This is a genomic window from Micromonospora musae (assembly GCF_003626635.1).
Classification (GTDB): Bacteria; Actinomycetota; Actinomycetes; order Mycobacteriales; family Micromonosporaceae; genus Micromonospora; species Micromonospora musae.
Genome location: NZ_RAZT01000006.1, coordinates 286,738 through 402,080 on the forward strand (window position 1 = coordinate 286,738; position 115,343 = coordinate 402,080).

Here is a 115,343-nt window from a genome sequence, read left to right on the forward strand (position 1 = left end):
TCGCCGACAAGACCATCTCCGCCAAGGACGTGGCGGTGCTGGCCGCCCGGCAGCGTCCACTGGCGTCGAACGCCCTGTTCGAGGAGGCCGGCGAGCCGGCCTGGCGCACCATTCCCTCGTGGTCGGTGATCGGCAAGCAGGACGCCGTCATCCCTGCCGCACAGCAGGTCGCCATGTCCAAGCGGGCCAAGGCACACACCATCGAGATCAACGCTCCCCACCTGTCCATGGTCACCGACGCGGGCGCGGTCACCAATCAGATCGAGGCGGCCGCCAAGGCCACCGACTGACACGACAACCGGCCGTGGCATCGCTCACGCGATGCCACGGCCGGCCTCATCGCAAGCCCCACTTCTCTTCGCGGAACAAGGACGTCCCAGATGAATGTCGAGAATCGGCTCGCCGAACTCGGACTGTCACTTCCGCCTGCGATGACACTGCCGGAGGGTGTCGAACTTCCCTTCCCGTGGGTGCGTGTCCACCGCGACCGCGCGTTCATCTCCGGGCACGGTCCGGTGGAAAGCGACGGCAGTCTGGCTCGGCCGCTCGGCCGGGTAGGTGCCGAGGTTACCGAAGAGCAGGGGTACGCGGCGGCGGCCAAGACAGCATTGGCGGTGGTGTCGTCGCTCAAAACAGCTTTGGGTGATCTCGAGCGGGTGGTGGCCTGGACACGAGTGTTCGGAATGGTCGCCACCGCGCCCGGTTTCAACCGGACGCCTGCGGTGATCAATGGATTCTCCGACATCATTCTGCGTTTGTGGGGCGAGGAAGCAGGTCGTCACGCACGCTCAGCAGTTGGCCAGGCAGCCTTACCGTTCGACATCCCGGTCGAGGTCGAGGCGGAGGTCATCATCCGTCCTGGCAGCGTGACGGCCTGATCAGCCGCGAAGCACGGTCGACGTACACCGGGGGCGAAACGGGGGTACGGCCACGCAGGAGCTGCATGGCCGCACCCGACGCCACAGTGAATGGCGTACCAACCCGGTGTCAGGCGGTCGCCCGCGCCGCTTCCAGGATGACCTCGGTGACCTCACCGGGATGCGAGATCAGGCCCAGGTGACCGGCGTCGATCCGGGTGATGTCGGCCCCCGCCCGTTTCATCATCTCCTCCTGGCTGGCCGGCGGGATGACCCGGTCCTCGGTGCCGATCACAGCCCAAGAGGGAATCGTCTTCCACGCCGGCTCCGTGGCCGGCTCCGCCAGCGCGTTCGTGGCAAGTGCGACCTGGGATACGGCGAGCACCTCCGCCTGCCGCCGCGGCAGACCGTTGGCGAAGCCGTTGATGAAGATCTTCGGCAGGACGTACGAGTCGACCGCGCCTTCTGGCGCGCCGGGGAACGGCACGAGCTTGAAAACGCTCGTGGGGTCGGTCAGGGCCGGCTCAAGGACCGAGCCGGAGCCGGCGGTGAGTTCTTCCAGGGTCTCCCCCTTGTCCGGGGCGAAGGCGTCGACGAACACGAGCGCCTTCACGTTGCGGTTGCCGGTCGCGGCGTCGCTTGCCACAAAACCGCCGTACGAGTGGGCCGCGAGCACGATGGGACCTTCGATGGTGGACAGAAAGTCCTCCAGGTAGCCGCTGTCGATCGACGGGCCCCGGTTGGGTTGCGGCGCAACCTGAACCTCGAAACCGCGTGCCTGGAGTCTGCGCACCTCCCCGCTCCAGCTCGAGCCGTCGGCCCAGGCGCCATGCACGAGAACGATGGTTGGCCTGGTGTCATGCTCCCGGTCGGGGGTTGGCTGCACACCGCCGTCCGCGTACACGCCTGGGGCAGCTGAGCCGAGCAGCGTCACCAGCGTTGCGGTGGCGATCGCCGCGGCGATGGTCTTCGGCCGACGTAGCGAGATACCGAGCATGTCTCTCTCCCTCGTTGGTCAGTGGCTTCCGAACGCAGGCAGATGCGCATGGCTGCCAACGCGACCCAGCGAAGCCGCAACCGCTCGGAAGCACCGCCGAGCCGCGCATGGACCGATGGCGGCCGGGCTTCGGTGCCGCGATGACGTGCTTGATCGCCCGAACCTCACCGTACTGACGATCAGCGAAGATCTCCGACAGAAGGGGAAAATCTCTCAAGCTTCACTTTACTGGAGGACACACCACCAAATGGGCTCCCCCCAACCGATCGGTAGGCGCGACTTCGGTCCACGGCGAGAAGGCCACCGTGGGCAGCTCCATGATCACGAAGACCGACCTATCCTTAGGGCTACGTCGCGGAGCGAGACATCGTCACCGCACTCGGCAACTGGTTCCTCAAGGCGTTCGCACCGCATCGGCTCACCGATACGATCCGCCGACTCCACGCCGCCCAACCCGCTACCGGCCCCAGCACCATCGCGCCGGAGATCGCCGTCAACAAGATCATTGCCGCGGGCGACGCCAAATCGTCCAGTGCCGCGCCCTCGCAGAAGCCGGGGACGACTCCGCCACCGTCCCGCCTGGCGGGTCGAGGTCACCGCCCAACTCGCCACCGCCCTCGCCCGTGGCGACAAAGGCAGCACGAGAACCGGATCCCCGTTGCCTTGCCGAGGATGACGCCTCGTCGGCTCCTTCGACGAGCAGCGGGATCCGGCCCGAGCGCCCGCCCCCGACCCGACGTCCCACCCATCGGGCGAGTCCTCACCGTGGCCGGAGAGCCCAACACTCCAAGGACGGGCCGGGAAGAGCCCCGGCGGACAGCAGGGCGACCCGCGTTGCGAGCTCAACAAGCCCCCCCAACGTGCGACAGCGCAGCGCCGTCGCGGACCAGTGCGGCATCGATGTTGACCTCACCCGATCGTTGACAATGACGATGGCCCGCAGGTCGCCTCAATTGACCCAGATCGATTGATGAGGCTGGTCCTGCCGGCACTCGGTGGCCCGGTGCCTCGCGGCTGGCACCGCGCGGGCAAAAAACCCGAAAGACGCTGTTTGATTAGTGTTAGCGTAGTTCTGCTGCTACGGCTGGCTGGGAGGACGCGCCCCCGCCAAGGGCCAGCGGAAGCCAAAGAGCAACCGCGCATGAGACGGGGGTAATGCAATGGCCGCGCCCACCAGGCATGGGACCCACAGCCCACACCCGCACATTCACGGGCCGGACTGCGGGCATATGGCGGCCGAGCACGTCGGCCACGTCGATTTCCTGCACGACGGACACCGGCACTACGCCCATGACGGGCATTACGACGAGTGCGACCTCGACGGCCATGCTCGGTCGGAACGGCACGACCACGAACACGGTGAACACTGCGGGCACGTCAGCGTGCCGCACGACGACCATGTGGACTATTTGCACGACGGGCATGTGCACCACGTCCACGACGACCACTACGATGAGTGCCTCTCCGAAACGCATACCAAGGCGGAAGAGCACGACCACGTGCACGGAGGCGGCTGCGGCCACTCGCCGGTACTGCACGGCGATCATCTCGACTACGTGCACGACGGGCACCGACACGCCGCCCATGAAGGCCATTACGACGAGCACTGATAGGCCGCCGGTATTCCTCCATACGAGCCCAGCGGTGACGGGTGGGTCCCGGGGCAACGACATCGCGGCGGCGCTGACCCGGCGGCGGGATCCTCGGTGTCTGGTGGCCGATGTCAGCGCACCGATGACGAACGCGACGTCGGCCGCCGCGCCGGCTCCCGGCCGCACTGCCATCGAGAACGCCTTGAACCCGAAGTCCTCGACGTAGTCACCACGCTCACCGCCGTGGGAGTTGCCAACTGCGCCACATCCCGATGCGCGCCCCGGGCACGACTCGAACCTGCGACCCCCATCCGCGATCTGGTGCGCTATCGATTTGCGCTACGAGGGCGTGGTGTCGCGAAGGTCTCGATGTAGTCGAGAGCGGTTTCCAGGGCGTCCCTGAGCGGGGAGATGCCCCGGGCGACCTGTGCGAGGAGCATGCCGCCCTGGAACGCGGCGAGGAGCAGGCCCGCGAGCTTCTCGGCGTCGGCCTCGTTGCTCAGACGGCCCTGCCGCTGCAGGCGGAGGAGCGCGTCGCGGAAGATCTCTCGCCACTGGGCGAACGCAGCCGCAAGCTCATCGTGAACGTCGAGGTCGGTCTTGATGATCTCACTGGCGAGCGACCCGAGGCTGCAGCCTTCGTGGTAGGCGCGTTCATACCCGATATAGAACGCTGCCCACTTCCGAAACCCCTCGAGGCTCTCGAAGCCGTCGAACTGTTCGCCGCGATGGAGCCCGAGGACGCGTTCAGCCTGCCATTCGATCACCGCCAGGACGAGGCTCTCCTTGGTCGGGAAGTAGTGGTTGATCTGCGACCCGCTGACGCCGGCGGCGCGCCGGAGCTTGTCGTTGTTCGTGGCGTGGACGCCCTCGGCGTAGATGAGCGCGGCGGCGTGCTCCAGTATCCGGGCGCGCGTCGCCTGCCCCTTCGCGGTGAGCTGGCGAGGCTCTGGCGCCGCCGTCGTGGACTTCATGATTCACATCGTACCAAGAGTGGGCTTGACAGCCCAGTCTTGCGTGGTGTTGTATCTGCGAAGTGGGCCGCGCAGCCCAAAACCTGACCCAGGTCGGTTACCGACCATCACCCCCATGAACTGGAGTGGATCTCTCATGCCGCGCCTGAACGTTCTTCCTGCCGATGAGCCCTCCGCCGACGTGCGGAGCACGCTCGACCAGGTCGGCGCGCAGTTCGGCTTCGTACCGAACATGTTCACCATGCTCGCGTCGAACCCGACCGTCCTCGATCTCGTCATGACGGTGCAGGCGAAGGCGAGCAGGCTCCTGGACGCGCGGACGCGCCACACGATCGCGCTGGCCGTGTCCGAAGCCGACGGCTGCGACTACTGCCTGGCGCTGCACACGGCCGGGTCCCTGAAGGGTGGCATGTCCGCGGCGGACATCGAGCTGGCGCGGGCGGGAAGTTCGGTCGATCCGAAGCGGGCTGCGGTGGCTCGCTTCGCCCAGCAGGTGATTGAGACACGCGGACGGGTCAGTGATGCCGACCTCGCGGCCGTCCGGGGGGCCGGGTACACCGATCCGGAGATCTTGGCGATCGTCGCGCTGGTCGTCCGGGCGCTGCTGACCAACTACCTCAACAACGTCAACCTGACCGACGTCGACATCCCCGCCCCCGATCTGGCATGAGCGCTCACCAAACTCGCGAGAACAGCGACCTGGCCGGTCGAACCCTCGCCCTGATCAACCGCACTGGGAAGGAGTGACATGTCCGGGTCTGAACTCTATGAGAAGTTCATGGCACTGCACACCCGAGAAGGTGGCCTCGTCATGCCGAACGCCTGGGATGGCGTCTCGGCATTGATCCTGGCGGATGCCGGCTTTGAGGCCATCGGCACGTCGTCGGCGGCCCTGGCGGCCGCGCTCGGCCGCCTCGACGGACGCCACAGCATCGCCCGCGACGAGCATCTCGACCACGCACGGCTGCTCGGCCGGCTCACGGGGTTGCCCGTCAACGGTGACTTCGAGGACGGCTACGGCGTCACCGCCGGGGAGGTCGCCGTGACTGTGGACAGTGCCGTCGCGCACGGGCTGGCCGGCATCGGGATCGAGGACACCACCGCGAATCCCGATGACCCGATCCGCGACTTCGACGACGCGGTAGGCCGGGTTCGCAGTGCGGTCGCCGCGGCGAAGCGACGCATCGTCGTCACGGCTCGCACCGACAACTTCATCCAGGGGCGGCCTGACCTCGATGACACCATCCGACGGCTGACGGCTTTCGCCGAGGTCGGCGCCGACGTGCTCTACGCGCCGTTCCCGCCCGACCTCGAGTCCCTGGTCGCGATCGTCACCGCCGTCGCGCCGACACCCGTGAACGTTCTCATCTCACCGGCGGACCAGGTGCTGACCGTCTCTGAACTGCAGAAGGCCGGGGTCAAGCGCATCAGCCTGGGCCCCGCGCTCTACACCCATGCGATGGGTGCTCTCCAACAGGCGGCCGCAGCGCTCAAGGCCGGCGACATCGCCTCGGCCACGACAGGCATCAGCTTCGACCGGGTGGGCGAACTCCTCGCCCGCAAACCCTAGCCGTCTCCGGCTTCACCATCTAAAACGCCTCAATCCTCACGCACAGAAAGCACGATGACATGGATCTCGACAAGCTCATGAGCAAGCACCTCAGCCGGTATTTCGACGGCAGCAAGACAATCCCGGATGAGACTCTTCAGCAGCTGCTGAAGTTCCTGCGCTCGGCTCCCACGTCGACGAACATCCAGCCGAATCACTTCTACGTCGTGTCCACCCAGGAGGGCAAGGAGCGGCTGGCCGCGAACCTCGGCGAGCGGTTCCAGGACAACGCCGTGAAGATCCTCAACGCCTCGCACACCATCATCCTCACCACTCGGGCCGATATCCCCGAGCACCACCTCGAAGCGGTGTTCGCCAAGGAACGGGCCGACGGCCGGTTCGCGGACGAGGCCAAGCACGAGTTGTGGGAATTCATGACCCGCGACTTCTTGAACCTGCGCAAATATGGCTACAAGGACGAATACCACTGGATGGAGAAGCAGACCTACATGGTGATGGGTCTGACGATGATGGCAGCCGCCGAGCTCGGCGTCGAGGCCATGCCGCTGGAAGGCTTCGACCCAGTCACCGTGGACAAGGCCTTCGACATCCGCGCGACCGGATACACCACCACCGTGCTGCTCGCGCTGGGCTACCCCGACGAGGCGAAGCAGTACAAGACTCCGGTGTCGCGGTTCGAGCCCGAGCGTCTGTTCACCTTCGCCTGAGCGGGCCTGGCCCAGGCGATCCGATCGCTAGAGGAGTTGATCAGCTATGGACGGTCAGGAACTCCAGAAGGTCGCGAACGAGTACGCGACAGGGCTGCCGGACGTGACGTTCGAGCACCGTGACGGCCCGAACTGGGAGCTGTACAAGGTCGGCGGCAAGGTCTTCATGCTCATGACCGACATGCCGGGACACCCCGTTGTGATCCTGAAGGCCGATCCGGACGAGGCCGTTGGGCTGCGTGAGCAGTATGCAGAGATCACGACCGGCTACCACATGGACAAGAAGCACTGGATCACGGCAGCAGGTGGGCGCAGCCTCGACGAGAACCTGGTGAAGGAACTCGTCACCGACTCCTACCGGCTCGTGGTCGACAAACTCCCGAAATCCAAGCGCCCCGTGGACCCGGAAACGAACCCGGCCGCCTGAGACCCGAAACACACACGAACACAATCAACACAGAAGGACAAATCATGATCGGACTCGGTGTTCGAGCCGCCAACGGCGCTCTGGAGATCCTCGACCTTCCGGACCCCCGTCAGCCTGACGCGGGCGAGCTCGTCCTGGAGGTGGTCGCGGCAGGGATCGGGCCGTGGGACGCCCTGCTTCACACGGGCGGATGGGACGTCGGCCTCGTTCCGCCCGCAGCTCTGGGCGTCGAAGCCGTCGGCCGCGTCATCGCGACCGGCCCGAACGAGACCGAATTCCGCACGGGCGACCTCGTGCTGGTCCACGAGGCTCCCCTGCCAGGCGGCAGTGGCACCTGGGCAGAGCGCGTCCTGGTCCGTTCCGCGCACGTCGCACGACTGCCCGAGAACCTGGCTCCGGAGATTGCGGCGGCACTCCCGGTCGCCGGGCTCACCGCCCAGCAGGCCCTCGACGAGCTCCACGTCGACGCCACCACCCGCCTGCTCGTCGTCGGAGCCTCCGGCCCCACCGCGTCACTGGCCGTGCAACTCGCCCACCTCCGGGGCGCCGAGGTCGTCGCCGGTGCCGGGCCGGCCCGCGCCGATCAGCTCCGCGCCCTCGGCGCCAGCGAGGTCATCGACACCCACGCTGACGGTTGGGCGCAGAAGAGCGATCGCCGATTCGACGCCGTCCTCATCGCCGCCACAGGCACCGCCGAGGACGCTATCGGACTGCTCGTCGACGGAGGCCGCCTCACCTCCATCACCTCGGACGCACCCGACCCGATTCGCGGAATCACCACCTCGAACCTCTACGTGCGGCCCGACGGACGTGCGCTCGGCGAACTCGCGGCACTCGCCGCCGCCGGCGAACTGAGACTTGACGTCCGAACGACACCAATCAAGGACGGCGCCGCGATCGCGGACCAGGTCGCGGGCGGCCGCTCTGGTGGGGTCAAGTACGTCCTCGAGTTCTGACGCCCGCGGTAGAAGGACGTTCCAGATCGTCCGAAACAACGATGTTCGTGCGCCATGTGGGGCCAACGCCTTCGTGACACAGCGCCCTTCTCCCTGCCCCTGACCATCGACGGCGACCGCATCACCGGGCTACACGTGCTGGCCGACCTGGAACGTCTCGACGGAATCATGCATGCAGTCCAGGTGCGGTCGCCCCTTCAGGGCCTCCACAAGATCAAGGTAACGATTTCTCGGTTTGGTCACGTGATGCCAGGAGTGGCAGAGGCTCGGCAGCGCCGAAAGGGTCTTGATCACGGCGACACGCCTGCGCAAGCTAACTCCCGCTGTCGCGCTCGATTTCGTCGTAATACCGCCGGTACAACCCTTTCGCCGGGTAGCTTCGGTGGGGACGAGCGGCGCCTGCAGCACGGATCACTGAACTGAGCCTGCACCGACCTCCACCAGCTGCGCGATCCCTCGCCCTGCCCGTGGACCGTTGGCGAGTCGCCGTGCTCGGCACCCGCGATCTGCGGCTGAGCACAACCGGCTCGGGTCCGTCGGCGAGCCCACCGGGATCGGGAGGCTGCGGGAATGACCAGAAAAGGCCCCCTGGCCCACAATTACCCTGCGGTGGCGACGATGGTCGTCGCCGCGCTGGTCCCGTACCTGGTGGTCTCCGTGGCACTTGACCCGCTCACGCCGGTCATCGCCCGGGATCTCGGCATGAGCACCGGGCAGACGAGTCTGGCGGTGGGCCTGGCCAACGCCGGCTACGCGCTGGGCACCGTACTGTCGGTGCAGCTCGCCCAGCATCTGCCCCAGCGCCGGATGATGCTCCTCTACACCACACTTCTCGTGATCGGCTCGGTGTTCGCGGCGGCGGCGACCGAACCGATCCTGTTCCTCGTCGGCCACGTACTCCAGGGCCTGTGCACCAGTCTCCTGTTGATCGCCGCCGTACCGCCGCTGATCACCGGGTTCCCACCGTCGAAGCTCACCCTGACCGCGGTGATCCTGAACCTGTCGATCTTCGGCGGGGTCGCATTGGGCCCACTGATCGCGGGCGTCCAGCTCGAGGCAGACAGCTGGCGGCCACTGTTCTGGGTGATCGCGGGAATCGCCGCCGTAGCGTTTCTGCTATCACTGCTGACCTATCAGCACGTGGGGCCGGCGGACCCCACGGCCACACGTTCCCCTGTCGCAGTCGCACTGGCCACCGCCGGATGTGTCGCCGCGTTCTACGGAGTTTCACGGTTCGAGCCCCAACGGGCTCTCGACGTCGGCGCGATCGCACCCCTGGCCACGGGCCTGGTGCTCATCGTCATCCTCCTGATCCAGCAGTACCATGCCAGGCGCCCACTACTGATCCTGCGCCCCCTCACGAGCACGCTGCCGGTGGTCGGGATCGTCGTAGCCATGTCCGCGGCCGCGACATCCGTGCCCGCCATCGCGTTGACCGGCGTTGTGCTCCGGGACCGGTACACACCCCTGGAACTAGGACTGCTCTACCTGCCCGAATTCGGCGGCGCGGTGATCGCGGCAATCGTGTTCGCGAAGCTGTTCACCACCCGGGCGCTACATTACTTCGCCCTGGCGGGGATGCTCTCCCTCATCTCGGGCATCGCACTCATCGCCACCAGCCTCCCACCCACCACCACCCAAACCCTGATCGCGACAGGATTGATCGGAGTCGGCGTCGGCGCCTCCGTCACCCCCGCACTGTTCATCGCCGGTTTCTCCCTGCGGAACAACGCACTCCAACGCGTCTTCGCGATCGTCGAGCTGCTACGTGCGGTAGCCGCATTCATGATCGCGCCGATCCTCCTCTACATCGCCGCGAGCGTCGGCGACAGCATCACGGACGGCGTCCGCCTATCCCTCTGGATCTGCCTCGGTCTCGCCTCCGCCGGAACACTGCTCGCGATCGCGCTCTACCCCCTCGGCGGCATACGCCCGCCGTCCCCATCGATGCAGACCTGGTTCGGTGGCGATACAGCGTGGAGATCGCCACCACTGCTCGCCGCCCTGCACCGCCGCTCCACCCGTTCATCCGACACCTGACGGGCCAGTCGCGTGCGGCGCCGATGACGCGGGCCCAGCCGGGCACGTCGACGTCGGCGGTGAGCGCGGCGGCGACCGCGTCGAGGTCGAGGGTCGAGGTGGTGCGGCGTGCCGGCGTCCGTCTTTGGTGGGGCCGTATGAGCGGCGCCTGGTGCTGGCTCATCCCTACGCGGGCATGCGGCGCCTCTTCCCTTGGGCGAGGGAGGCGGGTGGCTCGGTGGAGGGATTCGTTCGCATCGCCGTGCGGTGACGCTGGATCACGTCAGCCGACGGGATGGTCAGAAGGAGCGACATGTTCAGGTCTAGTTTGCGCGCGGTGGCGTTGGCGGCGGTTGCGGCCGTGGGGGTGGCGGCGTCGCCCTCTGTCGCGCAGGCCCAGCAGTCCAAGGCGATGAGCACCACGGCCGGCTGGTCGGTCGTCACCGGGTTGGGGCATTTCGTATACGACGAGCCCGGCATGGTGGGACACCGGATCTGGTTCGGTGTCCAGGCGGTGGCGGCCGTCGACGGATCGGCGTACGGCCAGTTCCTGTACCGGCACGAACTGCCGGACGGCACGCCGGTCGGGCAGGGACGGGCCGACGTGACGTGTCTGAAGGTCACCGGGAACGTCGCGGTGTTCACCGCGGTCGTCCCTGAGGGCCAAGGCAATGTGAAGAACCACGGCTACTACGTGAAGATCATCGACGGTGGAAGGGGGCCGGATCAGATCGTCGACGCGCAGACGCAGAACGGGACGGAGCGGCCACCCACCCACTGCATCGACCCGGAGACGGAGCTGCCTCCGGGAGTCCCTCAGCGGCCCCGGTATCCGGTCCTCATCGGCGGATACACCGTCCACAGCTGAGCAGAGCCGGGCGGGCGCCGACGTTCGCCACGCAGAGCGCCGGAACGGCCGTAACTATCGTGCGGCGCCGGTTCCGCTGCCCGCGCCCTTCCAGATCGGATGGCAGACCACTCCCCGTCTGCGTCTGTCGCACGGGGGTGAGCGGACCTGCGAGATTCGTGCGTGACGGCGTGATCCTCCGGCGAAGCACGTCGTCACGGCGACAGCACGTCGAACCGCCGACGCCGTAAGGAAATGCCACCCTGGCGGGTTCACCCGCCCACGACACGCACCCACCTGGGCCGGGGGCGACTTCAGTCGTCGCTCCCGGCACCGCGGTCGGGTGCGCTCATGTCTCCCGTCCCAGGCGTGCCGCCGGCGAGCCCGTAGCGCAGGAGCACGGTGCCCTTCGGACTGGCCAGCGGCGGTTCGAGGAGTGTGAGGTTCGTGGGCACTGCGCCGCCGTCGAACACCTGCTTCCCGACGCCGAGCACGATCGGGTGCACCCAGAGGTCGAGGCGGTCGAAGAGCTTCTCGCGCAGGAGGGCCTGCACGAGGTTCAGGCTCCCGACGACCTTGACGTGCTCGTGCCGGTCACGGAGCTCGCGCACCGCGGTCGGCAGATCCGGGCCGAGGTGAGTGGACCCGGCCCACGACAGGTCGGGTCTGCCGCGGGAGGCCACGTACTTCGGGACCCTGTTGAACAGGGTGGCGATGTCACTGTCGTCGCCGCCCTCCTGGTGTGGCCAGTAGGCGGCGAAGATGTCGTACGTGCGCCGGCCGAGCAGGAGGGCGTCAGTGCCCTCGTACGCGGCACCGATCTGCGCCCCGGTGACCTCGTCGAGCAGGGGCGCCTGCCAGCCGCCGAACGGAAACCCCACCGGATCCTCGTCGGGGCCGCCGGGCGCCTGCCCGACGAGGTCGAGGGTTGCGAACAGCTCGATGTGGATGAGGCCCATGCCTTACTCCCGGTGAGTTGGTTGTCTCGGTCGGAGAGTAGGTGGCTGGCGTCCTCCTGGCGCTCCTTAACGCTCGGTGGCGCGCTTCTATGTGTGCTGGCGTGTCCAGGCTGGTCGCGGTCGACCTGGCCGTGTCCGAGTGCGATCGACGGGCACGGCCAGTAGGTGGCACAGACCGGGCAAGGCCCCAGGGCGAGAGGGTTCCCGCCGTGACCGCTCAGGCGGGGGTTAGCGGTCGGATCCGTCGTGATGGAATCCCCCGCCAGGATGCCGCGAGGGTGCCGAGCTGCGCCGGGTGGCGGATCACGTCGTAGTCACGGACCCACACCGTGTACCAGGGCTCCGCCGGTGCGGCCTGCCGCCGCAGCTGACCGTCGCTGACCGGGATCCCGGCCAGGGCCGGGTGCTCACTGGCGCGGTATCGGTCGCGCCGTCCGGCGAGCATGGCTCCTCCCCCACCAGCAACTGCGGCCCACCCGCGCGGCGGGCGCGGCGCGGCACGGTCGGCGGGTCGAACGGCTGCCGTCGGTCTGCGACAACTCGAACGTGTTCGCCGGCCGGAACCCGACGACCTGCACCGACGGACGCCCGTCGGGGTCACGCCGGACCATGCCCGGCCGCCTCCCACTGGCTGGCCTGCTCCTCGCTCGGCCGTCGCCGTACCGGAGCCCAGATCTTGAACGCGGTCTCCCCCGCCCGCACGAACCGCTGATGGGCCTTCCACCCGGTCGTCCCGTCCTTCCTGCCGAACGGCCGGAAGTAGCGGGGCTCGATCCCCCGCTCGGCGGCTTGGAGTACGGCCGTCGTTGACCGCCGGCGCCGTAGACCTCATCGCCGGTCACCTACTGAAAAGACCAGGCCAGGCCGCCCAGTGAAGTCCGAATAAAGTATCGAGGCCGCCGCGATCAGTCGGCCGATCGGCGTCGTGCCCGGGATGCGCGCAGATTGGCGATGTTGCCGCACGTGCGCACGTTGTGCCAGACCGCGCTGCTGTTGCGGGAGGCGTCGTAGAAGGCTGATCGGCAGCCCTGCTCCCGGCAGAGCTTGACGCGTGTCCAGGTGCTGTCGAGCTGGGCGATGAGGATCTCAGACCAGACCGCCGACACGAGCCAATCGACGCCCGTGCCTCGGGGGATCATCATCACGCGCCCCTGAGCGTCGGAGCCCAACTGTGCATCCGCACGAGGAACCACGCTGTCGACCTGGAGCGGCCCGGACAGCCGCTGGTCAGGTGGAACATCCAGCATCGTGTGAAGCTCGTCGCGCAGTTCACGAAGTGATCGCAGGCCGGCTGGGGTCAGCGAGAGCGTCGGCGGCTGCAGCCCGTGGACCGCCGCCCATTGATCGGCAGCCGCCTGCGCCCACTGCTCGGCCGTCACCGGATCGGCCAGCAGGTCGACACCGCCGCCGCCGGTGGCGTGGGTGTTGACCAGTTCCTGCACCAGGGCCAAGCCACCCGGCGCGGGCCGGGCTTCGAACCTCTCGCTAGCAGTCCACGACATAGGCAAAGTCTACTTGACTTCCGTCGAGTCGACGAGGCATGCTGACAGAAGTAAATAGTGGTTCACTTCAGTCGTCGATTGCGAGGAGTCAACTCATGACGACCATCAGCGGGGCGGTCGCCCTGGTCACCGGCGGCCAGCGAGGCCTGGGCCGGGAGATCACCCGGCAACTGCTCGAGGCGGGCGCCGCCAAGGTGTACGCCACCTCCCGCGCTTCCCGGCCGGCCGACGACGCGCGAATCGTGCCGCTTGCGTTTGAGCTGACCGATCCGCAGGGTGCCACCGCCCTCGCTCGGGAAGCAGCCGACGTCAGCATCGTGGTGAACAACGCCGGGATCATGACGTTCACGCCCCTACTCGCTGACGATCAGGCTGAGGTCGATCGGGTCTTCGACGCAGTGGCATTCGGGCCACTGCGGGTGGCCAAGGCGTTCGCGCCCGTACTCGCCGCCAACGGCGGCGGTGCGCTGGTCAACCTGCACTCAGTGACGGCCTGGATAGCGGGGTTCCCCGGCTCGGGCACGTACGGCGCGGCCAAGGCCGCCCTCATCTCAATGACCAACAACCTGCGCGCGGAACTCGCCGGCCAGGGCACCCAGGTCCTCGGCGCTCAATTCGGCTTGACCGACACCGACCTGGTACGCGATCTTCCCGGACCCAAGAACGACCCCGCCATGGTGGCCGCCGAGATCATCACCGCGCTGGCAAAAGGGGAAACCGAGGTGCTGGCCGATGACAAGGCACACTACTTCAAGCCACTGCTGTCCGGCCCGGTCGAAGGACTCATCGTCAACCGCTGACTGGACGTTCGTTTCGCCTCCGCGCCAGTAGTACTCCAACGTCACTCGGCCTGTCTGCGCTAGTAGTGGGATCGTCGGGCTCGGGCTTGGGATGTTCTTAGCCCGATTGACGAGTCCACAGTGCGTACTGGCGATAGCGATCAGTTTTGATGTTTAGCGTGGCGATGGTGTCGATCGCCACGTAGGTACCGGGCCGGGTGCGCGCAGCCACCGCCAACGCACCCGGTCCGGCCGGCACGGCGACCGCCTCGGCAAGCCAGTCCCGCAAGTGGGCGCCGCCCGTGCCGGCCGCCTGCACCGCGCGGATCGACAACGGCTCACCAAGGTCAGCCCACTGATCGAGAAACCCACCACAGGCCAACACGACCACGCGGGACGGGACCACCACCTACCCCAGGCGTGCGGTCATCGACACGGGACCACCGGTGCTGATCATCGCTGTAGATCAGCACACCCCGAGGTCCTCCGGGAACCTCCGCTCATCGCACGTCGCGACGTTTGCGCCGGGCGTTCACCTTCGTCGGTATCGGGCCGGCCCTGACCTTCGATCGCGCGCCATGAGCGACCTCGCGGAGACTGCCACGTGATGCAGTCCGGGGCGAGGCCACCTTGCCGCTCGCCCCGGCTCAGGCCAACGGCGGGAAGAACTGCCGGAGTAGCCCCTCAAAAGGATCGGCTTGAGGTGCCGGACCGCGACGCGATGATGATTGGTCAATCTGCTGGTGCGTTCGGCGGGAACGTCGGCAGCCAGGGGCCAGACGTCGAGGAGGTTGCCGTTGGCCACGACGCGGAACTTCTCGTCGCCGACGCGGGCAAGTCGGAGATAGCCGGAGACGTTGCCGAAGGCGAGCAGGGGAAGCCGCGTCTGACCGACGGTCCAGGGCAGCACGATATGAGGACGCGTAGACATCTTCTCTCCAAGGATCTGACGGAAGGCATCGGAAAGGAGCCGACGGCGACGTCGGCGACCAATGCCCGGGGCAAGGTGTCAGGTCTAAGAAGCAGGCGGCGTCACGCGGAGTGAGGTCCTCTCGTGATTGCGTCGGAGAAGAAGATCTAGTCAGAAGGCTAGGACGGGACGGGCTGGCGAGGCCACCCATTTCGTCCTGGCGCCGAGCGCTCGGGGCGGAGCCGGCGAGCCGGGCGTCGCCCCCGGGCGCCTTTCCGCCGCCGCCGGGCCACCGTTGCCCGCAGGACTTGCTCCTCCCGCCGGGCATCGCCCTGCCCCTTCGGCGGCCTCGTCGAGGCGACGCCACCGAGGCAATCAGGACGTCGATCGTCCGCAACCGCCCCTACCATGGCCGGCATGGCTATCGCCCGCTTCCCCAGCATCGTCATCGACTGTCCCGACCCTGGAACGCTCGCCCAGTTCTACGGCGCCATGTTGGATTGGAAGGTCGACGTCTCCTCCGACTGGGCCGACGCCCGCGCGGACTACGGTCAGTGCATCTCGTTCCAGCAGGTGGATGGGTACACGCCACCGATCTGGCCGACCCAGGAACCACCCCAGCAGATGCACCTCGACGTGATCGTCGACGACCTCGATGCCGCCGAGGCGGCAGTGCTCGATCTCGGCGCAACCAAACACCCGCACCAACCCGGTACGACTTTCCGGGTCTTCCTCGACCCCGCAGGTCACCCCTTCTGCCTCTGCACAAGTTGACCAGGCCGGACGATCCCCAATCGTCGCAAGCCCTTCGCGGCTGGGTGTGATGGTCGCTCTCAGCGGCGGCTCAGGAGATGCTCGTCCTCTTCTCGCCGTCGTCCTCGGGCCGGTCAATCATGTACGGATCAAGCACAATGACTGCCATGATGCGGGGGCATGGTCGCTCACTGTGGGTGGTGTCCGGTCCGGTCGTAGGGATGTCGTTGGGTGCCGTCGACTCGGTGGTGAACCATGTGCCGGTCTGGCTTGGCGAAGTCGGCACCGCGCGTGCCGATCGTGGGGGCTGGTCGCAGGTCGCGGAGTTCGCCAGCCTGGTTCTCGACGCTGGATGGGCGTGGGCCGCGACGGCTGTGCTGGTGGGCTGGCTGGTCAGCCGGCACACACACCCCGCTGCGGGGTTGCTGCGCGGCGCGGCAGCCGGAGGCCTGACGTTGGTGTTCGCCACCACCGCCTACTACGGCATGGACGTGCTCTTCGACGGCGGCACGTGGTGGGGCATGGCGACCCGGTACTGGTTACTCGCCAGCGTGGTGCTCGGCCCTGCGCTCGGCGCTACCGGCGCGTTGATCCGGCGACCCGGTCCGGCCGGGACACTGGCCGCCCTACTGATGCCTGCTGGCGCCACACTGCAGATGGTGGTACTGCCTCCACCGTCGGACAGCCTGATGGCTCAGCCGGTGCGGCTGACCGTGTGGGTAGCGGCGGCAGCGGCCACTGTGCTGATCATCCGCGCGAAGGGACGTCGCGTGATCCTGGCGGCATCAGTCAGGCTGCGCTGAGGGGCGATTGGCCGGCCTGCGGCTGGGTCAGACCGGCTTGACCGCGAGCGTCGCAAAGTAGTGCGACATGTATTGAGCGGACGCGTTGGATTGGTGCGGTGCTTCTGCGAAGCCGGTGAGGACGAACCCCGCGGCGAGTTGCCCGCCGATCTGCGCGGTGAGGGTGTGACTGTATTCAAGAGGGGCATCCGCGCCGAACTTCGTGGCGCGTTCCTCGGCGGAGTACTGCGTGACGTCGCTGTAGGGCAGCTTGTGCACGACGACCAGCTCGCCGCGCTCGTCGAGCGCCTCGTGGTCGAAGAGGTACACATCGGGGTTGAGGAAGCCCGCGAGCAGAGTTCCGCCCGGCCGCAGGACGCGGAAGCACTCACGCCACACCGGTGCCAAGTTTGGTACGAACAGGTTCGAGACCGGGTGGAATACGACGTCGAATGTTGCGTCGCCGAAGGCGCTGAGGTCGCGCATGTCGCCGAGGACGGTGCGCAGCTCCAGTCCGTCGCGTGCCGCCACCAGTTGGTCCTGGCCGAGCTGGCGGGGCGAGTTGTCGAACACGGTGACCCGCGCCCCTGCGGCAGCGAGGATCGGACCCTGCTGGCCACCGCCGGAGGCCAGGCACAACACGTCCTTGCCGGTCACGTCCGCCGGCAGCCAGGAGCGGTCGACCGGCTCACGCCCGATGAGAACAACCGACCAGTCGCCCAGGCGGGCGCGTTCGACAGTCTCAGCGCTCACCGGCCTCGACCACTCGTTGCCCTCATGGACATACTTGTCCCAGGCTGCCCGATTATGAGCAACGGGGTCGACAACATCGTCCTGCATGTTCAACTCCCTGCACAGCCAAGCGGACAGCAACGGTTCTGACGGGTCGGCGCCGCTGCGGTAGCCAACACCAATCAGGGTGCGGGCTCAACAAAGTTAGCGGGCGTCGAGGTGTCCACGGGCTCGCCGATTGGCCGCGCAGCGAGTGCGTAAGCGCTGGTTGACGGGGCTGCGGAAGCCGCAGGTGTCGCAGGCGATGATCTTGACGACTCGATTGGTGACTTCGGTGCCGAGGTCGGTGATGCCGCTGTGCAGGAACGCGGGGGTTTCCGGCCACCACGTCTCGACGGTCGTGGCCAGGCGCTGCAGGCACCCCTTCGGGCGGTCAGTCCAGACAGCGGACCCGGACCGCGACGTGCATCGACTGAGCGCCACCAGTGTCCCAATCGATGACCGTCAACTCGGCGCGGTGATGGTCCATGGAAACCGGGTCGTCACCCTTCCCGGCCAGACAGGTCGGATACGTGCCATCCGAGCGAAACGTCCCCGCGACGTCCTGCCAGTTGTCGGTGAGCACCGAGTAGATCATGTCCCCCTCGTTGGGCTTGCGGACGACGCCATCCGTCTCGAACGCGATCAGTCGGGTCTCCGCGTTCGACCACGTGACAGTCCCCGTCAACACCACCGCGGTCGCCGAATGCCGCTCACGCGACAAGCCGATCCGATAACCGCCGAGCCCCGCGATGACTGCGACGATGACTGCGAGCGCCACCGACACCCGTAGACGGCGAATCCTGGCTACAGCCGCACGACGTTCTTCCCCCATGATCGGCACGACAGCAGGGTATGGCAGCGAGGCACGCTCTGCCGCAGCGCCCAACGGGACCAGCCGAGGCGCACACCACTGCCGTGATTCGCCTGGACGGCGATCACATCCGCTCCTCGACAGTTCAGGAGGCCCGCGCGACGCAGGAACCGGCCACCGAGCGTGATAGCCCGGTTGGACGGCACGCACGATCGGCGGCAGATCCGGACGCTGGGGTGCGGGGCTTACGAGCTGAGGTGGTGCTCGGCCTTCGGAGCTGGGGCTAACCGCCCGGGCAGCGGGTATCGCCGCCGCTGTGCTCCTGACATCTCGTCGGCGGCGGAGAGGGAGGCGGGGACGGGGCGAGCTCTCGGTACGCGCCAGCGGCGACCGGAACGGCGACTACGCCGAGACCGAACGCAATCACCAGGTAGACAGCGGCGGTCCGGCGCAGAAGCCCGCCGCGGGCCACGACGGCGATCACCACCGGGCCGGCCACCACCTCCGCGACCAAGAGCAACAGGGCTACGTTCGCCTTACGCGATAGTGCGTCGGCACCACCACCCTGGTTACTGTGCTGGTCCGCCCAGCCCTCGAGGCCGATGCCGAACACCCACCCGAGCAGCACCAGCCCGCCGATGAGCCACGCCACCGTCAGCAGCGCGACCACGGCCGGCGCCCACGGCGCCGCAGATCGACGATCCACGCCCGCACGCTATCCACGACAGACAAGCGAGACGAAGGCGGCAACCGGTCGGCGGCTACTTGTTTCATTGACCTGCGACCGTGGCCCGGCCAGGCTTCGGTCGAGGTGGCGGCACCTCGATGCGGGCCGGCAAGCACTCCTCGCTCTCGCTCATCTGCGTAACGGCGACACCTACACCCGCCTGGCTGCCAGGTTCGAGGTCGGCTTGGCCACTGCCTGGCGGTACGTGCAGGAGGTGATCACCCTGCTCGCGACAGCCGCTGATGACCTGGCCACGGCAATGAAGAAGATCCGTATGCTGGCATACGCGATCATGGACGGCACGCTCATCCCGATCGATCGGATCGCCGACCAGAAGCCCTACTGCTCCGGCAAGCACAAGCGCCACGGCGTGAACGTGCAGGTCATCGCTGACGCGGTGGGTCGGCTCGTCTGGGCCTCCCCAGCACTGCCCGGCTCCGTCCATGACCTGACCGCGGCCCGCACTCACGGCATCATCGATGCCTTGACCAGCGCCGACGTGATGCGCTGCTGCCCACGCCGAGCCACCACGATCGTGCAGGCCATCCTCTTCCTGCACCACGTCGAAGCCAACCGCTACTCGAGGTGAAGTGGCGGAACGTTGAAGGCAACGCGCAGACCCTGGACCTCCTTACTTCCTTAGCGCCGCCCACCGAACTGCCAGTTGTGCACCTCGATGTCGGCGTACCGGTCCGAAGTCAGGATGGCGCGAGCCGTGTCCGGATCAGGCACCTGGACCAGCATCGCGGTACCCAGCCAGGCAGCGCCGTCGTCTGACAGCAGCGGCCCGTACGCGATCAGCTGATCCGAGCCGGGCGGCACGGCCAGATCGGCGGCCTGCCCCGCGCCGAGGGCCAGCACCAGGTAACGGTTACCGCCGGTCGGGCCGCCGGGAAAGTCCCACATGCTGCGTCCCAACGTGTTGCGCCATCGCCGAAGCAGCACGTCGCGATACACGCCGGCCTGGTAGTTGGGCTCGTCGAAGGCGAACGCTCGGGCGGCGGCGGAGCTGGGCAGGTCGACGATGTGCAGGCTGCCCGTGGGCGTCTCGCCGTCGTCGGCGAGGGCCGGCCCGCGGGCGATCATCTCCGTAGCGTACCGGTCCATGTAGGACCAGTGTTCTTCTATCAACTCGTCGCGCAGGGTGACAGAGTCGGGCCGATCACGGTGGAAGCACAGAAACTCCATGCCCCACAGTCTCGACCCATAGCCAACACCAACCGGACGAGGGCACCACCTGGTCACAACACCGGTCGGGATCATCAAATCCCTCGCAGGTTGGAAAAGGCTCACTGATGATCGGGGCTGACGGCAAGACACCGTGCAAGTGAGAGCATCTCAACGATCTGCCGCACCAGCGCTTCACGGAACCCTGTGCCGAGTCCGACAGTTCGCCGCCTTCCTCAGCCCGTAGGTGCTGGTTAGGGTCCCGTTCACGTTTCATCGAAATGATCAACGAGTCCGCAGTCGGCCCGCAGAGCAGAGGACTCCACCCCTATGCCAGAGCAGGACCAGAGCCCATCCCGATTCACCCGCCGACGGATCCTCGGGACCGGGGCCGCAGCCGCCCTCGGTGCCGCGTCGCTGGCGCTGCCGCCGAACGTCCAGAAGGCGCTTGCCACGCCGCCGAAGACCTCCGGTCGTCTCAGCGACATCAAGCACGTCGTGATGTTGATGCAGGAGAACCGCAGCTTCGACCACTACTTCGGCACGATGTCGGGCGTCTGCGGCTTCGACGACCCGAACGCGCTGATCCTGGGGAACGGCCGTTCCGTTTTCCACCAGCCCTGGGATGGTCACCCGGACGGTTACGTACTGCCGTTCCACCTTGACACCAAGAAGCTCGCCGGCCACGCGCTGCCCTCCACCGACCACGGCTGGCAGGGCCAGCACGAGGCGTGGAACGGCGGCAAGATGGACAACTGGATCCCGGCGCATATTCCGCACGACGGCGAGAACGCTCCGTTCACCATGGGCTACCTGACGCGTGAGGACATCCCGTTCCACTACGCACTGGCCGAGTCCTTCACCATCCTGGACCACTACCACTGTTCGGTGATTGGCCCGACCGGCCCGAACCGGCACATGTGGATGTCGGGCACGATCGATGTCGACGGTCTGGCCGGCGGCCCCTCACTGACCACCAGTGGTCCGGCCAACCAGTTCTCCTGGAAGACCTACCCGAAGCGACTCAGCGAAGCCGGCGTGAGCTGGAAGGTCTACCGCCAGCCCGGCGGCCTCACCGGATCGTCCGCGATCAGCAAGTTCACCGACTTCGCCCAGGCCCAGCCCGGCGACGGCTTCTACGAGAACGGCGTGGCGACCCAGCCCCTGGGTCAGTTCGAGTACGACTGCCTGAACGACTCGCTGCCGACGGTCAGCTGGATCCTGCCGCCGTCCGGCTACGACGAGCACCCCTCCACCCCGGGCTCAGCCGCGGCCGGTGCGCAGTTCATCGCGGGCAAGATCGACGCCATCGCGTCGAACCCCGAGGTATGGGCCAAGACCGTCTTCATCCTGTCCTACGACGAGAACGACGGCCTCTTCGACCACGTCGTTCCGCCGACCCCGCCGGCCGGCACCCCGGACGAGTTCGTCTTCAAGACCTCCACCGTCGGTGAGCAGGGCCGGGGATGGCCCAACGGCCTCGGTTTCCGCGTGCCGTGCATCATCGTGTCGCCGTGGACCGCGGGCGGTTACGTCTGCTCCGAGGTCTCCGACCACACCTCGCAGTTGCAGTTCCTGGAGCACATCACCGGGGTTAAGGAGACCAACATCAGCGCATGGCGCCGGGAGACCTGTGGTGACCTGACCGCGGCGTTCCGGTTCAACAAAAAGCGCGCCGAGGCCCCGACGATGCCGGACACCGTGGGCGACTACAACTTCACCCAGTACGCGATCAAGAACCTGCCGATGCCGGAAGGGCCGCCGGCGAAGCAGCAGATGCCCAGGCAGGAGAAGGGCCACCGGCCGCACGTCGGCTGACACCTACCGAGGCTCGTCAAGGGCCCGGCCGGGAAGCACTTCCCGGCCGGGCCTTCACCCTCCACGCGGGCACCCGGTACACCAATCATCCAGACGACCTCGACTTGCCCGGCGCTACCTTCGCGGCGGGAGTGCCGATCGTTGGATGAGCGGATGCCTGGTCCAACCGGAGGGTGCTGACGGGCGTCTCGTCCAATGCGCGTCCAGTTCAGGCGCAAGTGCCGTTGTAGAGAAACGACGAATTCTCCCTCCGGACCCCGCCGGTGTCGTGCGGATGGCCCTCGACCAGGCCGCCGCCGGCCTGCGCGATTAGCTCGATGGCTCCGCGCAGGGCGATCGCCGCCAAGCGGGCCCAGCACCGCCTGGGTTGAGCTCATCCGAGCGCAGCAAGGCACCGCGTCGGACACATCGGGCGAGCGGCGGTGCCGTCGTGGATGCCACGTATCTTCTACGGCTGTGGAGTTGGCGCTGGTGGTGTTGCCCAACGGGCGTGACATCGCACTGACCGAGGTGCATCTGACATCGACGTACGGTGGGCTGCTCGAGGGCTACCCGATGCGGCGACTGAACGACATGATCATGGGCGGGTTGGCGCAGCGAGCGGCGCGTGTCCTGCCCGGTGCACCCGTCCACGTCGTCGACCCTCCACGGACCCGGGAGTCGGACCTGAATGTTGGTTCGCTTCCGTTCGGGCCGGTTGAGTCGCTTCCCGCAGTGATCGTGATGAGGTGGTTCTCGTCGGGGCCCGTCGATGACGGCAAGGATCCCGTACTCCACCGCTCCCGGCTGGTGATCGTGTGGTTGCAGGACCATGTCGCACTGCCGTCCCCCGAAGGAGCGCCGGCTGGCCTCACCGTTGTCGATTGGGAGCGGTGGGCGGAGGACTTCGAGATCTGAAGCCGCCCTGACATCGATCGCCGAGATGGGTGATTCGACGTCGGCGCGCCCACTTCGCGGCAGACCAGGGCGACGGTTCAGCTGGCGATTCGCCCGATCCGCCCCGTACGGCGCGCGAACGGTGCCACGATGCCGACAGGGGCGTGCCCGCGGTGGCCGCCCCAATCGAGAGGGGTCGACGTGAGCACCGTCCCGCCGGGCACGCCCTGCCGGGCCGCCCTGGCCATCCGGGATCTCGCCGACGCGGGCTGCCCGGAGCCGTTCGGCTGGAACCGGGCGGATCACGCCGGAGCAGAGGAAGCGAAGCCGAAGCCATGACGGATATTCCACCGGGGGCACCCGCCTGGGTCGACCTGGTCACCACCGACCTTGACGGCGCGACGCGCTTCTACGCGCCCCTGTTCGGCTGGGCCGTCGCCGAGGCGGACCCGCAGGCCGGGGCTGACGGTCACCTCGTCTTCCACCAGCAGGGCAAACCGGTGGCCGGTGCCGGGCTGCGGGCCGACCCGCAACAACCGCCTGCCTGGCTGCCCTACCTGGCGACCGATGACGTCGAGGGGGTCTGTCGGCGGGTGACCGCCGCCGGCGGCTTCATCTTGACCGAGCCCGTCGACGTCCCCGGCTCCCGGCGGACGGCGCTGTTCGCCGACCCGGCCGGCGCGTCGTTCGGGGTGTGGCAGTCCCTCGGTATGCCGGGGGCCGAGGTGTTCGACGTGCCCGGCTCGCTGACCTGGCCTGAGCTGACCACGCGGGAGTGGGACGGGGCGAAGGAGTTCTACGGGTCGGTGTTCGGGTGGACGGCGGACGACCAACCGATGGGACCGATCACCTACACGACATGGCAGTTGGACGGCCGTCCGGTCGCCGGGATGATGCCGATGTTCGGCGAGGACTGGGGTGATCTTCCGTCGCACTGGATGGTCTACTTCGCGGTCACCGACACCGACAGGGTCGTCGCCGAGGCGATTCGGATGGGCGCGACGGTCGCCGTCCAGCCGACGGACCTGACGCGGGGACGGTTTGCGGTGCTCACCGATCCGCAGGGGGCGTTCTTCTCGGTCCTGGGGACCACCCCGCCCTGACAGTACGCGGCGCCGGCCGTACCGGCATCACCAGCGGCCCGTGGGCGCCGTCGTCACCGGCACGATGGCCCGGCGGGGGCCATGTGCTGAGCATGATGCACCGCTGAGCTCAGTTCACGGGTGGCGCCCAGGTCGGGCGTCTGATCAGGCAGAACGGGTGGCCTGCCGGGTCGGCGTACACGTGATCGCCGGGCAGCCGCCGCGCGCCGAGCGCGAGCGCTGCCTCGCCCGCCGCGGCCTGGTCGTCGACCATCACGTCGAGGTGCATCTGCTGTGGCACTGCCGGGTCCGGCCAGGTCGACGGTGTCAGGTCGTCCGCGCGCTGAAACGCCAGCCCGGATGCCGTCGTGCTGGCTGACACGACGACGAAGTCCGCGTCCACGTAGGTGATCGGGTCGCCGAGGATCGCGCTCCAGAACCGCGCCTCGGCCATCGGGTCCGGGCAGTCGATGATCAGGTGGTGGAGCCGACCGAACGGCAATGCGAACACCTTCTTCATGGCGAGGTCCCGGCAACTGTGGCTCAGGACGTGATCCGGCGGCTGGGATTCAGAGCCACCGCTGCGCCGCCTCCACGCTGTCGCCGCCGGTGGTGTTGAACGCGATGGCGGCCTGGGGTGCATGGCGGCGGATCAGGTTCACGACCTGTTCGAAGAGCGGAAGCAGTTGCTCGGTCTTGCGGATTCCGCCGCCGACGACCACGACATCCCACGGCTGCATGGTCAACGAGGCGACGAGCGTGGACTCGGCCGATTCGCCGAACACGATCAGCGTCATGGCCGCGTCGATGCCGTGCTCACCGAACCGGGTCAGCTCCGCATCGAGGCCGGCACGGAGTGCGTCTGCGTCGACGCCAGGTATCGCGTGGGGGTCGTAACCAACAACAAGTGCGGAAGGCATGCGGTCAACCTACCCAGCCTGCCCGAAGACGATCCGCAGCACGGCCCCGACTAGGGCGTCAGCACGACCCTGCCGAAGACGTCGCCGGCGTCCATCTTCCGGTGCGCCACCACGGCGTGCGTCAGCGGCAGCACCTCGTGCACCACGGTCTGGAGTTCGCCGCGAGCTGCGGCGGCGAACTGCTCGATCCGCACCGCGTGTCGGGCGGGCTGGGTGACCGTCGTGGCGCTGAAGGTGGCGAAGGACATCGACTTCTGGAAGGCGGCCATCAACCGCGTGCCGAAGTCCGCCGGTGGCTGGCCCCCGACCGCGCCGACGACCACGAGCCGGCCGTTGGGGTTGAGCCTGTCGAAGAACGTGGGCATGCTTTGACCTGCCACGACGTCGATGATCACGTCGTAGCCCGCGGGATCGTCCGGTCCTCCTGCGCCGGAGCGGTCCAGCACGTGGGTCGCGCCGAGGTCGCGTAGCCGACGGCCACGTTCCGGCGAGGATGTGGTGACGGCCACGGCACCGGCAGCACCGCGTGCCGCGAGTTGGACCGTCATGATCCCGATGCTGCCGGCCGCGCCACGCACGAGCACGGCCTCTCCTGGGGAGAAGTGGGCTTGGACGAGACCGAAGTGGGCCACGACCCCGGCGCTGCCGAGCGTCACGGCGTCGACGGCGGCAAGACCCGCCGGGAGGGGTACGACCTCCTCGATCGGCGCGGTCGCCTGCTCGGCGTAGCCGCCGGCGCCGGTGAACGCCCACACCCGCTGCCCGAGCCAGCTGGGGTCGACGCCGTCGCCCACCGCGGTCACCGTTCCGGAGACCTCCCCGCCGGGGATATGCCCCTCGCGGTAGCCGTAGGCGGCGAGGGCGCCGCTTCGGATCATGACGTCGACGCCTGCGACTCCGATCGCCTCGACGGCGATCAGCACCTGACCGGGGGCGGGTGCCGGGCTGGGGATGTCGATGACGGCGAGCCCTTCGGGGGGTCCGAACTCCTTGATCGTGACTGCCTTCATGGTTGTTCCTCTTCGTGAGCTTTATCTAGGGCCGCCGGAGGGCGACGCCTGCGTGCGCCGGAACGTTAACGGACGCCGGCGTCCGTTTAGCTATAGTGAGACGGTGGCCGACGATTTGCCTCACAAGCTGCGCTCAGACGCCCTGGACAACCGCGAGCGGATCCTCGAGGCGGCTCGGGCGGTGTTCGCCGCCGAAGGCATGGACGTGCCGATGCGCGAGATCGCCCGGCGCGCCGGCGTCGGCCCCGCCACCCTCTACCGCCGCTTCCCCACCAAGCAGGCGCTGGCCGCCGAGGCCTTCACCGAGCAGATGCAGGCGTGCCGCACCATCGCCGAGGAGGAACTCGCCGACCCGGACCCGTGGCACGGCTTCTGCCGCGTGATCGAGCGGCTCTTCGAGCTACAGGCACGAAACCGTGGCGTCACCACGGCGTTCACCTCGGCTTTTCCTCACGCCATCGACCTCACCGCGGAACGCGAACGCACGCTCCGCTCGCTCGCCGAGCTCACACGCCGCGCCAAGGAGACCGGCCAGTTGCGGTCCGACTTCGTCCTGGACGATCTCATCCTCGTGTTCATGGCGAACAACGGCCTGCACGCCACATCGACAAGCACCCGGGTTGCCGCCTCCCGCCGCTTCGCGGCGCTCGCAATCCGGGCGTTTCGCTCTTGAGTGGCACTCACCGCGAAGCTCGTAGTCCGGCCGGTTCCGCCCAAGCCCACGAAAGCGTCCGTGGGCCGGCTGTCCCCGACACGGGTTCCCGATCAGGTCTGCCAGTTCGTTCCCTCCGTCGTCTCCGACCACGGCAAGAGGACCGCGGCAAACCCGGATGCTGGGGTGCGGGGCTTACGAGCTGAGGTGGTGCTCGGCCTTCGGAGCTGGGGCTAACCGCCCGGGCAGCGGGTATCGCCGCCGCTGTGCTCCTGACATCTCGTCGGCGGCGGAGAGGCGGGCGGGGACGGGGCGAGCTCTCGGTACGCGCCAGCGGCGACCGGAACGGCGACTACGCCGAGACCGAACGCAATCACCAGGTAGACAGCAGCGGTCCGGCGCAGAAGCCCGCCGCGCGCCACGACGGCGATCACCACCGGGCCGGCCACCACCTCCGCGACCAAGAGCAACAGGGCTACGTTCGCCTTACGCGATAGTGCGTCGGCACCACCACCCTGGTTACTGTGCTGGTCCGCCCAGCCCTCGAGGCCGATGCCGAACACCCACCCGAGCAGCACCAGCCCGCCGATGAGCCACGCCACCGTCAGCAGCGCGACCACGGCCGGCGCCCACGGCGCCGCAGATCGACGATCCACGCCCGCACGCTATCCACGACAGACAAGCGAGACGAAGGCGGCAACCGGTCGACGGCAGGTCCATACGCCCACTCGGGGACGGCGAGGCGTCCCACCGGCGCGGTCACCCCGCATCGGCAGTCTCCCCCGCCGTGTCAGGGCTGGATCTGATCCTCGATGGGGCCGCCGGAGACGCCGAGATATGGCGGCTCGCCCGACTTGGGCACGACGACCGGGCCGTTACCGACGAGAGACGCCAGAAGCTCCATGTCCTGCAAGAACCGACGCGTGTTGCAACCGAAAACCCAAGCGGTCGGGGAACTCCCGACAAGAGCAAATGACGACATCGCTGCCGCACCGCGGACGCACCAGCCGATCCAGCAGATCCTGGACCGCCTCGTAGGCATCCTGCATCAGGATCCCTTGAAATGGCCACGGCCGACTCATGCGCATACTCCCTGCGCGCTGTCTCCGCTGATCCGGGTGTCGCCGCATTTGATCATCGCACCCTGCGCCGGCATCGAGGCATCCGCGCATCGACAGTTCAGGATGCCCGCTTGACGCAGGAACCAACCACCGAGCGTGATAGCCCGGTTGGACGGCACGCACGATCGGCGGCAGATCCGGATATTCGCGCTCGGTTGCCGCGGCCGGGCCATCCTGTTGGCCGCCGGGCCGGATCCCTGATGCTGTCTGGATGCTCGCCAGATCGTTATGCCGGTTCGACGGGCAGCCAGAGTTCACAGGTCGCGGTGCTGAAGTCGTCCGTAGCCTCAAGCACTGCGACGATCTCCGGACCTGGCCGCAGGCGCCACGGGTTGGACGGGAACCACGCGGCTGCGGCCGTGGCCCAGGCATTCTGCAGGGTCTGCGGATGCGGCCCCGTGGTCCGGATGACCACCCATCTGCCGGCTGGAACTTCGATGATGTCGAGGCCGCTGGGGACCGGCGTACCCGGGGACACGGCGACCCCGTGAAGGTAGGTCAGCTCGCTGCCCTCGGCGTAGTCGGGGTCAAGGTCGTCGCTGACCGCGAGCAGGCCGGTCGGCTCAGTGTTGCCGAGAGCCTTCAAGCGCAGGTGCTCCTCCATCGGCAGTGTGGTGATGTGCCGCTGAATGTGCGGGTTGATGCCTCGACGGACCAGCCGGACACGGGCCGCGTGCCCCACGAGCCGGATCTCGGGATGGTCGACGATGCGGATGTCCACGTGTTCGCTCCCTCTGACGGACAGACGGAGTGCCGAGAGATCAAGCCTCCGTCCGACGTCAACCTTCGTCGCAGCACACCGGTGGGCACCCGACAGAAGCGGCGCGGAAAATGTCGGGTGATCGAGACCGGTGCCGCCGCACGATGGGGGCATGAATGACACGACCTTGGTAGCCCGCTTTCTTCGCGACGGCTTCGTAAAGCTGGAGGGCGCCGTCGCGCCGCGCGTGGCAGCGGACTGCGCGCGGCTGCTGTGGCGGGAGACGGGCTGCGACCCGGACGATCCAACGACGTGGACGCAGCCCGTGCACTGGGTGCCCGGCATGGCGCAGGGGCCGTTCGCCGCCGCTCCCAACTCCCCGTTCCTCCATCACGCGTACGACCTGCTCGTCGGCGCGGGACGTTGGGAGCCGCGCTACTCGCTGGGCACGTTCCCGCTGCGCTTCCCGCACGAAGAGGAGCCGGACGACGCGGGCTGGCACATCGAGGGCAGCTATCTGCCGGAGGGCGAGAGCTGGTACTTCACCAATGTGCGCTCCCGGGGCCGGGCACTGCTGATGCTGTTCCTGTTCAGTGAGGTCGGTGAGAAGGACGCCCCGACCCGGATCCGGGTCGGCTCACACCTCGACGTGCCGAAGGTGCTGGAGAAGTACGGGGAGGACGGAGCGAGCGGACTGGCCCTTGCACCCGACCTGGTGGCGGCGTCCGAGCACCGGCCCCTCGCCCTCGCCACCGGATCTCCGGGCGACGTCTTCCTTTGCCACCCATTCCTGGTGCACGCGGCGCAACCGCACCACGGAGCGCTGCCTCGCTTCATGGCCCAACCGCCGCTGATGCCAGCCGAACCATACGAACTGGAGCGGGCCGACGGCGCATACTCACCCGTAGAGATCGCGATCCGTCGGGGTCTCGGACAGGACGCCCTCGGTCCGGACGGGGATGGCACCGACCGCGGCCGGGGCGACTTGCTCCGTCGTTCCTGAGCGCCTAGCTAGCCGAAGGTCATGTCGGAAACCTCGGGGAGTCAGGGTGAGGTCCAAGGCGCGGCGCCGGTGAGGTTGCCGTCGCCAGTGGGATGCCGGAAAAAGGCGTGCGTGGCGGATCCCGGCCGGCACCCAGCACAGCGCCCCGAGACCGGTGAAGTGTGGCAGGCAGGGCATGGGCGGGCTACGTGCGACGGAGGCGGGGTTGGCAGTGGTTCTGCGAGTGAGTGGCCGCAATGCGCGGTTCCAGCAATGGAAAGCTCTCCTCGGCAACCGGACCAAGCGGCAGCAACGCGGCGAGTTCCTCGTGCAGGGCGTGCGCCCGATCACCATGGCCGTTGAACACGGCTGGCAAATCCGGGAGCTGCTCTACGACACCAGCGCTCAGCTGTCCGGCTGGGCACGCGAGGCCCTGGACACAGTCCGGGCCGAGAAGTTCGCCGTCTCGCATGAACTGATGCACGAACTGGGAGGTAAGGCAGACACGGTCCCAGAGCTGCTGGCCGTGGTCGCGCTGCCTGAGGACAACCTGCGCCGTATCCCGGTCGGTCCGACCATGCTCACCGTCGTGTTCGATCGGCCCACCAGCCCCGGCAATATCGGGACCCTCGTTCGGTCGGCGGACGCCTTCGGTGCCAGCGGCGTCATCGTCACCGGCCACGCCGCCGACGTATACGACCCGAAGGCGGTCCGGGCGAGCACCGGCTCGCTGTTCGCCTTGCCCGTGGTCCGGGTGCCCTCCCACCAGGCCGTTCTATCCTGGGTCGCCGACGTCCGCGCCGACGGCATTGGCATCGGCATCGTGGGAACCGATGAGCGCGGCATCCTGGACGCCGCCGAGTACGACTTCAAACAACCCAACCTAACGTTGATCGGCAACGAGACCACCGGCCTCAGCTCCGGCTGGCGCGAGGCATGCGACCAGCTCGTCCGGATCCCCATGTTCGGGTCCGCCAGCTCCCTGAACGCGGCGACCGCCGCGACTGTCGTGCTGTACGAATCGGCACGCCAGCGGGCCGCCGCCGCCCGGCGGTAGCGCACTGATCACAGGCGGCCGCTCGGCGGCTATCCGCCACCATCGCGCTGCCTGACCCGCGGCACCCGTCTGCGGACAGGCGCCGCAGCCGGACACCACACGGGCGCGCGCGGACGTCGTCCTCGCCGTGATCGTGCCGGGCGGATCCGGCGACCACCCGAATGCCGGTCATCGCGCCGTACGCGGAGATCGCCGATAGCAGCCGCTCCGCCAGGACCTCCGGCCGCATCGCAACGACTCCCAACCGACTCCAAGGCATGAAACGCTGCGGACTGCGGACGGCACTCGGCCAGCGCGGATCTCGGCATGTCCGGACACTCCGAGGGCTGCTGGGTGGTCACGCTCCACAGCGCGCGGATCGCGGCAGATGAGTGCGCGGCCAGGTACTACTGCATGTGCGCCGTGACCCTCTGGGTATCGCCCGTGGCCCGAGGCGGCTGCGATCTGGAGCGCCGGTCTGACGCTCCCTCATCGGCTCTTGAGGGGTGGGGCTGGGTTGATAGGGTCAGCGGCTGTGGGCAGCGCTGATGACCTCCAACTCGCGTTCGACACCGCGGACCTGGCGGCGGAGCTCGCGCTCGCTCAGTTTGAGTCTGGCGTTTCGGCAACGCTGAAGGCCGACGGCACACCGGTCACCGAAGCCGATCGGGCAGTCGAGCGCTTGCTGCGGGAGACGTTGTCGGAGGCACGCCCCGAAGATGCGTTCCTCGGTGAGGAACTTGGTCAGCTCGGTGAGTCCGATCGGGTCTGGATCCTCGACCCGATCGATGGCACCGGGTTCTTCAGTCGGGGTGATCCGAACTGGCGAATCCACATTGCTCTGGAGATTCGAGGGATCACGCAGGTCGCACTCGTCACCTCTCCTGCGCTGCGGCGCTGTTGGTGGGCGACCCGAGGTGGCGGTGCCTTCGAGTCATCCTGGCCGCGCGAGGAGAGCAAGACGCGCCGCCTCAAGGTCAGTTCGACGTCAACGCTCGCTGACGCCGTGCTCGATGCTCTGGACGACGAGTCCAGAGATCGTCTCCCACCGAGCGCGGCTCGCGCAACGGCGAGCCCCCTACCGCTGATCGAGCTCGTTCGTGGTGAGATCGATGCCTTCTTGGCCGAGCGTTACCACAAGTGGGATCACGCGCCGTGGGTTCTCCTAGTCGAGGAGGCTGGCGGCCGCTTCACCGATCGAACCGGTGGACGTGCGAACGATCAGGGCGGCGGCCTGTACTCGAACGCCATCCTGCACAGTCAGCTGCTGGCTTCGCTGCGCTACCCGGCGCGTCCCTGACCGCCGGACCAAAACTCGAACACGCTCACAACCTCGTCGCCATGCTCGTAGGTCGCCCCGTAGAGGCGGTCGGCGAATCGCTCTGGCGGCACGAGAGCGATCTTCGCAGCACCGCTTAGCCGCAACGCCCGCAATTCGGCATGAGCGCGCGATCAGCGGCTAGAAGCGGAAACCGGGCGGCGCGCCGCGCGGCGGGAGACACCCGCCCCATGACTACTTCCTTGAATCTGCACTCTCAGGCACTACTCCACCGACCCAGCCTCACGGAGGACGCACCGCGGGTGCCCGGCGGTGTGCCTATACACCGTGTGGCAGCTTGACGACCGCGATGACGACTGGGCGGAGATTGAGCCCAGGGGCGGGTTTGCGTCGCGGCTCGCGAGGCAACTCGTCATCGTGTACAGCCGCCACGGCGAGACAATCCTCGACCTGGACGGCGACAACCACCTACACGCGGCGGCCGTAGCGACCGGTCGCTCCTACCTGACCGGCATCGAGGCCACCGGTGTGGTCGGGCTCGACCACAGCGACCAGCCGGTCGGCTTGGTAACCCTGCGGTGGCCACGCACCGCAGATCTGTCCCCCGCTGGATCCGGCGGCGGACGGCTGTTCAGCGCCGGCGGCTGCCGGTGAGCGACGACGCGTGCGTGATCGCCACGATCCGGTCCGGCAGCCCCACCGGGTCCGACCAAGCCGGCGGCGATCATGCGCGCAGTCTGTGCGCCGTCGCTGAAGCCGCCGGGCTCACTCCTGTGCTGCGAATCGTCGCCATCGGTTCTCCCGGCGACGGCGACCGGTTCCGGTACTACGCCACCGAGGCCGAGGCCGAGGCCACCTACGCGGCCACCCAGGCCACCACGGCCCCCGTCCCCCAGGTACTGCGCGTCGACCTCCTGGTCTTCGAGCGACGCGAAAATCGGCGTGACCAGTAACCGTCGCGGCACTGCGTCATCCGGCAGCAGATAACCACCGGCCAGCAACGGGACGCTAGAGTCCAGACATGGGCACCCGGATGCAGTGCCGGTGGCTGCCGGATGATCGCCTTTATCAGCAAGGCTGGCCGCCGAACGCCCGCCCTGGCCTGCCCATAACCACAGCAGGACCGCCGCGGCAAGCCGCAGACCCGGCATGGCTCGGGCGGGGCGCGCGCTTGTGAGCGGAGCCACGGCCCGTAAACTGGACCGGATGGTCCTGTCGTGGCATGGTCGACGGAGCGACCCGGGTTCATCGGGCCAACCACGTATCGCAACTCGATGACGGGGCATGCATCAGCCATCAGTCGCGGAACGGACTGGGGTTGGGCGGGCGTCGAGCGCACCGGGATTGGCGCATATCCGGCAAAACGGCGCGACAGCTCCGACACCAACCAGATGAAACGACCGTGCGGGCCGGAACCGCGTGCACGGCACGGGCCGACAACCGAGCTTCGGCGAAAGCCGAACTCTACGGGAGAAGGAGCAGGAAATGAGCGACGCCAAGCAGTCCGCCGAAGATCTGGCGATCCTCGAACAGCTCAACCTCGACTACATCCACTCGGACGAGACCAGCGACGCCAAGCGCTTCAGTGAGTTCCTCGCCGAGGATTTCATCACGCAGACACCGGGTGTCACCCGCAACCGCGACGAGTACCTCGAGTACATCGCCAAGCCCCGACCCCTCAAGGACATCGTTCTACACGACGTCAAGATCCGCATCCTCGGTGACGTCGCGCTGATCCACGGCCGCGTCACATACACCATGATCGCCGATGGAGTGGAGCAGGAAGCGCTGTACACGGACGTGTACCAGAAGCGCGAGGGCAACTGGCTCTGCGTCGCCGCCTGCGCGATCGCTCCGGGCGCCTGACCCGGCACCATGTCTGATCTTGCTGCCCAAGCACGGTACGAACAGTTCGTCGAGCTCCATCGTGGCCCCGGCACGTTCATCATGCCCAACGCATGGGACGTGCCGTCGGCCCTGCTCTTCAAAGAAGCCGGATTCAAGTCCATCGCGACCTCTTCGGCGGCTTTCGCCGCGACGCTGGGCCTGCTCGACGGTATCCACGCCATCAGTCGCGGCACGCACCTTGACCATGCCGCCCTACTCACGTCCGTGAGTGGCCTGCCGATCAACGGCGACTTCGAGGACGGCTACGGCAAAACTCCCGAAGATGTCGCGGACACTGTCGAAGCTGCCATTACCCGCGGTCTCGCCGGTATCGGAGTTGAGGACACCACCGGTGAGCCCGGCAACCCGATTCGTCACTTCGATGACGCGGTTCGCCGCATCGAGGCCGCCGCCGCCGTAGCGCGTGGACGGATCGTCCTGACAGGCCGTACGGACAACTTCCTGTGGGGGATCTCCGACCTCGATGACACCGTCCGCCGGCTCACGGCCTTCGCGGAAGCAGGAGCCGACGTCCTGTACGCGCCGAACCTGCCGGACGTGGCCTCGATCAGCGCGGTCATCAAGGCTGTCGCGCCGAAGCCGGTCAACGTCCTCGTCAGCCCCAACGACACGGCTACCGTCGCGGAACTCCAGACGATCGGTATCCGCCGAATCAGCCTCGGGGTCGACCCCTACACGCACGCTCTCGGAGCCACCAGGGCGGCTGCGGCGAAGCTCGCGGAGGGAGACCTGACGGCACTCGCCTCGGAGCTCAACTTCGGCCACATCATCGACCTCATCAAGACCTGACACGGCCACGCAACCGGGCAGCCGCGTACTGGTCTCCTGCGGCTGGGCCGGAACGTGCGGTGTCTCGAAAGCCCGCGTGACTCGCGCGGAGTTTTCTCGTGCTTACCGAGCGGAGCCGTGCCAGGAGCATGCGATGACTGAGGAAAACCTATGACCCACACCGAACAGGCGGCGCCGACCCGCCACGCATCGGACGTGCGCGTGGTCACGGCATCGTCGTGCGCTGCGGCAGTCCCGACCGAGCCTGCAGAGGTCCGCGCTGCCACGGAGCCCGGCAGCAGGCGGGGCTGGGCGTCCGTCGGCGCGGTCGCGCTCGGCGCGTTCGTCATCGTCATGACGGAGACGCTTCCGGTGGGGCTGCTGCCGCAGATCGCCGACGGACTGGGTGTCTCGCTCGGCCTCGCAGGGCTGATGGTGCTCGTGCCGGGTTTCAGCGCCGCGGTGTCAGCGCCGCTGTTCTTCCTCGGTTCCGGCCGCTTCAACCGGCGCTCGGTCATCCTTGCCCTGGGTTTGACGGTGCTGGTGTCGAACGCGGTCGTCGCGGTGGCCCCGAACTTCGTCCTGGTACTGATCGCCCGCATGCTTTTCGGCGCCACCCTCGGAGCCTTCTGGACCGTGGTCTCACCGGTCGGCCCCAAGCTGGTAGGCCGGGCCGGCGGCACTCGCGCCATCACCATCATCGCGGCGGGCATCTCGGGTGGGACGGTGGTGGGTCTGCCTGCGGGACAGTTCCTTGGCGATCTCGTCGGCTGGCGTCTCGCTTTCGCCATCGCGGCGGCGGCGACACTTCTTGTCGTGGTGGCGCAGGCAGTGGTGCTGCCGGGCATTCCCGCGGACGGGCGTACGCACCTGCGGGATCTCGTGGGAGTCGTGACGCGGCCGGCGGCCCGGTTCGGGATGGCAGCGGGCGCGGTGGTGTTCATCGGACAGTTCACCGCCTGGACGTACATCACCCCGTTCCTGATGGACCACACACAGCTGTCCAGCGGCGTGATCTCACTGCTCTACGTCATCTACGGCCTCGGTGGCATCGTCGGCTCGATCGTCGCCGGATCGCTGTTCAAGCGCGGAGTGATCGGCAGCTTCGCCGGAGCGGCGACGGTGGTGGCGGCACTACTCATCGGGCTGGTGTACGTGGGCTCCCTGCCCTGGCTGGCCGGCCTGTTGCTCGTGCTGTGGGGCCTGTTCTGGGGAATCGTGAACCCGGGAACGTTGGTCTGGATACTCGACGCGGCCCCGGAGACCCCGGAGGCCGCATCGGCCGTCAATGTGACGAACCTTCAGGTAGCCCTGGCGGCCGGGTCCGGCCTCGGCGCGATCCTCGTCTCGTCGACGACCTTGCAGACGGTGTTCCTCACGGCAGGCTTCACCGTCCTTGCCGCAGCCGTTCTGGCCGCAGTCGCGGCGCGGTTCGTGACCCTCGCCCGCAGGGACTGAGGAGACCGGAACGAGGCAAGAGGTGGTCGCGCACGTGAACGTGCGCACCCAGAGACCTCCAGAAGCGCCGGCATGGTTCAGAACAAGGAGAAGGACGGCTCGATGCAACACGTGACCCTTGCGACCAAGCTGGGCCGCCGGGACAGAACTCCCCACCTTGCCTTCCTATCCGCGGTGGTCGCACTGGTGGCCGTGTTCGCCGCAGTGGGCTCGACGATCCCTCTCTTCAACATCTACCGGGCCGAGGACGGGTTCACCAACGCCGGTATCTCCCTTACCGTCGTCGCCTACTCCGCCGCTACCCTCAGCACCCTGCTCGTGCTGGGACGGCTCTCCAACCATGTGGGCCGACGACCTGCGGCGATCGCCAGCCTCGGCCTGCTCGTACTGGGTTGTCTGCTGCTGTTGAACGTCCACCACATCGGCATCCTCATCGCCGGTCGGCTCCTGATGGGCCTCGGCGCCGGGCTGGCCAGCAGCAGCCTCACCGCCTACATCGTCGACACCGCACCCAGCAGGCCGACGTGGCTGGCCTCCGTCGCTTCCAGCCAGACGGTCATGCTCGGTCTCGCCGTGGGCGCGATCGCCTCCGGTGCCCTGGTCCAGTTCGGCCCCTGGCCACGTGACCTCATCTACCTGGTTGTCATCGGCCTGCTCCTCCTGTCTGCCGTGCTCGTCTTCATCAGCCCGGAGACGGTGGCGCCCTCGCCGGGCGGTTGGCGTTCACTACGCCCCAGCGTTCGGGTGCCGGCCCGCGTCCGGCATCTGCTCCCCGTCGCGGCCGCGGTGCTCCTGGCCACCTGGGCAACCGGGGCCTTCTACCAGGCCTTCGTGCCCGCACTGGTCGAGGATCAACTGCACACCAACAGCCCGCTCATCCTTGGACTGGTATTCGCCGCGTACATGGGCCCCAGCGCTCTGGGCGCCCCCCTCGGCGGCCGGTTCTCCCCGGCGGCGGCTCAACGCATCGGCATGAGCGCCTTCCTGGCCGGATGGATCGGCATCATCACCGCGGTCACCACCAGCGCGCTGCCGTTGTTCATCGCCGCGACCATCGTCGCGGGAACCGCTCAGGGCATCGCCATCAGCTCCGCCACCCGCGGCCTGCTGCACGGCAGCACCCTGCACGACCGGGCACCGATCTTCGCCGTCGTATATCTCCTCAGCTACAGCGGCGCGACCATCCCCAGCCTGATCGCCGCCCAACTCTCCGGCGTCTTCTCGGTGCCGCACATCGCGTTCGGATACGCGGCACTCGCCGTCCTCGCCACCGCGTTCACTCTCATCGCTGCGCGCAACCCGCGGACCGACACGACCAGCCAGCCCAATGAGTGATCTCGACGAAGCCTCACCGTCATCCAGACGTCACTCGACGCCGAGCAGGGAGTGCGGGCCCGCACTCGTCCAAGCCCGTCGTCGCGCGGGATCGCACGCTCGACTTCTTCCTCGCTCCAGACGGGCTCGACGATTGGCGGGATCTCGGGCGAGTCTCACAGCCCTTCGGTGGCTTGGTCTGGGATGGAGTCAACCAGCAGGCACATCCTCGATAATCTGTTAGCGCCATACCGATCCACGGTGCCAACAGCGTGACATCACCCGCAATCTGGGCCAACATTTATCTGCCTTCAAGAGCCCCACGAGTGGGGCAAATCCTTGATGCCCCGGCACGAATGGTTCAACGATTTTTACGTGCCCTTCATCACTGAACAAATGCAGGCCTTGAACGTGGTTGCAACCGCAACCGTTGTGTTAGCGTCGGCGGCGGCTGACGGGCCATTTTGGACACACCTCGGCCAAATCTTCCGTCAGACCCATTCGACAGAAACACAGGAGCTTGTTCATGAGCATCGACCTGAGCGACCTGAACTCCGACCCCCGGTACACCCGGCAGGGCGGAATACACGTACCGGCGAACACCGGCGAAACCAAGTGGTTCTCCGGCGACGTGTACACCGTCCGGTTGGGGGCGGCCGCCACCAACGGAGCCATCGGCATCGTGGAGGCCAGCGTTCCGCCCGGCAGCGGTCCGGTCGCGCACACGCACGCCGATCAGGACGAGACCTTCTATCTCCTCTCCGGGGAGCTGGAGTTCCTGGACGGCGATCGAATTTTCACCGCCAGCGCGGGCGACATCGTGTTCATTCCGCGAACCATCCGCCACCGCTTCAAGAACGTCGGCCTGCACACCGCGAAGATGCTTTTCCTGTACACCCCCGGCGGCGCGGAGAACCTTTTCCTTGAGGGCGGCGACGAGCCCGAGCCGGGTGTGGCTGTTCAGGCCTGGGGGCCGGAGCGATTCGACGAGCGAATCCTGGGGCTGTTCCGTAAGCACGGCGTGGAGGCGCTTCCCGAGGACTGGTGAACCGTCCCGTCGAACAGCTGAAGGCCTCCGGTTGTGGAGTGGAGCTGCCCAGGAACCGCAGGCACGCACACCCCAACCCGTGGTCCGCAAGCTCTGGCCGTCGTCGACGCTGATCGGTCCGGCGGTCGCGCGTAGATGGGCGCAACCAGCCTGATGCCGACCCCTGGGTTCCCTGGCTGTGGTGGCGGTAACTCTCGTGAACCTCTCGCCCAACGAGGCCGTTTCCCGAGCGGTGTGCCTTACACCGCACGTTGCATCTCGGTATGTGGCTTCAGATTCCGATCGGAGAACAGATATGACTGTGGATGAACTGCGTGGCACCGTGATCGGACCGGTGCTGCTACCCGGCGACGACGGCTTCGCCGAGGAGGTCGCCTCGTTCAACTTGATAAATGTGATGGAGCCGGCTCTCGCGGTCGGTGTAACCAGTGCCGCCGATGTGCAGGCCGTCGTCCGCTACGCGGCCCGGAACCAGCTGGCGGTGGCGGTACGGGCCACCGGGCATCAGGTCGTCAAGGACGCGCGGGGCGCGATTTTGATCAACACGTCGCGGATGCAGGGTGTGCTTGTCGACGCCGACAGCCGAAGCGCCCGGGTGGAGGCCGGTGTCGACTGGGCCACGACGATGGCCGAGACAGCCAAGTTCGGGCTTGCGCCGCTGAGCGGGTCCGCAGCAACGGTCAGCGTGATCGGTTATACCCTCGGCGGCGGGCAGGGCCCCGTGCTGGGCCGCTCGCACGGGTACGCCGCGGACCACGTCCGACGCCTGGAGGTGGTGACTGCGGACGGTGAGTTGCGGCAGGTCACCGCAGAGAGCGAGCCGGACCTGTTCTGGGCGCTGCTCGGTGGCAAGGGCAACTTCGGGGTGGTGACCGCGATCGAGTTCGCCCTGTTCCCGGTGACCGAGTTCTACGGCGGCGGACTGCACTTCGCCGGTGAGCGGATGGAAGACGTGCTGCGGGTCTGGCGCACCTGGGCGCCCGAGCTCCCGGAGCAGGCGACCACCTCGGTCGCCGTGCAGCGGCTCCCGCCCCTGCCCGAACTGCCCGAGCCGCTGCGCGGCGCGTTCGTGCTGCACGTCCGGTTCGCGTACCTCGGTACGGCTGAGGAGGGTGAGCGGCTGCTCGCGCCGATCCGCGCGGTTACCAGGCCGCTGGTCGACGGCGTACGGATGCTGCCCTACGCGGACAGCCCACTGATCCACCTGGACCCGCCGACGCCCCTGCCGTACTACGACCGCACGACCACGCTGCGCGAGTTCACCCCCGAGGCGCTCGACGCCCTCCTCGAGTTCGCCGGACCGGCCTCGAACAATCCGCTGGCCAGCATCGAGATCCGGGCCCTCGGCGGCGCCTTCGACCGCGAGCCCACCGTGCCGAACGCGGTGCCCACCCGTGGCGTCCCGTACGTGGTGTTCGCCATCGGGGTGGGCGGGCCCGACCAGGCCGACCTGCTGCGGGGCTGGCTCGAACGCCTCGTCCACACCTTCGAGCCGTGGTCGGTCGACGGCCGCCGGATGGTGAACTTCCTCTCCAAGGACGAGGCCGCTACGCCGGAGCAGGTACGCCTCGCCTACGGCGCGGAGCGCTACGACCGGCTGGCCCGGATCAAGCGCCGCTTCGACCCGGGCAACATGTTCCTGGCCAACCACAACATCCGACCCGCGTAGCACCCGGACGTGGACGCGAGTCTCGACGGGCTACGGAAGCGTGGCCCGTCGAGGCTCAGCGTTGACCCCGGACCGGTGACAGCAGCCGCAGTGCTCGAGCATGCCCCGCGTTCGTCCGCATACCTGCCGATCGTGACGTCCTCGATCGCCGCGCGGTGTCCGCGTACCGGCCAGCTCGGAGTGGCGGCCCTGTCCCAACGAAGGACGTTGCGCCTGCCGCGTTCCGTGGTCATCGACCCTCCCGCGCAGGTGCCGACAGCTACCGCCGCCCGCGTTGGGCGAGGTAGAGATCCCTGACGGTTGGTGCCGACCCGTGGTCGGCGAGCAGTGATTCCAGGTCACCGGAGAAGTCGCGCGGCAGGCCGCTGCCGGTGCCCTCGACGCCCTGCACGCCGACGGTCGCGCTGCGCGGCGCCACGTCGGCGATCGTGATCGCGTACGGCCGGCCGTTGGTGATGCGCACGTTCCAGTGCGCCATTCGCGCGCCGAACAGCGGTCCGGACGCGGCGGACCCACCCACCCGGCCGTTGTTCTCCACCGTGATGTCGGTGCGGACGTTCTCGAACGGCAGCGCGCGGTGGGTGTCGAAGGTGCCCTCCGCCATGCGCCCGCGCCGGTAGACGTTGCCGGCTGAGAGTCCCTCGACGTTGAGGCCGTGGTGGATCGCGTCGGAGGGAACGGGGACGGTGAACCGTTCGATCTCGAAGTCCTCCACCAGGTTGTCGTTCGACTGCATCCGGCAGGCGAAGCTGTGGTGGGCGGCCCGCCCGCCGATGGTCACCCCGGTAATGGTGATCGCCTTGGCGGTGGTCAGCCCGAACCCGAGATCGCAGTTCTCCACGCGGACGTCGCGCGCCCAGCAGTCGTGGACCGCCTGGAAGCACACCCCGTTCGAGCCCGGGTGCCGGTTGTGTGCGGTCTGCGGGACGAGTTCGTTGCGGATTGTGAGGTGCTCGACGCCGGCGTCGTGGACGGTGGGGCCGATCGCGCGTAGCCGGGCCGGCCAGCCGTTCCGGAGGTCGTACTTGAGGGGCTGCGCCAGCCGGACCATCCGGTCGCCGAGCACCGCCGCCACCCGCACCGGCCACTGCAGGGTCGCGTACTGCACGTACTGCCCGCCGGAGCCGGTGACCAGTTGAGGTGCGCCGCGCGGCCAGTCATAGTCCCGGGTGCCCGGCACATCGCCGGCGAGGTGGCGCAGCAGGCTCGCGTCCGCCGGGTTCTGGCACTCGAGCACGACCATGTCGCCGGGGCTCAGCCGGCCGGTGCCGGAGACCACCAGCGTCCGCTGGCCGCGGGAGGCGCTAGCGACCTCAGCGAGTACGTCACCGAGCAGCCACCCTTCGGTGCCTGCGTAGTCCTCGGCTTCGGAGCGGGCCCGCCGCTCGGGCGCGACGAACCAGATCTGCCCGCCGGTCCAGGACCAACGGCTGTTGCCGTTGGACTGGCGGTTCGGCCGGTATCCGTCGTCGAGGGTGCGGGTGCAGTGAAGCACGGTGGCGTCCCGGCCGGCGCCGCGCAGCACGACCCCCGACCAGTGCATCCAGACCGGCCCGGAGAGTGTCCAGGTCCCGGGCGGCACCAGCACCACTCCCCCGCCGTGTTCGCCGGCGTGGCGTACGGCGGCGTTGAACGCGGCGGTGCAGTCAGTTCCGTCCGGCCGGGCGCCGAAGTCGGTGACCTTCGTGGTGATTCGCGGCCGGGGCGGCTTCTGGCCGAGCCGGTAGCCGGCGGTCGACACGTCTGGCAGCAGCGGATGGCTGCCCGGCGCCTCCCGCCACTGCCGCAGGATCTCCGCGGCGGCGTCGGGTGGCGGGGCGAGGCCATCGGGCACTGCCGCCCGCGCGGGGGCGGCGACGCCGGCGAGCGTCGTGGCGGCGGTGGCGGCGGCCCCCAGACCGAACAGCCCGCGTCGGGTGATGGCGGGATCCGTCATCGGCGCCATGGCCTCTCCTCCGAACCTCGTCGGGGACCGCACGGACCTGAAATCGTTTGCGGTCCGACGTTCACGACACCAAACAGTTCGCCAAGGGTCAATGCGTCACAGGATTGAAACTTGTTTCAGAATCGATCTTCGTGCCCGACGGCCGCCGCCGGACGGGTGCATGAAGCGGCCGGTGCGCGGTGAATCGGCCCGACCGTTTGTTGCCATCCGGTGCCGGACACGATTTCGAGAAGCTGCGGTGCCCCGCGGCGCAGGCACCTGACCGGGCCGCGACAGTATCCTTGCCGCCGTCGAGGCGTGAGGCCGCCGATGCTTCGGCACACCGGCCGCGTGCCCGCGGCCTCGGTCACGGCACAGTCGTCTACACCAGCGGTACCGGGCACCTATGCACTCAACCGACGAAGCGACAGCGGACTTTGGTCACTAGACAGCGGAGGGCAGGAGACCGGCGAGACAGTAGCGCAGACCGCCGTCGGGGAGACGCAGGCGGAGACCCGAGATCAGGGTCGAGGTAACGGGATCGTGGGGATTGTCAGCGGGTGTCGCCGGGTGCCCTTTATCGCTATCTGCGCCGGAGCGGGATCGAGGCCACTATCCCGAGCAACGCCGACCAGGACACTCCCCGCAGTAAGCGGGGGTCGAAGGGCTGACGGCCACCTGCCTTCGACTGCGGCGTCGCCACGTACTTCGACATGCTTGCCGTGCGCCACGAGGCCGTCGCACACATCGCCGCGATCGATGAATTGCCTCGACCCGCTTCGGATACCCGCTTACTCGCCCTTGGCCCAGATGGGGCCCTGGTCGGTCCAGGTGACACCCTTGTTGCGGCGGAGGCAGAACGGGTGGCCGATGGGGTCGGTGTAGACGCGCCAGCCGTAGCCGTCGGGGCCGATGGAGTCCTGCTGCAGGGTCGCGCCGAGGGCCAGGACGCGGCTCTGTTCGACCTCGATGTCGTCGACTTCGAAGTCGAGATGGAACTGCTTGGGGTGCTCGCTGTCGGGCCACTGCGGGGCGCGGTAGTCCTCCACCCGGATGAAGGCCAGCTCGATCTCGCCAAACCGGATACCGGCCCAGTCGCCGTGGCTGCCCTCCTTGACCGGGCGACCCGTCACCTCCGAATAGAAGGCTGCCAGCGCCATCGTGTCCGGGCAGTCGATGATGAAATCGGTGAGTCGCAGCATCCGGCGATCTTGCCACAAGATCAAATTGGTGGGTAATCATCTGGCACCTGCGGTCGGCTGCCACATGATGCGTTCGTAGCAGACGAGCGCGGCGAGGACAGCGGTGATCACGCCGAAGGCGCCGAGGGCGGGCAGGCTCCGACCGACGGGAAGCAGTGCGAGCATGATGGCGGCCGCGACGATTTGGGCGCGCGAGGTGTGTCCGACGGTGAATTGGAGGAACAGGCCCCGGCCGATTAGGTAGACCACCGGGCCGCCGAACAGGGCCGCTGTGGAGGTCCAATCCAGTGGCGCGCCGGCAGGATGCTGCGACGGGTGGTGGGCCAGGTGCTCGAGGACGAGTTCGATGCCCAGGGCCAGGTAGATGATCCCGGCGATGAGCGGAAAGTGGGCCAGGCTGTAGGCGTTGATGGCAGGCCGGACACGGTCCCGGTCGGGGAGACGCGCCAGGGCCTGTCCGGCCGGCGCGGCGGCGTTCTCGAAATACAGCCACCACAGGGTTGTGGCATTGGCCACGGCGAGCAGTGCGGCGATCAGGACCGGCCAGCGGGTGACCGCCGATCCGGCGCCGGCGCCCACCGCGATCAGCGACTCGCCCAGGGCGATAATCAGTAACAGGCCATGCCGGTCGCACAGGTGGCTAGCACTGCGCACCCGAAATCGGTCTTTGCTGAACAACGAGACGCACGCGGTACCGAGGCAGTCGATGAGGAACGCTGCGGCCCACAACAGCGTTTGTGTGGTGCCGCCGAGCACCGCCCCGAGCAGCAGCGGAATCCAGCCCCCCACGATCGGGATGGCATAGCGGAAGCCGGGCGCCGGGATCGGCCGGTTCACGACGGCCGCATGCCAGTTGAGTAGGTAGAACGCGGTCCGGATCACGATGTACGCCACCGCGACCGTCAGCGCTTCGGACACCGTCCAGGTCTCGTGCCCCCACGCGTACGGGATGACCAAGCCGGCCACGAACATTGCGGCCATCACCACGACCAGCCCGGCCCGGACCAGGCCCACGTCGGCGCGGACCTGATTGGCGAGCCAGGCGAAGGTAGTGAAGGGCCACCACAGCAACATCAGGAACACCAGGCCCTGCGCCAAACCGAGCGGCGTCGGCGACCCTGCCATGAACGTGGCCACGCGGATGAAGGCGAACGCGAACACCAGGTCGAAGAAGATCTCAAACGGGGTGGTGCGTTGGGCCTCACCAATCGGCACCGGTCGCCGAATCCCCAAGATATGCGCCATAGGCGATCTTCCTACTCATTTGGCCAATACAGACCCGGACGCCTAATACGGCGCCAGCCCACCAGCGGTCCACAGCCGAGACGTCCCAACGGTTCGGGCGACCTCCGTCGTCGACGCACCGCCCGGACCTCCAGCACCACGCGGTTCCCCTGCTCCGTCGCGGCAAACTCCACCAGCGCACGGCGCACCGTCACGCAGGTTCTGCAGTTATCTTCGGAGACTCGCTGACGCTGCCGCGTCGCAGGAATGACTCAAGTGAGACGCGACGAGGTAAGGATAAGCGGGGCCGGCTGCCCGTGAACGCCGCCGGTGTGCCAGCCACGCGCCAATAGCCGGCACCCCGGACGGGCACGAGCGGGCGTGAACCGTCACCCCAGTGCCCTGCCGCCGGCAGGCGTTTCGGGCATCTCGGGGCGGTGATCTTCGTCCTTCCAACTGACGGTGCCGCCGGTCGGCGGTCAGGGCAGAAGCGCCCGAAGTCGGCCTATCCCGTCCAGCACGTCGGCGCGATGCTTGCCATCCTTGATCCACGCGGGCAGGCGCTCGACGAGGGTTTGGCCTCCCATCTCTCGGCCGCGCTCCCGCAATCGAGCGGACACGTACGCCTCCAGCAGGTTCAGATGCTCGGCGTTGTACGCCCAGAGCACCCGCCCGCGGCAGTCAACCGAAAGCCAGAGCGGCAGTCGGAAGTAGGGGTCATTCGGGCCTGAGAAGTCAGGAAGTGTTCGGGCGTTGTCGCCTGCGCGGCGAGGAGCATCCCAGACGTCAGTGAACGCGCACCCGAGGCAACTGAGTCGACGGCGCAGCCGGACATGATGCCCGGAGCCGTCGGCTGACTCAGGATCAGGATGGACCGAAGCCCGCCCGGCGCACCGTGGACACCGGACGAGGATTGCTCCAGCGGCCAAGCCACCCAGCCAATGCTTCGGGTCGCGGAAGCGTCCCGTGATCCCTGTCTCGGCTGCTGTCATGGACCAAACGGTACGGGCTGGCGGCCTCCGGCCGGCATCGACCGGGCAGGCCGGCCACGCTTGAGGACGACCAAGCCCTTGAGAACCTCAGGGCTCCGCCCCGAACCACGGCCCTCCTCAGAGATCCGCCCAATGAGCCCGGCAAGTTCAGTCCTTGTCTTCAGGAGGATGCGAGCACAGGCGCCTCACCGCTGGCCAGGGGCTTCTTGCTCACGCTGTGCTTAGGGAGACGGTTGGCGGACATCCAGGCGGTCGCGAAGTCGACTAGAACTGGTTGGGACATCAGTTGTGCCGTTGCGCCGCCAACTTGACCGATTACTGCGGCACCGGCGGCCTCGAAATCGGCGCCCAGTCGATCGAAGTCGCTCTCATCGGCAACGATGTCAACCCACGTGGTCCATTGGCTTGTTCCGTCCGGTTGTCGCACTGACGAGCCGGTGACTGCGCGCGGCGGCGACTTCTGTCGCCACTCCGCTAGGTGTAGTGAGGTGTTGGAGTTGTAACCGCATCCGAGCAGTAGCACCTTGCCGTTAAGCCGGTACACCGCGCCGAGCGGTGAAGTCTCACCCAACGCATCGTCGAGTTGGTGCCCGCCCACGATGCCCGCGGCGTTCATGCCGAGTGCGGCAAAGGAGACCTGCGGATGATCGCTGCGCAGTGCACCCGGCCACATGCGGACCGCCTCGGCGATGACACCCATCCACCGGCTCGGCGTACACGACGGTTCAAAGCCGGGAGCCTGCTCTCGGATCGCGGGCCACCACGCCTCGGGGACAGGCGGATGCTGCCACCCGGCCGGGTCCGTGTTCTCGGGCGTGTGGGTTGGCACGACGAGCGTGCCCTCTGGGCCGAGCACATCCAGCAACGCTTGCACAACCGCCTGGGTGCCTCCGACAACGAACCCGAGGCTCCGGTTCGACGAGTGCAGCAGCAGGACGTCGCCCGAAGCGACGCCGAGCGCACGCAGGTCAGACGCAAGAGACTGAGCGGTATGGGGTGACGGCTGGTCCATTCGACGCAGTGTAGGCGGATGCCGGAACATCCACAGGTGACGAGCGACAGTGGTCGGCGAGCCGAGCAGAGGCTCGCTTACATGCCGTTGGGCATGTGATCGCTCGCCGACATGCGGGACGCGAAGTGGCGATCTGCCTCGTGCCGGTGCTGATCGGCTACGGCTTGGCGGGCACCAGCCGAATCAGCATCCGAGGAGAGCCGGTTCCGCTGCCGCCAACCCACGAGAGCGGCAATCGCGGCAACCAACACCGCAAACGCCACGAGAGATACCACCACCGTCGTCATGTCATCGACGCTACAACTGCGCTCCAGCTCAGGCCATCACCGATGATGATCCCTCCTCCGGCAGCAGGTCTCAGGCGGTGAGCCGGGCGACGTGGTCGATCAGGACGCCCCGGAACCCGTCGTGCTCGGGCAGGTCCGTACCGAAGATCTCCTCGACCTGCAGCAGCGAGTCGACCAGCCGCTTCGGGTCGCCCGCACCGGCGGCAGCCGCCACCCGGAGCCGGTCGGCCAGCGGATCGTCGAGTGGAAGCTCCCGCCCGCGGGCGTCCCGGCCCTTCGCCACGTATGTCATCCAGGCGGCGACCGCGAGCGCGGCCTGCCGTGGGATCGCCCCGGCGGCGAGGCGGTCGCGGACGGTGCCGAGCAGCCGGACCGGTAGCTTCTGTGATCCGTCCATGGCGACCTGCACGGTGCGGTGTCGCAGCGCCGGGTTGGCGAACCGCTGCAGCACCTGCCGCCGGTAGCCGGGCAGGTCCAGGCCGTCGGGCACGCGCAGGGCCGGTGCCACGTCCTCGACCATCAGCGCCTCTGCGGCGGCGGCGAGTTCGTCGTCGGCGAGCGCGGCTGCGATGGTGTCGTGTCCGCGTAGCGCCCCCAGGTAGGCGAGCAGCGAGTGGGTGGCGTTGAGCATGCGCAGCTTCACCGACTCCCAGGCGGCGACGTCGTCGGTGAAGACCGCGCCGGCGCGGTCCCAGGCGGGCCGGTCGGCGGCGAAGTCGTCCTCGATCACCCACTGGCGGAACGGTTCGGCCACCACGACGCCCTGGTCGTCCAGCCCCAGCACCGTCCGGACGGTCGCGCGGTCGTCGTCGGTGGTGGCCGGCACGATCCGGTCGACCATGCAGGACGGAAACCGCACCGAGGCGGCGATCCAGTCGGCGACCGGTCCCGCCTCGTGGTCCGGCAACGCGTCCAGGAAGTCGTGCACCAGGCCGCGCAGGACCTCGCCGTTGCCGACGAGGTTGTCGCAGGAGAGCACGGTGACCGGTCCGGCGACGCCGGCCGCGCGTCGCTGCAACCCGCGGACGAGCTGCCCGACGACGGTCCGCGGGGGCCGTCCCCCGAGGTCGGCGGCCACCTCCGGGTCCGACCGGTCCAGCCGGCCGGTGCGGTCGCGGCGGTAGCCCTTCTCGGTGACGGTGAGCGTGACGAGGCGTACGGCGGGGTCGGCGATCCGGTCGACGACCGCTGCCGGATCGCCCGCCCCGTGCAGCACCTCGCGGACGCTGCCGACGACGCGCGGGGGCGCCGCGCCGGGGCCTCGCTCCAGCACCGTGTAGAGGCCGTCCTGCGGGGTCAGCTGGTCGCGTACGGACGCCGACCGCTGGGTGACCCCGGCGATGCCCCAGTCGTCGCGGCCGGTGGCCGCCGCGGCCAGCTCGGTGAAGACGGCCTGGTGTGCTCGGTGGAACGCGCCGATGCCGAGGTGCACGATGCCGACCCGCAGCGCGCGCGGATCCATCGCCGGCGGGGTGAACGCGCCGCCGGACCCGAGCCGGTCGAGCGTGTCGAGGCTCAGCCGGCGCGTCTCGCTCACAGGACGGCCCCGAGCTGCCACGGGACGATCTCCTCACCGCCGAGTCCGAGGTCCTCGCTGGCGCTGGGGCGGCCGGACGCCACGTCCAGCAGTAGGTCGTAGACGTGCCGGCCCATCTCCTCGAGCGGGACGCCCTGCTCGACGACCGGGGAGCAGTCCAGGTCGATGTCGGCGGCCATCCGTTTGGCCAGTTCGGCGTTCGTGCCGAGCTTGACGGTGGGGACGGGGCGGCTGCCGAAGACCGAACCGCGTCCGGTGGTGAAGCAGATGAGGTTCGCCCCGCCGGCGACCATTCCGGTCACGGAGACGGGGTCGTAGCCGGGGGTGTCCATGAAGACCAGCCCGGGCCGCGGGATCGGCTGCGCGTAGTGGCGCACCGCGGCGAGCGGGCTGCGGCCGGCCTTCGCCACCGCACCGAGGGACTTCTCCAGGATGGTGGTGATGCCGCCGGCCTTGTTGCCGGGGGACGGGTTGGCGTCCATCGTGGTGCCCTGCCGTCCGGTGTACTCCTCCCACCAGCGGATCCGCGCCATCAACGCCTCGGCCGTCTCGGCGCTGGTCGCCCGGGCGGCGAGCAGGTGTTCGGCGCCGTAGATCTCCGGGGTCTCGCCGAGCACGGAGGTCGCGCCGGCGGCCACCAGCAGGTCCGAGGCGACGCCGAGGGCCGGGTTCGCGGTCAGTCCGGACCAGCCGTCGGAGCCGCCGCACTGCAGGCCGAGCACGATCTCCTCCACCCCGATCTCGGTTCGGGTCGCGCCGGCGAGGTCGCGCATCATGCCCCGGACCAGTTCGACGCCGCGGTTCACCGCGGCGGATGTGCCACCCAGCTCCTGGATGGTGTACGACGACACCGGCACGTGGTCGGCCACCCCGAGGTCGGCCATGAGCCCGGTCACCGCGTTCACCTCGCAGCCGAGCCCGACGACGACCAGGCCTCCGATGTTCGGGTTGTGGGCGTAGCCGGCGAGGGTACGGCGCAGCACCTCCCATCCTTCGCCTCGGTCGGCCATCCCGCATCCGGTGCCGTGGGTCAGGGCGACGACCCCGTCGACGCCGTCGAGGCCTTCGGCGTCGTCCTCGGTGACGCGGGCGATCTTCCGGGCGACAGTGGCCGAGCAGTTGACGGTGGTCAGGACACCGACGTAGTTACGGGTGGCGCCCCGACCGTCCGGGCGGCGGTAGCCGCGGAAGGTGCGGCGCAGGTCGGCGGGGAGCCGCGGAGCGGCGGTGGTGCCTTCGCCACCGGCGGCGCGGGCGGCCGCCTCCTGCGGCATTCCGAGGTTGTGCCCGTGCACGTGTTCCCCCGCACGGATCTCCGCCAGGGCCCGCCCGATCACCTGGCCGTACTTGCGTACCGGCGATCCGGCGGGCAGGTCGCGCAGGGCGACCTTGTGTCCGGCGGGCACGTCGTCGCGCAGCGCCACGCCCGCCACCGCCAACGGCTGCCCCGCTGTCATCGGTGTCGTCGCCACCGCGACGTCGTCGCTGTCGTACAGGACCACCACGCTCATCGGTTCGCCTCCCTTCCCACGGGTGTGCCGTTCCGTCCGCCGACCGTCCGGCGGGTCACGCCGGTCGGGGCGTCGGTGGTCGTCACGGGTCCGGTTCCTCCTTGACCCGGGCGACGAGCTGGGTCGGGTTGACGTACCGCAGCGCGATGACGAGCAGCACCAGCATCATCGCGGTGTACATGACCGCCATCGCGTCCACCGACTGCTGGGCGCGGATACCGGCGGCGGACATCGAGTAGTAGAGCGCGACGACGAGGGTTTGCGAGTCCGGGCCGGCGGTGAGGAAGGTGAGCTCGAACATGCCGACGGTCCGGACCAGGACGAGGATCGCCGAGGCGAGCATTCCGGGCAGCAGCAGCGGCGCCAGCACCCGCAGGAACACCGACCGCATGCCGGCCCCGCACATGCGGGCCGCGCTCTCGATCCGCGGGTCGATCTGCTCGATGAACGGTGTCATGGTCAGGATCACGAACGGCACCGACGGGACGAGGTTCGCCAGCACCACGCCGGAGAGGTGGCCGGCGAAGCCGAACTTGTAGAGCACGGTCGCCAGCGGGATGCCGTAGGTGATCGGTGGCATCAGGATCGGCAGCAGGAAGAGCAGGTAGATGGCGCGTTTCCCGGGGAAGCTGCGCCGCGCCAGCACGTACGCGGCCGGGACGCCGATCACCAGCGACAGTCCCACGACGAGTAGGGACACCTGCAGGGTCACCGTGATCACCTGGAGGAGCGCGAACTCGGTCCACGCGTCGCCGTACCACTTGGTGGTGTAGCCGTCCGGGAACCAGGTGTCGAACCAGCGCTGCCCGAAGGAGCTGACCAGCACGGATCCGACGACACCGAGCAGGTTGAGGAAGAAGAAGATGACCGCGCCCCAGACCAGCCAGGCGGCGGGACGGGCGACGATCCGTCGCCGGGTATCGGTTGCCGCGGTGGTGGTGACCATCAGCCCTTACCTCCCGTGGAACCGGTGTAGAAGCGCGTCCGGGCGAACAGCACCACCGCGATGACCACCAGCTCGATCAAACCCATGATCATCGCGATGGCCGATGCGTACGGGTAGTCGTACTGCTCGTACGCCGCCTGGTAGGCGGCGATCGAGATGACCCGGGTCTCCCCTGCCGGGTTGCCGACCAGGACCGCTGACGGGAACACGCTGAACGCGAGGACGAACGTCAGGCAGAACGTGGTGGCCAGCCCGGGCATCAGCAACGGCAGGGTGATCATGCGGAACCGCTGCCACCAGCCGGCGCCGAGGGTCGCCGCGGCCCGTTCGAGCGTCGGGTCGATGCCGGACAGGTACGACAGGACGAGCAGGAACGCGAAGGGGAACCCGGTGATGACGAGCGAGAAGAACACGCCCCAGTAGTTGTGGACGAGCCGGATCGGTTCGTCGGTGAGGTGCAGCCCGGAGAGCACCCGGTTGAACCAGCCGGTCGGGCCGAGGAAGTTCAGCAGACCCTGGGCGGTGAGCACGGTGCCGAGGGTGATGGGCACCACCAGCAGGATCGTGACCAGCCGCTTGCCGCGGAACCGGCCCCGCATCCGGTACGCGATCGGCACCGACGCGACCACGTTGAGCAGCGCGGCGGGCAGCGCCAGACCGAGCGTGGTCCAGATCGTGTCACGCTGGTAGGCGTCGCTGAAGAAACGCGCGTAGTCGCTGAACGGGCCGCCCTCGGTCGGCTGGAACGACAGGCCCAGGCCGTAGAAGAACGGATAGAGGAAGAGCAGCACGACGAAGAGCAGCGCCGGGGTGAGCAGCCACAGGTGACGGTCGACGCCGCGCTCGGCGAGGCGGTGCTGCCAGTGGGCCCGCGCGGGCGGCGGAGGTCCGGCGGACTCCGCCGTGGGGGTGCGGGTCGTGACGCTCATCCGACCAGCCCGGGTTCCTCGACCACGGCCGTCGCCGGGTCGGCGGGCCGGGTGGCGGCCGCATCGCCGGGGAAGACGAGCAGCCGCTGCGGGTCGATGCTCAGGGTGACCTGGTCGCCGGGCGCCACCCGCTGATCGGTACGCAGGTGGACTCGGGAGCCGGCGGCGGTGACCGCCTCCGCCGCCAGTTCCCGGCCCTGGTACTCGACCACCTCGATCTGCGCCGGCACCGCGTTGGTCGTCGCGCCGGCCTGATCGACCCGCACGTCTTCCGGGCGCACCGCGACGATCACCTCGTCGCCCGGCGCGACCGGGCCGACCGGGACGCCGACGAGCCGCAGGCCGTCCAGTTCGACGGCGACCGTGCCGTCGGCCGCCTCCCGCACCCGCATCGTCCACAGGTTGCGGTAGCCCATGAAGTCGGCGACGTGCCAGTTCGCCGGGCGGGTGTGCAGCTCCTCCGGCGAGCCGATCTGCTGCACCCGGCCTTCCCGCAGCACCACCAGCCGATCGGCCAGCGAGAGCGCCTCCTCCTGGTCGTGCGTCACGTAGACCGTGGTGAGACCCAGCGACTGGTGCAGTCGGCGGATCTCGGTACGCATCTCCAGGCGCAGCTTCGCGTCGAGGTTGCTCAGCGGCTCGTCCATCAGCACCAGCGACGGTTCCAGGACCACCGCGCGGGCGATCGCCACCCGCTGCTGCTGGCCGCCGGAGAGCTGGCCGGGTAGCTTCCCGGCGTGGTCCTCGAGGCGTACCAGGCGGACCGCCTCGTCGGTGCGGCGGCGGATCTCGTCCTTCGGCAGCCGCCGCATCCGCAGCCCGAACGCGATGTTGGCCCGCACGGACATGTGCGGGAACAGCGCATAGTTCTGGAATACCATTCCGAAGCCGCGGCGCTCCGGCGGCAGCGTGTCGATGCGCCGCTCGTCCTGCCAGATGCTGCCCGCTGTCAGGGGCAGCAGCCCGGCGAGGCAGTTCAGGGCGGTGGACTTGCCGCAACCCGACGGACCGAGCAGGGCGACGAACTCGCCCGCCTCGATCGTCAGGTCGAGGTCGCGCAGCGCGTCATGGCCGCCGAAGCGACGCGACACGCCCTCCAGCCGCAGCTGGGAGAACGCTTTGGCGCCGGCGGTCATCCCTGCTTGACCTTCCCGCTACCGATCTCGCGGTCCCACCTGTCGAACGCCGCCACCAGCGCCTTCGCGTCCAGCGGCACCTCGGTCGGGTTGTTCGCGATCAGCGCGTCGTACTCCGGCCGACCGAAGTCCCGGATGGCGTCCTGGCTCTTCTGCGGCGCGTCCGACAGCTGCACACCCTGCACCGCCGGGCCCGGGTAGAAGTAGCCCTCGTCGTAGGCCTTCGCCTGCTGCTGCGGCGTGAGCATGAACGCCAGCAGAGCCAGCACCGCGGCCTGGCTGTCCGTCGACGCCCCCTTCGGGATCACCGCGTAGTGTGCGTCGGTCACCCAGTGGAACCCCTCAAGCGAGGTGACCTTGGCCTCCTTCGGCACGGTGCCGAGCACCCGGGGGTTGATGTCCCAGCCGGTCGTCGACGCGATCACGTGCGCCGACCCGTTGGCCAGGTTCTTCATCGTCTCGGCGGTGCCGGACGGGTAGTAGTCGACGTGCTGGTTGAGTTCCTTGAGGTAGGCCCACGTCTTGTCCCACCCGTTCACCGGGTCCTTCGGGTCCTTGTCGCCGAGGATGTAGGGCAGCCCCATCAGGAACGTACGCCCGGGACCGGAGTTCGACGGGCGGGCGTACTGGACCTTGCCGGGGTGGGCCTTGGCGTACGCGAGGAGCTGCTCCGCGCTGGTCGGCGGGGTCGCCACGGTCCCCGGCAGGTACTCCAGCAGCGGCCCGGACGGGTAGTAGGTGACCGTCACGCCCGCGTTGCCGGCGAGCTTCTGCATAGCGGCCGCCGGCGCAAGATAGTTGTTCATGCCGGTCAGCCGGCTCTGGAACTTCGGCAGGACGTCGAGCCACAGCCCCTGGTCGATGCCGGCCGCGAGGCCGTCCACGCCGGTGAGCACCAGCCCGATGTCCACCCGGTCGGCGTTCTGCTGCGCCTTGATCTTGCCGACCAGCTCCGGGGCGGGCGACTTGGAGTAGGTCACCTTGGAGATGACGTCCGGGTTGTTCTTCACGAACTCGTCGATCATTCCCTGGGTCAGTTGCAGGTTGCCCGCGACGTCGAGGATGTTCAGCGCCACGGCCTTGGTCGGCTTGTCGGGAACCTCGCCGTCGCTGTTGCCGCCGGAGCCGCCGGAGGTGTCCGGGGCGCCGCAGGCGGCGGTAACGGTCAGCAGGGACGATGCTGCGGCGATCAGGGCGCTCCGCCGGGTGATGCCCATGAAACTTCCCTCTCTCGGTCGTCAGTCACGGTGGTGGTGATGGGTGGGGGCGCGTCCTTCCGGCCGGAATGTCAGTCGGTCGGCGCGACCCCGGTCGAGCCGCGAACCAGCAGCTGGGTGGGCAGCTCCCGACGCGGCTTGCGCACACCGTCGGGCCGCTCCAGCAGCGACAACAACAGGTCGACGGCGGCGCGGCCGGCCTGCTCCTTGGCGAGCGAAACGGTGGTGAGCGTGGGCGACGACATCGACGACATCTGAATGTCATCGATGCCGATCACGCTGATGTCCTGCGGTACGCGCAAGCCACGGTCTCGCAGCCGGCCGAGCAGGCCCAGCGCCATGACGTCGTTGTAGGCGATGACGGACGTGACACCGGAGGCGACGATGAGATCCGCCGCGGCGACCCCGCCCTCGAACTGGGGCGGGAAGTGACCCGCCACGTACAGATCCATCCCGGCCGCGGCGGTCGCGGCGCGCAGCGCCCGGATCCGGTCGCGGTCGGACCACGACGCACGCGGTCCACCGACCCACCCAACCCGCTTGTGCCCGAGCGCCGCCAGATGGGCGACGGCCTGCCCGATCCCGTCCGAGTTGTCGAAGACGACGGACGGAACCCGCCCGAAGCGCCGGTTGACCATGACCAGGGTCGTGGTCGCGGCGAGCGTGAGGATGTCCTCCTCACGCCCTCGCGGCGAGCAGAGGATGAGCCCGTCGACCTGCTTGGCGAGGACCCGCACCAGATCGCTCTCCGCGGCCGGATCCTCGTCGGAGTCGGCCAGGAAGACGGCGTAGTCCGCCTCCCGGGCCCTGGCCTGCACGCCCTTCACCAGGCTGGGAAAGAACGGATTGGCCAGGTCCGGCACGATCAGCCCCAGGTTCCCGGTCTTGCCGGTGATGAGACCCCGCGCGGCCCGGTTCGGTTCGTAACCCAACCGCTGGGCCGCGCGCAGCACCCGTTCCCGGGTCACCGAGTTGACCAGCCCGGGCATCGACAGCGCCCGGGACACGGTGGACGGTGAGACGCCGGCCTCCCGAGCCACCTCGCGGATCGTCGTGCGCAACGGTTCACCTCCTCGATCGTGGAACCGTCACGTCCGAAGTTTGAAACCGATTGCAGAACCCTGTCAATACTCGCGCGTATGAATGTTCCCCGGCTGCAGTAAAGCCGCCCTTGTGACAGAGACTCGTCGATGCAATCCTTTGCAGGGCCCGTTCCATCGAAGCCGCGAAGGAGAAATTGGTGGCACAGCTGCGTCTGCACCCCGACCGCGCGCTACCGGCCGACAACGACATCCGCGCCGTAGCCCGCCGCATCTACCACTCCACGCGGGAGCTGCCGCTGCTCTGCATGCACGGGCACGTGGACGCCGCCGTCCTCGCCGACGACGAACGCTTCTCCGACCCGGCCAACCTGCTGGTCGTGCCGGACCACTACGTGACCCGGATGCTCGTCTCGCAGGGTGTCACCCTCGACCAGCTCGGCGTCCCGCGCCTCGACGGCACGGTGGCCGAAACGGACCCCCGCGCCATCTGGCGGCTCTTCTGCACCCACTGGCACCTGTTCCGCGGCACCCCCAGCCGCTACTGGCTGGAACACGAGATCGCCGAGGTGCTCAAGCTCGACCTCACCCCCGGGCCCGACACCGCGGACGAGCTCTACGACCTCATCGACGCGCGACTGTCCGAACCGGGCTTCCGGCCGCGTACCCTGCTCGACACCTTCAACATCGAGCTGATCGCCACCACCGACTCCGCCACCTCACCGCTGCACGACCACGCCCGGCTCCGCGAGGCCGGACTCGGGGAACGGGTGGTGCCCACCTTCCGCCCGGACGCCCTGACCCACGTCGGCCACCTCGGTTGGACCCGCCAGCTCGAACACCTCCAGCAGCTGACCGGCGAGGACACCGGCGACTACGCCGGTTACCTCGCGGCCCTGCGCGCGCGGCGCGCAGCGTTCGTCGCCGCCGGCGCCCGAGCCACCGACCACGGCCACCTCACCGCCGCCACCGAGCCGCTCAGCCCCGCCGACGCCCAGCGGATCTACACCGACGCGCGCCACGGCACGGTCAGCCCCGACGTGACGGAGGCCTTCGCCGGCCACATGCTCTACGAGATGGCCCGGATGTCCTGCGACGACGGCCTGGTCATGCAGATCCACCCCGGCGTGCTCCGCGACCACGACCCTGCAATCCACGCCGACTTCGGCTCCGACCTCGGCTTCGACATCCCGATCGCGGCCGAGTTCACCCGCTCGCTGCGGCCGATGCTCAACGCCTTCGGCCGCGACCCGCGGTTCCGGCTGGTGCTCTTCACCGTCGACGAGACGGTCTACTCCCGAGAGCTCGCCCCACTCGCCGGCGTCTACCCCGCCGTACGCCTCGGCGCCCCGTGGTGGTTCCTGGACAGCCCCGACGGGATGCGCCGCTTCCGCGAACTGGTGACGGAGACGGCCGGCTTCTACAACACCAGCGGCTTCGTCGACGACACCCGGGCGTTCCTGTCCATCCCGGCCCGGCACGACCTCGCCCGGCGCATCGACGCCGGCTACCTGGCCCGCCTCGTCCTGGAACACCGACTGACCGAGGACGAGGCGATCGAAACGGCAGCCGACCTGGCCTACCGCCTTCCCCGAGAGGCCTACGCCCGACGGATCGAGTGAGGGCGTCCGGGTCTATGCAGCGAAACCCGCCACACAGCGCCGAGGGTCTCGGTCTGGCACGGTCCCCAAGTCCTCAACCGGCCCGACGTCGTGACCGAGGCCACCAGTCGACGAGTCCTCGACGCGATCCTCGGCATCGATCCCGTAAGCAACAAGGGCGCCTCTTGCGAAAGCGGCTCGTGCGATATCGGGAATCATCGCTCAGCGCTGCCGGCGTGCTGTTATTCGCTTCGAGACCCCGGTCGCAGGCAGCACCGCGCACCTGCGAGTCTCTCTGCTATGGATTCTGAGCCGAGTGCCGGGCTCGCCCGCCACTATGACCCAGGGAGCTCGTTGGCCCAGTTCGCCGGCCGAATGCTTGTGGTCTGTCCGCAATGTGGTGGCTGTGCGCTCGTGGTTCCCCGGCCTGGTCCCCCCGCACCTGCGTACTTCAGCGAGTTCCTGTTCCAGCCACGCCGTCTGGCTTGCAGGGGGTGCGGCGCCGTTACCGATTGGGAACCCGAGGTGCAGGGTGCTGGGCTGGTAGGCGCGGTACTGGGCGGTAGTGAGGACCCGTTCTTCCGGCGGCCCCTGTGGCTGCAGACCCGTTGCGTCGGCCATATCCTGTGGGCCTACAACGAGGAGCACGTCAACGAACTGTCCGCCTACGTCGGCGCCCAATTGCGTGAGCGGGGCGGGGCGCGGCCGACGAGGGCAATGTTTGCGCGGATGCCGTCGTGGATGAAGAAGTCGGACAATCGCTCGGAGATCCTTGCCGCTCTGGAGATGCTGCGCGCGCTGGCCAAGCGGTCGACGCCTGCCGATCGCTCCGACGCCGCGCATGAGCGTGGTGACCGTCCCCGACCGCATGAAAGCATGTACTTCCGGGGTGGTCCCTATGAGGGAAGGCCCTGAAAGTCCTGGTCCCAGCCACTCGTTGATGGCGGCGACCAGCGCGGTCGCTTCGTAGCGAACGCAAGCTTGTCGTACCTCGTGGCCCCAGCCTGGTGGCGCTTTAGCCGGTTGATGCCGCGCCCCACCGCGTGACGTTCCTCGTAGCCGTTCTTGTCGAACCTGGGCGGGCGGCCGCCGCGTGCGCCCGCGGCGGATGAGCAACCATCGGTGCTCACCGGGCTGGGTGGCGGTGGTGATCCACGCCCACAGGTAGTCGCGGGGACCTTTCGCTCCCGGGCCGCAACTGTGCCGCTGCCACTCGGCGGTGGGGATCCGATGGCAAGGGATCCAACCACCGCAACGCGGCAGCCTCTCCTGACACTGACGAGAGGATATCCGGAGGTGTCAGGATCAGCGCACGCCCGGGCGTGCGCTGATCCTGAACCGCTGCTCAGAGTCGGAATTTCGGCTTGCCCGGCTCCGGGAAGGTGCGCGTGTACGCCCGGATGTAGCTGTCGAGGAACGGTGAGCGCTCCCCCGCGGTCGGCACGTCGTCCGCGGTGCTCTCCGTCGCCAGCCGCAGGACCGCGCCGGTCACGCGGATCGTGGCGCCCGACGGCGTGTCCCGCCAGCTCCCGGTCGTAATCGAGCCGATCTCGACCGCGAGCCGGTGCCCGGCCTGCAGCGTCCAGTCGGTCGACTTGAGGTCGAACCCGACCCGGCCCTTCTCGACCAGCGATACGTTCTCGTCGAACATCACCGCCGTGCCGTCGGGCGCGACGTCCCACACCTTGACCATGACGTTGCCCGCCGCATGAGCCGTGAGCTCGACGCGCGGCGTGGCGGTCAGCCGCGTCTCCTGCCGCACGACGTCGGACCACACGAGGTAGCTCGACGCCGGCTGCGCGGAGGCCGCGTCGGACGACGCCGACGGCGAGGCCGCCTTGCGCGTCGCCCCGAGCCCCTCGAGCCTCGGGGCGCTCTCCATGTCCCACTGCCCGTGGCTCTTCGGGAGGGCGAGCGTGGACGGCGACGACGCGTACGGCACGCCCGCGGCGCCGCCGTCGTCGACGTAGGTGCCGTTGCCGAGCGCCACGGTGATGCGGCGATCGGGGGTCGGCCAGGTCGGCTCGGCCCGCCACTCGCCGAGGTTGTCCTCGATCGAGTAAGTGGGGTACGTCGTCGTCGGCTTCTCGCCCTTGAGGTACTGGTCGTAGAAGCTCATCACCTCGTCGAACCAGCCCTCGCGGCCCATCGCCAGGCGTCCGTCGGACACGCGGTCGTTGCCGCGCACGTGGTCCCACTGGCCCAGCCAGCCGCGCTCGGGGCCGACGTGGTTCTCGAGGAACTCCTCCATCTCCTCGGGCTTGGTGTTGCTCTCGATGAAGCCCGCCGTGATGAACAGCGGAGTCGTCGTGCCCTTGGCCTTGGCTGCCATGTCACGCGCCTGCCAGAAGGGGGCGTTCGGGTCCGGTTCGTAGTTGTCCGCGATGTTCTTGCTGAGGCACTCGGGGTGCGACTCCTCGTACCGCGCGTTGGCCTGGTAGCGCGAGGTGTCGTCGGCCAGCGGGTCCATCGTGGCGATGTTGTTGTAGGAGTTCGGCGTGCCGGTGGCGTTCGGGCGCGGCACCCCGTTGGAGAACAGGTAGTTGTACCCGGTCCAGATCGACTCCTGCGCCACGACCGCCTTGAGCTGCGGCATCTTGAGGTTGTTGCCCATCAGACCGGTGGCGCCATCGTAGGACTTGCCGTACATGCCGACGTTGCCGTTCGACCACGGCTGCGAGGCCGACCACTCGATGGCCGCGCGGACGTCGTTCTGCTCGCCCGGGCCCTTGTTGTCGAGGCAGCCGGTGGACCCGCCGAACCCGCGCAGGTCGACCATGACGTACGTGAAGCCCTCGTCGAAGAGGTCGGCGCCCTCGAGGAAGTCGTTGAAGCGTGCCGACGGCCCGGTGCGGGTGAAGCCCTCGGGCCCGGTCTGCCCGGCGTGACCGAAGTAGGGCCCGACGGCGAGGATGACGGGCGTCTTCGCGCCCGCCGGCAGTCCCTCGGGCCGCAGCACGTCGGCGTGCAGCTCGACCCCGTCCGTCGACGGGAAGTAGTGCTGCGTCCAGACCGAGCCCTCCGGGACCCGGTCGTTCTCCTCGTGGGTGATCCCCTCCGGCGGGGCCTCCGCCGCCGTCGCGGGGGTCGCCGCCGCGACCCCTCCCGTGAAGACGCTCGCGGTCAGCAGCACGCCGAGCGCCGCCGCCGTCGTCCGTCTCTGCATCGATGTCTCCTCGTCGTCCGTAATGGGTGACTCTGGGTGACGCGGCGGGTCGCCGCGTCCAACGCGGCCGTACATCGGTCGCGGTTGGTCGGGTCTGGACGGACCGGAGGGAGCGTTCCGTTGGCCGGGACGCTCCCTCCGTTCGCTACCGATCGGTGCTGTGGCTCAGCTGGTGAACTTGAAGTAGGCGCGGTGCTGGAAGCCGTCGTCGAGGGTCAGGACGAACTCGCGGCAGGTGCCGGCCCAGGCGGGGTCGGTCTTCCACGGGTACAGGTACCGGCCTTTCGCGGTGACGGTCATCTTGGACCCGCCCGGGGTCTGTGCCGCGACCGGCGTGGGACGGGGCGTGATCGGCCCGTCCGGGTTGACGGTCTTGAGGGTGTCGCAGTCCACCAGCCGGGAGTACGGGGAGTTGCTGGCTAGGATGTCCAGACCCCGGTTGGCGGCCAGCTTGAACCGCAGCGGCACCGCGTCACCCGCGTCGACTTCGTTCAGCGCCGGCTGCGCGGCCAGCTTGGTGAAGTCACCCCGGCAGGACGGGTGCGTGTCGAACGCCTCGGTGTTGTCGTCCCGGTTCGTGGTGCCCTGCACCGCGCTGTAACCCAGACCGCGGCGGGCGAACGACGCCCACAGCGTGCAGGCGTTCTCGCCACCGGTCAACGCCGCGTCCGCGGCGATGATGGCGTTTCGACCGGTCACGAAGCCCGGGCCACAGCCCTGCATCTTCAGCCCGTCGATCACGAGCTGCATGGAGAGGTTGTTACCGCCGGTCTCCCAGGAGTCGTAGACGTTCGGGTTCAGCCCGTGCTTGTCGATGAGGTCCCAGGTCATGTCCCAGAGGACCGACGCCCAACCGTGACCGATGCCGTGCGGCGCGGCCAGGGAGGTGCCGTTCAGCCAACCGCCGGTCTTGATGCTGTCGTACGTGAAGGGCTGTACCTCCATGTTGCGCGAGTACGGCCGCGGCCGGAGACCGTTACCGCTCCGGTTCTCCTGGAACAGGACGTACGGCACCAGGCCGCGCTGACCGTCGGCCGTGTCGAGCCTCGGGTCGAGCAGGGTGGTGACGGCGAAGTAGTCGCTCCAGCCCTCGCCCATCTGCTCGTTGCCCGTCAGGCAGTTGATCGTCGGGCCGCCGGTGAGCCGGTTGGAGATGCCGTGACCGTACTCGTGGATGATGATGCCGGCGTCGAGGTCGCCGTCGCGGATGCCCGGGTGGTTCGGGTGCTTACGCGCCGACCCGGTGACGTCGCCAGCGGCGATCGCGGCCTTGATGGTCGCCCCGTCGGCCTGGGTCACGGCGATCGCCGGGATGGTGACCGGCGCGGTCGTCATGGAACCGGTCAGCACCGGCGCGGCCCCGGCGGCGTCGTGCGCGACCACGACCGCCTTGGCGCCGAGGGACTCGGCGACCTGGGTGCGCTGCAGGTAGCTGCAGGCGGCGGTGCCGCCGTCGACCACCGCGATCCAGTCGCCGCTCGGCAGCGTGCCGGGGTACGCGTCCGCCGCACAGCCGGTGCCGCCGTACACGAACTGGCCGGACCGGCCGGCCGCCGAAAGCGCCGGGCTGAACCGCGACCACGACGCGTCGAAGGAACCGACGCCATTGACGACGACCTGGTTCTGAGCGCCGAACTGGTTGCCCGGCCACAGGTACATCTGCATCCGTGGGGTACCCGTGCCGTCCACCGGCGGCGTCGAGAAGTTCGCGTTGTTCGTACCGTTGCCGTCCGCGGCCTCGGCGCGCACGTAGTCGCCGGCCGCGCCGCCGCGACCGTAGTTGTTGACCTGGAAGTTGCCCGACGCCTCGTCGAAGCCGTAGAGGTAGGAGACGTCGTGGATGATGTTGTTCCAGTAGAAAAGGTTGGCCGTCGCCGCGTCCCGGTAGTTCTGCGGGTTCTGCGCGAGGTCGAGCGGGAAGTCGAAGCTCAGACCGGCCCCGCCGTTGGGGCTGCTGCCGAAGTCCGCGGCGTTGTCGACGTCCTGGTCCTGGTACGCGTGCACGTTGTTGCCCTGGGTGGTGGTGTGCTCGGCGCCCGGGACGCCGTCGGTGTCGTGCCAGCCGTACGGCGACGCGGTGCCGTCCGCCGGGTTGGTCACCAGGGTGCGCGGCCCGTCGTTCGGGCTCTCCGTCGGGTAGCCGTAGACCCGGTAGCTCGATCCGTCCTGCGCGGGGTCGCGGGTGCCCAGGCCGCTGGCGCCGGCCGGCAACGTCCGACCCTCCACCTGGCTCAGGGTGCCGGGCAGCTCGTCGACGTGCTCGTGGGTGGTCCAGTCGTCGGCGTTGAGGAGTTCACCGGTCCGGGCGTCCACCGCCGCGTTCCACAGGTGCGCAGCCGACGAGTCGTCAATGACCAACTGCCACGCCAGGCGCAGCCCCTCGTCAGTCGGCTGCCACCCCAGCTTCGCCGGGATCGGCTGCTCCGAGATACCACTGCCGGACACCACGGTCCGCTTCGCCGCACCACCGGCCCGGCTCACCACCCGCGGATTCTTCGGCTTGGCCAGCTTCAGGCCCTTCGCGGCCGCCTCCACCGCCTGCACGGCGTCCAGCGACGCGGTCCCGGACACCTTCTCCGACAGACCCGACACCAGCGAGTCACCCACGAAGATCACACTGCCGTCACGAGCGACGTTCACCGTCGCCGTGGCACCGAAGACCTCCAGGTCCTTGTACCGCTGCGCCAGGTTCACATGCGTCACGCCGTTGTGCCGGCTCGTGTAGCGGGACGCCACCGCCAGATCACGCAGGTCGGCATCGGTCACGCCGTACTGCACCGGTTTCGCCCGCAGATAGTCGATCGCGATGCTGTCCGGCGTCCCCTCGTTCGGACCAGTCAGAAAGATCGGATTCGGCCTCGCCGCACCCTCCTCCGGAGCCGCCGAAGCGGACGACGTCGGAAGCGAGGTCAGAGCAACAACAAGAGTCGTGGACAACAACAAGGCCGCGGGACGGCGGCCACGGGACGGATGTTTGTTCGGCGGCACAGCTACTCCTCGGGGGTTGGCAACGTGGAGCGCCCACTCACGACCGCCGGGGGACGGCCCGCCGCGGTGATTCGCGCCGCTCGCCCGGCGATTACTTTCCGCAATCGGTCCGTGCGAGTTGAGTTGCCCCGACGCTACGGTTTGACCTGCGGCCGATCATCGAACAATTGTTAAATACTTCGATCAATGGCTCCTACACCTGTTGCGCTGGTCCGGACGACTCGCGAAGCACCAGCTCGGTAGGCAGACGGATCGCTTCGTTCTCGCGTGGTGATCGTGCGGCGAACTGTTCGATCAAGAGCTCTACCGCGAGCCGACCAGCGTGCGAACCGGGCCCGGCAAGGGTCGTCAACGAGGGATGGACGAAGTCGGCGGCGAAGATGTCGTCGAACCCGATCACGCTGATGTCGGCCGGGACTCGAACACCGCGCTGGGCGAGGCGTCGGATGATGCCGATCGCCAGGAGGTCGTTGTGAGCCACGACCGCCGTCACACCGGTGCGCAGTGCTCCGTCGGCGGCGGCCCCGCCGTTGGCGACGTTCGGGTTGTAGGGACCGATCCGGTGTGCCGTCAGACCGTGCGCTTCGGCCCCGACGCTCAGCGCCGCCCAACGCGCCGCTCCCACCCAGGAGCTGGGTGGCCCGGCACAGTAGGTGAAGCTCTCGTGCCCGAGCGAGGCCAGGTGTTCCAGGATCTGCTGACAGCCGGCGACGGTGTCGAACGTGACGCTGATCAACCCGGGCAGCTCTCGGTTGAACAGGACGATCCGGTGCAGTTTGGCGAGGTCGCGCAGGGCCTCGTCGTCGAGTCGGCTGGACGCCAGCACGAACCCGTCCACACCGGAGGCAAGGTCGCGGACCTGGTTCTCCTCGATACGCCGGGATTCCTCGGCGTTGACGATCACCAGCGTGACGTCCGACGCCTTCGCGCGCTGCTCCGCGCCGCGGATCAGCTCGAAGAAGTGGGGATTGGTGATGTCGGAGAGCACCATGGCGATGGTGCGGTGGCGTTGACCCGGAAGGGCGCGGTTCTGCGGTCGGTGCTGGTAGCCGAGCTGTGCGGCCGCAGCGACTATCCGCTGTCGCGTCGCTTCGTTGACCCGGCCAGGCTTGTTGAACGCCCGGGAGACCGTTGACCCGGCCACGCCGGCAGCTCGCGCCACGTCAAAGATGGTGGGCTCCACGAACGCATCTAGCCACGACAATGGCAATTCTGGCAACACCTTGCAGAAATTGTCACGCGATCCCTACGTTGCGACCGTGCCGGCCAGTCGATGGCGTGTCGGACGGAAGGAGCAAGGGATGTCGCAGCCCGGGCAGAGAACTCGAGGTGTGCCACACGCCCAGCGCGATTTCGCGGGTCGGGCCAGGCGGTGGTCCGCGGCCGTCGCGATCGGCGCTGTGCTGGCCGCGTCCCTGACCTCGGTGGGGGTGACGCCGGCGCACGCATCGCCGGGAGACTTCACCATCTTCGACGGTCGGAGGACCGCTCCGATCCTGATCGACGCGTCCTACGGCGGCGATCACGGCGATCGAGACTACACGCAGGTGCGCCGCGCGGTTCAGGACCTGCGGCAGGACGTCGCCATGGTGACCGGGGCGATCGATCCCAATGACGTGCAGAGCGTGTTCGTCGACGACGAGTCGGCCAAGGAAACGCGGTTGGCGAAGGCCGACCAGAGCAAACTGCCGGCCCTGCTGACCAAGGCCACGGGTCGCAAGACCGCGATCATCGTCGGCCAGATCGGTGAGAGCCGGCTGATCGACGAAATCGTCGGAGCCGGCAAGTTCAACGAGGCCGCCGGGATCGAGGGCAGGTGGGAGGCGTATGCGGCCAAGACCATCACGAAGCCCGTGCCCGGGGTCGACAAGGCACTGGTGATCGCGGGCAGTGATGCCCGGGGAACGATCTACGGGATCTACTCGATCTCCGAGGAGATCGGCGTCTCGCCCTGGTACTGGTACAGCGACGTGCCGGTCAGGCAGCGGGACCACATCGACGTCAAGGGCAGGACCCGGGTCGACGACGGGCCGGACGTCAAGTACCGCGGGTTCTTCATCAACGACGAGGAACGCACCATCGCGTGGGCGAAGCGGAAGTTCCCCACCGGCGACGGCACACCTGATGTCAACTTCTACCGGCACGTCTACGAGCTGATGCTGCGGCTGAGGCTGAACACGCTGTGGCCGGCGATGCACCTGGCTTCGACGGCGTTCAACGCGGTCACCGACACCGGGACGTACGACACGGGGACACCGGTCAACGCCCGCGAGGCGGCAGCGTTCGGCGTGGTCGCATCCTCGTCCCACGCGGAGCTGATGCTGCGCAACAACGAGGGCGAGTGGCGACAGTGGTACGACCGCAACAAGGACGCGCTCGACATCAAGGGCTCGGACGCCGTGGCGGCCTTCAACTATTCGATCAACAAGCCAGCGATCCTGGAGTACTGGCGCCAGCGTGTGGTCGCCAACGCCGACTTCGAGAACATCCTTGCCCTCGGCATCCGCGGAGTGCACGACAGCGACGCGGTGTTCACACCCGGTAACCCGTACGGGTTCAAGGACAAGGTCGAGATGGAGGCCGACGTCATTCGCGAGCAGCGCAAGATGATCGCGGAGGTCTACGGCAGCGCCGACGCTGTGCCGCAGGTGTTCATCCCCTACAAGGAGATGAACGATCTCTACAACGCCGGTCTGAAGGACCACATCCCCGACGATGTGACCCTGATGTGGGCCGAGGACAACCAGGGCTACCTGCGCCAGGTGCCCACGCGGACCGAGGCCGCCCGCTCCGGCGGGAACGGCGTCTATTACCACATCTCCTACTGGGGCGAGCCGAAGAGCTACCTGTGGCTGAACTCGACGCCGATGTCCCTGATGGTGCAGCAGCTGCGTCGCGCCTGGAACTCCGGTGCGGGCCGCTACTGGATCCTCAACGTCGGGGACATCAAGCCCGGCGAGATCAAGCTCGACCTGTTCGCCAAGCTCGCATGGGACGTCGACGGCTATGACGACACGAACATCGGAAGCAAGTTCCTCACCGAGCACCTGCAGCGAGACTTCCGGCTGAAGGGCACCAACGCCGCCGTGGTCACCGACGCGCTGAAAAGGTTCGACGCGCTCGAAAACACCAAGCGCGCCGAGTTCTGGGGCGAGGTCAACTCGTCCAACGCGAACTCCGGAAGGATCCACGACGGCCAGGTCTTCCCGTTCAGCGCCACCTCCGACGGAGACGAGCTCCAGCGCCACATCAACGAGTCCAACGAACTGGTCAGGATTCTCGAGGGTGCTTCCGCGAAGCTCGACCCGCGCTATCGCTCCGCGTTCTATCAGCAGGTGCTCCACCGAGTCCGGTCCTACCGCAACATGGCCGAGCACATCGGCTACTACTGGAAGAACCAGCTCGCAGCCGCCCAAGGTCGCTACGCCAGCGCGGGAAGCTACGAGCTGCTCTCGAAACAGGCCCGCGAGCGCATCCTCACCGACGAGGAGTACTGGAACACGATCAGTCACGGCAAGTGGGACCACGCCATCGGCCACAGCCATCCCGAAGGCTTCCCGAATGAGGGCGCCGTCATGCTCACCAACGACCGGTATGCCCGGGTCGCCGCCCCGACCGACGCGGTGGGCGCCGCCGCCGAGGGCGGCAAGGAGCCTGGCCGCGGCACGCTGACGTTCAACTCGGCCGCGCCCGACGACAAGCGGTTCTTCGACGTGTTCTCCCGCGACGACGTAGCCAACCGGCAGGAGTGGGTCGCCGAGGCGGACGCCCCGTGGATCACCCTCTCCCAGCGATCGGGCACGACCGCGACAGAGCAACGAGTCACGGTGACCGTCGCCAAAGACCACCCCGCCACGACGGGGACGATCCGGGTCTTCAACGCCGTCGACGGCGCCAAGGTCGGCGACCCGGTCGCGACGTTCACCGTCAACGCGAAGCGGGCCGCCGTGGATCTGCACCGTGTCACCGAGCCGGCGCACCTGGAGGCCAACGGATACGTGGCCCTCGAAGCCGAGCACTTCTCCGAGAACGTGCCCGGCGCCGACGGGACCCGGTGGGCCCCCCTTCAGGGCGTGGGTCAGCGCGGGGCATCGATGGGCAGCTTCCCGGAGATCGCGCCCCGGGTCGACTCCGGCTTCGAGACGACCGCCCGCCTGAAATACCGGGTCTACTTCGCCTCCACCGGAAAGTTCACCGGGACCTTCTACCGGATTCCGACGCTGAACGAAGGCACAGAGGACGACGGCACGCCGCGAACCGCGCGCACGGCGGTCGGGCTCGACGACCAGTCCCCCAGCCTGCTGCGCGGCAACTCCGTCGCCGGTACGAGCACCAGCACCTGGGGATTCAACATCATGCGTCAGATCGAACCCCTGAACTTCACCGTCGACGTGACCACACCGGGCTGGCACGACCTGATGGTCTACCGCTCGGACGCAGCGATCCTCTTCGACCGGATCATCATCGAGACCCGCGACGGCGCGGTCGGCGACGGCCTCGTCGGCCCACCCGAGAGCCCGAACAACATCGCGGCACCCGAGAAGGCAACCGTCGCGCCACTTCCCGGCGTGATGCCGGAACTCCACCGGCTGCCCGCGATCGAGACGTCGGTGGGCCGGACGAGCACGGTCGAGGGTGTGACCGACGTGGCGACCGCGGAATCGGACAACAAGACCGCCGCCTCAGTCACGATCACCGACGGCGAGCTGAGCATCACCGGGCACCGGGCCGGAAGAGCCGAGGTCTCCATCACCACCGGTGGCGGCGAGACCTGGGTGGCGCCCGTCACGGTGGGCAGGGCCGAGGGCGCGCCCGTCGGCCCGTACCTGGAACAGGACGGCCTGGTCATCCTTGACGCGGCCGACGCGCTCGAGAACAGTGCCTCCGCCCACGCGACCGCCAGCAACAACGAGACGCACGGCTGGGCGCTGGCTCGTAACGGCCTGCAGGTCGTCCCGCCGGCCGACGCCAGCGCGAAGGCGCAATGGCTGGCGACCTCGGCCGCCCAAGCCGAGGCGCTGTTCAGGGCCGGCCCGACCCAGAAGGTCAACGGGAGCTCGGCGGCAGGAGCACCACCGCGGCTCGAATTCACCGTCGACATCCAGACCGGTGGCACGTACTACCTGTTCGTCAACTCAAGCAACCCGAACCCAGACGCCGACTCCTACCACGTGCTCGTCGACGGGCAGTGGAGGTACCAGTCGAGCAAGTCCGGGCCGGAGACCGGGTTCGAGACCTGGTACGGCAGCACGAACGTCGCTGCGACCGCATTGGCGCTCGAGCCCGGTGAGCACACGATCACGTTGGCGCCCCGTGAAGCCGGGCTGGTGCTCAACCAGATCGCCTTGACCACGAACGACACACCCCGCTTCACCGGCTTCCAGACCCCCAGCGGCCGGAAAGCGAGCGCCTCATGACGCTCTGACATCGAGCAGAGCACCACCAGATCCTGGCCCCGCTACGAACCGAAACGGCCGGACCTTCCAGGTCCGGCCGTTTCGTCAGGTGCGGGGTGCTTCTCAGCGCCCGACGAGATGGTCCCGCCGGCCGGCGTGGGTCAGGGCGACCGCCTCGTCGTAGGCGGCGACGGCCTCGTCGGCCCGTCCGCGCCGGGCGAGCAGGCCGGCGCGCGCCTCGGGAGTCCGTATACCCGCGTCGCTTCGTATTCGCACGATGCGGATGAGGCAGATTCACCCCCGGCCCCAGCAGGCTGTCGAGGTAGCAGGTCGCTCGGCAGCCGAGAGGTGAGGTTTGCATGCGCCTCTCCTATACGGGTAGGCCAGGCTGAACGTCGTGACGCTGTCGGGCGACATCCCGAGCAGCTTCGACGCGAGCCTTTCCCGCGGGGTGTGAGGGTGCCGTACGCGTAGACAAGGCACATCTGAACCCAACCGCGGGCGCATTACGGTCAGGGCTCGTAACTGGCGTTTCGAGGGCGATCCGGCCGGAGAGGGGACTCGGGTGGAATACCAGGATTTCATCAACGCAGTGGCGACGCGGGCAAAGGTTTCGACCGATCAGGCGGCGACAATCACCGCCACGACGCTGGAGACGTTGGCAGATCGGATCAGCGCCGGTCAGGCAGAGGACCTTGCCTATCAGCTTCCGGACAAGCTGGCCGATCACCTGCGCGGACCGCGTGGACGGGAACAGGCTACGTCGTTCGGGCTCGAAGAGTTCGTGCGGCGGGTGGCGGACCGCCCGAACATCGACCGTGCGCTCGCCGGTCCCGGGGTCGCCGCGGTGCTCACCACGCTCCGTGAGGCTGTCACCCGTGACGAGTTCCAGAACGCGGCGGCCCAGCTTTCGAAGGACTTCTGGCAGGTGATCGAACCGGTGGGTGCCGGTGGCGGGCAGCCGTCCGGCGCGTAGCACGCTCTTTGAGGGCAGCAGCTGCCCACGCCTTCCTTCACCTACGTTCGCGGACGACGGTGCCGCTGGCGATGACCTCCTGCTCCCGGCGGCTCCGTCGCTGACCTGCCGCCGGCAGCACGCTGCGCCCTATCGGACGGGGCTCGCGGCGAGTCCGGTGCACTCGCGCAGGTCCGCGTACTCCCGGTGGATCCGGGCCACGTCCTCCCCGCTGGCGAGTTCGGGCCGACCGGTGCGTCGGGAGATCGTCGCGGGCAGCAGTTCCGTCTTCGAGATCGCCGTATTTTCGAGGGTCACCCGCAGCACTCCCGTGTCGTTGCTGTACGCGTCGTCACGCCACCACAGGAAGTTGCCGAGCCCGTACTGAACGAAGGTGTTACCGAGCCATCCGTCGCCGAGCAACAGGTGAGCGTGGGTGCCGACCACGATCGTGGCACCCGCCTCGGCCATTTCGCCCGCGAACGCGCGAGCCTCGGCGGTGGGGCACGCGTCGCCCTCGGCGCCCCAGTGGACGTAGACGACAACCACGCTGGCCTGACGTCGTGCGGCGCGTACCGCTTCGACGGCGCGCGGCAGGTCCCGGGCCATCGCGATGCCGGCCCGGTTGTCGGTGGCTCTCCACTCTGACCACAGCTCGGAGATCTGGCTGAAGCCGAGGACAGCGATCTTGGTACCGCGTATTTCGGTGATCCACGGCCGGTACGCTGCCGCCGCGTCGGCCCCCGCCCCGACGGCGGGCATGCCGGCGGCCTTGGCTGCGTCCACGGTGTCGGCCAGCCCCGTCCGCCCGTAGTCCAGCGCGTGGTTGTTGGCGATCGACACGACATCGATGCCGGCGGCCTTTACCGCGTCATATGCGCTTGCCGGCGCTCGGAAATGGAACTGCTTCGGCTCGGGGGTGCCGCGCGTGGTGACCGCCGTCTCCAGGTTGATCATCGCCAGGTCTGCGGCCGACAGGGTCGACGAGATCGACCCGAACGCGGTGGCCGGGTCGCCGAGCAGATCGGCCGTCCGGTCGGTGAAGTGCACGTCGCCCGCGAAGGCCAAGGTGATCTCGGTGGGCTGCGATGGAGAGGCCGGAGAGGCGGAGCCGGTAGGCGCACCGGCCGGCGAGGTCCGGGCGGGATCACACGCCACAACAAGCAGGGTCGCCGCCAACGCGACGAAGCATCGTGCCCAGTTCACTCAGCGCAGCGTACGGAAACCCAGCCGACCCTGGTCCGGTTCGGCCAGATTGCCCTTGGCCCGGCCTTCGTAGTTCCCGGCTGGAACGACCTCTCCCGACAGATCGACGCCGGCTACCCGGCCCGCCTCGTCCTCGAACACCGACTGACCGAGGACGAGGCGATCGAGACGGCAGCCGACCTGGCCTACCGCGTTCCCCGAGAGGCCTACGCCCGGCGGACCGACTGAGGGCGTCCGATCGAAGCAGTGAAACCCGCCGCGACGCGGCCGCTTCGCGGTGCCGGGAGTGTAGGACGAGCCGCGTTCGTGTGCCCTGCGGCGGTCGGATCCGGTGAAGGTCGAGGACGGCCCCGAGGGGCGACAAGAACGACGGGCGTCACTACGCTCGGCTAGGCGACCAGGCGGGCCTCGTCTGGAATTGATGTCAGGGGAGCAGGGATGAACCGTGGCAGGAAGGCATCGGCCGCTGCGGCGGCCGGGGCATTGGCCATCGTCACGATCTTAACCGCGGGCGGATCGCCCGCGGCCGCACAGACAGCCGCGACAACCGACGAGTCGATCACCCATGACGAGAACCCACGGGTGCCCGAGGGGGCGGCGTGGACGGAGGCGTACTTCCCGTCCTCCGACGGCAGCGGCGTCGAGTTGCACGCCGACGTGCTGCGCCCAGCACACCTGCCGGCACATGCGAAGACGCCGGTGATCCTCTCCGTGGGCCCCTACTTCGCCCACGCCGGGCAGACCGGCCCCGAGGGCTGGGACCGAGTCGGACCGTCGGCACGTTTCCAGGACCTCGTCGACGGCGCCGACCTGATGGCACGCGGCTACACCTTCGTCATGGTCGACCTGCGCGGCTTCGGCGGCAGCACCGGATGCCTGGACTGGGCCGGCCCAGGCGAACAGGCCGACGTCCGGGCGGCCATCCAGTGGTCGGCCAGCCAGCCGTGGTCCAACGGAAAGATCGGGATGTACGGCAAGTCCTACGACGCCGTCACCGGGCTGGTGGGCAACAACCTCAAGATGAACGCCCTGAAGGCGGTCGTCGCCCAGGAGCCCCTCTGGGACATGTACAACTACCTGTTCAGCAACAAGGTGCCCCGCCCCAATGTCACGGGCACGCCCGCGGCGTACAACTCGATCGCGGTCATGCCTGCGATGGCCGACGACAGCGACCGGTACAAGGCGAACGCCCTCTACGAGGCGAGCCATCCGGAGTGCCTGAGCGACAACATCACCAACAACAACAACCCTGACGCCGATTCGGCGTACTGGAGGGCCAGGAACCTGGCCAAGGATGCTGCTGGCACCCGCACGCCGTTGTTCGTGACCCAGGGCTTCATCGAGTCCAACACCAAACCTGAGGACATGGACGAGTACCTGACCAACCACCGCGGCCCGGAGCGCGGTTGGCTCGGTCAGTGGGACCACGTACGGGGCAACGACACCGACGGCGACGGCCGGTTGCAGATGGGCCGTGCCGGCTGGTTCGACGAGGTGATGCGGTTCTACGACCAGTACCTCCGCGGCACGCCCCCATCGGTGACCGATCCCGCGTACGCCATCGAGGACAGCCTCGGCCACTGGCGCGCGCAGAAGACCTGGCCGGTGATTGGAACGTCGTACGACGCGCGGCTCTCCACCGGCCGGTACGTCGACAACGGCGGCGCCTCGGCGGCGGCCGCCGAGTCCAGGGCGGTGGACCAGGGCCGCTGGGACATGGAGCGGGCGCCGCGCATGGAGGTGCTGTCCCATGCCGAAAAGAACGCCGCCGGGCAGGGCGACGCCTCGGCCTCCAGCTTCTGGACCTGGTCCACGCCCGCCTCCCAGGCGCTGCGGATCACCGGCACACCGAGGATCTCCCTCAAGGCGAGCACGAGCGGGAACGTGATGGTGCGCCTGTGGGACGTCGCTCCCGACGGTACGGCGACGATGTTCGACGAGAACGTTGCGCTGATCGAACGCGGCGGACGGATCTCCTTCGATCTGAAGTCGACCGACTGGACCGTCAAGCGTGGGCACCAGCTCGGAGTCCAGATCGGCACCATCGACTCCAACAGGTGGCGGGACGTCCCCTCGGGCCACACGATCAAGGTCTCCGACGCCCGGCTCACCTTGGACGTGCAGAACCCGCGCTACGACGTGCCGACCCGGGGTGACCGCTCGCCGTTCCTCGACACGTTCCTGACGGCGAACACCACCACGCTCAGCGACATCGGCCGCGGCACGTTCCCGCTGCGGCTGTCCAGGAACGGCTGACCGAACGGCTGCCCGGTGCTCGCCGCCTGGCGGGTGCCGGGCAGCCCGTTACGGCCGTGCGCGCACAACGTGCGGCTCCGTCGCTGACCTGCCGCCGGTAGAACAGCCGACACTCTGTGCGGCGGGGCTCGCGACGGTCGGTGCACGCGTGCAGGTCCGCGTGCTCCCGGCAGATCCGGGCCGCGTCCTCGCTGGGGTGCGATGGAGAGGCCGGAGAGGCCCTGGGAGGTCTCCAAGAGCGGGCGATCATCGGGCGACGCCGTCATCGTGAGGCTTCCCGTCGCACAGTTCGCCGCAGCCGTCGACGCATGGGCTGAGTCGCAGCAAACGGCCTCGCCCGACAGGCGCGAGCACCACGCGAGCCTCGCCATCCCCTCGCCGCCGACCCGCCCTTGTGGGAGCAGGCCGCCGTCGGGGCCGCCACGTTGGTGCGGAGCCCGAAGGTGAAGAACGTCGCCGGGCACTCAGCGGGACGTGGTTCGTCACCACCGACGGCGGGCCGTTCCGGCGCCGCAGCCGTGCACGGGGAACGCCTGACCCCTTGTGGTGGTCAGGCGTTCCGCTGTCGTGAGGCCACGGGCTCACTTGTCGTGGTCTTGGCCCTTGTCCTTGTCGTCCTTGTGCTTGTCGTCCTTGTCCTCGTGGCCCTTGTCCTTGTCGTCCTTGTGCTTGTCGTCCTTGTCCTCGTGGCCCTTGTCCTCGTGGCCCTTGTCCTCGTGGCCCTTGTCCTCGTGGCCCTTGTCCTCGTGGCCCTTGTCCTCGTGGCCCTTGTCCTCGTGGCCCTTGTCCTCGTGGCCCTTGTCCTCGTGGCCCTTGTCCCCCAATCCCGGTCCTCGTGGTCGTCCCACGCCTTCCTGAATTCGTTCCAGTCCCGGTCCTCGTCGCTGCTCCACGAGGTGCCCCGGTGGTCGTCGTCCTTGTCGCGGGCCCAGTCCTTGCTGTCCTTGTGCTTGTCGTCGGTCTTGATCTGGCCGCGGATTTCGCCGTTCGGGAACTGCTTGGTGTGCACGTTGACGTACGTGACACCCGCTTCGATCGCGTCGACGAGCTCGTCAAACTCGCCGGGCTGGATGCCCTGGTCGGCGGGGCCCACCACGTCGTCGGGCTTGATGGTGCCCTCGATCTTGGCCGGGGCCTGCGGGCAGGACTGGACGTCCGCCGAATGGCCACCCTTCGCGTCCTTCAGGTTCGAACACAGGAAGACGGCGACGCCGCCGCTCTGGTGTCTGCCTCCGAAGTGGATGTGTGCCTGCTGGACGTCCTTCAGGTCTTCGTAGCTCAGCTTGAACCTGATCTCCTTGTCCCGTTCGTCGATCTTGGCCTCGAACCGCCCGGAACCGGGCGTCGAGATCGGTTTGGGATCCTCCTCGAAGCCGCTGAGCTTGGCGCGGACGTTCACCTCCTTGGCGTCCCGCGAGTCACTCCAGTCCCGCGAGTCGTGCGAGTCGCGTTTGTCGCCCGAGTCGTCCCGGCCGTCGGCCAGGGCGGTGGTGCCGATGGCGCTGGCCGCGACCGCCGCGCTGGCCGCCATCGCCACCGTCCAGAGTCTGGTCCGTCCCATAATGCTGGTCCCTTCCTCGGTGGGGCCCGAGCCCGAATCAGCGGCGGACAAACCGCCCATGGTGGGACTCAGGCAATGCAAAGGTGCCGCGCGCCGGTGGACGTGATCGTCGCGACCGTCCAGCACTCGGTTCGATTGGCACCCTTTGTGAAATTGTTCCACCTTCGCGGCAAAGGTGGGCTCCATTCACTGATCTGCCCGTCAGGGATCTTCGAGCGCGGTGGACCGCGCTGGGTGCTCTGCGACGACCCGCGCGGTTCGGCGAGGCCGCCTTCCATCGGACCGCGCATCCGTCCACCGGGTTTACCAATCGGTACACCCGCCGGGCGTTTCGGAAAGACTGGGAAGTCTTCGTCATGGACGAGCGCACAACCTCGTCGAGCAGCGAGACGCGTCTCGCGTCGAACCGTTCTCGGCCGCTATTGATCAAGGGCGAGCCCGTCAAGAGCGGCGCCACCACGGTTATGGCCCCGAAGTTCCCCGACCTCATGGCGGTTTACTGCGACGCGCTCGACGCGATCGGCCACGAGGGGCGAACGACGGTCGCCGGGTGCGCGGACACCTCTCGGTCGGTCAGAGTGTCGGAGACGACGACCTTCTGGACGTCACGTTGGAAGCGACCGATCTCGCGCTGCAGCGGCGAGGCAGCGGTCAAGAACCTGCCGTCGCCGACACCCCTCCCCCTCGGCCCGGCGTCCACAGTGGCCGATGAACAGGACGCGACGGAAGCGGTCAGCAGCCGGGCCCACCTCGGCAACCTGACCGAGGTAGGCCCGCAGAGCGGACTACTGGTGCACCGGCACCCGCGGGTTGCTGAAGGTCAGCGTGTTGGCCTTCTCGACATTGCCGTTGTTGTCGATCGCGCGGTACTCAATCGTCCGCTCGCCCGGTCCCTTGACCCGGAACGGCGCCTGGTACTGCTTCCACGACCCGCCATCGAGCCGGTACTCGATGCGGGCGACACCGACGCCCCACCCGTCGTCGGCACGAAGCGTCGCCAGCGGGTTGGCCACCCAGGGCACATCGCTGTTGGCGTGATGGCTCAGGGCGATGGTCGACACCGGCGCATCCACCTCGATCATCTTCAGGGCCGCCTCCAGGTTGGGCAGCGGCCCGATCTGCTCACCCGCCGTGGTCGCACCCTGCGGCGTTCCCGTGGCCCTCAGCACCTCGACGATCTCCTGGCCGCTCCACGGCTCCTGGCCGGTGGCCTTGAGATACGACTGGATGGCCACGACGGCGTTCGTCACAACCGGCCCGGCGCCCGACGTACCACCGAACGACTGCGTGTAGCGAACGTTGAGGTCTGCCGGGTTCGTGCCACCCTGCAGGTTCCCGTTGCCCCCCGTGGTGGTGATGTTGTGCCCCCAGCCCTGCAGGTCGAACCGGGTGCCGTAGTTGGAGAAGCTGAGCCGCTCGTGGTCGGTGCTGCTACCGGCGCCGACCATGATCGAGCCGGAGTGCTGCACGGCCGGGTCGAACCAGCGGATGCCGTCGCGGGTGTACATCGGGTCGTCGGAGTTGGTGTTGCCGTTACCGCCGGTCGAGACCACGGTGACGCCCAGCCCGGTCAGCAGCTTGATCGCGTCGAACACTGCCGGGATCCACTCCAGCGGCGCGTACCGGGTGCTGCCGAGCGGGCTGGAGGTCTGCTGCTCCAGCAGCACGACATCGCCGGGTCGCAGATTGCCGTTGGCGGCCAGGTAGGCCAGCGCCGGCCCGGGGCTCCAGGAGGTGCGACCGTTGGCCAGCCGCTGGTTCGGCGAAATACCGTAGAGCTGCGCGTCGGGAACCCCACCGGTGACCCCGTACTCGTTGTCACGGCCGCCCATGATGCCGAACACCGCCGTGCCGTGCTCGTCGGCAAAGCCCGTGTAGCGCGGGAAGGCCTCGCCGCCCAGGTCGCTTGACCAGTCCAGCTGCAGATCCTCGTGGAACGGGTTCCAGTCGTACTCAAGGTCCGCCACCTTGATTCCCGCGCCGCGCAGCCGCGGGTCGTGCCGGCCGAAGTCGGCGTCGATTCCGGTCGGCGCCGGGCGGAGGTAGCCCTGCCGACCGGTGAAGTCCGGCGTGGTCGACGGCGGCGGCACCGGCTCCGGCACCGGATAGACGTGCACGACCTCGGGCAGCGCCGCGAGCTCGGCGCGGACAGCCTCGGCGTCGACCCCGGAGGGCATGGTGAGGCGGTACCAGGAGGACATGTCGGGCACAGCCTCGCCCGTGCGCTCCGCCGCCTCGTCGGCGAGCTCGGTCAGCTCGGCAGAGGAGACCGTCTGCACCATCGGTTCGAGGTCACGGACCCGGCCGTGCCGGTCGAGGACACTCTCGACCCGCTGCAGGCTCTGGCCGCGCTCGCTGCGTAGGTCGGCATTCGCACCACGAATCTTGAGGGATTCGGCGAACTTGATTTCGAGTGCGACCTCCGTGTCGGCGTGGTCGGTACCCGTGATCTCGCCGCCGTCGGACAGACGACCGGACAATGTCAATTCGGCACTGTCCGGACCGAGTCCGCCGTCGCTCGTGAGATCCGCCTTGTCGAAGTGCAGCACGAGGTCATTTCGGCCATCGCCGTCGACATCCGTCTTCGTCGCGATCACGGAGCCGTCTGCCCATTTTGCGGGTGAGGCACCCCCGGCCTCGGGCGTGCCGAGCAGCACACTTCCGGGGTCCACGGCGGTTGCGTCGAATGCCGCGGCGCTCCGCAGAACCGCCGGCACCAACCCGGTCCCGGCCAAATTGATGTGGTCGGACAACCCCACCGAAAGGTCGACCTGCCTCTCCACCGACTCCTTCGCGTACGCGGATGACTCGACGACCATGACGCCGGGCACAATGAGTGCACCGAGCGCGATGGCGGTCGAAAAAGGCCTGGCCATAGCGGCTTCCTCCGATTCTGGACACAGTAGATCCGCGACAGGGCCGCCGTCCGGAGGACACCGCCACGAAAGGGACCTGGTCCAGAACCCTATGCATTCATAGACGGGGCCAACTATCTACAATCGTCGTAGTTTCTCGCCGCTGCATCGAACCACTGTCGCATCGTCGGCCGGCGCCCCTTTCCTCGCACGCGATCCCCTCATCACACGACGATGGAAAAACGGTGGGCCGGCGATTGCCGGCCCACCACGTGTTCCTATTGCCGCGACAATGTGCTACAGAGCCGCGCGGTCACTCCCTTGATACCGTGCACGATGTTCGGTGCCCCGAAGTCGTCCACCGCCGCGTTGTTGCCAGCGCAGCTCTTCGACTTCATCCGCCGCGGCCGCCCGGTGCTGGCGGTCAGGGTTCGTGGTGGCCGGCCCAGGAGCCCCGGACGTGGCCGATGTGGCGTCGCATCAGCGCCGCCGCCCCCGGCGCATCGCCGGCCACCACCAGATCGACGATCTGCTCGTGCTCGGCGGCCGAACGCCCCAGCTCGCCACGCTCGGCGAGCTCTTGCAGGCCGTACAGCCGGCTGCGGGCCCGTAGGTTCCCGACCACGTCGATGAGATGCCGGTTGCCGGCGAGGGCGAGCAGCGCGAGATGGAAACGCCTGTCGACCTCGACGTAGCCGATGAGGTCGCCGGTTTCGGCGAGGCGCTCCACCTCCTTCGTCAGGGGACGCAGCGCCTCGACCGCCGCCCGGGTGGGCTCGTTGATGGCCCGGGCGATCTCGGCCACGGTGGGCACCTCAATCAGCGCGCGCAGTGAGGTGATCTCGTCCAGGTCCCGGTCGGTCAGCTCCGTGACTCGGAAGCCTTTGTTTCGAACGATCGTGACCAGTTCCTCGTTGGCGAGGTCGAGCATCGCTTCGCGTACTGGCGTGGCGGAGACACCGAACTGCTCTACGAGCATCGGCACGGAGTACAGCACGCCGACGCGCAGCTGCCCGGTGATGACCGCGCCGCGCAGGGCATGGGCGATCTCCTGGCGAAGGTTGGGTCGGCCTCCCAGCTGTGGCAAGGAGAGCGTGTCCGGGGCCAGGCGCCCGGTGGCGTCCGTCACGGTCTCACTCCTTGTCCTCTTCATCGCAGCGTGAATCCCAGTCCGACGGGATCGTTGTCCTCAAGGACGAAATGGTGTTCGCCGGTGCGGTAGGCCATCCCTCGCACCTCTGAGACGTAGGCCGGGCGGCCCTCTGCTTCCAACTCCCGCACGACGCGGCCCAGGAACCGTGTTCCGATCACCGAGTCGTGCGTCAGCACCTGGTCAGGGGCGAGTTGCCCGGATGATGCTAACAGCGCGATCCGCGCGGAGGTGCCTGACCCGCACGGTGACCGGTCGACCTCCCCGTCGGCGAAGACGGTGATGTTGCGCTGGTGGGGGCCGCCGGACCGCCGGCCCAGATCCTCGAACAGGATCGTGCCGTAGACACCGTCGAGCCGCGATTCGCTCGGGTGCCGGGCCCATTCGGTCCCGTTGAGTGCCCATTTGATTTCCCGGCCGAGTGCGAGCAGCTCACCGTAGTGCTCCGGGGTGACCGACAGCCCGAGGACCGAGGCGTCGACGGAGGCGTAGATCCCGCCGCCGTAGCTGACGTCCGCGCGCACCGGGCCCCGGCTGGTGTTCACGGTGATGTCCCGGCCCAGTACGTACGCGGGCACGTTGCGGAAGCTGACGTCGCGGACCTCGCCGGCGACGCAGGTGACTGTGGCGGTGACGCGACCTGACGGTACGTCGATCACCACGTCGGTCTCCCCGTCCGGGTCGGCGTTCACGAGTCCGCTGCGGACGGCCCACACACCCAGCGCGATGGTGCCGTGTCCACACGCCGTCGAGTAGCCGTCCTTGTGCCAGAACAGCACCCCGAAGTGGGCGCCCTCGTCGTCCGGCGGCACGAGGAAGCAGCCGTACATGTCGGCGTGGCCACGAGGTTCGTTGACCAGGAGCCGGCGTACGGCGTCGATCTGTTCGTCGCGCTGAGCGTGCCCGCGCCGTTGCAGGACGGTGGCGCCGGGGATCTCCGGGACGCCGTCGGTGACGATGCGGAAGGGCTCTCCCGCCGTGTGGTAGTCGGTGGCGCGAATGTCCGGCATCGCCTCAGGCCCCCAGGTACGCCTCGACCACGCGGGAGTCGCGCCTGAGCTCGCGGGCCGCTCCCTGCAGGGTGATCACACCATTCTCCACGACGTACGCGCGGTGCGCGATCTTGAGCGCGGCGCGGGCGTTCTGCTCGACGAGCAGCACCGAGGTGCCGTCGGCGTTGATCTGGCGGATCAGCTTCATGATCTGTGTCACCACGAGTGGTGCGAGCCCCATCGAGGGTTCGTCCAGCATCAGCAGTTTGGGCTTCGCGACCAGCGCGCGACCGACGGCGAGCATCTGCTGCTCGCCGCCGGAGAGGTTCCCGCCCTGCTGGTTGCGCCGCTCGGCGAGCCGCGGCAGCAGGGCGTAGACCTCGTCGATCCGGCGGCCGACCACGGCCTTGTCGCTCACCAGGTAGCCGCCGAGTTGCAGGTTCTCGTGGACGGTCAGCCGGGAGAAGATGCGGCGTCCCTCCGGCACGTGCACGACCCCGGCGCCGACGATCTCCCACGGCTTGGCCTTGGTGATGTCCCGGCCGAACGCGCGCACGGTGCCGCCGGTGGACCGCACCACCCCGGAGACGGTGGCGAGCGTACTGGTCTTGCCCGCGCCGTTGTTGCCGAGCAGCGTGATGATCTCGCCCTCACCGACGGTCAGGCTCAACCCCCGCAGGGCGTGGACGCGGCCATAGTGAACGTCGAGGCCATCGATCTCGAGCGCCCAGCGGCCGGCGGCGTCACTCATGGCTCATCATCTCCTCATCCATGTCCTCCTCGTCGTCATCGTCCTTGCCGAGGTACGCCTCGATCACGGCCGGGTCGCGGCGTACCTCTTCGGGAGTGCCGTCGGCGATCTCCCGGCCGAAGTTCAGCACGACGACCCGGCGCGAGACCTGCATGACGAGATCCATGTCGTGCTCGATGAGCACGATGGCGATGCCGAGCGCGCTGATGCGCTGCAGCAGATCGAGCAGCTCCCCCTTCTCGCCGTAGTTGAGGCCGGCGGCGGGCTCGTCCAGCAGGAGCACCTTGGGCCCGCAGGCGAGGGCGCGGGCGATCTCGACACGCCGCTGCTCGCCGTACGGAAGGTTCCGCGCAAGGCCAGCGCGGTCGCCGCGCAGGCCCACAAAGTCGAGCCACCGGTTGGCCTCGTCGGTGGCCTCCCGCTCCGTTCGCCTGAACCGGGGCGTGTGCAGCAGCGCGTCGAGGGCGTTCTGCCGCAGCCGCAGGTGCATCCCGGCGCGGACGTTGTCGAGCACCGTCAGCTCACCGAAGAGGCGCAGGTTCTGGAAGGTGCGCGACATCCCCCGGGCCGCGATCGCGGACGGCCGCAGGCCGGTGATGTCCTTGCCGTGCAGGGTGATCGAGCCGCCGGTGGGCTTGTAGAAGCCCGTGACGCAGTTGAACGCGCTGGTCTTGCCGGCACCGTTGGGACCGACGAGCGAGAGGACGTCGCCCTGGTAGACCTGGAAGGTCAGCCCGTCGACGGCCTTCACACCGCCGAAGTCCAGGTGCAGGTCCTGCACCCGCAGCAGCGGTACGGAATCCGGCGTGCTCACGGCACCACCTCCTTGCCCTTGCGCGCGGCATGCTCCTCGGCCCTGCGCTTGTCGCGCCGGGACTGCCGTTCCACGGCCCGCGCCGGCCACAGCCCCTGCCGACGGAAGATCATCACGATGATGAGCAGGATCCCGAACACGAAGTACCGGTAGTCCGCGGCCTCCCGGAGAAGCTCGGGCAGCACGCTGATGAAGATGGCGCCGAGCACGACGCCGGGCGTCGAGCCCATGCCACCGAGCACGACGGCCATCAGAATGAGCGCCGACCACAGGAATGTGAAGCTCGGTGGGGAGATGGCGGAGAGCTGGGCGCCGAAGAGGATGCCGGCGAGGCCACCCCAGATGGCGCCGCCGATGTAGGCGGCGAGCTTCACCCGGTACGTGTTGATGCCCATCGCCTCAGCGGCGTCCTCGTCCTCGCGGATGAACCGCCAGGCGCGGCCGAGCCGGCTGCGGCCGAGCCGCGCCGCGCCGAGGACGGCCAGGGCGACGACGACCACACAGGTGTAGTAGAGGCCGACCGGGCCGCTCAGATCGACCCCGAGCAGCATGATGCCGGGGATCCCGTAGATGCCGGACGGCCCTCCGGTGATGGTGAGGTTGTTCGCCGTGATCCGGATGATCTCCCCGAAGCCGAGCGTCACGATCGCCAGATAGTCGCTGCGCAGCCGCAGGGTGGGTCCACCGATCACGATGCCCGCGACCACCGCCGCGACGATGACGACGGGCACCGTGGCCAGCAGCGGCCAGCCGTACCTGGTGGCGAGGATGCCGCTGACGTAGGCGCCGATGGCGAAGAAAGCGGCGTACCCGAGATCGAGCAGGCCGCAGTAGCCGACGACGATGTTGAGGCCGACCGCGAGCATCACGAAGAGCAGCGCGGAGGTCATCACCGACAGGGCGTAGTTGGTGGCGGTGATGAACGGCGCCAGCAACGCGACGGCCAGTCCGACCAGGCCGAGGTGGCGGTTCTGCTGGAGGCGGTCGAAGAGCGCACGGGCGCGGGCCGGTGACGTGGCGAGGTTGGTGGTCATCAGACACGCTCCGTAACGCGCTCGCCGAGGATGCCGGTCGGGCGGAGCGTCAGGAAGATGATGAGGAAGGTGAAGGCGAATACATCGCGCCACTGCCCGCCGATCCAGTGGGTGCCGATCGACTCGAGCAGGCCGAGCGTCAGGCCGCCGAGCATCGCGCCCTTGACGTTGCCGATGCCGCCGATGACGGCCGCGGTGAACGCCTTGAGCCCGATGACGAACCCCATCAGGAAGTCGATCTTCCCGTAGTAGCCGCCGGCCATGACGCCGGCGGCGCCGGCGAGGGCGGAGCCGATGAAGAAGGTACGCGCGATGACGGCGTCGACGTTGATGCCCATGTACAGGGCCGCCGTCGGGTCCTGGGAGATGGCACGCATGGCCCGCCCGGTCTCGGTCCCCATGACGAGCCACTGAAGGCCGGCCATCAGCAGGACCGCGATCACGATGAGACTGGCCTGCTGGATGGTGATGCGGGCGCCGAGCAGATTGACCGGGTCACCCGCCAGCCGAACCGGGTAGACCTCCGGGTTGGGCCCGGCCACCAGCCGCATCCCGTACTCGAGCGCGAACGAGGCGCCCACCGCGGTGATCAGCACGGAGAGCCGGGGCGCGCCACGCAGGGGACGGTAGGCGACCCGCTCGAGCAGCAGGCCGGCCGTTCCGGTCACCAGCATCGCGATGAGCATGACGATGAGCAGCGCCACGAAGCCGAGGCCGGTCGCCAGCCCGCCGGCGACGCTCAGGACACCGAAACCGACGAACGCACCGAGCATGTACAGGTCGCCGTGGGCGAAGTTGAGGAGCCTGATGATGCCGTACACCATCGTGTAGCCCAGGGCGACCAAGGCGTAGAACGATCCGACGAAGAGACCGTTCCAGAGGAGTTGGGTCATGGGAGTCCTTCGGAGCGGGGAACGCCCCGGCGGCGCGCTCCTGGGAGGACGCCGCCGGGAGCAGGCGACCTACTGCAGGGTGTCCTCGAGGACGATCTTGCCGTTCTCCACCACGAGGATCTGGAAGCCACCGCTGGAGAGCGTGTGCTCGGGCGTGAACTTCAGCGGCCCGGAGAACAGCTGGAAACCGTCGATCCCCTCGAGCGCCTTGATGACGGCGTCACCGTCGGTCGAGCCGGCCTTCGTGACCGCCTCGGCGGCCACCCGGACCGCGTCGTAGGCCTGAGTGGAGTACGGACCGGGCGCGGCGCCGAACTTGCTCGTGTAGTCCGCGATCCACTTCTCCGCGCCCTGGATGGTCTCCGGGGTCTGGGTCATGGTGGCGAAGACGCCCGCGGCGGCCTCGGGGCCGGCGATGTCCACCAGCTTCTGGTCGACCGACCCGTCGGCCACCATGATCTTGCCGGTGTAGCCCGCCTGCCGCAGCTGACGGATGATGAGGCCACCCTCCTGGTAGTAGCCGGTCCAGTAGATGAAGTCCGGCTGGCCCTTCAGGATGGCGTTGACGTTGGCGCTGTAGTCGCTCTCACCCGCGGTGACCGACTCGCGTCCGGCGAGCGCCGGTGAGCCGGTGAGCAGCTTGGCGGTGGTGTCGGCGATGTCCTTGGAGTAGCTGGTGTTGTCGTCCATGAGGGCGACCTTGGTGGCGCCCACCTTCTTCATGAACTTCAGCGCCGAATCGGACTGCTGAACACCGGTGCCGTTGATCAGGAAGACGTTCTTCTTCTTCTGCGCTACCAGCTCGTTGGAGTTGGCGGCCGGGATGAGCATCGGCACGCCGGCCTTCTCGAAGATCGGCAGCGTCGGAAGCGTCGCACCCGAGCAGTAGCCACCGACCGAGACCTTCACGCCCGCGGTGACCAGCTTGTTGGCGCCCGCCGTGGCGCTCTTGGCGTCGCACGCCTCGTCCTCGACCTTGAGCTCAAGCTTGCGCCCGTTGACGCCGCCCTTGGCGTTGAGCTCGTCGACGGCGAGCTGCGCGCCGTTCTTCATGTACGGGCCGATGGCCGAGCTGCTGCCGGAGAGCGGAGTCAGCATGCCGAGGACGATCGGCCCATCGTCCGACTTCTCGCCCCCGCCCGAGGCGAGGCCGTTACCGCAGGCGGAGAGCAGCATGGCCGCCACCGCCGCAGTGCCCACGAGGGCGACTCGCGACAGCCGGCGGGTGAGGTATGACGTCATTGTCCAAACTCACTTCCCTCAAGGGCCGACACATTGGACGGCCAGGTAGCGACTGGTAGCACTGCTGTGTGACGTAGCACCGCACTATGGCACAGGACACAAAGTTGCTCCAGAGGTGCACGTGGGGGTGTTACCGACGCGTGATTTCAACCCAACGGGCTGCTGTGTAATGTTTTACCGGCCGTCCTGAAAGGACTCGCCGACGTGACTGCCTCCCCCACTCCCCGCGCCCGCCCCCGGCACGGCGCGCTCGTCGCGGCCGCCCTGCCCTACCGGGGCGACCTGTCCGAGGACGTCGACGCGTACGCCTACCTGCACACGGCGACCCCGGCCCCCCGCGAAGGAGCCTGATGCCCGGCGACGACCATCTGTTCCTCACAGCCGAGGAAGAATCCATGCTGGCCGGGGAGCAGGGCCCGGCCACCGCGATGTGCATGCGGCTGATCGTCGGAGTGGCACGCGCGAACGGCGCCGAACGGTTGGTGCCGATCGAATCGGCGCACGCCGACGGCTGCCTGTACCACGGCATGGCGGGGCTGGAGTTCACCGAACGGCTCGTCTCCCTCGGCGCCCGGGTGCGGGTGCGCACGACACTCAACGTCGGCTCGCTCGACCTGCTGCATCCCGGGCTGGTACGCGCCGACCCGGAGGTGGCCGAGAACGGCCGGCGCCTGATGGACGCGCACGTGGCCCTCGGCTGCGAGCCGATCTGGTCGTGCGCGCCCTACCAGGCCGGCCACCGCCCGGCAGCGGGCAGCCACGTGGCCTGGGCGGAGTCGAACGCCATCGCCTTCGTCAACTCGGTGCTCGGCGCGCGCACGGACCGCTACGGCGACTTCATCGACATCGCCGCCGGCATCGCCGGCCGGGTCCCCTACTCGGGCCTGCACCTGCAGCGCAACCGCACCGCCGCGCTGGTGCTCGACTTCTCCGCGGTCCCCGCCGCACTGCTCGACGACGACGTCGCCTGGCCCGCGATCGGGGCGCTGCTCGGGGAGTTCGCCGGAACCCGGGTCGCGGCTCTCACCGGCCTGCCGGGCGACCTGAACGACGGCGGGATCACCGAGGACCGACTCAAGGCGCTCGGCGCCACCGCCGCGTCCGCCGGCGGCGTCGCGCTCTTTCACATCGTCGGGGTGACCCCGGAGGCGCCGACGCTGGATGCGGTGCTCGCACCCGGGGCCACCACCGTGCCGGTGACGGCACACGACCTCAGGCGAGCGCGTGACCGGCTCAGCAGCGCCGCCACGACCTCACTCGACGCCGTCAGCCTCGGCACCCCCCACTTCTCGCTTTCCGAGTTCGCGGCGCTGGCGCGCGAGCTGCGGGACGGTCCGTCGTTCAGCCCGTCGGTCGACGTGTTCGTGTCGACCAGCCGGGCCGTGCTGGCCGAGGCGCAGGCACACGGGTACGCCGACGCCGTGCGCGACGCGGGTGGCCGCATCATCACCGACACCTGCACCTACGTGACACCCGTGCTGAGCGACGGGATCCGCACTGTGATGACGAACTCGGGCAAGTGGGCCTGGTACGCGCCGGCCAACCTTGGGATCGACACCGTACTGGGCAGCCTCGCCGAGTGCGTCGCCTCGGCACGAGCCGGGAAGGTGGTACGCGATGAGCGGCTCTGGGGATAAGCCGGTGACGCTGTCCGGCCGCTCACTTCATCCCGGAGCGGCGGACGGCGTCGTCCTCGTGCTCGACGAACCGCTCTCGTTCTGGGGCGGTGTCGACGCGCGCGGGGTGGTCGTCGACGCGCACCATCCGCAACGCGGCGTCACGGTCGCCGGGCAGGTCCTCACGATGCAGACCGGGCGCGGGTCCAGCTCCTCAACGGCGGTGCTCGCGGAGCTGATCCGGTCCGGGCACGCGCCGGCGGCCCTCCTCCTGGCCGAGTGCGACGCGATCCTGGTGATCGGGGCCCTCGTCGCCGCCGAGATCTACGGCACCAGTCTGCCCATCGTGCAGCTCACCGACGACGACCTGGCACGACTGCACACCGGCACCCCCGCCGCCGTCCTCGCCCACACCGCACCCCGCCCGGCGACCGTGATTGCGAAGACCCGATGACCGCGACCCTGCCGTACCTCGACGAGGCCGACGTCTTCGGCCTGGTGCCGTTCGCCGACGCCGTCGCCGCACTCGCGAAGGCCCTGTCCGGCGGGCTCGACCCGCAGGCGTCGCTGCAGCGCTCCATCCACGACGTGGAGCAGGGGCAGCTGCTGCTGATGCCCGCCGAGACCGCCACCGCCATGGGCGTGAAGCTGAGCACTGTGGCTCCGGGCAACTCCGGCCGGGGCCTCCCCCGCGTCCAAGCGCTGTACGTGCTCTACGACCGGGTCACGCTGACACCGGTGGCCCTGCTGGACGGCACGGCCCTGACGACGTTGCGAACCCCCGCGGTCTCCGCGGTCGCGGTCGACCACCTCGCCGCGCCCGGCGCGCGACACCTGCTCGTGCTCGGCTCCGGCCCACAGGCGTGGGGGCATGTCGAGGCGCTGCGAGCCGTTCGTCCGCTCAGCGACGTCACGGTGGTGGGCCGGGACCCCGACCGCGCGGCGGCCCTGGCGGCCAGGGTCCGGGACAGCGGCCTGGACGCGCGCGTGGGCAGCCACGACGACGTCGCGGATGCGGACGTGGTGGTCTGCGCCACCACCGCCCGCCAGCCGCTCTTCGACGGCCGCCGGCTGCGCCCGGGAACCTGTGCGGTCGCGGTGGGCTCCCACGAGCCGGACGCCCGTGAACTCGACGACGTGACGATCGGCGCCGCCGAACGGGTGGTCGTCGAGTCCCGCGGCGTCGCGCTGCGGGAGGCGGGTGACATCATCCAGGCCGTACGCGCCGGCGTCGTCGCCGAGGACAGCCTCATCGAGCTACGCGATGCGGTACAGCTGGCACCCACCACCGGCTCATCGGTCTTCAAGAGCGTCGGCATGGGCTGGCAGGACCTCGTGGTAGCCGACCTGGCCCACCAGCGCTGGACGGAGCGAGGCCAGGCCTGACGTGGTCGTCGTCGGCCCGGCATTGTGAGGGCCGCCTGCGCCTACTACGCCGCGCGCGAACTTGTCGACACGCAGGCGCACCAGGCCATCCTGCGTCGCCTTCGGGAGGGAGGAATTGTTTCCACGATCAAGGCAGATCCTCGCAAGTCGAACCTTCGCCTCCATGGGAAGCGGTGACCACAGAGAGCTGACCGCATGAGCGAGCGGTGCCGCTTCTACCAGGGCCGCGAGGCTAAAGGACGTCTCGACCAATCCTTGAAGGATTGCGACACCGCCTGGGCAGTCGACGCCAAGGTTTTGCAATTCACCGGCCCGGGCCTGCCGTTGCAGGCCGAGGCGCTAGCGAGCAGGCAACCCCTGGACAGGGGCGGATGCTGTTCGAGGATCACTCGCTGCACTTTGGGATCGCGCAAGAGTAACGAGAGAGGGTGAGAGTGCCGATGTGACGACCACCCGGCCGCTCCACAGCGAGGAACTCGCGAGCACGGCTCCGAAGCGAGATGTTCTGGATCTGCTCTGACTTGTCCCGAGATCTTAATGTCATGTGCATGGTCGACCAGCGGCGCAGCCTCCGATACGTAGTCTGTGGTGACGACCGCCTGGCGGTCGAACTGGTGAGGAACCTGGCGAGGCGGCCCGACGCGGTGGTGGCCGTTGTCTTACCGCCGGACGTCGCGGCGCGCTTTAAGGTCGGCGACATCCCCAACGTCCACCTTGTCACGGCTGAGCCGCTGGACCGCGAGACGCTGCACCTGGCAAAGGTCGCGGAAGCAGAAACTGTGGCGCTGCTGTCAAGCACGTCTGCGCTGCGTCAAGCCCTACTTGTGCGTGAGCTCAACCCGGCCGCGCGGCTCGTCGTGCGCAGTGAGGTCGGCGAGGCCGGCGACTATCCGATGCTGCCCGGCTGCACGTTCGTTTCCTCTTCCAGTGCCGCCGCCGTAGCGCATGTGGCTGCACTTGCCGACGCGGCGCCCACGGTCAAGGCCCGCGTCCGCCGGTTGCGCACGCAGCGCCGCCTTCTCCGCCAAGTGCTGCAGGTCCGAGTCGCGCGCATTGCCGCTACGTCGTTGGTGGTGACGGCCCTCGGAACAGGGTTCCTGATGCTGGTGAATCAAGTCGGCGTCTTCGATGCCCTGTACTCCTTCCTGATGAACGGCCAAGGTGGCCCAGACCCCCTCTCGACCAGGGACGCACAGGTATTCGACGTCGTCTACACTCTGCTGACTGTCACCGGCGGCGTCGTGACTGGTATTTACCTGGGAGACGCCGTCCAGCACGCCCGCGCATTGGCCGCCGCTGGCGTACTACCCAAAGGCAGCAGCGGTCACATCGTGGTCGTGGGCCTCGGCGGCTTGGGGAGCCAAGTGGTCGGTGCGTTGCGCCGTGCCGGTGCCGAAATCGTCGCTGTGGATGTCTCCGAAGCCGCCCGCGGAGTGCATGTCGCCCGAGATCTGGCCATTCCGTTTATCGTCGACGACGCGAGCAGGTCGGAAACCCTCAGCCGCGCTGCCGTCGAGCGGTGCCGAGCCCTGCTACTTCTCACTCCCGATGACGACGCCAGCCTGGCTACTGCTCTCGCTGCGCGGGCTATCCGGCCCGACCTGCCTATCATCTGGCGGCCTCGTAACGACGAAACAGCCGCACTCGTCGCCGAACAGCTAGGCGTCATCGTTCCGCGGGCGTCTGAGGACGACTTCGCCCGGCAGCTTGCCGAACTGGTCACCGTGAAGAACTCGGATGCCACGCACCCGCGCACCACCGACATGCAGGCGGCGAGGCGATCACGGTTGCCGGGCAGTCAAGGAGGTCACGTGAGCCTTCCCAGAATCGCCGCTCTCGTCAGCAGGTTAAGACAGGCCGTGGGGTCTGCGTCGCTGCCAGGCAACGCCCAACAGGGCAGAGCCGAGCCCAGCATGACGCATGAGAAGTAGAAGGCCCGGGGTACGCAGCGGCTTGCCCACCTCCGCGCCGTGCACATGCTGTCGCGCTACCCGCCGGTCGCAAGCCGTACCACCGTCACAAACAAGAGCGCAGTGCCGAGCGCCCCGTCTCGTCTCACCTTGCCCTCGGCGCGTTGGCAAACGTCCTCTCCCAATGGAGAGCGACCCACCGCCAGCCGAGTGAGAAGGACGGCGGCATTCGGTGGTGCTGATCGGCGCTCCTCGCGTCCGGCGCGAGGAGCGCTGATCAGGCGGTCATCGCGTCCGGCGAGATCGAACGGCGATCGTCGCGCACACGAGGGCGATCACCAGCGAGGCCACGGACAGTCCGACCGCCCACCGGCTTCCCGCATCCGACTGCGTAGTGGACGCGCTGTCCGCGGCCACCGCCGCCTGCTCGGTGCCCGCCGCCGGGGACGATGCCGCATCGGCCTCGGCCACGAGCCGGAGCACCGGCGCGGGCCGCTCCGGCTCGTCGGTACCGGAGGCCGGCTCCTGGATCCACCGCACGACCTCGCCGTTGCTGTAGTGCTGCAACGTCTTGAACACCAACCGGTCGGCCGCAGGCAGCGGTCCGGCGCTCACCGAGAACTCGTCGTACTCACCCGGTTTGATCGCCGACTGCGGATTCGCCGCAGTCCAGGTGATCTTGTCAATGACCTCGCTGATCTGCGCGCCGTGCGCCTCGACCGGTGTGGTCAGCTTCCTCTTCGTGATCTCGTACGACCAACCGGCGTGCGGCTTCACCGAGAGCGAGGCAAGTGGGGAGTCGGTCGGGAACTGCACCTCGACCTTGTTGGTGCTCGCGTCGTCGCTCTCGGTGGGAACCCGGAACGTCAAGGCGGCGTAACCACCCTGGGTGGCCGTGCCCGGGTTGACCGTCACGTGCGCGAACGCCGCCGCCGGTAGGACGCCGACGAGGCAGGCCACCACGCCTACGGTTACGAGGCCACGAACTACTCGGCGAGGCATGTGCATTCTCCAGCTCTCTATCGGTCGACAATCATGGCTAGCCGAGGCGGGCCAGCGTGGTCTTCATCAACGCCTTGACCTTCTCGTCGGAGTCGGCGCGCTTGCCCACGGACTTGATCTGCGTGTAGCCGACGTAGATGATGGCGTTCGCCTTGCGCACCACGACGGTGACCAGATCGTCGTAGGTCTCCGTGTTCACCTCCGGGGGCGAGGTGTGTACGAGATGCTGCGCGAACCCTTTCCACCCGTTGATCTCGATCGACCGGCTGCCGACCTTGTACTCACCCACCACGGTCGGCGGTCCGCCGAGCACGCTGAACGTCGCCGGACACTTGTCGGCCTCGGCCACGACCTTGTTCATCGTGTCGTCCACGAGCGAGGCGCTCTGGAAGACCACCGCGCCCTGCGTGACGACCGGCAGCGACGACGGCCCCACTTTCTGAGGCGCGACGATGGTCCGTCCGGTCGGATTCCCGCCCACCGGCTCGATCGCCGGCTCCACAGCGACCTCGACGGTCTCGGAACGTTGGACGTACGGGCAGGTCGGGATGCTGTTCGGGGGCGTGTAGATGACGTGCGAGGAGTGGCCCTCGTCCTCGATCTCGATCGCGCCCTCCCCCAGGTCACTGGGGCTGACCAGGCCGGAGCGGACCGAGTCCACGGTGTAGGGGGGTTTGGTCACGGGTGCCGGGCTCTCGCTGGAGCAGCCCGCCAGGACGCCGAGGGCGAGCAAGCCGGCGGCGATCGCGGTCGATCGGCTCCGGGACGCGTTTCGGTCAGCGCCTCGCATGTGTGTCACCTACCTTTTCAGCGTGCCGTGAACTGGACGCGCACGGGTGTCTCGTCGAAGTCGGAGACTCGGATGTCCAGCCGCAGCACCCACTCCCCGGGGAAGGGGATGGACATCGAGTTCGCCACGTAGTGGCCGGGTTCGGCGGCGGTGACGGCGACCGGCAGCGCCGGGACGTCGCGGTCGGGTGATTCGAGCCGGCCGGAGATCTCGGGTACCGCAACCAGCGAGCCGTCCGCGCCGGTGAGGTAGATGTCGGCCACGTTGTTGCCGGCCCGCGCCGGCTCGATCTGCACCTCGATCGAGGCGTCGCGCAGCCCGGCGGCCGACTCGGCCGCGGCGGCGGGAACGGGGACGGTGGTGTGCACCGGCGGCGCGTAGCTGGTGCGGGCCGGGGCGGTGTTGACGAGCACGGCCGTGATCGACACGACGGCGACCCCGAGCAGGATCTCTGCCACGACCGAACGGCGCAGCCGGCGCACTGCGGCGGCGGGGGCGGCGTCGAGGCCGAGGGGTTCGCGGCCGCGCCGCCGTACGAACCGCCGCGCTCCGGCGGCGAGAGCCACCACGGCGAGGACGACGGCGAGCTTGCCGAGCAGCAGCCGACCGAAGTCGGTCGCGCCGAGCGCGGCCCACGTCCCCACCTGCCGCCAGGAAAGATAGACGCCGGTCACCGCGATCACCGCGAAGCAGACCTGCGCGAGCCCGGAGAACCTGGGCAGCGCGGGCGCCAGGGTGATGGCTTGGTTGGTCTCCCGTCTCCCGGCGGGGATGAGGACGCAGGCCGCGAGCGTGATCAGGCCGCCCAGCCACAGGGACATGGCGAGTAGGTGCAGGCTGGTCGCCGGCACGGCCAGCCAGGTCTGCACGCCGGTCTGCGCGTGATCCGTCAGCGTCCAGGTCAGCGGCAGGGCGACGGCGCCGACCGTGGCGACCGCGGGCAGGACGATCCGGCGGGTGGCGCCGGCCGTCCCGGTGGTCGTCGTCCCGATGGTCGCGGTCGCGGTGGTCGCCGTTCGGGTGGTCGTCGTCCCGATGGTCGCGGTCGCGGTGGTCGCCGTTCCGGTGGTCGCCGTCGCGGTGGTCGCCGTCGCGGTGGTCGCCATCGCGGTGGTCGCCGTCGCATTGTTGGCAGACCGTGACCGATGGCGTATGGCGAGCCCGAACGCCACGCCGAGGGCGAGCACGATCACCAGCCGTGCCAGCAGCGCGTGGCCCAATCGGGTGGACAGTGTCGCGCCGAGCAGGTCCGGGTCGAACACTTCGGCCAGCGACGTGCCGGCGGCGTACGGCCCCTGTACGAGCAGGACCACCACGGTGCCGGCGGCCAGCACGGCGAATCCTGACCACACGATGCGGCGGCCGGGGCGGTCGGTGCGGCCCGCGGGCCAGAGCACGGCAACGAACAGCGCGCCACCGAGGGCGAGGGCCATACCGAGGAAGGCCAGGGCACGGCCGACCGCGTCGACGACGACGACGGCACGGTGTGCGTCCTGCTCCACCGGGGCGGACGTTGCGCTCGGGTGGCCGATGCTGAACGTGAGCGCACCCGACACCACGTGCGAGTCCGCGGAGGTGACCCGCCAGGCCAGGACGTAGGTTCCCTCGGCCAGATCCGTGGGCAGGCTGACCTGTGCCGTGTTGCCCTTCCCGTCCACGTGACCGGGGGTGCCGATCGCCAGCTTCTCCGCGTTCGTGTCGAGCAGCTGGATCGACCGCTCGTTGAAGCTGACCGCCTCATTGAAGCGGAGCCGGACCTCCGTCGGCGGCGAGGCCAGCACCTCGCCGTCGACCGGCGAGGTCTCCACCAGGGAGGCGTGGGCGTACGCCGGCTGCGCGGGGGACGCGAGGTTGGTGACCAGGCCGCCGGTCGCGAGGAGGAGGACCACCGCCAGCCGCGTGACCAGCCAGGCCCAGCGATGGCCTGCGAGTTGGATCCTGTGCGTCATCCGGGCTAGTCCGTACGCAGCTTGCTGGCCAGGGTGAACGTGCCGCCCTTGACCTGAGCGATGACGTAGTTGTCGTACGTCAGCGAGTGATCGGCGGCGAAGCGGAGCACCCCGGTGAAGGTGGTGAAGTCTTCGAGCCGCGGGATGTTCTCGACAACCTTCGAGGGTGCCGTGTCCCCTGCCTGGCGCACCGCCTGGGCCAACGCACGGAGCGCGTCGTAGGCCTGCATGGCGTCACGGCCCGGGTCCCGCCGGTAGCGATCCTTGAAGCGTGCAGTCCAGTCCGCCGCCGTCGGGAGAAGCTTCGGGCCCGCGGCCGTGGTGAGGAATGCGTCCTCGGCCGCCTCGCCGGCCGCCTGCAGAAACTTCGGGCTGTCCGACTCGGAGGAGGCCATGAAATTGCCGGTGTAGCCAGCCTGGCGCAGTGCGCTCACCAGTCGTCCACCTGGTTCCGCTGCCCCCGTCCAGTAGACGAAGTCCGCCTTGGAGGCGGTGACGGTGCCGGCGAGCTTCGCAAGATCAGGACCGTCGGTGCTCTGCCTGCTCACCGGCAGGCCGTCGGCCTTGAGCCGGTCGGTCACCAGGCCGGACAGCCGCTGTGCGGCCGGCGAGCCGTCATCGAGCACCGCCACCTGCTGCGCGCTCCGGTAGGCCATCCAGTGCACCGCGGCCAGCGCCTCCTGATAGACCGTCGCCTCCATCGGGAACGCCGACGACACCCCGGCTTCGATCAGCCGGTCGGCGCGGGCGGAGGAGACCAGGAACGGCGTGCCAGTCGCGGCCATGGCCTTCGCCGCCGCCACCGCCGCATCCTCACACAGCCCGCCGACCATCCCCACGACCTTCTTGGCGGCCAGCCCCGTCGCCCCCTGCTCGCCGGTCGCCGACGTGCAGCCCCCGTCCTCGACGACCACCTTCACCTGCCGCCCCAGAACCCCGCCCTGATCATTGAGCTCAGCGGCAGCCAGCTGCGCCCCGTCGACGAGGTCCTGCCCACGCTCAGCCAGGTCGCCCGCGAGCGGGGCCAGCACCCCGAACGTGATCTCGCCCCGCAGCTTCGGGGCACCCCCGCCCTCGTCAGAGCCGGAGCACGCGCCGAGTAGACCGCTCACCACCAGCGCGGCCGCGCCCAGCGCGACCGAGCGCACGGCACCTCTGCGTCGCACCGTTCTACCTCCAGATCCGTCACCACCGAAAGCCGGCCCGGGCGCAGCGGTCGCCGCGCTCGGGCCGGTGCCTTCGTTCAGACGGTTACTTGTCGCACGAGTTCCAACAGATCTTGTCGTCCGGCTTGCCGGCCAGCTTGCCGTCGAACCGCAGGACGTCGACGCCCCGGTTGTAGTCCGCGACGTAGACCAGCCCGTTGTGCCAGTAGACGGCCGACGCCGAACCGCCGGTCACGCCCTCCCCTGCCGGCACCCGGAAGTAGCCGACCTGGGTCGGGTTCCTCGGGTCCGACACGTCGATGAAGCGGGTGCCCTGCCCGTACCACCCCTGCGCCACGATGTTGCCGTTCACCGTGAACCAGTGCGCGGAGCAGCTACCGGTGGTAGCCGAGCCCTCCTTGCCCCACGGCGACCAGTGGCTGATCAGGTCCAGCCGGAACGGATTCTCCGGCGTGGAACGCCAGCCCTCACCGTCGTAGCTGCCCTTCAACGAGGCGATCTTGAACTCACCCGCCTGGGAGCAGGTCGTGATGTTCTCGTTGGTGATGTAGAGCAGCTCGCCCTTGTCGAAGCCGCGGACCTTCTCCGTGTTGTGGTACGCGTTGTGGTCGAAGAAGTCGAAGAACTCGGTGCCCGCCGGGTTGGTGGCCACGACGGTCCCGCCCGCGTACGGCACCGGGTCGTACGCCGTCGCGACGCGCTTGCGCTTCAGCACCGGGTCGTAATGCCTGCCCTGGGTCCAGTAGCCACGTACGCCACCCTCACCGGAGGCCCAGGCGATGCCGTTCTTGTCGACGTCGACACTGTGCACGTAGTCGGTGACGCCGTCGTGCCGACCGAGATCGACCGCCTGGTCGAAGGTGTACGGGTGCTTGATGTCGTGGATGTCGGTCACCCGCACCGGCACACCCTTCCAGGAGGGATCCTGGCCTGGCGTCCCCGTGTTGGCCGGACCGACCGACCAGAGGTACTTGCAGTCGTTGATGCAGGTGGCCGTGTGCCCGGCCGGAATCGGGTGGAAGGTAACGACTTCCGGCTTCCACGGATTCTTGACATCGACGATGTAGACACCGGACTGACCGGTCGAGACGGTGCCACCGAAGCCACGCGGGTCCCGGGTGAGAAAGACCAGCTTGCGCTTCGGGTCGACGGTCATGTTCTCGCCTTCCCAGAACCTGTCCTGGGTGTCCCCCGGCAGGCGCAGCTCAGCCGCCGTGATCTTCGAGACCAGGGCCGGGTGCTTGGGGTTCTTCAGCGACCAGACGGCGAGACCGCCGGTGCCGTTGGCGAACATGAAGTCGTAGCCGTACTTCTTGTAGTTGATGAAGTTCAGCGCCGAGTAGCCGCTGACTCCCCTGACGTTGTCGATGAACGTGACGTTGCCTTTGACGGCGGTCGTCGGCACATTGTGAACGTCGTCCAAGACCCCGCCGCCGTGGGCGGAGTTGTCCGACGGGCTCGATGCCGGCCCGGCGGCGAATGCCGCGCCGGCTCCACCGAGCTGCACTGCCGCAGCCATCGCCAGCGCGACTGCGCCCGCGACGAGGGGCTTCGCTTTCACCACATTTCTCCCTTGGCAATTCTCCCTTGGTGACTCTCAGCGCAGCTTGGACACCGCGCAGCCGAAGAGCGCACGGATCATGACACTAAGGACGGCACGAGCGGACCGTCATGGTGCAGTTGTCGAGGAAGGCGGCCCTGCCACTACGTCAATCGTCGTGATCATGCAACGGCGCACGTCAGCCGAGCTGTCGCGGCTCTGCGCTGCGCCCGCCAACTGCGGCGTACGGTGACCGTCCGAGTACGCCGAGCACGCTCCCACGGGCGGCGCCGGCCTGCGCGCGGGCTGTCGCCTACGTCAAGTGCCGGACAGCCGGGGGCAGCCGGTGAGCCGGCATCGGCACCGACCTCGTGCAGGCAGCGCTGAAGGCGACGCCAGTGCGGTCACCCGGGCCGAGCGGGAGTCGCGGTGATCGCCGGGAAACCCGGCTCGACCGAGTCCGGCGAAACCCCGGACCGCACTGCGCCAGGGACGGGTCATCGGCTGACCACCTTGCGGTAACGCCAGACCGCCAGCGGGACGCAGACCGCCAGGATCAGCACCGCCCAGCCCAGCGAGGCCGCGACCGGATCGCGGAGCGGCCACGCCCGCGGTGACGCCAGCGCGGGACTGATGCTGCCGAAATGAACCCGGACGGCCTGCACCACCGCCGAGACCGGGTTCCACTGCGCGACCGCCCGCAGGGCCGGATGCAGGTTGCCGGTGGCGATGAACGTGTTGGCCACGAGTGGCCGGGTCGTACCCGAGACCTTCGACGAGGGCGATCAGGGTACCCCGCTCAGTTTCCTGCTCGGTGGTGTCCAGCAGCCGCTCGGCCGGGTAGGCGTCCAGCATCGCAAACGTCGCCACGGTCTCGCCGCGACGCCGCCCGGTTCGGCTGAGGACCTCTTCGCGCAGGTCACGGTCGTACCGGGCCGCCGACACACGGTCTCGACGGATGTCCTAAACGGGCGCTCGAAATCCCTGCACGTGTTCGGTGCCCCTCCGACGCGCGGCCAAATACATTGATCAACGATGATCACAAAACCGGCGAGGAAGCTGGTGGCGGTCGCGGCCGCAGGGAGCCCGGCCGGTCATAGACCAAGGAGAAGAGGACCGAAATTGGTGGCTACATTACCTGGCATACGCCGAGTGTTCGGGATCGGCGTCTTGGCCGCACTGGCGTTCACGTCGGTCGCGATGGTCGAGTCACCGTCGCCGGTCAGAGCGGAGCCCTCGCAGTGCAATGAGTTCCCGGAAGGCCAGGGAAGCGAGACGGTCGAGGGGTATTACCAGCCTGCGGAAATCGAGCGCGTGGTCCAGCAGCTTGAGCACACGGGCCAGGGTGTGAACACCGACGTTATTGGGACGTCGAACCAGGGACGACCGATCTACTCGGTCCGAGTGGGCTCCGGCGACAAGGTCGTCTTCCTACAGGCCGGAATCCATGCGAACGAGCCAACGGGAACGATCGCACTCGTCAACGTGCTCAAGAGCTTGAGCGACAGCTCGCGTCGATCGCAGCAGGTCCGCGAGGCCGTGACCATTGTCGCGGTCCCGCAGCTGAACCCGGACGGGGCTGTACCGTACCAGCGGGAGAACCACCAGACCTGGGACGATACGGTCGCGATGTTCCCGCAGCTGGCGGGCGCGCCGTCGGCGTTCTACCATTCGCTTCCCGGACCCCGGTTCTGGTCCGATCCGCGGGTACCCGGCTTCGACCTGAACCGCGACTTCAACCCGGACTTCGACTATGCGCCGCAGGCGGGGCATCTTCCCGGCGGCGGTTCGGTGCGCGGCATGTACCTCACCCCCGAGGCGCGGGCTTCGCGCGACCTGTACACAGAGCTGGAGCAGGAGTTCGGTCTCGTAGACGTGTTCGTGGACCTGCACAATCAGGCGCCCTGCAACACGTTCGATGACGGCGAAGCGCATACTCCCGACCTGCACACGCCGATGTCGATCTCGGCGCAGTTCCTCCGTGACCCCGGCTCGCACGGCGCTGGGACCGCGTATCCGAACTTCGGCTGGGACGCGTCACGCCGCGCAAACGTCGCCGCCTGGGAGGGCGTCCAGCGCGGAGGCTCGACGTTTTCCGGCGTGACCCGTTACCCGCAGAACCTCGACCTAGCCGGCTCGGCCAACGCCACCTACCAGCTGCGTGGCAGCGCAAGCGTGCTGATGGAGGCCGGCCGTCAGCGCCACGCCAACCCGCAGTGGCGGCACGGATTCATCGCGAAGGTCCACGAACTGGCGATGATGGGAATCATCGACTCCCTCGTCGACAATACCTTCGAAGACATCGATCCTTACCGCTACGAGGAAATTCCGGTCCGCAACGGCTGATCGGGAAGACGCGACCAGTGTGCCGCTCGCTGGCTGGGGCGGCTCACTGGTCTACAAACGACACCGCGAACCGAGCCGGCCGACTGGAGGTGAGGCTGCAACGCCTGCGTGGGCGAGGCGGGCGTTGTCCCGAGCAGGGCATGCGTGGCTTGCATGGCTGAGGCCGCCAATGCCCCGCGGATTCGGTTCCCGTTCGAGCTACGCCCGCTGGCCCCGGTGCATCGAAGCCGACTCTGAGCGAGGCCGAACACCGCGCGGCCTCGATCAACTGCATCGGGACGAGTACGCGGAGATGTCCGTGGCGCAGGTGGGCCCACCCCGACCGGCTTACCCGCCGCCCCCGACCCCCGGCCCTGCCCGACATCGTGTGGATCAACAAACCAGCAGCTCAGCCCGCAAGTTACAGAACACCTGACCACGAAAACGTCTCACTTGACTTGACAGCTTCCGCTGCCGCGCGCAGAGGGCAGTCTGTGTGGTGGACCAAGCGCCGTCCACGCCGTCCGCTGGCCTACCACAATGCCCGGGCCGTGCCTGGTGCAGGTGGATTGAGTCAGCCAGCCGGGAATGTGCCGGGTTCGCGCCGCGCGGCGTAGCGGTCGAGCAGGATCGGTACACCCGTGTGCACCCACCATGGAACGTGGACGGCGCCGGCAGACATGCCGTGGCCCGGGTCGAACTCGGGGACGTATATTGCTCCGACGCGGTCGTGCCACGGTGCCGATTCGCGGCTGGTGAGATGTTCGCCGACAACCTGCTCGATGGTGTCCATGATGAGCGTCCGTAGGGTGAACCAGTCGTCTGGCAGCGGCGTATCGGCGAACCGCGCGCGAAGTTCTAGCCAGAGGTAGAAATCGCCGCGCAGCGAGTACTGGATCGGCTCGCGCTCAAACAAGGAGCCGACGCTGTCTGTGTCGAAGGGCGGCGGACACCGAACCCAGACGGCCGCGCGGGTTCGCTTGTGCATGGCTTCGTCGAATGCGACGAGCCGCACCTCGTCGACGCCCGTCTCGGCGGCCGCGATGGTCTCGATCGCCGCCTCGATGGCATCGGCGTGTGGCCAGCCGCCGACGCCGGTGCTGATCAGCGGGAACGCGACGCTGCGGGCGCCCAGTTCGTCGGCGACCTCCAGCGCGCACCGGTAACACGACTCCAGCAGGGAGCGGTCGCGCTGCCCGGCGTGGTAGTTGGGGCCGACGGTGTGGATGACCCACCGGGCGGGCAGGTCGCCCGCCGTGGTCCATCCGGCGTCGCCGGTGGCGAGGCCGTCAGGAAACCGGGCGAGGCAGTCACGCAGGATCGCCGGGCCTCCGCCGCGATGGATCGCGCCATCCACACCACCACCTCCGCGCATCGCCTTGTTCGCCGCGTTGACGACGGCGTCCACATCCTGCGTCGTGATGTCCCCGAGCACGGCGGTGATGACTGGCACGGCATCAGTCTGCCCGGAGGCACCGACAGAGCAGCGACCAGCCGGCACAAAGCTTCCCGCTCTTGCCGCCAGCTACACCACCTGACCGAAAGCCCGTCGTGCCTCTACAAGCTGATCGTTCTATTCGCCGCCCTCCCATCCGGTGAGCAGCTATGGATCTCCTGTAACAGCACCGCAGTCCTCGACGCCTACCTATAGAAGTCGGGGTACGCGGCCTCCGTGGCGGTCGGGGCTCCGGCTCCAGATTTGGGCCACCTTGTCGAAGAGACACGGCGAGGCCGCCGGGACCAGCCTTGACTCAGCCCAGTTGCCGGTCCCATCACCTGCCAGAGTCGCCGGCCAAGGGGAGACCGTGATGGACACCGCCTCGCAACAAAACGTTCAGGCGCCACCACCAGCGCCGGAGCAACGGTCTGCGACGTGCCGAAACTGTGGGGAGTCCCTGTTTCACGAGTGGTTGTGGGGCTGGATGCACGAGGGCGACCGCTACCTGTGCCGAAATCCCACCACGGGTGAAATGCTGTGTGCGCCGGCTACGCCCGCCTGATCTCTTGTCGCCACGGCCGACCGCCCTGCACCGCAGGGCAATGTCCCTGGTGCCGGACGGCCTGGGCGGGCAGCCACGACACCACGCGGGTGTCCTCTTCCGGCTCGACCACACCACCGCCGGTCCAGTGCTGCTGATCCAGACCACCCTGCCACCCGACCCGGCCCGGCTGCCCGACGGCTACGGCACCATCGACACCCGCGACGTCAGCCCCCTACTCAAGGCCCTGCCCACCGGAATGGCGGTGCACTACCGGATCGCCGCCAACGCGTCCAGACGAGCCTGGAAGGGGGACAGCGCCGGCAAGATCGTCGCCCTGTCCGGCCAACAGGCCGAGCAGTGGTGGCAGCGCAAAGCCGACGCCCACGGCCTCGACCTACGCCGCCTACGCGCACAGCCGCAACCAGCAGCCCGTGGTCGCGCCGTCCCGGTACGCCACGCCATCACGCTCTTCGAGGGGCAGGCCGTAATCGCCGACGCGGACCAGGTTCGCACGGCTGTGCCGTCCGGTATCGGCCGCGGCCGCTCGTTCGGCTGCGGACTGCTCAGCCTCGCGCCAACCCAGTGAGCGCGAAAGCCCGACAGCGGCTCGCCGCGCCGCCCCTGGCCATGCTGCCCCGCGTGGCGGACTCGCAATCAGTCAGATTGACGGTCTGCCCAGGCTCGCGACTCGACTCGCTGGCCACGATTGCCCTCGGATTCGGTGAGGAGCAACTCCCATTCCTTCTCCAGGGCTTGAGTGATTCGATGGTCGCGGGCGATGGCTTCTTTGAACCAGGCGATGGTGGCGGGTGCCATGGCGAGTATCTGGTTGTAGTTGAGGGCGGCCGGGTTCATGCCGAACAGCAGCCCGGTCTTGAGGAGCGTGCCTGAGGTGGCGATGGTGTGCGCGAGCAGCAGCATGGAGGTGAGTTTGGCGTGCTCCAGTTTCCGTTGCGCGGCGGTACCACCGGTGGCATAGCTCTTGAGAAGCCAGTACCCGCGGATGATCGCGGACACGACGCCAGGAGTGATGCCCATCGTGAAGAAGTGGCGCAGGTCGTAGCCGTTCGTATACATGTAGCGGGCGACCTCGGTCCAGGGCACCTTGACACCGGAGGGGTCCAAGGCGAACGGGGAACCAACCTGTCCGAGCTGAAGCAGGCTGAAGAATGGGGGCTGCAGGCCGGCGGGAGTGTAGACGTCCGAGAGCAGATGGCGCACCTGGGTGATGAGCGCGTTGATCAGGTCGACCGGGTCGTAGTGGGTGGCGACCTGGACCAGTTGTCCTGCCTTGTCGATGTAGGTGCCAGTGCCGCCGATGAGATCTGCCACGCCGAAGAGGAAACCCAGGGCTGGATCGTGGCCGAGGCTCTGGAGCCGATGGGTATACGACGACATGCCGCTGACCAGGCCCCCGGTGGCCCACGTGGTGGGAGCGTCATACGGCACTTTGGCCAGCTTCTCGAACCTCTTGAAGAATCGGGCGTGGATGTCTTGAGCCCGATCCTTGTCCTGGAGCCACTTGGTGAGGGGCGATCCCGCGTACTCCTTACCTAGGAAGGTGGAACCCTGGGGGATGCGGACGAGGATGACGTCAAGGAGGGTCGCGAGGGCTCCGGCAACTAGGACGACCGTCCAGTCGGTGTTGTCCCAGCTGACGTCGCCGTGTTCCTCGGCGTAGCTGCGCAGGCTGCGAGCTATCTGGCCGGAGGGAAGAACCTGCTGGAGCGGGTCCCGGGTCAGATCGATACCTAACAGATCCAACCGGGCTTCGGCAAGCCTGACGAGTTGATCGAAGTCGCCATCAGTCGGGACGACAGGCACGGCGTAACGGCGGTAGCTCGATGTCTCGACACTCACGGCGGCCACTGCGCTCGATTGGGACTCTTGAGCTGGGACGAGGACGCCCATTGCTTGGAGACGGGCGCGCACCGCGTCGAACTCGGATTCGACCGAGTCCAGGATGTCGGTGACGCGAAGTTCGCGTTCGAGGACATCCTTGAGGTCGAATTCCACCTGGTCGAACAAGCCCCGCAGTTCGGTCAGCGTGACGGCTTGGTAAGCCACGACCACGGCAGGAGCCGAAAGCCGGTCACCCGACACTGAGTGGCTCCCGCCGTTCGAAGGCCTCCTGGCTGGTCTGCAGATTCACCAGGGCCGACTGAAAGGCGGCCAACTCAGCCTTGAGCGTGGCGAGTCGCTCCTCGTTCCTCGTGGTCTGGGTGAGGTAGGCCTCCATCCGGTGACCGAGCCCCGCGATGTCGTCGGTGAGCTCGGCCATCGCCTGCTGGTGATTCTTGACGACTTGCTGAATCAGATGCTCCCGCCGATTCTCTCGTTCACGCTCGTTGGTGGCCAGCACCCAACGCGCCCCCTGATGGACCGCGACCCCGAGAATCACCACCGTGCCGATCCCGGTGACCATCGCGCTCAGTCCCAGCAGGCCGCCGAACCCCAGGGCCGCCAGACCCGAGGTGATTCCCGCCCCGCTGAGGCCGGAGACGCTGCCAGCAAGACTAACTGCGGCGATCGGGGCACCGAACGCAGCAGCCTTGGCAGCGAGGTCCTTGGTGGTGGTCTCCAGCTGGCTGGTCGTGATCTTGCCGGAAGCGAAATCCTCTTCGGTAATCACAAACCGCTCGGTGGCCTCCACGACCTTGTCAGCTGACTCGGGGAACACGAGTCCTGCGACCAGCACGATTCGCTCGCGCTCGACGTCGGCGGCATGCCTGTCAGCACGCGAAATTCGCACCAGATCACGCACCAGCACCGTGAACACCGCCTCGCGCTGATCCTCCTCGAAGAGGTCGTGCAATTCCCTGGCCAGCTCCACCGTCGCTTCGGGAACCCCTGCGACGCTCGCTGCATCCCGTTGCGCCCCAGTAATTTCCCTGCGCAACTCCGATCGCGCCTCGCCGTCGAGGCCGATCGTCGATGCGAACAAGTACAGATTCGCGATCTCGCGAGGATCGAGGAGGCCGTCGACCAGCGCTAAGCTCACCAACACCCGGCAATAGAGCAGCTTCCCATCCGCGCTGAGCGCGGACAAGTCGCCGACATTGGCGGGGTTGCGGGACGACCAAGCCGACAGGCCGTCCTTGACTTCTCCGACCTTTGCCATCACCTGCTCGGCGGACTGCTTCACCCTCTCCTGTGCATCGCCAGCGGCATCAGTGACAAGCTGCGTCGCGACGCTCGTGCTGTCGGCAACCATCCGTCCAGCGGCGTCCGCAACGCCCTTCAGCCGTCCAAGCCCAACTGCACGAAGGTCCATCGCCATCCCTTTCACGTCTTGGCGAAAGGCTAGGGGTAGCCACCAACAAGACGACATCCTCCCGGCGGCCCGTAGTCGTAGCCGTCCGGTTGCCAGGGTCGCTGGAGGGTCGGTGAGGCTCTGTGCGGATGGGCGTCACCCCTTGGAGCCTGGATCGCCAGACCGCTGCGTGGTAGCAGGTCCCATCGCGCCACAGTTACAAGATCGATCTGACCACCGAGAAGTGCCTTCAGCATCCACAAATGCCGGCAAGTGGTTGGGGCGTTTCTGGGCAGAGGTTGAGGCCCGATGGCTGCCGCGAGGTCTCCCACGCCAATAGGCAGGACCAGGCTTGTGTCGCTTGGGCGCCCTCGGCCAGCCCAAGATCACCCTCGGCCTCGAACCGCATGAGCGGGCGGCTCGGACGGGCAGCGGCTGGTGGTCGACGATGTCGTCTCTACCACCGGGGCGGCCCAGCCTCGCGGCACTCAATTGTCGCCCTGCAGGTCGGCCAGCCCATGCATCGCGCAGGTGATGTAGAGGTCGCTGCTGTCAATGCGCAGGCCAGCTTGCCCGAGGGCCGCGAGTAAGGCGTCCCGCGGCATCGGCCCCTGCGATAACGCCTGCTGCACGACTTTGACGAGCTTGCGCTCCGCTCCCACAGTGACCCCCGTCGTCTGCGGGGCCGGGCGGCACCGCTCGTGGCAGCACCAGCCGCTTGCCCACGGTCGTCTGGCATGGGCAGTAGTCTGCTTGGCTTTGCCAGGCAGGCTAGGGGTGGCGGCGCTACGGGAGGCTGGCCCAAGCGGACAAGATCGCTTACCGGAGCGTGGGGTGCCGTTGTCTCTTCGCGATCATCGCTGACCATCCGGGCCATCGCTGACACCGTGGGCAGGTGGTAGCCCTCCTGTTACGGCGCCGCCGACGGGAGGTGACATATCGACGCAACAGGTTCTTCATCAAGAAAGTGATGAACGCCCGCCGTGTGCAGCCCGACCGCAAGCTGAGCGTCGTCGACGACGCGCAAGCGTGTACCTCCCGTTGGACAGGCGTCCATCCAAAGGCGACGCCAGGAACCGCCAGCCCAGCAATCATCCGACCGGGTACCGACCCGGACCTTTTTGTCGATCTTGAGAGGCGTAGGCCTGGGGCAGGATGTCAGCCGTGACGACGCTCAACCAGCACCTCGTGTACGGATACACCCAGTCACACGACTGCCTCGCCATCGCCGACGCCGCCACCGCGGCCGAGGAGGCCGAAGAGATCAAGGCGCTCGGTGCCGCACGCACGTGGGGTGAAGCCCGGCAGGTTCCGATGACACACCTGTGGAGCCCAGCAGGTCCCGACTACCACGACCCGCGGGACGGGTACGCCGACGACAAGCCCTTCGACATCACCCAGGTGAGTGCAGTCGCGGACGGGAACTGGCCGCCGATGGTCACCGAGCGGGCGTTCACGGTGCTGCCTCAGGATCTACAGGACCGGTACGGGAAGCGTCAGGTCACGGTTCACAGCGGCGAGTACCTCGACATCCCACTCGACTGCGAAGCCGACCTCGTGGCGGAACTGCGCCTACGCGGTTACAAGGTGACTCGCGACGACGAGCTCATCCATGTCCTCAGCGGCCATGACTTGGGCTCAACCGCCAGCTGACTGGCGAGGCTCGGAGCTCTTACGACCGCCGGCTCCGGATCTTCAGCCCCGAGCCGGCGGCGACGCGGCTCCTCCAGTTGCTCGAACCGGTTTGGTCGGGGACCAAACCCCGCCGGAGTACGCAGTTTTCACGGAGACAGTCAGCGGCGGAGGCGGCGGGTGCATTCGCCGTCGTGGTCGGCGCGGAGCTGGCAGCGTCGGCCGCCGGGCATCAGCTGGTCGCAGAAAACGCGGTGCCGGAGGAACTGATGGTCCTCTTCGGAGACCGTTATCTCCCCCGGGTCCATCATCGGCAGCACAGTCATCCAGCGGCCGACGACCCGGGCCAGGCGCTGGGCAGCCGTCAAGTCGACGGCCACGACGGGCAGGTGGATCACGTAGCGCCGGCTCACCGCTCGTGCTCCCGGGCCTCGCGCGCGCGGGCCTGGTCGGACTGCCATCGGCGCAGGGCGTCCTTGATGACGGCGTTCTCTCGGCGGCTGGCGGCCAGCGCCGCATAGATGGCAGCCATGTCGCCCGCGACTCGGTCGAGGAAGGTGTAGACGTCGTCGGGGTCGAGGTTGCGGCGTGCGAGCCCGACAGGCTGGAACCTTCGCTCCCGCACCTGCCAAGGCAGCAGACTGGTGTAGGCCGTGGATCGGTGCGGTGTCGCACTTCCCTGGTCTGTTCGCTGAGTCATCTCGGGTCCGCCTTCCGTCGTCGACTGGATGGGGTGGGGCCCCGCCCTCCCCCGCGATCGCCCCACCCCGGCCGCGCCACCACAGCTTCGTTCAGCGGTACGGCGACGCAGCCGATGGTGCTCAGCATCGGACGATGAGCGGTCCGCACGCAACGTTCCACCCCGGACTTTCTGCTAGATTCATTGACTTTCTTTATTGCAACCTGTAGGAGTTGCAGAGCGACGTCACATGTTGTTGCAGGACGGAACCAAGGAGTGCCCAGATGGCCGAGGACATCGGATCGACCGTGCCGCGCCGCCAACTCGGCCGGCTGCTGCGCCAGTACCGCACCGAAGCCGGCGTTACCCTCGACGCCGCCGCCGAGGCCCTCGAATACAGCCGGCAGAAAATCTGGCGCATCGAATCCGGCCTCGGCGCGGTCCGGGTGCTCGACGTCAAAGCCATGTGCGAGCTCTACGGCGTCTCGGACGAGATGTCTGAGGCGATGAAGGGCCTCGCCGCGGAGACTAAGTCAAAGGGCTGGTGGCATGCGTACGGGGACGCGGTGCCAACCTGGTTCGAGCTCTACGTGGGCCTGGAGTCCGCCGCGTCTCACCTACGCCGCTACGACGAATCGTTGGTCCCTGGGCTGCTCCAAACGCGCGAGTACGCGCTGGGGCTGTATCACGCGGGCAGCCGGCTTAGTACCGAGGAGCGGGAGCGCGCCGTTGAGGTGCGCATGCAGCGCCAAGACCTCTTAACTCGGCGCCTACCGAAGCCGCCGCAGTTGGAGGCGCTACTCTCGGAGGCTGTGCTCCGTCGGCCGGTTGGTGGAACTCGCGTCATGACTGGTCAACTCATCCACCTTCTTGAGGCTTCGGAGCTGCCGAACGTGTCGGTGCGCGTGGTCCCGCTTGTGGCTGGACCACACCCCGGAGCGGTAGCCGGATCCTTCGTCATCCTCGACTTTCCGGCTACGAGGGGTGGACGAGCGGCACCTGAACCGTCCGTCGTCTACAGCGAATCGCTGACCGGCGCGCTCTACCTTGACAAGCCTGACGAGCTCGCCGCCTACCAGAACACCTGGAACGGTGTGGAAGCCCTTGCGTTAGGTGAGGCAGAATCGAGAGACATGATCAAGCGAATCGCTGGGGAGTTGCGGCATGACTGACCTGAGTGGCGCCGTCTGGCGCAAGAGCACCCGCAGCGGCGACAACGGCGGGGACTGCGTCGAGGTCGCCACCAACCTCTCCGGCATCGTCGCCGTCCGCGACTCCAAGAATCCCGAAGGCCCGACGTTGACGTTCGATCCCGCCGCCTGGGGGCGGTTCGTCGCACACGCCCGCGCCCGGTCCGACTCGTAGCCTCCATCGCTGCTGGCAGTCAGAGGACGCCACCCGGGGCCGAATTCCGCCGGTGCCAGCGAGCGATGGTCGCTTTGTACTGCTCCGGCATGTGCAATGCCGGCAGGTCGTCGTAGCTGAACACGCCAAGCTCCTCGTGCTTCGGCGGAGTACACCAGCTGCTCATTGCCGAGGTACTTGGCGCCGTAGCTGACGACCAGGACATGTCGGATGGCAGGGCTCTCACAGATCACGAATCGGTGATCGACGCGGGTCACGGTGAGGCCGAGTTCGTCCGCGACCGCCCGGCACACCCCGTCCGCGGCTGTTTCGCCGACTTCAAGCTTGCCGCCTGGCAACTCCCACTCGTCTCGCTCGTTCCGCAGCAGACCCAGCGGTACCCGACCGTGGTAGTCGACTACGAGCTTCACGGGAAATCGGTAGTGGGTATTCGAGGTATCCCCGTTCCGTTCGACGAGGTACGGGGGCGTCCATTTCATGCGTGCTCCGTCAGGCGCGGGCTCAGTTCGTGGTTCGCAGCACAAGGGCAGCATCGTCGGCACACTTGAACCGGCTACCGGTGCCACCGTCCGTGCTCTCGACCTCTCGGATCAGCTGTTCCAGGCACGGCAGCCCGTGCTCCAGAGCATCGGTGACGACATCTGCCCACTCTTGGGGGCTGTCTCGCTAAGGGTGTTTCCGGCGATCTTGGTTAGTAGGTTTCAGCGGCTGGGAAGCGGTCGCTGAAGGTGATGGCGAAGGCGTTCAACGCGGGTTTCCAGCGCATCGTCCATCGGGTTCTGCCTGCTCCGGTGGGGTCCAGGGACCGGGTCACCAGGTACAGACACTTCAACGCGGCCTGCTCGTTGGGGAAGTGGCCGCGGGCCTTGATCGCCCGCCGGTAGCGGGCGTTCAATGATTCGATCGCGTTGGTCGAGCAGATCACCCGCCGGATTTCGACGTCGTAGTCGAGGAACGGGATGAACTCGGCCCAGGCGTTGTCCCACAAGCGGATCACCGCCGGATACCGGCCGCCCCACTTCTCGGTGAGGTCGTCGAACGCGGCCCGGGCGGCGTCGGCGTTGACGGCGGTGTAGATCGGTTTGATGTCGTGCTTCAGCGCGTCCCAGTACTTGCGGGAGGTCAGCCGGAACGTGTTGCGGATCAGATGGATGATGCACGTCTGCACCACCGTGCGGGGCCACACGTTCGTCACGACCTCTGGCAACCCTTTGAGGCCGTCGCAGACGAGGAAGAACACGTCCTTCACGCCGCGGTTGCGCAGGTCGGTCAGCACACTCATCCAGAACTTCGCGCCCTCACCACCCGCGCCGGCCCACAACCCGAGGATGTCCTTCTCCCCGTCGAGGGTGACCCCGATCGCGGCGTAGAACGGCCGGTTGGCGACCTGCCCGTCCCGAACCTTGACCACGATCGCGTCGATGAACACCGCCGCGTAAATCTCATCCAAGGGCCGGTGCGACCAGTCGGTCATCTCCTCGATCACCTTGTCGGTGATCCGCGAGATCGTCTCCTTGCTGACCGAGGCCCCATAGATCTCGGCGAAGTGCGCCGAAATCTCGCCCGTGGTCAGCCCTTTGGCATACAGCGACAACACGACCTCGTCGACGCCCGACAGGCGGCGCTGCCGCTTACGCACGATCTGGGGCTCGAAGGTGCCCGCCCGGTCCCGGGGCACGTCGATCTGCACCGCACCGGTCGTGTCGGTCAGGACCGTCTTCGACCGGGTGCCGTTGCGGACGTTGCCTGTCCCGGCGCCGGCCTGGTCGTGTTTTTCGTAGCCGAGGTGCTCAGTCATCTCCTCGTTCACCGCGGTCTCCAGGACCGTCTTGGTCAACTGCCTCAGCAGCCCGTCCGGGCCGGTCAGCGACAGCCCCTGTTCCTTTGCCGCCCGGACCAGCTCGGCGGCGGCCTTCGCCTCCGCCGACGGCTCGGGCCGCTTCCTGCCTCCGGTCTGGTCGTTCAGTGTCGCGGTCATCACGGCACCCTCCTCACCAGGCACAACGCCTGGCAGGTCAGGCCGGAAACACCTTTAGATCCACAGACCCCGGTTATCAGCCGAGCGAAGCCGTCGGTGCAGAGCAGTATGGCGTTAGTGGCCGCCGAGGTACCGGCGACGCTGCGTGGACGCAGTAGACGTCGTGAGTGGCCGAGAAGACAAACGCGGCGTCGCCTGACGTCATGGTCTGGAGTCGCGCCTGTCCGTCCGCGGAGGCTCGGTTAGCGGCCGATGCGCTTGACCGCTTCGCTGCGGTGGCGGGCTAGCGCCTCCTTGTCCGGGCGAGCGTCGGTCGTCACCTGTTGCAAGAGTTGGCCGTCAAGGTCGGCGTAGTGGTCAAGGCCTTCGGCGATTCGCACTCGATACCGCCCGTCGATCCACAGAAAGCCGCGATCGAAGAGGTTGTGCAGGTCGGCGCGGAGCAACAGGCCGTTGGTGACTCGGTTGGTGGCCGGCCCGTTGTACGGGTCGATGTGCGCGGCCTGGAGGACGGCTTCGACGTCGCAGCCGGTAATCGCGCACCGCCCGTCATATGCCGCCATGAGCCGACGCCGGAAGTCGGCCTGGCCCTGGCGGGCGGTGACCTGGGCTAGCCGTCGCCGCCGCCCAGCTGGCAGCCTCGCCGGTTCCGGTGCCTGACGATCGGCGAGAAACGCCGACAATTTCGCTGACTCGGCCGGCTGCATCGCGCGTACCTGCGGCACCCTCGCTTCGAGGATCTCCGGCCCGGCCGTCTCGGTCGCAAGCAGGAAGCGGGTAAGCGGAATGTCCCACCGAATGTCCAGCCGCCAGTATGCCGTCTCCTCGTCGGCGACCTCGTACGGGTCCGACCATGCGATGCCTGCGGCCAGGATCCGCCGGTGCGGCGTGGTGGCATAGACCCAGATCCGGTCGCCAGCCCTGATTTGATGGAAGCACGATGACAGATACCACTCGCCCACGTCACCTTCGCGAACGGAGCGGAAGGTTTCTAGGACGCCTCGGTCATCGCCCCAGTTCTCGCTCTCCTCGTTGACCGGGTAGATCCACTCTGATGGCCGGGAGGCACGGTCGAGCACGTGGTCGACGAGGGCATAGCTGTGACCGGCGCCATGCATCGTCCTGACAACCAGCAGCGGTGCCACCAGGTCGCGTACGGCAGCCGCAAAGCGCTCGTCAGCTAGAGCAAGGATCAACCGGTCGTACCGGCCGGCGATCCGGGCCTGGTCGTCGCCGCCGTCCTCGTAGTCGGAAGGCTCCTCAATAAGCCCAGGAAACGTTCTGCTGAGCGCTCGGCGGCTCGCCCAATGTCGCCTGAATGTTGATCGTCGAACAACGACGAAACCCTCAGGCATCTTGTCCCCCTGACGGGGCTCGTGCAGCACAAAGGTTTCCATAGTTTTCATCGAGACAGCGGAGAGCCGACGTGGCCTGGTCGGGGTGTTCGGCAGGCAGGAAAGCGCCCAGAATTCCCGTTCAGTGGCTGCCGCGTCGGGAATGGCCGCCCTCAGGTACGCATGGTTCGCCGCCACCACCGCGTCGTAGTACGGACCTTCCAGCAACCGGTCGAACTGGCTCTTGCTGCCGCGTGGCATCTCACCCACTCCTCACGCCCAGGCCGAGGGCGGATCGCCGCCGGAAGAGCGTGATGCTAGTGAATCTTGGGAATTTGAGCTGCCCCGCATCCCAGAGCGGGTTGGGTTCGGTCCATTCGGCCGACCGGCGACGGCCATCACGGCCATGCTCACTGACCGGCCGTAGCGAGGCCTGCCATCACGTGGGTAAGGCCGTTTGGGCGACAGCCGGTACGGTCGGCCCTATGACGGCAGTGGAAGCTGAGGCTCTACCCCAACTCGGCACGCTCGACGCAGTAGACATCCGCACGGTGTGGAAACACGAGGCGCACACGTTCACACCGTGGCTACTCGCCAATGCCGAGGTGCTCGGCGAGGCACTCGGGATGCAGCTGTCCCTGTCGGCCGCAGAGCATCCGGTCGGCGGCTTCTCGCTGGATCTCATGGGGGTCGATGAGGCGACGAACGAGACCGTCATCATCGAAAACCAGCTGGAGAGGACCGACCATAGCCATCTCGGTCAGTTGCTCACGTACGCTGGCGGCACCGATCCGGTGAACGTAGTGTGGATCGCGACGAGCTTCCGTGAGGAGCACCGGTCGGCCCTGGACTGGCTGAACAACAGGACCGACGAGAACACCCGCTTCTTCGGCATCGAGATCAGCGCAGTCCGGATCGGCACCTCGCTGCCGGCGCCGCTGATGCGCCTGGTCGTACAGCCGAACGACTGGGGCAAGAAGGTGAAGTCCCTAGCCCAGGCTGACGCGACGATGAGCAGCAAGAGCCTCGCGTACCAGGGATTCTGGAGCAAGTTCCTGGACGTTGTTCGCGGCCGAGGGCTGCAGTGGACGACGTCGGTCAAGGGGCTGCCGCAGAACTGGCAGTCGCTGCCGAGCGGTATGAGTGGGGTGTCGTTCGCCTGCACATTTGGCAGATTAGGGCTAGGCAGCGAGATCTTCTTCCAAGACCCCGACACTGCGGTCAACGACCAACGGTTCGCCGCCGCCCGAGCCAAGCTCGAACCGTCGTACCCGGCTCTGTCCTTCGAGCCGCTCGCAGCCCGCAAGGGGTGCCGTATCGCGGAGTACCGGACCGGCGAGATCACCGACACTGACGACTGGGATGAGTACGTCGAGTGGTTCATCGCCGCCCAGTTGCGCCTTCGGCAGGCGGTGTCCGACGCTGGTGGCCTGTCCGCCTTGATCTCCGCCTGAGGAGGACTGTGTGCCGCTGTACGAGATCGATGGCGACCGGCTGCGTCGACACGACAACGCTCGCTTCGCCGCTCTCGGCATATACGAGCGCGACGACCTGCAACGGCTCCTTCGCGACGACATCGCCGTCCTGAGTCCGGATCTGCTCGTCATCGCTGAGGAGTTCGGTAACTGGGAGGACTCCCGCCGGCGAGTTGACCTTCTGGCCGTGGACAAGACTGGGCACTTGGTCGTCATCGAGCTGAAGCGCACCGACGGCGGTGGGCACATGGAGCTGCAGGCTCTCCGCTATGCCGCCATGGTGTCCGCGATGAGCTTCGACGAAGTCGTCGCAGCCTACGACGACTACCTGTCTCGGGTACGGCCGCACGACGACGTCGACGCCCGAGTCGACCTGCTCGCTTGGCTCGATCTTGGCGATACCGACGAGCCTCCGATCATCTCGTCGGACGTACGGATCGTGCTCGTCTCCGCGGACTTCGGGCGCGAGTTGACAACCGCGGTGCTCTGGCTCAACCGGTTCAACGGCATGGACGTACGCTGCGTCAGGCTCATCCCGTACCTGATCGACGGCCGAATCCTGCTGGACATCCAGCAGGTCATTCCCCTGCCAGAGGCGGCCGACTACCAGATCCGGGTCGGCCGCAAGGTCGCCGAGCAGGAGCGGCGCGGCACTGACAAGCGCGGCTGGACCCGCTACCACATTGTGGTCGACGGCCAGGTGCTGCCGGACGAGAACAAGCGGCGCGCGGTGCGACTAATGCTTCAGAATCTAATCGAGCGGGGGGTCAACGCCTCCACCATCGGTGGTGTTCTCACACCGGGGCGGTTTCGGCCGCTAGTGGGAGAGCACCACAGCGAAGACCAGGTGCAGGCTGCCCTCGCGGAACAGTATCCAGGGGTAGAGGTCAGCCGCTGGTTCACCGAGCACGCCATCGTGGAGGACGGCAAGACGTGGGTGATCCGGAAAATGTGGGGCCGCAACACAGAACCCACCCTGATCACGTTGCGGGACAGATTCCCGGAGGCCAAAGTCAGCTTCCAGCGAGCGACGCGCGAATCCACGGGTGAGCAAGCGTGAACGCCGTCGTGCCGATCGCGGTCGCGGGTCACGTAGTTCCCGACCCTCTCGCCACCTTCGTCGGCTACTGCCAGAGTCACCGCAAAACCCTCCAGCACTACGACGGGCTCGCCGGAACCAGCCGGAGCCTGACACCGCAGCTAATCAAGGCGACGAGATGGCCATGGATGAACAGCAGGATCAGCCGGAAGCAGGAGGAGCGCCTGCTGCAGCTCAGCGACAGCGCGCCGTGGCAGGACGTGCCGATCGACGCCCGGCTCCACGACGCCGATCCGGTCGAGCCAGATGGCCTCTATGCTCGCATGCTGCGGCTTTACGAACACTTCTTTCAGCAGCGGCCGGAGGGGCTCGGCCACGCAAAGGTCAGTAAGTGCCTGCACTTGATGCGGCCGGCTCTCTTCGTCATCCTTGACAGCAAACTGCTCAGGCTCTATCGGGCGGCCGCGATGCAGGCGGCCGACGAGCTGCGGTCGGCAGGCTCGCCGCACGCGCCGAAGAGGCGAGCATTCTGGGCGGCGTATCGGCTGGACGTACTGCGAGCAGGCGAGGGCCTCGCTGCACTGCGGGCAGCTGCCCGCCAGCACTTCGATCCCGATGTCGTCGAGGCGGCGAATCGCCTGACCGATGTGCGCATTCTCGACATCCTGGCCTGGTCGCACGATGCGTTCCCCGGAGACGTTTGAGACGGCAGGGTGAGCGGCTGGCACTAGATGGCGTTGGTTCTCATCGGCTGCGGCGGAGCGCGATGCCCAGCCTCGAGTTTGTCGGAGCCGTCGACAAGATGTTCGCCAACGCGAGAGCAGCTGCCCGTGATCTTGTTTAGTAAGGGCGGCCCCGGGTTGGCCCATGCCGCCGTGGTCAGATCGCCGGCTTGCTCTGAGCTACCCCCGCTTTCGTGGAGCTTCTTGATCATGGTCTGATGGCCGTGGGGAGGAAGTCGTCCGTGGCAGCACCGAAGAAGTACCCCGATGAGCTACGTCAGCGCGCTGTGCGTTTGTACCGCGAGTCGGACCCGAAGCCGGTGATCCGGCGTCTGGCTGAGCAGCTTGGCGTGCATCACGAGGCGCTCAGAAACTGGATCCGGCAGGCTGAAGCTGACATGGGTGAGCGTCACGACCGGCCGACCAGCGAGATGGCGGAGGAGAACCGCCGTCTGCGCAGGGAGGTCGCCGAGTTGCGGCGGGCGAACGAGATCCTGAAGGCCGCGAGCGCGTATTTCGCGGCGGAGCTCGACCCGACCCGGCGACGGTCATGAGGTTCGTCCACGAACACCGTGACCAGTTCGCGGTCGCGCTCCTGCTACGGGTTCTGAACATCGGCGCCTCGACCTATTACGCGTGGGTGAAGCAGGCCGAGCAGCCCTGCGACCGCGACGTGGTCGACCTGGGGCTGGTCTCCAACATCCACGAGATCTGGGAGACCTCTGGGCGCACCTACGGCGCGGACCGGGTCCACCGGCAGCTACACCGCGACGGCATCCGTGTGGGCCGCAAGCGCGTCGAGCGGTTGATGGCCGGCCAGGGATGGCAGGGGGCGTTCCTGCGTCGAGGCTGGCGCGGCGGCTCCACGAAGCAGGACCCACGGCACACGCCAGCGCCGGATCTGGTCAACCGACAGTTCACCGCCGACGGGCCGAACCGGCTCTGGGTCGCCGACGCCACCCGCATTCCCTGCGGCGAAGGCGTGTTCTGGCTCGCCGCGGTCCGTGACGCGTTCTCCCGCCGGATCGTCGGGTGGAAGACTTCCGACCGCTGCGACACCGACCTGATCCTCGCCGCCCTCGAATACGGCATCTGGTCCCGCGACGTCCGCGACGGCCAGTTGATCCACCACAGCGACCGCGGGTCGAACTACACGTCGTTCCGCTTCGCGGAACGTTTGCAGGACAACGGAATCCTGCCCTCGATGGGCTCCGTCGGCGACAGCTACGACAACGCCCTGATGGAGAATTTCTGGTCAGCGCTGAAGATCGAACTCGTCTACCGCACAAGCTGGCGGACCCGCGACGAAGCCGAGAACGCGATCTTTGCCTACATCGACGGCTGGTACAACACCCGCCGCATCCAGAAGGAACTGGGCTACCTCAGCCCGAACGAGTACGAGACCGCCTGGCACAGCCGCCAGACCGAACCAGCCGAACCAACTATCGCCGACCCTGCGCCAGCCGGCAGCAGGTAACCACCGCTCCATCAAAGCGGGGGGAACTCACTCGGCCGCCGCCGCACCCCGTGTGCCAACTCGACCATCGCGGCCGGCTCAGTACGCACTCGGTCAACCGCGGGAGGCCCGATGGCCCCTGGGCGGGTGCTCGTTCACGACCTGAAGTTGCTCGAGCGAGGCAAACACCGCAGCGTGTGGTATCGGTATGGACGATCCGTGCACCAGGACGGTGGCTTTGGTGCCGCCTCGAGGTTCGGAACCTAACGGGGTTCGTCGGCGGCGGCTGGCAGGAATGGGCTGGGCTGTCCGGTCCATGTAACGTGCAGCGCTTCCCTTGCACGGGTGCTGGCAACGAAGAGCAGGCAACGTTCTCTGAGGAGGTCGTTGTCGTGCTGCATCTGGTCCACGTCGGGCGGCGTGACCTCCTTAGCGAATGGCACCGCCCGGGCGGTTACGCCCACCATGGCGACGCAGCGGAACTCGAGGCCCTTCATGACGTGCATGGTGGCGAGCCGCACGCCTTGGACGTCCGCGCCCGGCTGATCCCGCACGCGCACGGCGGGGATTCCCGCGGCGGTCAGCTCGTCGTGCACGCTGGTAAGCAGGGTGTTGAACCGCGCGCAGACCGCGATCTCGCTCGGCTGTACGCCGTGCTCCAGCCACTCCCCCACACGCTTCGCGAGCGCAGTGATCTCTGCCTTCGTCGTGGGGTACCCGTGAGCGCTCGGACGCTTGCCGTGCAGCAGCGACCGGTAACCGGTTAGGCTGTCCGCGCCCTCACCGCCCAAGTCCTCGACTCGCGCCCCGACGAGCAGCCGGGTGGACCAGGACAGGATTTCCTCGGTGCTGCGGTAGTTGACGCGTAGCCGGCTACTGCGCCCGGCGACGGAGATCCCAAGTGCCGCCAGCGAAACCCGGGAGTCGTAAATGCGTTGGTGCGGGTCGCCCGTGATGAACAAATCGTCAGCGCCGAGGCCTACTGCGGCTCGCAACACGCGCCACTGCGCGGGGTGCAGGTCCTGCGCCTCATCGACCACCACATGGTCGTAGCCATGGACGGTCAGGTCAGCTTTCCTGAGCAGGTCGGCAGCTTGCGCGCACAACTGCAGGTGCGTCAAGCTTCCGGCTTCTGACAGTTCTGCCGAGAACATCTCCACCGCTTCCCAAACCCGG

General features: G+C 68.1%; 108 protein-coding genes and 5 pseudogenes (2 of these 113 only partly in view). 51 read left to right on the forward strand and 62 right to left on the reverse strand.

Features of this window, described 5'->3' with window-relative positions; all coding sequences use genetic code 11:
* Both D7044_RS13985 and D7044_RS13990 read left to right on the forward strand, forming a co-directional pair.
* Positions 1–290 carry the 3' end of an alpha/beta fold hydrolase gene (locus D7044_RS13985; RefSeq protein WP_158609998.1) on the forward strand. 562 nt of this gene lie to the left of the window's left edge, so 290 of the gene's 852 nt are visible here — the last part of the coding sequence; its start codon lies off the left edge, out of view; it ends in the stop codon at positions 288–290.
* A gap of 90 nt (positions 291–380) precedes the next feature.
* A complete protein-coding gene (locus D7044_RS13990) occupies positions 381–878 on the forward strand; it encodes a RidA family protein (protein ID WP_120689170.1) in 498 nt (165 codons plus the stop codon).
* Between the two features lie 109 nt (positions 879–987).
* Here D7044_RS13990 and D7044_RS13995 read toward each other — a convergent pair whose 3' ends face one another.
* A complete protein-coding gene (locus tag D7044_RS13995) occupies positions 988–1,854 on the reverse strand; it encodes an alpha/beta fold hydrolase (protein ID WP_199716617.1) in 867 nt (288 codons plus the stop codon).
* Positions 1,855–3,014: 1,160 nt separating this feature from the next.
* On the opposite strand from D7044_RS13995, the gene D7044_RS14000 reads away from it, so the two are divergent.
* The gene (locus D7044_RS14000) at positions 3,015–3,464 is read left to right on the forward strand and encodes a hypothetical protein (protein ID WP_120675431.1); all 450 of its coding nucleotides are present in this window, start codon (positions 3,015–3,017) and stop codon (positions 3,462–3,464) included.
* A 308-nt stretch (positions 3,465–3,772) separates the two neighbouring features.
* Here the strand turns inward: D7044_RS14000 and D7044_RS14010 are convergent, their stop codons facing one another.
* The gene (locus D7044_RS14010; protein WP_120675429.1) at positions 3,773–4,420 is read right to left on the reverse strand and encodes a TetR/AcrR family transcriptional regulator; all 648 of its coding nucleotides are present in this window, start codon (positions 4,418–4,420) and stop codon (positions 3,773–3,775) included.
* A 136-nt stretch (positions 4,421–4,556) separates the two neighbouring features.
* On the opposite strand from D7044_RS14010, the gene D7044_RS14015 reads away from it, so the two are divergent.
* The 7 genes from D7044_RS14015 (at position 4,557) to D7044_RS14050 (ending at position 10,967) form a co-directional block, all read left to right on the forward strand.
* Positions 4,557–5,090: a carboxymuconolactone decarboxylase family protein gene (locus D7044_RS14015; protein ID WP_120689171.1), complete on the forward strand. Its 534-nt coding sequence runs from the start codon at positions 4,557–4,559 to the stop codon at positions 5,088–5,090.
* A gap of 108 nt (positions 5,091–5,198) precedes the next feature.
* Positions 5,199–5,990 carry an isocitrate lyase/PEP mutase family protein gene (locus tag D7044_RS14020; protein ID WP_233564980.1) on the forward strand — a complete coding sequence of 264 codons (792 nt, stop codon included), beginning with the start codon at positions 5,199–5,201 and terminating at the stop codon, positions 5,988–5,990.
* A gap of 59 nt (positions 5,991–6,049) precedes the next feature.
* On the forward strand, positions 6,050–6,697 hold the full coding sequence (locus tag D7044_RS14025; RefSeq protein WP_120675423.1) for a nitroreductase family protein: 648 nt from the start codon (positions 6,050–6,052) through the stop codon (positions 6,695–6,697).
* A gap of 46 nt (positions 6,698–6,743) precedes the next feature.
* Positions 6,744–7,124, forward strand: coding sequence for an MmcQ/YjbR family DNA-binding protein (locus D7044_RS14030; protein WP_120689173.1), 381 nt, complete (start codon positions 6,744–6,746; stop codon positions 7,122–7,124).
* 44 nt (positions 7,125–7,168) lie between these two features.
* Positions 7,169–8,080, forward strand: a complete 912-nt coding sequence (locus D7044_RS14035) for an alcohol dehydrogenase catalytic domain-containing protein (protein WP_120689174.1) — start codon at positions 7,169–7,171, stop codon at positions 8,078–8,080.
* 618 nt (positions 8,081–8,698) lie between these two features.
* Positions 8,699–10,120, forward strand: coding sequence for an MFS transporter (locus tag D7044_RS14040; RefSeq protein WP_233563088.1), 1,422 nt, complete (start codon positions 8,699–8,701; stop codon positions 10,118–10,120).
* Positions 10,121–10,412: 292 nt separating this feature from the next.
* Complete coding sequence (locus D7044_RS14050) at positions 10,413–10,967, forward strand: hypothetical protein (protein WP_147434662.1); 555 nt, start codon at positions 10,413–10,415, stop codon at positions 10,965–10,967.
* A 293-nt stretch (positions 10,968–11,260) separates the two neighbouring features.
* On the opposite strand, the gene D7044_RS14055 is transcribed toward D7044_RS14050, so the two are convergent.
* The 3 genes from D7044_RS14055 to D7044_RS14065 form a co-directional block, all read right to left on the reverse strand.
* Positions 11,261–11,905 carry a dihydrofolate reductase family protein gene (locus D7044_RS14055; RefSeq protein ID WP_120675411.1) on the reverse strand — a complete coding sequence of 215 codons (645 nt, stop codon included), beginning with the start codon at positions 11,903–11,905 and terminating at the stop codon, positions 11,261–11,263.
* 217 nt (positions 11,906–12,122) lie between these two features.
* A complete protein-coding gene (locus D7044_RS14060) occupies positions 12,123–12,350 on the reverse strand; it encodes a hypothetical protein (protein WP_120689177.1) in 228 nt (75 codons plus the stop codon).
* A 460-nt stretch (positions 12,351–12,810) separates the two neighbouring features.
* Positions 12,811–13,347, reverse strand: coding sequence for a CGNR zinc finger domain-containing protein (locus D7044_RS14065; protein ID WP_233564981.1), 537 nt, complete (start codon positions 13,345–13,347; stop codon positions 12,811–12,813).
* A 155-nt stretch (positions 13,348–13,502) separates the two neighbouring features.
* Here D7044_RS14065 and D7044_RS14070 point away from each other — a divergent pair, with 155 nt between their 5' ends.
* Positions 13,503–14,207 carry an SDR family oxidoreductase gene (locus D7044_RS14070; RefSeq protein ID WP_120675405.1) on the forward strand — a complete coding sequence of 235 codons (705 nt, stop codon included), beginning with the start codon at positions 13,503–13,505 and terminating at the stop codon, positions 14,205–14,207.
* Positions 14,208–14,304: 97 nt separating this feature from the next.
* Here D7044_RS14070 and D7044_RS14075 read toward each other — a convergent pair whose 3' ends face one another.
* Positions 14,305–14,577 (reverse strand): hypothetical protein, encoded by a 273-nt coding sequence (locus D7044_RS14075; RefSeq protein WP_147434663.1) that lies wholly within the window; start codon positions 14,575–14,577, stop codon positions 14,305–14,307.
* A 312-nt stretch (positions 14,578–14,889) separates the two neighbouring features.
* On the opposite strand from D7044_RS14075, the gene D7044_RS14080 reads away from it, so the two are divergent.
* From D7044_RS14080 to D7044_RS14090, 3 genes are all read left to right on the forward strand, one after another.
* Positions 14,890–15,231: a hypothetical protein gene (locus tag D7044_RS14080; RefSeq protein ID WP_120675401.1), complete on the forward strand. Its 342-nt coding sequence runs from the start codon at positions 14,890–14,892 to the stop codon at positions 15,229–15,231.
* A gap of 282 nt (positions 15,232–15,513) precedes the next feature.
* Entirely contained in the window at positions 15,514–15,870 is a 357-nt protein-coding gene (locus tag D7044_RS14085) for a VOC family protein (protein WP_120689263.1), read from the forward strand.
* 137 nt (positions 15,871–16,007) lie between these two features.
* Positions 16,008–16,652 carry a DUF6518 family protein gene (locus tag D7044_RS14090; protein WP_147434664.1) on the forward strand — a complete coding sequence of 215 codons (645 nt, stop codon included), beginning with the start codon at positions 16,008–16,010 and terminating at the stop codon, positions 16,650–16,652.
* 27 nt (positions 16,653–16,679) lie between these two features.
* Here the strand turns inward: D7044_RS14090 and D7044_RS14095 are convergent, their stop codons facing one another.
* The 4 genes and pseudogenes from D7044_RS14095 to D7044_RS14105 all read right to left on the reverse strand — a co-directional run bounded on the left by D7044_RS14095 (position 16,680) and on the right by D7044_RS14105 (position 18,922).
* The gene (locus tag D7044_RS14095) at positions 16,680–17,471 is read right to left on the reverse strand and encodes a class I SAM-dependent methyltransferase (protein ID WP_120689264.1); all 792 of its coding nucleotides are present in this window, start codon (positions 17,469–17,471) and stop codon (positions 16,680–16,682) included.
* 96 nt (positions 17,472–17,567) lie between these two features.
* A pseudogene (locus D7044_RS33620) lies at positions 17,568–17,801 on the reverse strand (ISL3 family transposase); the annotation flags it as partial.
* A complete protein-coding gene (locus tag D7044_RS14100; protein WP_120689181.1) occupies positions 17,797–18,237 on the reverse strand; it encodes a hypothetical protein in 441 nt (146 codons plus the stop codon). The pseudogene D7044_RS33620 and the gene D7044_RS14100, both read right to left, overlap by 5 nt.
* Positions 18,238–18,499: 262 nt before the next feature.
* On the reverse strand, positions 18,500–18,922 hold the full coding sequence (locus tag D7044_RS14105; protein WP_120675379.1) for a DUF6234 family protein: 423 nt from the start codon (positions 18,920–18,922) through the stop codon (positions 18,500–18,502).
* 97 nt (positions 18,923–19,019) lie between these two features.
* Here D7044_RS14105 and D7044_RS14110 point away from each other — a divergent pair.
* Positions 19,020–19,532, forward strand: a pseudogene (locus D7044_RS14110) (transposase family protein); the annotation flags it as partial.
* A gap of 50 nt (positions 19,533–19,582) precedes the next feature.
* On the opposite strand, the gene D7044_RS14115 reads toward D7044_RS14110, so the two are convergent.
* Positions 19,583–20,131, reverse strand: coding sequence for a YciI family protein (locus D7044_RS14115; RefSeq protein WP_120675391.1), 549 nt, complete (start codon positions 20,129–20,131; stop codon positions 19,583–19,585).
* 309 nt (positions 20,132–20,440) lie between these two features.
* Here D7044_RS14115 and D7044_RS14120 point away from each other — a divergent pair, with 309 nt between their 5' ends.
* The 4 genes from D7044_RS14120 to D7044_RS14130 all read left to right on the forward strand — a co-directional run bounded on the left by D7044_RS14120 (position 20,441) and on the right by D7044_RS14130 (position 23,907).
* A complete protein-coding gene (locus D7044_RS14120) occupies positions 20,441–21,928 on the forward strand; it encodes an alkaline phosphatase family protein (protein WP_120675389.1) in 1,488 nt (495 codons plus the stop codon).
* A 456-nt stretch (positions 21,929–22,384) separates the two neighbouring features.
* Positions 22,385–22,825, forward strand: coding sequence for a hypothetical protein (locus D7044_RS14125; RefSeq protein ID WP_120689183.1), 441 nt, complete (start codon positions 22,385–22,387; stop codon positions 22,823–22,825).
* A gap of 180 nt (positions 22,826–23,005) precedes the next feature.
* A complete protein-coding gene (locus D7044_RS32370; RefSeq protein ID WP_158609308.1) occupies positions 23,006–23,143 on the forward strand; it encodes a hypothetical protein in 138 nt (45 codons plus the stop codon).
* Entirely contained in the window at positions 23,140–23,907 is a 768-nt protein-coding gene (locus D7044_RS14130) for a VOC family protein (RefSeq protein WP_120675385.1), read from the forward strand. Before D7044_RS32370 ends, D7044_RS14130 begins: the two co-directional genes overlap by 4 nt.
* A 109-nt stretch (positions 23,908–24,016) precedes the next feature.
* Here D7044_RS14130 and D7044_RS14135 read toward each other — a convergent pair whose 3' ends face one another.
* Genes D7044_RS14135 through D7044_RS14145 form a run of 3 tightly spaced genes read right to left on the reverse strand, consistent with a single transcriptional unit; the run spans position 24,017 to position 25,816 of the window.
* Complete coding sequence (locus D7044_RS14135; protein ID WP_199716619.1) at positions 24,017–24,406, reverse strand: VOC family protein; 390 nt, start codon at positions 24,404–24,406, stop codon at positions 24,017–24,019.
* A 49-nt stretch (positions 24,407–24,455) separates the two neighbouring features.
* Positions 24,456–24,806, reverse strand: coding sequence for a hypothetical protein (locus D7044_RS14140; RefSeq protein ID WP_120675383.1), 351 nt, complete (start codon positions 24,804–24,806; stop codon positions 24,456–24,458).
* A 50-nt stretch (positions 24,807–24,856) separates the two neighbouring features.
* Entirely contained in the window at positions 24,857–25,816 is a 960-nt protein-coding gene (locus D7044_RS14145) for a zinc-dependent alcohol dehydrogenase family protein (protein ID WP_120689184.1), read from the reverse strand.
* A gap of 103 nt (positions 25,817–25,919) precedes the next feature.
* Between D7044_RS14145 and D7044_RS14150 the strand changes: the two genes are divergently transcribed.
* A complete protein-coding gene (locus D7044_RS14150; protein WP_233564982.1) occupies positions 25,920–26,489 on the forward strand; it encodes a TetR/AcrR family transcriptional regulator in 570 nt (189 codons plus the stop codon).
* 212 nt (positions 26,490–26,701) lie between these two features.
* Here the strand turns inward: D7044_RS14150 and D7044_RS14155 are convergent, their stop codons facing one another.
* From D7044_RS14155 to D7044_RS14165, 3 genes are all read right to left on the reverse strand, one after another.
* Positions 26,702–27,124 carry a hypothetical protein gene (locus tag D7044_RS14155; protein ID WP_120689186.1) on the reverse strand — a complete coding sequence of 141 codons (423 nt, stop codon included), beginning with the start codon at positions 27,122–27,124 and terminating at the stop codon, positions 26,702–26,704.
* A 134-nt stretch (positions 27,125–27,258) separates the two neighbouring features.
* Entirely contained in the window at positions 27,259–27,510 is a 252-nt protein-coding gene (locus tag D7044_RS33280) for a YrhB domain-containing protein (RefSeq protein WP_120689187.1), read from the reverse strand.
* Positions 27,511–27,815: 305 nt separating this feature from the next.
* The gene (locus tag D7044_RS14165; RefSeq protein WP_233564983.1) at positions 27,816–28,310 is read right to left on the reverse strand and encodes a GyrI-like domain-containing protein; all 495 of its coding nucleotides are present in this window, start codon (positions 28,308–28,310) and stop codon (positions 27,816–27,818) included.
* Positions 28,311–28,461: 151 nt separating this feature from the next.
* Here D7044_RS14165 and D7044_RS14170 point away from each other — a divergent pair, with 151 nt between their 5' ends.
* The 11 genes from D7044_RS14170 (at position 28,462) to D7044_RS14220 (ending at position 39,751) form a co-directional block, all read left to right on the forward strand.
* On the forward strand, positions 28,462–29,292 hold the full coding sequence (locus D7044_RS14170) for a phytanoyl-CoA dioxygenase family protein (RefSeq protein ID WP_120689189.1): 831 nt from the start codon (positions 28,462–28,464) through the stop codon (positions 29,290–29,292).
* 205 nt (positions 29,293–29,497) lie between these two features.
* Entirely contained in the window at positions 29,498–30,328 is an 831-nt protein-coding gene (locus D7044_RS14175) for a TrmH family RNA methyltransferase (RefSeq protein WP_120676636.1), read from the forward strand.
* Positions 30,329–30,842: 514 nt separating this feature from the next.
* Positions 30,843–31,607 carry an inositol monophosphatase family protein gene (locus tag D7044_RS14180; protein ID WP_158609999.1) on the forward strand — a complete coding sequence of 255 codons (765 nt, stop codon included), beginning with the start codon at positions 30,843–30,845 and terminating at the stop codon, positions 31,605–31,607.
* A gap of 306 nt (positions 31,608–31,913) precedes the next feature.
* The gene (locus tag D7044_RS14185) at positions 31,914–32,240 is read left to right on the forward strand and encodes a hypothetical protein (protein WP_147434665.1); all 327 of its coding nucleotides are present in this window, start codon (positions 31,914–31,916) and stop codon (positions 32,238–32,240) included.
* Entirely contained in the window at positions 32,237–32,539 is a 303-nt protein-coding gene (locus D7044_RS14190; protein ID WP_120689192.1) for a hypothetical protein, read from the forward strand. Before D7044_RS14185 ends, D7044_RS14190 begins: the two co-directional genes overlap by 4 nt.
* 532 nt (positions 32,540–33,071) lie before the next feature.
* Entirely contained in the window at positions 33,072–33,452 is a 381-nt protein-coding gene (locus D7044_RS14195) for a nuclear transport factor 2 family protein (RefSeq protein WP_120681094.1), read from the forward strand.
* A 9-nt stretch (positions 33,453–33,461) separates the two neighbouring features.
* The gene (locus D7044_RS14200) at positions 33,462–34,283 is read left to right on the forward strand and encodes an isocitrate lyase/PEP mutase family protein (RefSeq protein WP_120689193.1); all 822 of its coding nucleotides are present in this window, start codon (positions 33,462–33,464) and stop codon (positions 34,281–34,283) included.
* Between the two features lie 150 nt (positions 34,284–34,433).
* Positions 34,434–35,720, forward strand: coding sequence for an MFS transporter (locus D7044_RS14205; protein WP_120689194.1), 1,287 nt, complete (start codon positions 34,434–34,436; stop codon positions 35,718–35,720).
* Positions 35,721–35,792: 72 nt separating this feature from the next.
* The gene (locus D7044_RS14210) at positions 35,793–37,055 is read left to right on the forward strand and encodes an MFS transporter (protein WP_233564984.1); all 1,263 of its coding nucleotides are present in this window, start codon (positions 35,793–35,795) and stop codon (positions 37,053–37,055) included.
* A 505-nt stretch (positions 37,056–37,560) separates the two neighbouring features.
* Complete coding sequence (locus D7044_RS14215; RefSeq protein ID WP_120681088.1) at positions 37,561–38,082, forward strand: cupin domain-containing protein; 522 nt, start codon at positions 37,561–37,563, stop codon at positions 38,080–38,082.
* Positions 38,083–38,377: 295 nt separating this feature from the next.
* Entirely contained in the window at positions 38,378–39,751 is a 1,374-nt protein-coding gene (locus tag D7044_RS14220; RefSeq protein ID WP_120681086.1) for an FAD-binding oxidoreductase, read from the forward strand.
* 259 nt (positions 39,752–40,010) lie between these two features.
* Here D7044_RS14220 and D7044_RS14225 read toward each other — a convergent pair whose 3' ends face one another.
* The 13 genes from D7044_RS14225 to D7044_RS14285 all read right to left on the reverse strand — a co-directional run bounded on the left by D7044_RS14225 (position 40,011) and on the right by D7044_RS14285 (position 54,729).
* Complete coding sequence (locus D7044_RS14225; RefSeq protein WP_120689195.1) at positions 40,011–41,696, reverse strand: glycosyl hydrolase family 28-related protein; 1,686 nt, start codon at positions 41,694–41,696, stop codon at positions 40,011–40,013.
* A gap of 770 nt (positions 41,697–42,466) precedes the next feature.
* Positions 42,467–42,877, reverse strand: a complete 411-nt coding sequence (locus D7044_RS14230; protein ID WP_120689196.1) for a VOC family protein — start codon at positions 42,875–42,877, stop codon at positions 42,467–42,469.
* A 36-nt stretch (positions 42,878–42,913) separates the two neighbouring features.
* The gene (locus D7044_RS14235; RefSeq protein WP_120689197.1) at positions 42,914–44,122 is read right to left on the reverse strand and encodes a low temperature requirement protein A; all 1,209 of its coding nucleotides are present in this window, start codon (positions 44,120–44,122) and stop codon (positions 42,914–42,916) included.
* A 458-nt stretch (positions 44,123–44,580) separates the two neighbouring features.
* Entirely contained in the window at positions 44,581–44,769 is a 189-nt protein-coding gene (locus D7044_RS32630) for a hypothetical protein (protein WP_199716620.1), read from the reverse strand.
* 484 nt (positions 44,770–45,253) lie between these two features.
* On the reverse strand, positions 45,254–46,105 hold the full coding sequence (locus D7044_RS14245; RefSeq protein WP_120689198.1) for an AAC(3) family N-acetyltransferase: 852 nt from the start codon (positions 46,103–46,105) through the stop codon (positions 45,254–45,256).
* A gap of 77 nt (positions 46,106–46,182) precedes the next feature.
* Positions 46,183–46,392, reverse strand: coding sequence for a hypothetical protein (locus D7044_RS14250; RefSeq protein ID WP_120689199.1), 210 nt, complete (start codon positions 46,390–46,392; stop codon positions 46,183–46,185).
* A 70-nt stretch (positions 46,393–46,462) separates the two neighbouring features.
* Positions 46,463–47,929, reverse strand: a complete 1,467-nt coding sequence (locus tag D7044_RS14255) for a mannitol dehydrogenase family protein (protein WP_199716621.1) — start codon at positions 47,927–47,929, stop codon at positions 46,463–46,465.
* Positions 47,926–49,440, reverse strand: coding sequence for a UxaA family hydrolase (locus D7044_RS14260; RefSeq protein ID WP_120689200.1), 1,515 nt, complete (start codon positions 49,438–49,440; stop codon positions 47,926–47,928). Before D7044_RS14260 ends, D7044_RS14255 begins: the two co-directional genes overlap by 4 nt.
* An 82-nt stretch (positions 49,441–49,522) precedes the next feature.
* Positions 49,523–50,386, reverse strand: coding sequence for an ABC transporter permease (locus D7044_RS14265; RefSeq protein WP_120689201.1), 864 nt, complete (start codon positions 50,384–50,386; stop codon positions 49,523–49,525).
* Entirely contained in the window at positions 50,386–51,315 is a 930-nt protein-coding gene (locus D7044_RS14270; protein WP_120689202.1) for an ABC transporter permease, read from the reverse strand. The genes D7044_RS14265 and D7044_RS14270 overlap by 1 nt, the downstream gene beginning before the upstream one ends.
* Complete coding sequence (locus D7044_RS14275; RefSeq protein WP_120689203.1) at positions 51,312–52,451, reverse strand: ABC transporter ATP-binding protein; 1,140 nt, start codon at positions 52,449–52,451, stop codon at positions 51,312–51,314. The genes D7044_RS14270 and D7044_RS14275 overlap by 4 nt, the downstream gene beginning before the upstream one ends.
* Entirely contained in the window at positions 52,448–53,668 is a 1,221-nt protein-coding gene (locus tag D7044_RS14280) for an extracellular solute-binding protein (protein WP_120681064.1), read from the reverse strand. Before D7044_RS14280 ends, D7044_RS14275 begins: the two co-directional genes overlap by 4 nt.
* 71 nt (positions 53,669–53,739) lie before the next feature.
* Complete coding sequence (locus D7044_RS14285; protein ID WP_120689204.1) at positions 53,740–54,729, reverse strand: LacI family DNA-binding transcriptional regulator; 990 nt, start codon at positions 54,727–54,729, stop codon at positions 53,740–53,742.
* A gap of 179 nt (positions 54,730–54,908) precedes the next feature.
* Here D7044_RS14285 and uxaC point away from each other — a divergent pair, with 179 nt between their 5' ends.
* Positions 54,909–56,330: a glucuronate isomerase gene (gene uxaC / locus D7044_RS14290; RefSeq protein ID WP_199716622.1), complete on the forward strand. Its 1,422-nt coding sequence runs from the start codon at positions 54,909–54,911 to the stop codon at positions 56,328–56,330.
* A gap of 504 nt (positions 56,331–56,834) precedes the next feature.
* On the forward strand, positions 56,835–57,224 hold the full coding sequence (locus D7044_RS32635) for a hypothetical protein (protein WP_199716623.1): 390 nt from the start codon (positions 56,835–56,837) through the stop codon (positions 57,222–57,224).
* Positions 57,225–57,401: 177 nt separating this feature from the next.
* Here the strand turns inward: D7044_RS32635 and D7044_RS33625 are convergent.
* From D7044_RS33625 to D7044_RS14320, 4 genes and pseudogenes are all read right to left on the reverse strand, one after another.
* A pseudogene (locus D7044_RS33625) lies at positions 57,402–57,539 on the reverse strand (IS701 family transposase); the annotation flags it as partial.
* 115 nt (positions 57,540–57,654) lie between these two features.
* Complete coding sequence (locus D7044_RS14310; RefSeq protein WP_120689207.1) at positions 57,655–59,475, reverse strand: CocE/NonD family hydrolase; 1,821 nt, start codon at positions 59,473–59,475, stop codon at positions 57,655–57,657.
* Between the two features lie 165 nt (positions 59,476–59,640).
* The gene (locus D7044_RS14315) at positions 59,641–62,241 is read right to left on the reverse strand and encodes a M36 family metallopeptidase (RefSeq protein ID WP_233564985.1); all 2,601 of its coding nucleotides are present in this window, start codon (positions 62,239–62,241) and stop codon (positions 59,641–59,643) included.
* Between the two features lie 415 nt (positions 62,242–62,656).
* Entirely contained in the window at positions 62,657–63,625 is a 969-nt protein-coding gene (locus D7044_RS14320; protein WP_199716624.1) for a LacI family DNA-binding transcriptional regulator, read from the reverse strand.
* 10 nt (positions 63,626–63,635) lie between these two features.
* On the opposite strand from D7044_RS14320, the gene D7044_RS14325 reads away from it, so the two are divergent.
* Positions 63,636–67,880, forward strand: coding sequence for a glycosyl hydrolase 115 family protein (locus D7044_RS14325; protein WP_158610000.1), 4,245 nt, complete (start codon positions 63,636–63,638; stop codon positions 67,878–67,880).
* A gap of 102 nt (positions 67,881–67,982) precedes the next feature.
* Here the strand turns inward: D7044_RS14325 and D7044_RS32380 are convergent, their stop codons facing one another.
* Positions 67,983–68,135 carry a hypothetical protein gene (locus tag D7044_RS32380; RefSeq protein ID WP_158610001.1) on the reverse strand — a complete coding sequence of 51 codons (153 nt, stop codon included), beginning with the start codon at positions 68,133–68,135 and terminating at the stop codon, positions 67,983–67,985.
* A 289-nt stretch (positions 68,136–68,424) separates the two neighbouring features.
* On the opposite strand from D7044_RS32380, the gene D7044_RS14330 reads away from it, so the two are divergent.
* Positions 68,425–68,835, forward strand: coding sequence for a DUF2267 domain-containing protein (locus D7044_RS14330; RefSeq protein ID WP_158610002.1), 411 nt, complete (start codon positions 68,425–68,427; stop codon positions 68,833–68,835).
* A gap of 129 nt (positions 68,836–68,964) precedes the next feature.
* On the opposite strand, the gene D7044_RS14335 is transcribed toward D7044_RS14330, so the two are convergent.
* Both D7044_RS14335 and D7044_RS32385 read right to left on the reverse strand, forming a co-directional pair.
* A complete protein-coding gene (locus tag D7044_RS14335; RefSeq protein WP_120689211.1) occupies positions 68,965–70,020 on the reverse strand; it encodes a CapA family protein in 1,056 nt (351 codons plus the stop codon).
* Positions 70,021–70,161: a hypothetical protein gene (locus tag D7044_RS32385; protein WP_158609383.1), complete on the reverse strand. Its 141-nt coding sequence runs from the start codon at positions 70,159–70,161 to the stop codon at positions 70,021–70,023.
* 297 nt (positions 70,162–70,458) lie between these two features.
* Here D7044_RS32385 and D7044_RS14345 point away from each other — a divergent pair, with 297 nt between their 5' ends.
* Positions 70,459–72,276, forward strand: a complete 1,818-nt coding sequence (locus D7044_RS14345) for a CocE/NonD family hydrolase (RefSeq protein ID WP_120689212.1) — start codon at positions 70,459–70,461, stop codon at positions 72,274–72,276.
* Between the two features lie 550 nt (positions 72,277–72,826).
* On the opposite strand, the gene D7044_RS14350 is transcribed toward D7044_RS14345, so the two are convergent.
* The 9 genes from D7044_RS14350 to D7044_RS14395 form a co-directional block, all read right to left on the reverse strand.
* Positions 72,827–73,837: a CHRD domain-containing protein gene (locus D7044_RS14350; protein ID WP_158610003.1), complete on the reverse strand. Its 1,011-nt coding sequence runs from the start codon at positions 73,835–73,837 to the stop codon at positions 72,827–72,829.
* A gap of 785 nt (positions 73,838–74,622) precedes the next feature.
* A complete protein-coding gene (locus D7044_RS14360) occupies positions 74,623–76,713 on the reverse strand; it encodes an OmpL47-type beta-barrel domain-containing protein (RefSeq protein WP_120681039.1) in 2,091 nt (696 codons plus the stop codon).
* 403 nt (positions 76,714–77,116) lie between these two features.
* Positions 77,117–77,821, reverse strand: coding sequence for a GntR family transcriptional regulator (locus D7044_RS14365; protein WP_233563340.1), 705 nt, complete (start codon positions 77,819–77,821; stop codon positions 77,117–77,119).
* A 20-nt stretch (positions 77,822–77,841) separates the two neighbouring features.
* Positions 77,842–78,852, reverse strand: a complete 1,011-nt coding sequence (locus D7044_RS14370; RefSeq protein WP_120681035.1) for a proline racemase family protein — start codon at positions 78,850–78,852, stop codon at positions 77,842–77,844.
* Between the two features lie 4 nt (positions 78,853–78,856).
* Positions 78,857–79,585, reverse strand: a complete 729-nt coding sequence (locus D7044_RS14375; protein ID WP_120681033.1) for an ABC transporter ATP-binding protein — start codon at positions 79,583–79,585, stop codon at positions 78,857–78,859.
* Entirely contained in the window at positions 79,578–80,399 is an 822-nt protein-coding gene (locus D7044_RS14380; protein ID WP_120681031.1) for an ABC transporter ATP-binding protein, read from the reverse strand. The genes D7044_RS14375 and D7044_RS14380 overlap by 8 nt, the downstream gene beginning before the upstream one ends.
* Positions 80,396–81,433 carry a branched-chain amino acid ABC transporter permease gene (locus D7044_RS14385; RefSeq protein WP_120689214.1) on the reverse strand — a complete coding sequence of 346 codons (1,038 nt, stop codon included), beginning with the start codon at positions 81,431–81,433 and terminating at the stop codon, positions 80,396–80,398. The genes D7044_RS14380 and D7044_RS14385 overlap by 4 nt, the downstream gene beginning before the upstream one ends.
* On the reverse strand, positions 81,433–82,326 hold the full coding sequence (locus D7044_RS14390) for a branched-chain amino acid ABC transporter permease (protein WP_120689215.1): 894 nt from the start codon (positions 82,324–82,326) through the stop codon (positions 81,433–81,435). Before D7044_RS14390 ends, D7044_RS14385 begins: the two co-directional genes overlap by 1 nt.
* Before the next feature lie 69 nt (positions 82,327–82,395).
* Complete coding sequence (locus D7044_RS14395; RefSeq protein ID WP_120689216.1) at positions 82,396–83,568, reverse strand: branched-chain amino acid ABC transporter substrate-binding protein; 1,173 nt, start codon at positions 83,566–83,568, stop codon at positions 82,396–82,398.
* Positions 83,569–83,772: 204 nt separating this feature from the next.
* Between D7044_RS14395 and D7044_RS32390 the strand changes: the two genes are divergently transcribed.
* The 5 genes from D7044_RS32390 (at position 83,773) to D7044_RS14415 (ending at position 88,501) form a co-directional block, all read left to right on the forward strand.
* Complete coding sequence (locus D7044_RS32390) at positions 83,773–83,919, forward strand: hypothetical protein (protein WP_158610004.1); 147 nt, start codon at positions 83,773–83,775, stop codon at positions 83,917–83,919.
* Complete coding sequence (locus D7044_RS14400; RefSeq protein ID WP_120689217.1) at positions 83,919–85,205, forward strand: aconitase X; 1,287 nt, start codon at positions 83,919–83,921, stop codon at positions 85,203–85,205. The genes D7044_RS32390 and D7044_RS14400 overlap by 1 nt, the downstream gene beginning before the upstream one ends.
* A 4-nt stretch (positions 85,206–85,209) precedes the next feature.
* Entirely contained in the window at positions 85,210–85,638 is a 429-nt protein-coding gene (locus tag D7044_RS14405) for an aconitase X swivel domain-containing protein (RefSeq protein WP_199716625.1), read from the forward strand.
* On the forward strand, positions 85,635–86,570 hold the full coding sequence (locus D7044_RS14410; RefSeq protein WP_120689219.1) for an ornithine cyclodeaminase family protein: 936 nt from the start codon (positions 85,635–85,637) through the stop codon (positions 86,568–86,570). The genes D7044_RS14405 and D7044_RS14410 overlap by 4 nt, the downstream gene beginning before the upstream one ends.
* A 548-nt stretch (positions 86,571–87,118) precedes the next feature.
* The gene (locus D7044_RS14415) at positions 87,119–88,501 is read left to right on the forward strand and encodes an NAD-binding protein (RefSeq protein ID WP_158610005.1); all 1,383 of its coding nucleotides are present in this window, start codon (positions 87,119–87,121) and stop codon (positions 88,499–88,501) included.
* Positions 88,502–88,765: 264 nt separating this feature from the next.
* On the opposite strand, the gene D7044_RS14420 is transcribed toward D7044_RS14415, so the two are convergent.
* From D7044_RS14420 to D7044_RS14445, 6 genes are all read right to left on the reverse strand, one after another.
* A complete protein-coding gene (locus D7044_RS14420; protein ID WP_233564987.1) occupies positions 88,766–89,440 on the reverse strand; it encodes a YcnI family copper-binding membrane protein in 675 nt (224 codons plus the stop codon).
* Positions 89,441–89,519: 79 nt separating this feature from the next.
* Positions 89,520–90,164 (reverse strand): hypothetical protein, encoded by a 645-nt coding sequence (locus D7044_RS14425; protein WP_147434666.1) that lies wholly within the window; start codon positions 90,162–90,164, stop codon positions 89,520–89,522.
* 125 nt (positions 90,165–90,289) lie between these two features.
* The gene (locus D7044_RS14430) at positions 90,290–92,221 is read right to left on the reverse strand and encodes a copper resistance CopC/CopD family protein (protein ID WP_120689222.1); all 1,932 of its coding nucleotides are present in this window, start codon (positions 92,219–92,221) and stop codon (positions 90,290–90,292) included.
* A 5-nt stretch (positions 92,222–92,226) separates the two neighbouring features.
* A complete protein-coding gene (locus D7044_RS14435; RefSeq protein WP_158610006.1) occupies positions 92,227–93,369 on the reverse strand; it encodes a branched-chain amino acid ABC transporter substrate-binding protein in 1,143 nt (380 codons plus the stop codon).
* A 103-nt stretch (positions 93,370–93,472) separates the two neighbouring features.
* Positions 93,473–94,948 (reverse strand): LVIVD repeat-containing protein, encoded by a 1,476-nt coding sequence (locus D7044_RS14440; protein ID WP_147434667.1) that lies wholly within the window; start codon positions 94,946–94,948, stop codon positions 93,473–93,475.
* Between the two features lie 476 nt (positions 94,949–95,424).
* Positions 95,425–95,673 (reverse strand): hypothetical protein, encoded by a 249-nt coding sequence (locus tag D7044_RS14445; protein ID WP_120689225.1) that lies wholly within the window; start codon positions 95,671–95,673, stop codon positions 95,425–95,427.
* A gap of 406 nt (positions 95,674–96,079) precedes the next feature.
* Here D7044_RS14445 and D7044_RS14450 point away from each other — a divergent pair, with 406 nt between their 5' ends.
* Positions 96,080–97,273 carry a M14 family zinc carboxypeptidase gene (locus D7044_RS14450; RefSeq protein ID WP_233564988.1) on the forward strand — a complete coding sequence of 398 codons (1,194 nt, stop codon included), beginning with the start codon at positions 96,080–96,082 and terminating at the stop codon, positions 97,271–97,273.
* 553 nt (positions 97,274–97,826) lie between these two features.
* On the opposite strand, the gene D7044_RS33420 is transcribed toward D7044_RS14450, so the two are convergent.
* Positions 97,827–98,705 (reverse strand): O-acetyl-ADP-ribose deacetylase, encoded by an 879-nt coding sequence (locus tag D7044_RS33420; RefSeq protein WP_120689226.1) that lies wholly within the window; start codon positions 98,703–98,705, stop codon positions 97,827–97,829.
* A 566-nt stretch (positions 98,706–99,271) separates the two neighbouring features.
* Between D7044_RS33420 and D7044_RS14460 the strand changes: the two are divergent.
* Positions 99,272–99,820 (forward strand): annotated as a pseudogene (locus D7044_RS14460) (type I-E CRISPR-associated protein Cas6/Cse3/CasE); the annotation flags it as partial.
* A 68-nt stretch (positions 99,821–99,888) separates the two neighbouring features.
* On the opposite strand, the gene D7044_RS14465 reads toward D7044_RS14460, so the two are convergent.
* From D7044_RS14465 to D7044_RS32395, 3 genes are all read right to left on the reverse strand, one after another.
* Positions 99,889–101,337 (reverse strand): hypothetical protein, encoded by a 1,449-nt coding sequence (locus D7044_RS14465; protein ID WP_120689228.1) that lies wholly within the window; start codon positions 101,335–101,337, stop codon positions 99,889–99,891.
* On the reverse strand, positions 101,327–102,514 hold the full coding sequence (locus D7044_RS14470; RefSeq protein ID WP_233564990.1) for a TerB family tellurite resistance protein: 1,188 nt from the start codon (positions 102,512–102,514) through the stop codon (positions 101,327–101,329). The genes D7044_RS14465 and D7044_RS14470 overlap by 11 nt, the downstream gene beginning before the upstream one ends.
* A 461-nt stretch (positions 102,515–102,975) precedes the next feature.
* The gene (locus D7044_RS32395; protein ID WP_158610007.1) at positions 102,976–103,149 is read right to left on the reverse strand and encodes a hypothetical protein; all 174 of its coding nucleotides are present in this window, start codon (positions 103,147–103,149) and stop codon (positions 102,976–102,978) included.
* A 502-nt stretch (positions 103,150–103,651) separates the two neighbouring features.
* On the opposite strand from D7044_RS32395, the gene D7044_RS14475 reads away from it, so the two are divergent.
* A complete protein-coding gene (locus tag D7044_RS14475) occupies positions 103,652–104,140 on the forward strand; it encodes a hypothetical protein (RefSeq protein WP_120689230.1) in 489 nt (162 codons plus the stop codon).
* 140 nt (positions 104,141–104,280) lie between these two features.
* Here the strand turns inward: D7044_RS14475 and D7044_RS14480 are convergent, their stop codons facing one another.
* Positions 104,281–104,580 carry a hypothetical protein gene (locus tag D7044_RS14480; protein ID WP_411710983.1) on the reverse strand — a complete coding sequence of 100 codons (300 nt, stop codon included), beginning with the start codon at positions 104,578–104,580 and terminating at the stop codon, positions 104,281–104,283.
* Positions 104,529–104,819, reverse strand: a complete 291-nt coding sequence (locus tag D7044_RS14485; RefSeq protein WP_120689232.1) for a DivIVA domain-containing protein — start codon at positions 104,817–104,819, stop codon at positions 104,529–104,531. The genes D7044_RS14480 and D7044_RS14485 overlap by 52 nt, the downstream gene beginning before the upstream one ends.
* A 263-nt stretch (positions 104,820–105,082) precedes the next feature.
* On the opposite strand from D7044_RS14485, the gene D7044_RS14490 reads away from it, so the two are divergent.
* Both D7044_RS14490 and D7044_RS14495 read left to right on the forward strand, forming a co-directional pair.
* Entirely contained in the window at positions 105,083–105,970 is an 888-nt protein-coding gene (locus tag D7044_RS14490; protein ID WP_120689233.1) for a helix-turn-helix domain-containing protein, read from the forward strand.
* Positions 105,963–106,163, forward strand: coding sequence for a DUF397 domain-containing protein (locus tag D7044_RS14495; RefSeq protein ID WP_120689234.1), 201 nt, complete (start codon positions 105,963–105,965; stop codon positions 106,161–106,163). The genes D7044_RS14490 and D7044_RS14495 overlap by 8 nt, the downstream gene beginning before the upstream one ends.
* Positions 106,164–106,414: 251 nt before the next feature.
* Here the strand turns inward: D7044_RS14495 and D7044_RS33555 are convergent.
* From D7044_RS33555 to D7044_RS32640, 3 genes and pseudogenes are all read right to left on the reverse strand, one after another.
* Positions 106,415–106,696, reverse strand: a pseudogene (locus tag D7044_RS33555) (NUDIX domain-containing protein); the annotation flags it as partial.
* Positions 106,697–106,854: 158 nt separating this feature from the next.
* Positions 106,855–108,141: an IS256 family transposase gene (locus tag D7044_RS14500; protein ID WP_120689235.1), complete on the reverse strand. Its 1,287-nt coding sequence runs from the start codon at positions 108,139–108,141 to the stop codon at positions 106,855–106,857.
* Positions 108,142–108,383: 242 nt separating this feature from the next.
* Complete coding sequence (locus tag D7044_RS32640) at positions 108,384–109,736, reverse strand: HNH endonuclease (RefSeq protein ID WP_199716626.1); 1,353 nt, start codon at positions 109,734–109,736, stop codon at positions 108,384–108,386.
* 224 nt (positions 109,737–109,960) lie between these two features.
* On the opposite strand from D7044_RS32640, the gene D7044_RS14510 reads away from it, so the two are divergent.
* The 5 genes from D7044_RS14510 (at position 109,961) to D7044_RS14530 (ending at position 114,188) form a co-directional block, all read left to right on the forward strand.
* Positions 109,961–110,929, forward strand: a complete 969-nt coding sequence (locus D7044_RS14510) for a DUF4268 domain-containing protein (protein ID WP_158610008.1) — start codon at positions 109,961–109,963, stop codon at positions 110,927–110,929.
* 10 nt (positions 110,930–110,939) lie between these two features.
* On the forward strand, positions 110,940–112,010 hold the full coding sequence (locus D7044_RS14515; protein ID WP_120689237.1) for a PDDEXK family nuclease: 1,071 nt from the start codon (positions 110,940–110,942) through the stop codon (positions 112,008–112,010).
* Entirely contained in the window at positions 112,007–112,693 is a 687-nt protein-coding gene (locus D7044_RS14520) for a DUF6308 family protein (RefSeq protein WP_120689238.1), read from the forward strand. Before D7044_RS14515 ends, D7044_RS14520 begins: the two co-directional genes overlap by 4 nt.
* A gap of 260 nt (positions 112,694–112,953) precedes the next feature.
* Entirely contained in the window at positions 112,954–113,265 is a 312-nt protein-coding gene (locus D7044_RS14525; protein WP_158609278.1) for a transposase, read from the forward strand.
* On the forward strand, positions 113,262–114,188 hold the full coding sequence (locus tag D7044_RS14530; protein WP_120689239.1) for an IS3 family transposase: 927 nt from the start codon (positions 113,262–113,264) through the stop codon (positions 114,186–114,188). The genes D7044_RS14525 and D7044_RS14530 overlap by 4 nt, the downstream gene beginning before the upstream one ends.
* 242 nt (positions 114,189–114,430) lie before the next feature.
* On the opposite strand, the gene D7044_RS14535 is transcribed toward D7044_RS14530, so the two are convergent.
* Positions 114,431–115,343 carry the final stretch of a DEAD/DEAH box helicase gene (locus D7044_RS14535; protein ID WP_120689240.1) on the reverse strand. 1,241 nt of this gene lie beyond the right edge of the window, so only the last 913 of its 2,154 coding nucleotides appear in the window; its start codon lies off the right edge, out of view; it ends in the stop codon at positions 114,431–114,433.

Coding starts and splice junctions, on each gene's coding strand:
- D7044_RS13990 (WP_120689170.1), top strand. CDS start 381: ATGAATGTCGAGAATCGGCTCGCCGAACTCGGACTGTCACTTCCGCCT.
- D7044_RS13995 (WP_199716617.1), bottom strand. CDS start 1,854: ATGCTCGGTATCTCGCTACGTCGGCCGAAGACCATCGCCGCGGCGATC.
- D7044_RS14000 (WP_120675431.1), top strand. CDS start 3,015: ATGGCCGCGCCCACCAGGCATGGGACCCACAGCCCACACCCGCACATT.
- D7044_RS14010 (WP_120675429.1), bottom strand. CDS start 4,420: ATGAAGTCCACGACGGCGGCGCCAGAGCCTCGCCAGCTCACCGCGAAG.
- D7044_RS14015 (WP_120689171.1), top strand. CDS start 4,557: ATGCCGCGCCTGAACGTTCTTCCTGCCGATGAGCCCTCCGCCGACGTG.
- D7044_RS14020 (WP_233564980.1), top strand. CDS start 5,199: ATGGCACTGCACACCCGAGAAGGTGGCCTCGTCATGCCGAACGCCTGG.
- D7044_RS14025 (WP_120675423.1), top strand. CDS start 6,050: ATGGATCTCGACAAGCTCATGAGCAAGCACCTCAGCCGGTATTTCGAC.
- D7044_RS14030 (WP_120689173.1), top strand. CDS start 6,744: ATGGACGGTCAGGAACTCCAGAAGGTCGCGAACGAGTACGCGACAGGG.
- D7044_RS14035 (WP_120689174.1), top strand. CDS start 7,169: ATGATCGGACTCGGTGTTCGAGCCGCCAACGGCGCTCTGGAGATCCTC.
- D7044_RS14040 (WP_233563088.1), top strand. CDS start 8,699: ATGGTCGTCGCCGCGCTGGTCCCGTACCTGGTGGTCTCCGTGGCACTT.
- D7044_RS14050 (WP_147434662.1), top strand. CDS start 10,413: ATGTTCAGGTCTAGTTTGCGCGCGGTGGCGTTGGCGGCGGTTGCGGCC.
- D7044_RS14055 (WP_120675411.1), bottom strand. CDS start 11,905: ATGGGCCTCATCCACATCGAGCTGTTCGCAACCCTCGACCTCGTCGGG.
- D7044_RS14060 (WP_120689177.1), bottom strand. CDS start 12,350: ATGCTCGCCGGACGGCGCGACCGATACCGCGCCAGTGAGCACCCGGCC.
- D7044_RS14070 (WP_120675405.1), top strand. CDS start 13,503: ATGACGACCATCAGCGGGGCGGTCGCCCTGGTCACCGGCGGCCAGCGA.
- D7044_RS14085 (WP_120689263.1), top strand. CDS start 15,514: ATGGCTATCGCCCGCTTCCCCAGCATCGTCATCGACTGTCCCGACCCT.
- D7044_RS14090 (WP_147434664.1), top strand. CDS start 16,008: ATGACTGCCATGATGCGGGGGCATGGTCGCTCACTGTGGGTGGTGTCC.
- D7044_RS14095 (WP_120689264.1), bottom strand. CDS start 17,471: ATGCAGGACGATGTTGTCGACCCCGTTGCTCATAATCGGGCAGCCTGG.
- D7044_RS14100 (WP_120689181.1), bottom strand. CDS start 18,237: ATGGGGGAAGAACGTCGTGCGGCTGTAGCCAGGATTCGCCGTCTACGG.
- D7044_RS14115 (WP_120675391.1), bottom strand. CDS start 20,131: ATGGAGTTTCTGTGCTTCCACCGTGATCGGCCCGACTCTGTCACCCTG.
- D7044_RS14120 (WP_120675389.1), top strand. CDS start 20,441: ATGCCAGAGCAGGACCAGAGCCCATCCCGATTCACCCGCCGACGGATC.
- D7044_RS14130 (WP_120675385.1), top strand. CDS start 23,140: ATGACGGATATTCCACCGGGGGCACCCGCCTGGGTCGACCTGGTCACC.
- D7044_RS14135 (WP_199716619.1), bottom strand. CDS start 24,406: ATGAAGAAGGTGTTCGCATTGCCGTTCGGTCGGCTCCACCACCTGATC.
- D7044_RS14140 (WP_120675383.1), bottom strand. CDS start 24,806: ATGCCTTCCGCACTTGTTGTTGGTTACGACCCCCACGCGATACCTGGC.
- D7044_RS14145 (WP_120689184.1), bottom strand. CDS start 25,816: ATGAAGGCAGTCACGATCAAGGAGTTCGGACCCCCCGAAGGGCTCGCC.
- D7044_RS33280 (WP_120689187.1), bottom strand. CDS start 27,510: ATGCCTACGAGGCGGTCCAGGATCTGCTGGATCGGCTGGTGCGTCCGC.
- D7044_RS14170 (WP_120689189.1), top strand. CDS start 28,462: ATGAATGACACGACCTTGGTAGCCCGCTTTCTTCGCGACGGCTTCGTA.
- D7044_RS14195 (WP_120681094.1), top strand. CDS start 33,072: ATGAGCGACGCCAAGCAGTCCGCCGAAGATCTGGCGATCCTCGAACAG.
- D7044_RS14200 (WP_120689193.1), top strand. CDS start 33,462: ATGTCTGATCTTGCTGCCCAAGCACGGTACGAACAGTTCGTCGAGCTC.
- D7044_RS14205 (WP_120689194.1), top strand. CDS start 34,434: ATGACCCACACCGAACAGGCGGCGCCGACCCGCCACGCATCGGACGTG.
- D7044_RS14210 (WP_233564984.1), top strand. CDS start 35,793: ATGGTTCAGAACAAGGAGAAGGACGGCTCGATGCAACACGTGACCCTT.
- D7044_RS14215 (WP_120681088.1), top strand. CDS start 37,561: ATGAGCATCGACCTGAGCGACCTGAACTCCGACCCCCGGTACACCCGG.
- D7044_RS14220 (WP_120681086.1), top strand. CDS start 38,378: ATGACTGTGGATGAACTGCGTGGCACCGTGATCGGACCGGTGCTGCTA.
- D7044_RS14225 (WP_120689195.1), bottom strand. CDS start 41,696: ATGGCGCCGATGACGGATCCCGCCATCACCCGACGCGGGCTGTTCGGT.
- D7044_RS14230 (WP_120689196.1), bottom strand. CDS start 42,877: ATGCTGCGACTCACCGATTTCATCATCGACTGCCCGGACACGATGGCG.
- D7044_RS14235 (WP_120689197.1), bottom strand. CDS start 44,122: ATGGCGCATATCTTGGGGATTCGGCGACCGGTGCCGATTGGTGAGGCC.
- D7044_RS14245 (WP_120689198.1), bottom strand. CDS start 46,105: ATGGACCAGCCGTCACCCCATACCGCTCAGTCTCTTGCGTCTGACCTG.
- D7044_RS14250 (WP_120689199.1), bottom strand. CDS start 46,392: ATGACGACGGTGGTGGTATCTCTCGTGGCGTTTGCGGTGTTGGTTGCC.
- D7044_RS14260 (WP_120689200.1), bottom strand. CDS start 49,440: ATGAGCGTGGTGGTCCTGTACGACAGCGACGACGTCGCGGTGGCGACG.
- D7044_RS14265 (WP_120689201.1), bottom strand. CDS start 50,386: ATGGTCACCACCACCGCGGCAACCGATACCCGGCGACGGATCGTCGCC.
- D7044_RS14270 (WP_120689202.1), bottom strand. CDS start 51,315: ATGAGCGTCACGACCCGCACCCCCACGGCGGAGTCCGCCGGACCTCCG.
- D7044_RS14275 (WP_120689203.1), bottom strand. CDS start 52,451: ATGACCGCCGGCGCCAAAGCGTTCTCCCAGCTGCGGCTGGAGGGCGTG.
- D7044_RS14280 (WP_120681064.1), bottom strand. CDS start 53,668: ATGGGCATCACCCGGCGGAGCGCCCTGATCGCCGCAGCATCGTCCCTG.
- D7044_RS14310 (WP_120689207.1), bottom strand. CDS start 59,475: ATGCAGAGACGGACGACGGCGGCGGCGCTCGGCGTGCTGCTGACCGCG.
- D7044_RS14345 (WP_120689212.1), top strand. CDS start 70,459: ATGAACCGTGGCAGGAAGGCATCGGCCGCTGCGGCGGCCGGGGCATTG.
- D7044_RS14350 (WP_158610003.1), bottom strand. CDS start 73,837: ATGGGACGGACCAGACTCTGGACGGTGGCGATGGCGGCCAGCGCGGCG.
- D7044_RS14360 (WP_120681039.1), bottom strand. CDS start 76,713: ATGGCCAGGCCTTTTTCGACCGCCATCGCGCTCGGTGCACTCATTGTG.
- D7044_RS14370 (WP_120681035.1), bottom strand. CDS start 78,852: ATGCCGGACATTCGCGCCACCGACTACCACACGGCGGGAGAGCCCTTC.
- D7044_RS14375 (WP_120681033.1), bottom strand. CDS start 79,585: ATGAGTGACGCCGCCGGCCGCTGGGCGCTCGAGATCGATGGCCTCGAC.
- D7044_RS14385 (WP_120689214.1), bottom strand. CDS start 81,433: ATGACCACCAACCTCGCCACGTCACCGGCCCGCGCCCGTGCGCTCTTC.
- D7044_RS14390 (WP_120689215.1), bottom strand. CDS start 82,326: ATGACCCAACTCCTCTGGAACGGTCTCTTCGTCGGATCGTTCTACGCC.
- D7044_RS14395 (WP_120689216.1), bottom strand. CDS start 83,568: ATGACGTCATACCTCACCCGCCGGCTGTCGCGAGTCGCCCTCGTGGGC.
- D7044_RS14400 (WP_120689217.1), top strand. CDS start 83,919: ATGCCCGGCGACGACCATCTGTTCCTCACAGCCGAGGAAGAATCCATG.
- D7044_RS14410 (WP_120689219.1), top strand. CDS start 85,635: ATGACCGCGACCCTGCCGTACCTCGACGAGGCCGACGTCTTCGGCCTG.
- D7044_RS14415 (WP_158610005.1), top strand. CDS start 87,119: ATGGTCGACCAGCGGCGCAGCCTCCGATACGTAGTCTGTGGTGACGAC.
- D7044_RS14430 (WP_120689222.1), bottom strand. CDS start 92,221: ATGACGCACAGGATCCAACTCGCAGGCCATCGCTGGGCCTGGCTGGTC.
- D7044_RS14470 (WP_233564990.1), bottom strand. CDS start 102,514: ATGGCGATGGACCTTCGTGCAGTTGGGCTTGGACGGCTGAAGGGCGTT.
- D7044_RS14480 (WP_411710983.1), bottom strand. CDS start 104,580: ATGGCAGTCCGACCAGGCCCGCGCGCGCGAGGCCCGGGAGCACGAGCG.
- D7044_RS14485 (WP_120689232.1), bottom strand. CDS start 104,819: ATGACTCAGCGAACAGACCAGGGAAGTGCGACACCGCACCGATCCACG.
- D7044_RS14490 (WP_120689233.1), top strand. CDS start 105,083: ATGGCCGAGGACATCGGATCGACCGTGCCGCGCCGCCAACTCGGCCGG.
- D7044_RS14495 (WP_120689234.1), top strand. CDS start 105,963: ATGACTGACCTGAGTGGCGCCGTCTGGCGCAAGAGCACCCGCAGCGGC.
- D7044_RS14500 (WP_120689235.1), bottom strand. CDS start 108,141: ATGACCGCGACACTGAACGACCAGACCGGAGGCAGGAAGCGGCCCGAG.
- D7044_RS32640 (WP_199716626.1), bottom strand. CDS start 109,736: ATGCCACGCGGCAGCAAGAGCCAGTTCGACCGGTTGCTGGAAGGTCCG.
- D7044_RS14510 (WP_158610008.1), top strand. CDS start 109,961: ATGACGGCAGTGGAAGCTGAGGCTCTACCCCAACTCGGCACGCTCGAC.
- D7044_RS14530 (WP_120689239.1), top strand. CDS start 113,262: ATGAGGTTCGTCCACGAACACCGTGACCAGTTCGCGGTCGCGCTCCTG.